99 protein-coding genes, 1 tRNA gene and 1 pseudogene (1 of these 101 running past the window's edge) are annotated in these 108,854 nt (G+C 36.8%); 64 read left to right on the forward strand and 37 right to left on the reverse strand.

What is annotated here, in order from left to right:
• Positions 1 to 7,025, reverse strand: the 5' portion of a protein-coding gene (gene sov / locus BLS89_RS01010) for a T9SS outer membrane translocon Sov/SprA (RefSeq protein WP_176763212.1). It extends 70 nt beyond the left edge of the window; only the first 7,025 of its 7,095 coding nucleotides appear in the window; its start codon is at positions 7,023 to 7,025; its stop codon lies off the left edge, out of view.
• A 63-nt stretch (positions 7,026 to 7,088) separates the two neighbouring features.
• On the reverse strand, positions 7,089 to 7,673 hold the full coding sequence (ruvA, locus tag BLS89_RS01015) for a Holliday junction branch migration protein RuvA (protein WP_092735647.1): 585 nt from the start codon (positions 7,671 to 7,673) through the stop codon (positions 7,089 to 7,091).
• A gap of 161 nt (positions 7,674 to 7,834) precedes the next feature.
• Between ruvA and BLS89_RS01020 the strand changes: the two genes are divergently transcribed.
• The 4 genes from BLS89_RS01020 (at position 7,835) to BLS89_RS01035 (ending at position 13,182) form a co-directional block, all read left to right on the forward strand.
• Positions 7,835 to 8,998, forward strand: a complete 1,164-nt coding sequence (locus BLS89_RS01020; RefSeq protein WP_092735648.1) for a GlmU family protein — start codon at positions 7,835 to 7,837, stop codon at positions 8,996 to 8,998.
• 121 nt (positions 8,999 to 9,119) lie between these two features.
• On the forward strand, positions 9,120 to 10,598 hold the full coding sequence (locus tag BLS89_RS01025) for an MFS transporter (protein WP_092735649.1): 1,479 nt from the start codon (positions 9,120 to 9,122) through the stop codon (positions 10,596 to 10,598).
• A gap of 8 nt (positions 10,599 to 10,606) precedes the next feature.
• On the forward strand, positions 10,607 to 12,010 hold the full coding sequence (dacB, locus tag BLS89_RS01030) for a D-alanyl-D-alanine carboxypeptidase/D-alanyl-D-alanine endopeptidase (protein WP_092735650.1): 1,404 nt from the start codon (positions 10,607 to 10,609) through the stop codon (positions 12,008 to 12,010).
• On the forward strand, positions 12,007 to 13,182 hold the full coding sequence (locus BLS89_RS01035) for a sensor histidine kinase (protein WP_092735651.1): 1,176 nt from the start codon (positions 12,007 to 12,009) through the stop codon (positions 13,180 to 13,182). The genes dacB and BLS89_RS01035 overlap by 4 nt, the downstream gene beginning before the upstream one ends.
• On the opposite strand, the gene BLS89_RS01040 is transcribed toward BLS89_RS01035, so the two are convergent.
• The 11 genes from BLS89_RS01040 to prfB all read right to left on the reverse strand — a co-directional run bounded on the left by BLS89_RS01040 (position 13,179) and on the right by prfB (position 25,939).
• The gene (locus BLS89_RS01040) at positions 13,179 to 14,348 is read right to left on the reverse strand and encodes a THUMP-like domain-containing protein (RefSeq protein WP_092735652.1); all 1,170 of its coding nucleotides are present in this window, start codon (positions 14,346 to 14,348) and stop codon (positions 13,179 to 13,181) included. The two genes, BLS89_RS01035 and BLS89_RS01040, sit on opposite strands and share 4 nt — an antisense overlap.
• Positions 14,345 to 15,427, reverse strand: a complete 1,083-nt coding sequence (locus BLS89_RS01045) for a chorismate mutase (protein WP_092735653.1) — start codon at positions 15,425 to 15,427, stop codon at positions 14,345 to 14,347. Before BLS89_RS01045 ends, BLS89_RS01040 begins: the two co-directional genes overlap by 4 nt.
• A 5-nt stretch (positions 15,428 to 15,432) precedes the next feature.
• Positions 15,433 to 15,891, reverse strand: a complete 459-nt coding sequence (locus BLS89_RS01050; RefSeq protein ID WP_092735654.1) for a hypothetical protein — start codon at positions 15,889 to 15,891, stop codon at positions 15,433 to 15,435.
• 131 nt (positions 15,892 to 16,022) lie between these two features.
• Positions 16,023 to 17,114 carry a DNA polymerase III subunit gamma/tau gene (dnaX, locus tag BLS89_RS01055; protein ID WP_092735655.1) on the reverse strand — a complete coding sequence of 364 codons (1,092 nt, stop codon included), beginning with the start codon at positions 17,112 to 17,114 and terminating at the stop codon, positions 16,023 to 16,025.
• Positions 17,115 to 17,304: 190 nt separating this feature from the next.
• Positions 17,305 to 18,966 (reverse strand): MBOAT family O-acyltransferase, encoded by a 1,662-nt coding sequence (locus BLS89_RS01060; protein ID WP_092735656.1) that lies wholly within the window; start codon positions 18,964 to 18,966, stop codon positions 17,305 to 17,307.
• A complete protein-coding gene (locus BLS89_RS01065) occupies positions 18,966 to 20,318 on the reverse strand; it encodes an SGNH/GDSL hydrolase family protein (RefSeq protein WP_092735657.1) in 1,353 nt (450 codons plus the stop codon). The genes BLS89_RS01060 and BLS89_RS01065 overlap by 1 nt, the downstream gene beginning before the upstream one ends.
• Positions 20,319 to 20,373: 55 nt before the next feature.
• Positions 20,374 to 21,342, reverse strand: a complete 969-nt coding sequence (locus BLS89_RS01070) for a glycosyltransferase family 2 protein (RefSeq protein WP_092735658.1) — start codon at positions 21,340 to 21,342, stop codon at positions 20,374 to 20,376.
• Between the two features lie 68 nt (positions 21,343 to 21,410).
• Positions 21,411 to 22,088: an ATP-dependent Clp endopeptidase proteolytic subunit ClpP gene (gene clpP / locus BLS89_RS01075; protein WP_092735659.1), complete on the reverse strand. Its 678-nt coding sequence runs from the start codon at positions 22,086 to 22,088 to the stop codon at positions 21,411 to 21,413.
• 69 nt (positions 22,089 to 22,157) lie between these two features.
• Positions 22,158 to 24,080, reverse strand: coding sequence for a DNA primase (dnaG, locus tag BLS89_RS01080; protein ID WP_092735660.1), 1,923 nt, complete (start codon positions 24,078 to 24,080; stop codon positions 22,158 to 22,160).
• Between the two features lie 18 nt (positions 24,081 to 24,098).
• Positions 24,099 to 24,764 (reverse strand): DedA family protein, encoded by a 666-nt coding sequence (locus BLS89_RS01085; protein ID WP_092735661.1) that lies wholly within the window; start codon positions 24,762 to 24,764, stop codon positions 24,099 to 24,101.
• A 62-nt stretch (positions 24,765 to 24,826) separates the two neighbouring features.
• Positions 24,827 to 25,939, reverse strand: coding sequence for a peptide chain release factor 2 (prfB, locus tag BLS89_RS01090; protein ID WP_092735662.1), 1,113 nt, complete (start codon positions 25,937 to 25,939; stop codon positions 24,827 to 24,829).
• Positions 25,940 to 26,142: 203 nt separating this feature from the next.
• Between prfB and BLS89_RS01095 the strand changes: the two genes are divergently transcribed.
• Positions 26,143 to 26,973, forward strand: a complete 831-nt coding sequence (locus BLS89_RS01095; RefSeq protein ID WP_092735663.1) for a T9SS-dependent choice-of-anchor J family protein — start codon at positions 26,143 to 26,145, stop codon at positions 26,971 to 26,973.
• A 5-nt stretch (positions 26,974 to 26,978) separates the two neighbouring features.
• Entirely contained in the window at positions 26,979 to 29,786 is a 2,808-nt protein-coding gene (locus tag BLS89_RS01100) for a reprolysin-like metallopeptidase (RefSeq protein ID WP_092735664.1), read from the forward strand.
• Between the two features lie 145 nt (positions 29,787 to 29,931).
• Here BLS89_RS01100 and BLS89_RS01105 read toward each other — a convergent pair whose 3' ends face one another.
• The gene (locus BLS89_RS01105) at positions 29,932 to 30,702 is read right to left on the reverse strand and encodes an MBL fold metallo-hydrolase (RefSeq protein ID WP_092735665.1); all 771 of its coding nucleotides are present in this window, start codon (positions 30,700 to 30,702) and stop codon (positions 29,932 to 29,934) included.
• 47 nt (positions 30,703 to 30,749) lie between these two features.
• Here BLS89_RS01105 and BLS89_RS01110 point away from each other — a divergent pair, with 47 nt between their 5' ends.
• The 6 genes from BLS89_RS01110 to gldG are packed head-to-tail and all read left to right on the forward strand — an operon-like array spanning position 30,750 to position 36,462.
• Complete coding sequence (locus BLS89_RS01110) at positions 30,750 to 32,177, forward strand: nicotinate-nucleotide adenylyltransferase (protein WP_092735666.1); 1,428 nt, start codon at positions 30,750 to 30,752, stop codon at positions 32,175 to 32,177.
• A 5-nt stretch (positions 32,178 to 32,182) separates the two neighbouring features.
• On the forward strand, positions 32,183 to 32,635 hold the full coding sequence (locus tag BLS89_RS01115) for a GAF domain-containing protein (protein WP_092735667.1): 453 nt from the start codon (positions 32,183 to 32,185) through the stop codon (positions 32,633 to 32,635).
• A gap of 20 nt (positions 32,636 to 32,655) precedes the next feature.
• On the forward strand, positions 32,656 to 33,492 hold the full coding sequence (locus BLS89_RS01120; RefSeq protein WP_092735668.1) for an SAM hydrolase/SAM-dependent halogenase family protein: 837 nt from the start codon (positions 32,656 to 32,658) through the stop codon (positions 33,490 to 33,492).
• A 2-nt stretch (positions 33,493 to 33,494) separates the two neighbouring features.
• The gene (locus BLS89_RS01125; protein ID WP_092735669.1) at positions 33,495 to 34,040 is read left to right on the forward strand and encodes a CopD family protein; all 546 of its coding nucleotides are present in this window, start codon (positions 33,495 to 33,497) and stop codon (positions 34,038 to 34,040) included.
• A gap of 21 nt (positions 34,041 to 34,061) precedes the next feature.
• Positions 34,062 to 34,790 carry an ABC transporter permease gene (locus BLS89_RS01130; RefSeq protein WP_092735670.1) on the forward strand — a complete coding sequence of 243 codons (729 nt, stop codon included), beginning with the start codon at positions 34,062 to 34,064 and terminating at the stop codon, positions 34,788 to 34,790.
• A 7-nt stretch (positions 34,791 to 34,797) separates the two neighbouring features.
• A complete protein-coding gene (gene gldG / locus BLS89_RS01135; protein WP_092735671.1) occupies positions 34,798 to 36,462 on the forward strand; it encodes a gliding motility-associated ABC transporter substrate-binding protein GldG in 1,665 nt (554 codons plus the stop codon).
• On the opposite strand, the gene BLS89_RS01140 is transcribed toward gldG, so the two are convergent.
• From BLS89_RS01140 to BLS89_RS01185, 10 genes are all read right to left on the reverse strand, one after another.
• Positions 36,455 to 37,354: a lysophospholipid acyltransferase family protein gene (locus BLS89_RS01140; RefSeq protein WP_092735672.1), complete on the reverse strand. Its 900-nt coding sequence runs from the start codon at positions 37,352 to 37,354 to the stop codon at positions 36,455 to 36,457. The genes gldG and BLS89_RS01140 overlap by 8 nt on opposite strands.
• Positions 37,355 to 37,457: 103 nt before the next feature.
• Entirely contained in the window at positions 37,458 to 37,829 is a 372-nt protein-coding gene (mscL, locus tag BLS89_RS01145; protein WP_092735673.1) for a large conductance mechanosensitive channel protein MscL, read from the reverse strand.
• Between the two features lie 45 nt (positions 37,830 to 37,874).
• Positions 37,875 to 38,552, reverse strand: coding sequence for a YiiX/YebB-like N1pC/P60 family cysteine hydrolase (locus BLS89_RS01150; protein WP_092735674.1), 678 nt, complete (start codon positions 38,550 to 38,552; stop codon positions 37,875 to 37,877).
• Positions 38,553 to 38,576: 24 nt separating this feature from the next.
• Complete coding sequence (locus BLS89_RS01155; RefSeq protein ID WP_092735675.1) at positions 38,577 to 38,996, reverse strand: DUF4878 domain-containing protein; 420 nt, start codon at positions 38,994 to 38,996, stop codon at positions 38,577 to 38,579.
• Positions 38,997 to 39,016: 20 nt separating this feature from the next.
• Positions 39,017 to 39,886 carry a prolipoprotein diacylglyceryl transferase gene (lgt, locus tag BLS89_RS01160; RefSeq protein WP_092735676.1) on the reverse strand — a complete coding sequence of 290 codons (870 nt, stop codon included), beginning with the start codon at positions 39,884 to 39,886 and terminating at the stop codon, positions 39,017 to 39,019.
• 22 nt (positions 39,887 to 39,908) lie between these two features.
• Positions 39,909 to 40,148: a membrane protein insertion efficiency factor YidD gene (gene yidD / locus BLS89_RS01165; protein ID WP_092735677.1), complete on the reverse strand. Its 240-nt coding sequence runs from the start codon at positions 40,146 to 40,148 to the stop codon at positions 39,909 to 39,911.
• A 100-nt stretch (positions 40,149 to 40,248) separates the two neighbouring features.
• Positions 40,249 to 41,541 carry an aldehyde dehydrogenase family protein gene (locus tag BLS89_RS01170; protein WP_176763203.1) on the reverse strand — a complete coding sequence of 431 codons (1,293 nt, stop codon included), beginning with the start codon at positions 41,539 to 41,541 and terminating at the stop codon, positions 40,249 to 40,251.
• Between the two features lie 27 nt (positions 41,542 to 41,568).
• Positions 41,569 to 42,486, reverse strand: a complete 918-nt coding sequence (gene hutG, locus BLS89_RS01175; RefSeq protein WP_092735678.1) for a formimidoylglutamase — start codon at positions 42,484 to 42,486, stop codon at positions 41,569 to 41,571.
• A gap of 62 nt (positions 42,487 to 42,548) precedes the next feature.
• Complete coding sequence (locus BLS89_RS01180) at positions 42,549 to 43,079, reverse strand: DUF4136 domain-containing protein (RefSeq protein WP_092735742.1); 531 nt, start codon at positions 43,077 to 43,079, stop codon at positions 42,549 to 42,551.
• Between the two features lie 51 nt (positions 43,080 to 43,130).
• Positions 43,131 to 43,676, reverse strand: a complete 546-nt coding sequence (locus tag BLS89_RS01185) for a YqgE/AlgH family protein (RefSeq protein ID WP_092735679.1) — start codon at positions 43,674 to 43,676, stop codon at positions 43,131 to 43,133.
• Positions 43,677 to 43,695: 19 nt separating this feature from the next.
• On the opposite strand from BLS89_RS01185, the gene pdxH reads away from it, so the two are divergent.
• Together pdxH and BLS89_RS01195 are read left to right on the forward strand one after the other, a co-directional pair.
• Positions 43,696 to 44,340, forward strand: a complete 645-nt coding sequence (gene pdxH / locus BLS89_RS01190; protein ID WP_092735680.1) for a pyridoxamine 5'-phosphate oxidase — start codon at positions 43,696 to 43,698, stop codon at positions 44,338 to 44,340.
• A gap of 358 nt (positions 44,341 to 44,698) precedes the next feature.
• Positions 44,699 to 45,304 carry an SMI1/KNR4 family protein gene (locus BLS89_RS01195; protein WP_092735681.1) on the forward strand — a complete coding sequence of 202 codons (606 nt, stop codon included), beginning with the start codon at positions 44,699 to 44,701 and terminating at the stop codon, positions 45,302 to 45,304.
• 193 nt (positions 45,305 to 45,497) lie between these two features.
• Here the strand turns inward: BLS89_RS01195 and metG are convergent, their stop codons facing one another.
• Positions 45,498 to 47,525: a methionine--tRNA ligase gene (metG, locus tag BLS89_RS01200; RefSeq protein WP_092735682.1), complete on the reverse strand. Its 2,028-nt coding sequence runs from the start codon at positions 47,523 to 47,525 to the stop codon at positions 45,498 to 45,500.
• A gap of 217 nt (positions 47,526 to 47,742) precedes the next feature.
• Between metG and BLS89_RS01205 the strand changes: the two genes are divergently transcribed.
• The 4 genes and pseudogenes from BLS89_RS01205 (at position 47,743) to BLS89_RS01220 (ending at position 51,044) form a co-directional block, all read left to right on the forward strand.
• On the forward strand, positions 47,743 to 48,093 hold the full coding sequence (locus BLS89_RS01205; protein WP_176763204.1) for a Sec-independent protein translocase subunit TatA/TatB: 351 nt from the start codon (positions 47,743 to 47,745) through the stop codon (positions 48,091 to 48,093).
• Complete coding sequence (locus BLS89_RS01210; protein WP_092735744.1) at positions 48,093 to 48,647, forward strand: phosphatase PAP2 family protein; 555 nt, start codon at positions 48,093 to 48,095, stop codon at positions 48,645 to 48,647. The genes BLS89_RS01205 and BLS89_RS01210 overlap by 1 nt, the downstream gene beginning before the upstream one ends.
• Before the next feature lie 139 nt (positions 48,648 to 48,786).
• Positions 48,787 to 50,028: pseudogene (locus BLS89_RS01215) on the forward strand (porin).
• A 209-nt stretch (positions 50,029 to 50,237) separates the two neighbouring features.
• Positions 50,238 to 51,044 (forward strand): lysophospholipid acyltransferase family protein, encoded by an 807-nt coding sequence (locus tag BLS89_RS01220; RefSeq protein WP_092735683.1) that lies wholly within the window; start codon positions 50,238 to 50,240, stop codon positions 51,042 to 51,044.
• 230 nt (positions 51,045 to 51,274) lie between these two features.
• Here the strand turns inward: BLS89_RS01220 and BLS89_RS01225 are convergent, their stop codons facing one another.
• Both BLS89_RS01225 and BLS89_RS10865 read right to left on the reverse strand, forming a co-directional pair.
• Complete coding sequence (locus tag BLS89_RS01225; RefSeq protein ID WP_317039405.1) at positions 51,275 to 51,823, reverse strand: CbrC family protein; 549 nt, start codon at positions 51,821 to 51,823, stop codon at positions 51,275 to 51,277.
• The gene (locus BLS89_RS10865) at positions 51,820 to 51,969 is read right to left on the reverse strand and encodes a helix-turn-helix transcriptional regulator (protein WP_245688756.1); all 150 of its coding nucleotides are present in this window, start codon (positions 51,967 to 51,969) and stop codon (positions 51,820 to 51,822) included. The genes BLS89_RS01225 and BLS89_RS10865 overlap by 4 nt, the downstream gene beginning before the upstream one ends.
• Positions 51,970 to 52,303: 334 nt before the next feature.
• On the opposite strand from BLS89_RS10865, the gene BLS89_RS01235 reads away from it, so the two are divergent.
• Entirely contained in the window at positions 52,304 to 52,648 is a 345-nt protein-coding gene (locus BLS89_RS01235; protein ID WP_176763205.1) for a lipocalin-like domain-containing protein, read from the forward strand.
• A 54-nt stretch (positions 52,649 to 52,702) separates the two neighbouring features.
• Here BLS89_RS01235 and BLS89_RS01240 read toward each other — a convergent pair whose 3' ends face one another.
• The 3 genes from BLS89_RS01240 to rdgB all read right to left on the reverse strand — a co-directional run bounded on the left by BLS89_RS01240 (position 52,703) and on the right by rdgB (position 55,233).
• The gene (locus BLS89_RS01240) at positions 52,703 to 53,665 is read right to left on the reverse strand and encodes an NAD-dependent epimerase/dehydratase family protein (protein ID WP_092735686.1); all 963 of its coding nucleotides are present in this window, start codon (positions 53,663 to 53,665) and stop codon (positions 52,703 to 52,705) included.
• A gap of 72 nt (positions 53,666 to 53,737) precedes the next feature.
• Entirely contained in the window at positions 53,738 to 54,664 is a 927-nt protein-coding gene (locus BLS89_RS01245) for a glycosyl transferase family 90 (protein WP_092735687.1), read from the reverse strand.
• Entirely contained in the window at positions 54,664 to 55,233 is a 570-nt protein-coding gene (rdgB, locus tag BLS89_RS01250; protein WP_092735688.1) for an RdgB/HAM1 family non-canonical purine NTP pyrophosphatase, read from the reverse strand. The genes BLS89_RS01245 and rdgB overlap by 1 nt, the downstream gene beginning before the upstream one ends.
• 249 nt (positions 55,234 to 55,482) lie before the next feature.
• On the opposite strand from rdgB, the gene BLS89_RS01255 reads away from it, so the two are divergent.
• Entirely contained in the window at positions 55,483 to 55,821 is a 339-nt protein-coding gene (locus BLS89_RS01255; RefSeq protein WP_092735689.1) for a MerR family transcriptional regulator, read from the forward strand.
• A 170-nt stretch (positions 55,822 to 55,991) separates the two neighbouring features.
• A complete protein-coding gene (locus tag BLS89_RS01260; protein ID WP_092735690.1) occupies positions 55,992 to 56,591 on the forward strand; it encodes a porin family protein in 600 nt (199 codons plus the stop codon).
• A 35-nt stretch (positions 56,592 to 56,626) separates the two neighbouring features.
• On the opposite strand, the gene BLS89_RS01265 is transcribed toward BLS89_RS01260, so the two are convergent.
• Complete coding sequence (locus tag BLS89_RS01265) at positions 56,627 to 57,277, reverse strand: endonuclease III domain-containing protein (protein WP_092735691.1); 651 nt, start codon at positions 57,275 to 57,277, stop codon at positions 56,627 to 56,629.
• Positions 57,278 to 57,308: 31 nt separating this feature from the next.
• Here BLS89_RS01265 and bcp point away from each other — a divergent pair, with 31 nt between their 5' ends.
• Genes bcp through BLS89_RS01285 form a run of 4 tightly spaced genes read left to right on the forward strand, consistent with a single transcriptional unit; the run spans position 57,309 to position 62,321 of the window.
• Positions 57,309 to 57,761, forward strand: a complete 453-nt coding sequence (gene bcp, locus BLS89_RS01270) for a thioredoxin-dependent thiol peroxidase (RefSeq protein ID WP_092735692.1) — start codon at positions 57,309 to 57,311, stop codon at positions 57,759 to 57,761.
• Positions 57,762 to 57,774: 13 nt separating this feature from the next.
• Positions 57,775 to 59,886, forward strand: a complete 2,112-nt coding sequence (locus tag BLS89_RS01275; RefSeq protein ID WP_092735693.1) for a prolyl oligopeptidase family serine peptidase — start codon at positions 57,775 to 57,777, stop codon at positions 59,884 to 59,886.
• A gap of 51 nt (positions 59,887 to 59,937) precedes the next feature.
• A complete protein-coding gene (locus tag BLS89_RS01280) occupies positions 59,938 to 61,176 on the forward strand; it encodes a BaiN/RdsA family NAD(P)/FAD-dependent oxidoreductase (protein WP_092735694.1) in 1,239 nt (412 codons plus the stop codon).
• Positions 61,177 to 61,226: 50 nt separating this feature from the next.
• Positions 61,227 to 62,321: an LptF/LptG family permease gene (locus BLS89_RS01285; protein WP_092735695.1), complete on the forward strand. Its 1,095-nt coding sequence runs from the start codon at positions 61,227 to 61,229 to the stop codon at positions 62,319 to 62,321.
• Here the strand turns inward: BLS89_RS01285 and BLS89_RS01290 are convergent.
• A complete protein-coding gene (locus tag BLS89_RS01290) occupies positions 62,315 to 63,019 on the reverse strand; it encodes a biotin--[acetyl-CoA-carboxylase] ligase (protein WP_092735696.1) in 705 nt (234 codons plus the stop codon). The two genes, BLS89_RS01285 and BLS89_RS01290, sit on opposite strands and share 7 nt — an antisense overlap.
• Before the next feature lie 78 nt (positions 63,020 to 63,097).
• Between BLS89_RS01290 and rsfS the strand changes: the two genes are divergently transcribed.
• The 29 genes from rsfS to BLS89_RS01420 all read left to right on the forward strand — a co-directional run bounded on the left by rsfS (position 63,098) and on the right by BLS89_RS01420 (position 96,247).
• The gene (gene rsfS / locus BLS89_RS01295) at positions 63,098 to 63,460 is read left to right on the forward strand and encodes a ribosome silencing factor (protein ID WP_092735697.1); all 363 of its coding nucleotides are present in this window, start codon (positions 63,098 to 63,100) and stop codon (positions 63,458 to 63,460) included.
• A 21-nt stretch (positions 63,461 to 63,481) separates the two neighbouring features.
• Positions 63,482 to 65,437, forward strand: a complete 1,956-nt coding sequence (gene ftsH / locus BLS89_RS01300) for an ATP-dependent zinc metalloprotease FtsH (RefSeq protein ID WP_092735698.1) — start codon at positions 63,482 to 63,484, stop codon at positions 65,435 to 65,437.
• A gap of 114 nt (positions 65,438 to 65,551) precedes the next feature.
• Complete coding sequence (locus BLS89_RS01305) at positions 65,552 to 66,136, forward strand: LUD domain-containing protein (protein ID WP_092735699.1); 585 nt, start codon at positions 65,552 to 65,554, stop codon at positions 66,134 to 66,136.
• 11 nt (positions 66,137 to 66,147) lie between these two features.
• Positions 66,148 to 67,035 carry a phosphatidate cytidylyltransferase gene (locus BLS89_RS01310; RefSeq protein WP_092735700.1) on the forward strand — a complete coding sequence of 296 codons (888 nt, stop codon included), beginning with the start codon at positions 66,148 to 66,150 and terminating at the stop codon, positions 67,033 to 67,035.
• A 12-nt stretch (positions 67,036 to 67,047) separates the two neighbouring features.
• Positions 67,048 to 67,701 carry a phosphatidylserine decarboxylase family protein gene (locus tag BLS89_RS01315; protein ID WP_092735701.1) on the forward strand — a complete coding sequence of 218 codons (654 nt, stop codon included), beginning with the start codon at positions 67,048 to 67,050 and terminating at the stop codon, positions 67,699 to 67,701.
• Between the two features lie 16 nt (positions 67,702 to 67,717).
• Positions 67,718 to 69,034, forward strand: coding sequence for a TIGR00341 family protein (locus BLS89_RS01320; RefSeq protein ID WP_245688758.1), 1,317 nt, complete (start codon positions 67,718 to 67,720; stop codon positions 69,032 to 69,034).
• A 68-nt stretch (positions 69,035 to 69,102) separates the two neighbouring features.
• On the forward strand, positions 69,103 to 69,882 hold the full coding sequence (locus tag BLS89_RS10870; protein WP_245688760.1) for a carboxypeptidase-like regulatory domain-containing protein: 780 nt from the start codon (positions 69,103 to 69,105) through the stop codon (positions 69,880 to 69,882).
• 76 nt (positions 69,883 to 69,958) lie between these two features.
• Positions 69,959 to 70,909, forward strand: coding sequence for a hypothetical protein (locus BLS89_RS10875; RefSeq protein WP_245688762.1), 951 nt, complete (start codon positions 69,959 to 69,961; stop codon positions 70,907 to 70,909).
• Entirely contained in the window at positions 70,881 to 71,348 is a 468-nt protein-coding gene (locus BLS89_RS10880) for a TonB-dependent receptor (RefSeq protein WP_245688764.1), read from the forward strand. Before BLS89_RS10875 ends, BLS89_RS10880 begins: the two co-directional genes overlap by 29 nt.
• A gap of 58 nt (positions 71,349 to 71,406) precedes the next feature.
• Positions 71,407 to 71,778 carry a hypothetical protein gene (locus BLS89_RS10885; RefSeq protein ID WP_245688766.1) on the forward strand — a complete coding sequence of 124 codons (372 nt, stop codon included), beginning with the start codon at positions 71,407 to 71,409 and terminating at the stop codon, positions 71,776 to 71,778.
• Positions 71,779 to 72,865: 1,087 nt separating this feature from the next.
• Positions 72,866 to 74,623: an aspartate--tRNA ligase gene (gene aspS, locus BLS89_RS01330; RefSeq protein ID WP_092735702.1), complete on the forward strand. Its 1,758-nt coding sequence runs from the start codon at positions 72,866 to 72,868 to the stop codon at positions 74,621 to 74,623.
• Between the two features lie 85 nt (positions 74,624 to 74,708).
• Entirely contained in the window at positions 74,709 to 76,586 is a 1,878-nt protein-coding gene (locus BLS89_RS01335) for a polysaccharide biosynthesis protein (RefSeq protein ID WP_092735746.1), read from the forward strand.
• A gap of 32 nt (positions 76,587 to 76,618) precedes the next feature.
• Entirely contained in the window at positions 76,619 to 77,422 is an 804-nt protein-coding gene (locus BLS89_RS01340) for a polysaccharide biosynthesis/export family protein (RefSeq protein WP_092735703.1), read from the forward strand.
• Between the two features lie 12 nt (positions 77,423 to 77,434).
• A complete protein-coding gene (locus BLS89_RS01345) occupies positions 77,435 to 79,801 on the forward strand; it encodes a GumC family protein (protein WP_092735704.1) in 2,367 nt (788 codons plus the stop codon).
• A 1-nt stretch (position 79,802) separates the two neighbouring features.
• Positions 79,803 to 80,777 (forward strand): SDR family oxidoreductase, encoded by a 975-nt coding sequence (locus BLS89_RS01350; RefSeq protein ID WP_092735705.1) that lies wholly within the window; start codon positions 79,803 to 79,805, stop codon positions 80,775 to 80,777.
• A gap of 121 nt (positions 80,778 to 80,898) precedes the next feature.
• A complete protein-coding gene (locus BLS89_RS01355; protein ID WP_176763206.1) occupies positions 80,899 to 82,191 on the forward strand; it encodes a nucleotide sugar dehydrogenase in 1,293 nt (430 codons plus the stop codon).
• 3 nt (positions 82,192 to 82,194) lie between these two features.
• Positions 82,195 to 83,379, forward strand: a complete 1,185-nt coding sequence (gene lhgO / locus BLS89_RS01360; protein ID WP_092735707.1) for an L-2-hydroxyglutarate oxidase — start codon at positions 82,195 to 82,197, stop codon at positions 83,377 to 83,379.
• A 12-nt stretch (positions 83,380 to 83,391) separates the two neighbouring features.
• Positions 83,392 to 84,525 carry a DegT/DnrJ/EryC1/StrS family aminotransferase gene (locus BLS89_RS01365; RefSeq protein ID WP_092735708.1) on the forward strand — a complete coding sequence of 378 codons (1,134 nt, stop codon included), beginning with the start codon at positions 83,392 to 83,394 and terminating at the stop codon, positions 84,523 to 84,525.
• A gap of 2 nt (positions 84,526 to 84,527) precedes the next feature.
• Positions 84,528 to 85,100 carry an acyltransferase gene (locus BLS89_RS01370; protein ID WP_092735709.1) on the forward strand — a complete coding sequence of 191 codons (573 nt, stop codon included), beginning with the start codon at positions 84,528 to 84,530 and terminating at the stop codon, positions 85,098 to 85,100.
• 1 nt (position 85,101) lies between these two features.
• Complete coding sequence (locus BLS89_RS01375) at positions 85,102 to 86,118, forward strand: Gfo/Idh/MocA family protein (RefSeq protein WP_221403642.1); 1,017 nt, start codon at positions 85,102 to 85,104, stop codon at positions 86,116 to 86,118.
• Positions 86,118 to 87,392 carry an oligosaccharide flippase family protein gene (locus tag BLS89_RS01380; protein ID WP_092735710.1) on the forward strand — a complete coding sequence of 425 codons (1,275 nt, stop codon included), beginning with the start codon at positions 86,118 to 86,120 and terminating at the stop codon, positions 87,390 to 87,392. Before BLS89_RS01375 ends, BLS89_RS01380 begins: the two co-directional genes overlap by 1 nt.
• 101 nt (positions 87,393 to 87,493) lie before the next feature.
• A complete protein-coding gene (locus BLS89_RS01385) occupies positions 87,494 to 88,735 on the forward strand; it encodes an O-antigen polymerase (RefSeq protein WP_176763207.1) in 1,242 nt (413 codons plus the stop codon).
• 12 nt (positions 88,736 to 88,747) lie between these two features.
• A complete protein-coding gene (locus BLS89_RS01390) occupies positions 88,748 to 89,845 on the forward strand; it encodes a glycosyltransferase (RefSeq protein ID WP_143017703.1) in 1,098 nt (365 codons plus the stop codon).
• On the forward strand, positions 89,842 to 90,951 hold the full coding sequence (locus tag BLS89_RS01395; RefSeq protein WP_092735713.1) for a glycosyltransferase: 1,110 nt from the start codon (positions 89,842 to 89,844) through the stop codon (positions 90,949 to 90,951). The genes BLS89_RS01390 and BLS89_RS01395 overlap by 4 nt, the downstream gene beginning before the upstream one ends.
• Positions 90,952 to 90,953: 2 nt before the next feature.
• Entirely contained in the window at positions 90,954 to 92,195 is a 1,242-nt protein-coding gene (locus BLS89_RS01400) for an O-antigen ligase family protein (protein WP_092735714.1), read from the forward strand.
• Positions 92,134 to 93,204, forward strand: coding sequence for a non-hydrolyzing UDP-N-acetylglucosamine 2-epimerase (gene wecB / locus BLS89_RS01405; protein ID WP_092735715.1), 1,071 nt, complete (start codon positions 92,134 to 92,136; stop codon positions 93,202 to 93,204). The genes BLS89_RS01400 and wecB overlap by 62 nt, the downstream gene beginning before the upstream one ends.
• Positions 93,204 to 94,442: a glycosyltransferase family 4 protein gene (locus BLS89_RS01410; protein ID WP_092735716.1), complete on the forward strand. Its 1,239-nt coding sequence runs from the start codon at positions 93,204 to 93,206 to the stop codon at positions 94,440 to 94,442. Before wecB ends, BLS89_RS01410 begins: the two co-directional genes overlap by 1 nt.
• Positions 94,435 to 95,676: a DegT/DnrJ/EryC1/StrS family aminotransferase gene (locus BLS89_RS01415; protein WP_245688767.1), complete on the forward strand. Its 1,242-nt coding sequence runs from the start codon at positions 94,435 to 94,437 to the stop codon at positions 95,674 to 95,676. The genes BLS89_RS01410 and BLS89_RS01415 overlap by 8 nt, the downstream gene beginning before the upstream one ends.
• Positions 95,660 to 96,247: a sugar transferase gene (locus BLS89_RS01420; protein ID WP_092735717.1), complete on the forward strand. Its 588-nt coding sequence runs from the start codon at positions 95,660 to 95,662 to the stop codon at positions 96,245 to 96,247. The genes BLS89_RS01415 and BLS89_RS01420 overlap by 17 nt, the downstream gene beginning before the upstream one ends.
• Positions 96,248 to 96,316: 69 nt before the next feature.
• On the opposite strand, the gene BLS89_RS01425 is transcribed toward BLS89_RS01420, so the two are convergent.
• Both BLS89_RS01425 and BLS89_RS10370 read right to left on the reverse strand, forming a co-directional pair.
• Positions 96,317 to 97,699, reverse strand: coding sequence for a TrpB-like pyridoxal phosphate-dependent enzyme (locus BLS89_RS01425; RefSeq protein WP_092735718.1), 1,383 nt, complete (start codon positions 97,697 to 97,699; stop codon positions 96,317 to 96,319).
• A gap of 117 nt (positions 97,700 to 97,816) precedes the next feature.
• Complete coding sequence (locus BLS89_RS10370; protein WP_143017704.1) at positions 97,817 to 98,011, reverse strand: hypothetical protein; 195 nt, start codon at positions 98,009 to 98,011, stop codon at positions 97,817 to 97,819.
• 225 nt (positions 98,012 to 98,236) lie between these two features.
• On the opposite strand from BLS89_RS10370, the gene BLS89_RS01430 reads away from it, so the two are divergent.
• The 7 genes from BLS89_RS01430 to mobV all read left to right on the forward strand — a co-directional run bounded on the left by BLS89_RS01430 (position 98,237) and on the right by mobV (position 105,920).
• Entirely contained in the window at positions 98,237 to 100,363 is a 2,127-nt protein-coding gene (locus BLS89_RS01430) for a helix-turn-helix domain-containing protein (RefSeq protein ID WP_092735719.1), read from the forward strand.
• 48 nt (positions 100,364 to 100,411) lie between these two features.
• Positions 100,412 to 100,493: transfer RNA gene (locus BLS89_RS01435), tRNA-Leu, on the forward strand.
• Between the two features lie 237 nt (positions 100,494 to 100,730).
• Positions 100,731 to 101,459, forward strand: coding sequence for a hypothetical protein (locus tag BLS89_RS01440; protein ID WP_092735720.1), 729 nt, complete (start codon positions 100,731 to 100,733; stop codon positions 101,457 to 101,459).
• 314 nt (positions 101,460 to 101,773) lie between these two features.
• The gene (locus tag BLS89_RS01445; RefSeq protein ID WP_092735721.1) at positions 101,774 to 102,061 is read left to right on the forward strand and encodes a helix-turn-helix domain-containing protein; all 288 of its coding nucleotides are present in this window, start codon (positions 101,774 to 101,776) and stop codon (positions 102,059 to 102,061) included.
• A gap of 3 nt (positions 102,062 to 102,064) precedes the next feature.
• Complete coding sequence (locus tag BLS89_RS01450; protein ID WP_092735722.1) at positions 102,065 to 103,141, forward strand: AAA family ATPase; 1,077 nt, start codon at positions 102,065 to 102,067, stop codon at positions 103,139 to 103,141.
• A 198-nt stretch (positions 103,142 to 103,339) separates the two neighbouring features.
• Positions 103,340 to 104,329, forward strand: a complete 990-nt coding sequence (locus BLS89_RS01455) for a toprim domain-containing protein (RefSeq protein ID WP_092735723.1) — start codon at positions 103,340 to 103,342, stop codon at positions 104,327 to 104,329.
• 250 nt (positions 104,330 to 104,579) lie between these two features.
• Positions 104,580 to 105,920, forward strand: coding sequence for a MobV family relaxase (gene mobV / locus BLS89_RS01460; protein WP_092735749.1), 1,341 nt, complete (start codon positions 104,580 to 104,582; stop codon positions 105,918 to 105,920).
• Positions 105,921 to 105,980: 60 nt separating this feature from the next.
• Here the strand turns inward: mobV and BLS89_RS01465 are convergent, their stop codons facing one another.
• Positions 105,981 to 106,361 carry a winged helix-turn-helix transcriptional regulator gene (locus tag BLS89_RS01465; RefSeq protein WP_092735724.1) on the reverse strand — a complete coding sequence of 127 codons (381 nt, stop codon included), beginning with the start codon at positions 106,359 to 106,361 and terminating at the stop codon, positions 105,981 to 105,983.
• 238 nt (positions 106,362 to 106,599) lie between these two features.
• Between BLS89_RS01465 and BLS89_RS01470 the strand changes: the two genes are divergently transcribed.
• From BLS89_RS01470 to BLS89_RS01475, 3 genes are all read left to right on the forward strand, one after another.
• Positions 106,600 to 107,028: an NAD(P)-dependent oxidoreductase gene (locus BLS89_RS01470; RefSeq protein WP_245688768.1), complete on the forward strand. Its 429-nt coding sequence runs from the start codon at positions 106,600 to 106,602 to the stop codon at positions 107,026 to 107,028.
• Complete coding sequence (locus BLS89_RS10890; RefSeq protein WP_245688769.1) at positions 107,025 to 107,249, forward strand: NAD(P)-dependent oxidoreductase; 225 nt, start codon at positions 107,025 to 107,027, stop codon at positions 107,247 to 107,249. The genes BLS89_RS01470 and BLS89_RS10890 overlap by 4 nt, the downstream gene beginning before the upstream one ends.
• A gap of 73 nt (positions 107,250 to 107,322) precedes the next feature.
• Positions 107,323 to 107,727 (forward strand): pyridoxamine 5'-phosphate oxidase family protein, encoded by a 405-nt coding sequence (locus tag BLS89_RS01475; protein ID WP_092735725.1) that lies wholly within the window; start codon positions 107,323 to 107,325, stop codon positions 107,725 to 107,727.
• Between the two features lie 22 nt (positions 107,728 to 107,749).
• Here BLS89_RS01475 and BLS89_RS01480 read toward each other — a convergent pair whose 3' ends face one another.
• Positions 107,750 to 108,157 (reverse strand): cupin domain-containing protein, encoded by a 408-nt coding sequence (locus BLS89_RS01480; protein WP_092735726.1) that lies wholly within the window; start codon positions 108,155 to 108,157, stop codon positions 107,750 to 107,752.
• 41 nt (positions 108,158 to 108,198) lie between these two features.
• Positions 108,199 to 108,738: a Crp/Fnr family transcriptional regulator gene (locus BLS89_RS01485; RefSeq protein ID WP_092735727.1), complete on the reverse strand. Its 540-nt coding sequence runs from the start codon at positions 108,736 to 108,738 to the stop codon at positions 108,199 to 108,201.
• Positions 108,739 to 108,854: the final 116 nt, after the last annotated feature.

Raw genomic sequence — 108,854 nt, forward strand, 5'->3', positions numbered from 1 at the left:
CCTGCTCTAACGGTAGAAAGCGGAAATGCCGTAGATATTTTATATTTAGTAAAGAGCTGGTCGTAAAAGAATTTAAAGTTAAGGTTTTCAGACATATTATAATCAGCAGAAACCTTTATACCCATTATCTTTTGTCCTCCGGTAACTTGGGAATCGTCTAATAGGATGTTGCTGATTCTCGTTTTATTATCAAGGAGCGATAAGTCTGCACGAATATTCAAATCGCTTTTTATGATTTTTGTTTTGTTTCCAAATTTCATTTTGAAGCTTAAATCTTTTAGAATATATCCGAAACCTACGACATACTCGGAGCCGATGTCCTCTGTAAGTGTATGATTGACTAATCCCAATAAGAACATCCTGTTTCTGTTATATTGAGCCCTAAACTGCATACTATTCCGCATCGTAATATCTGCCCCTATCAGTGGTGAGAAGCTCTCCGAATACATCACTTGAGAAAAGACATAAGGGTTTAGCCTATCGCCAGATGCATCTTTGCCATTTGGGTTATTATAAAAGTCGATGTTGGACTGTATTCCCGCAGCAGTATAAGTAGAGGTGTAGGCATTATTTATATCAAACTTCTGGAACAAGCTGTTGATGAAAGGAATATTTTTAAATCCAGAGTAGGTAATCCTCCAGTTAGGAAGTGGGAACTTCGGTTTCGTAGGGTTCTCCATTTTAGATGAAGTTTTCCCTTTAACTGCAGAGCGGAAAGCCGGTATTAAAATATAAGTATTAGCTATACTATATCCTTCTACGAAGCCATTATTGTCTACCAATCCTGTATTTTCATTAGAAATTTGTCTGGCAATAATTCTCATATTTCTATAAATTTCGTTGCCGTCTTTGAAACTTGTAAACAATAAGAAATCGCTGTTGGAATAGCTAAGGGTTTCATTACCGAAAGAGAACTGAATACCGTTTGCTGGATTGTGGTCCAAATCAATATTAAAGCCTCCTTGAATAAAATTCCTATTATAAGATCTTAGGACATTCAGGTCTATTTTTAAGTCTTTGATAGGTTCTATTGTTACATTTCCGGTAATGTTTTGGCTATTAACCTGTGTATAAGGGTCGTTGAGATACTCTGAATTGGTAAGCCAGCCTCTCTCTATAGCTATTCTTCTGATATCTGCTTGAGAACCTAATAAAAATCCGGTGGTAGGGCCGCCTATGCTTTTACCGTATCCGAAGAAATTAGGATTTGATAAGATTCCGGGTAGTGCCGTACCATTAGTTTCATTATAGCTGAAATTCATTTGCTTTATAGAGGTAAGCAAAGACAATAGCTGCTGTCCGGCAGAAAGATGATTTTTGAATCTATAACTTTTGAATTTGAATTTTCTTTTATTATTCTTATTAGCAAAGGCTTTTTCGTAAACTTGGTTTAGAGAATCTATTTCTCTGTCTCGTCCTCTTCTTATGGAATCTATTTTCTTGAAGGCTTTGAATTTCTTAAAGAAAAAAGGAATATCCATAGAAGCTGTTGCTACCTTGTTATTATTATTCTGGGAAAGGTTCCCTAAATTTCCATCTGGGCTGTTAAGCAGTACCGAAGATCTTGCACTCCAATTGTATTGGAAGCCGTAGCCCACCTCGGCGGTTATGAAATCCAAGTAAGGAAAATACTGGAACGGCAGCTGATAATTTAGGGTCACTCTGTGGTTGTACAATATAGGTCTTCCTACTTGGAACGGACGCTCAAATATAGAAGAAGTATTCATATTAGAGAGGTTCCATTGGTCGTTTAGTGTTCTTGTCGCCGAAGAGATATCCAGTTTTAGTGACTTGGAAAGATTGAACCCAAGATTGTACTGCCATCCGAAATAGAAAGTTCCGTTTCGCAGTGTTCCAAAGTTTTGTGAAGAGTTTCCGTTATTTATTAAAGCTTCTATATTTCGGAACTCTATTTCATTATAATCTCTATCCAATTCTGTACGGAAAGAAAATCTTTTAGGCAATGGGTTGATATTAAATTCTTTAATCCATCTAAGGTACTTATAAGATTTTGCCGTATCGCTGATCAACTTATCAAACGGTTTAATAGACCAAGGCTTAAAGTTGAAATTATAATCCAAATAAGCTTTGAGATTTTGCCTTAGATTTTTTTTGGTGTAGATATCTCTATAATAGCTGTCATTATATATGGCTGTAAGAGAGAGGTTCTCTACATCGTAGAATTTAGGTTTTTTATCTGAGTTTGTTCTCTCCTTGTGCATATTCATTACCCCGAGACTTCTCTGTCTGGTATAGGTTCTTATTATTTTTTTCAGTTGGTTTTTTTTCGCATCGTCTTTGAAAAGCACATCGTTGTCTAACGGATTATACTTAGGGTCTTCCACCGTCTGTGTATAAGAATAGTTTACAGGGATTTTCATACCTGCTTTTTCCGGTAAGAATTTATCTATGTTTACATTAGTATTTACGCTATAGGCAGTGTTATCCGTCTGCTGCCTCTGCATAGGTTTTTGGTCAATGAACCCGAATCCTACAGTAGAGAGAGCTGCATTGGCATTCACCGAAGCAAAGTCTCCAAGGTTGAAATCTAAGCTAGCATTTCCGGCATAGCCTCCCTTGTCATCTATTCCGGAAAGTCTGAGTTCATCTACCCAGAGGACAACATCTTTAGATTGGTCTGAGGTATTCCTTACCCCCATCAATACCGTAGTGATGTTCCCTAAACTTGGGCGTCCTTTGGTGTAAATCGTTTTATTGGCATCGCCGTACTCTGTATATCTTACTCTTTGGTCGAGGGAGATGCCGCTTTTATCTCTATTGATTTTTGCATTTACGAAATCCTGAAGGTTAAGGTACACATTGTTTTCGCTCGGCCATATATCCAAAGGTAATACAGAATTGAGGGAAGTATATTTAAGTGAAGTTTCGTATTCGTAATAGTTATCTGTGGCATCACTACCAAACCGTATGAAGAATTTAAGATTTGGGTCTAATGCATTATTGCTAGTATTTCTCAAATCTTGTGCGTGTACGAATAGTTGGAGGGTTTTGTATCTTCTTAAATCGAGATTTACATTTTTGAAAACTCCACGGGAAGCATCGGTAGTTTTAGAAAGATTTTTTACTTTCATATAAAGAGAAGCTTCGTTTTGCCTTTGCGTACCTGTGGTGCCGCTTAGTACTTGTTGTTCTATTCCCGGAGGCATTACATACGGCGGCGTACCGTTTCCGTTTTCTTCCAAGTTTATGCCTCCTATATCAAAGTTAGAATTATCTATCTTATAGGCTCCTTCGTTTGCACTATTATTAGTGTTTGATGCAATGTTTTTAGTGAATTTTCTCCAGTCCGATCTTACTAAATCCATTGTCCCAAAACGAAGTGTAGAGGTTTGGTCAAAACCTGTAAGGATAAGTCTTTCATAGCGTACATTATTGAGAATGCTGTTACTTGCTTCGCCGGCATCTAAATCGTATTGCTTAACGGGTACGCGGAAAAGAAACCACTTAGTCTTTCCTTTTTGTCCGTTGGCAAAGGTAACATCTACATTCTTCTCATCTACGATAAAGTTTCTGCCCAGCTTCAGTTCATTTGGGCTGAGGTCTATGGTGTATTGATTGTATCTTTCGTTCAAATCGAGATTGTAATCTCCATTGATGTCCTCTGTACTTGGAGTCTGTGATGACACTTCTACAGAGTTGGCTTTAGAGTTTCCGTCTGGATTGCGGAAATATTTGTATCTGTGTTCTACCGAAGAGGCATCTTTACCTTGGAAGCTTTCAGACAGGTAGTATACAAAATCATCTGACGCGGGGTCGGATTGATTAGTTACAGGGTTGATGAAATTTACCCCAAATTTTGCAGCTTCTTCTGCATTGTTCAGCCCATCATAGCCTACATCTTGCGACGGCCTATCTCCGCCATCAGATGAAAACGCATATATTACAGGCTGCTGTTCCGGCTGAGTTCCCCATACCGAAGTAGTCGTTTTGGAAGGAGAGGAAGAGGTGGGCAATCCGTTTTCATACAGTAGTTTTCCGTCTTTTAGTACATCCTCTGATACATTTCCCAGCTGGAGTAGAAGCTTTGGAGCTCTGCCTAATGTATTTCCGTCTGCATAAGGATCCATCATCCAAAATTCTACATATTCTATATTGGAATCAGTAAAATTGGAAACCGATACAGGTCTCATTAGTCCTCCCCATCTGTTTTCCGGCAATTCGTCGTTAGGGGAGAGGTTATAAGGTCCTCGGTCTTTAGGATAGTAGGTTATATTCAAGGTGTTGAGGAAAGTTTGTTCTCCGGCTACAAAATCTCTGTTGCTAAAGATTTCTTTCATTTTCACCCGACGAGTCATATTATTGGAAACCGCATCTGCGTTTATTCCATTAGGAGCCTTTCCGCCTACGCCGTAGAAGCGAGGGTCTATATAATACCAAGAAATCAATCCTCTTCCGTATCCGCTTTTGATATCGTTATTGAGACCGGCATTTGAAAAAATAGGATTGTTTTTGTTTTGCTGAGGTTCCGAAGAGATACTCCAAAATTCAGGATCTTTAAGTGAAATTTTAGAAGTACTTTGCTCAAAATCATCAATATAGGCTTGGTTGTCTATATCTCTGCTTTGTCCCGGAATCAGGTAGGCTGCTTCCGCTCGGAAATTCAAATTAGACGGGGCTTCTGTACTTATCAATGGGATTTTATCCGTGAATCTTGTAAGGAAAGGTAGTTCATTATTATACATAATGTTGAGCCCAAGCATTGTATTGTTTACCGCTTCGTCTCCTACTTGTACTTTTTGAGTGATAGGCCGCTCACGATAATTGACAGCCGTAGCCCCTATTGTAAGGTGGTCGTTGAATTTTCTTTCAAGGTTAAGCCCTAAGAATCGTTTTCTCTGTATATTGAAATTTATTTGATTTTCAAGAGAGATATTAATGGCTTTTCCGGATTGTTTTACTTGTTCATTGATAATGTTTACTCTCCCCAAAAGGTAATCTACGGTATAATCTACTCCCTCTACTAGCTGAACTCCGTTGGCAGTTACTTTTACAGAACCTTTAGGAACATTTATAGCTCCGAGGGCGATACCATCGCCTTGATTTCCCTTATAGCGTCCTTCTATGGTATATCTTTGTGCCAAAGCATCTTCAGAAACTTGCTGTTTTTGTTCGGTGTAGAGGTCTGTGAATACATATTTAGGGTCGTTGCCTCCTAATACGCTAGCAAGGTAGTTTCCAAATGGCTGGGTTTTAGTAAAGATAAGTTTTCCGTTTTGAGAATCAATGGTAAGCCCTTCTACATAGTCGAATAGGCCGTCTGAACCTAAGGTACTTGCTCCCAAGGAAGCATTATTGTTAGAAATAGTGCCGCTGTTGCTTCCGCTTATCCCTGAATTTAAGCCTTGTTGTGTAGAGAATTGAGAATCTACATTGCTATTACTGAGGTTGAGTCTATCCCAGTTGAATAAACTTAGGAGATTGGTATTCTGTACCGAAGTATTCGGTAGATAATTCACTTTTCCATTTTCAGGATCTCTGTAATAGACATTCAGCATAAATTGGTCTTGGCTCACTTGATTGGCATTTAACGAATAAATATTTTTCATCATCAAATTCCACATCGGAGAGGTGGTTTTAACCAAGACATTAGGTTTTAGTAGTTTAACGATAAGAACGGGGCTTTCTTCTGAAAATTCTCCTACTTTGTAAATTTTCTCGGAGCCGTTTATCGTATATGAATAAGCCACAGCCAAAAGCTGATTGTCGTTAAGCCTTTGGTTGAGGGAGAGGTAGCCTAATTGTGGATTGAAAGTATATTCATTGTTAGATAGTCGCCTTGCTCTTCTGTTGAATATAAATTGCTCTCCGTCGGTATAAGTTTCCGGAGTTCCCAGTGCATTGGCAAAAGTTTTTCCGTTGATGGTATTGTATGCCGCCGTAGGATTCCTAAGTCCTTCTCCTAAGGCTAAAATATTTTGGTAGAGATTATTATCACTATTGTCCGGATATTGGGCACTGCCTTCGCCTAAGTCTCTAATCCCCAAGATACTTTTTTGATCTTGCAGATTATTTCCTCCTTGGTCTAAAACCCAGACTTCCAGCCTATTGATTTGTATTTTTGAATTGATTTGAGGATAGTTGAGGAGTGCGTTATCATAATTTTTGAAGAAGTACTGCCCCAAGTAGTAGTGCTGATTGTCCTCATAATCTACGGCATTTATTTTGAAAGTATTGATGGCTCCGCCTCCTTGTACTACGATATTTCTGGATTCTCCTCTTTGTTGGGAAAGCACCAAAGTTCCTTTGGTTTTGCCTAATTGAAATTCTGTTTTTATACCAAATAAAGATTCCGAGCCGCGTATAAGACTGGAAGAAGAAGGCATATTAACATTACCAAACTCTAATCTTTTGATGATTTTGTCTTCGCCGCCTTCGTTGTCGTCCAATCCTTTGGATTGCAGGTCTTTCCAAGTTCCTTTAGACTGCCATACGAGATTCATTTTGTTCTCAAAAGCAAAACCACTCTGCGTATCGTAATTGGCTTTCAGCTGAAGATTGTTCCCCACTTTTCCTACTACGCCCAGCTGGATTCTCTGCTGTACATTGAATGCAAAATTCTTTCTGTTCTGTGGCAGTATCAGTGGGTTATCTATTTTTTGATAGATTCCTCCTAAATCAAAAGAGGCAAATCCCTGTGGGATAAGCTCTATTTTGTTACCGCCGAATATGGTTTTGAAAAGTTTATTTTTAATGTACAAGCTTGGTAGAAGTCCTTTTTTCTTGGCATCAGTCTTGTCTTTTTTGTAAACCAAACTTTCATTGAGGGATTTCTGCTGATAGTATTCTTTGGAGCTATTAGCCCTTACATAGTTGGAATACTCCTCCGGCAACATTTCTATTGGAGTCCCTGTTACTATATTTCCCACCTTAGGATAGAGGAGATATACACCTTTGGACACATCGTAGAATGCCTCATACCTTATAGGCGAGGGTAGTGCTATGTCCGGGTTAGACGCCTCTTTGTTTTCTTTTATCTGAGCATCTATACTATTGCTGAAACTTATGACAAGCCACAACAAAACTATTCTAAAGAGCGTAATATTTCTGATATTCTTCTTCACTTGTAACTATATATTCTTGAGTACTTGTTTTACTAATTCTTCTGTGGATATTTCCGGATTTTGTTTCAAAAGCCTGTCTGCTAATTTTTCTGCTGTTTTTCTGGAAATACCTAAAACTTCTAATGCAGATAACGAATCTTCTTTCACTTTATTATCTAAAACGGAAGAAATCCTCTCTTCTGAAGCATCAAATTTGTTTAATTTATCTTTTAAATCCACGATAATGCGTTGTGACGTTTTTGCACCTAAGCCTTTCACTTTTTGCAGCAATCCGCTATTTCCGGATAAAATGGCTTGTGCTATTTCATTAATCTCTAAAGACGAGAGCATTATCATCGCAGAGGCAGGGCCCACGCCGCTCACGGATATCAGTAGGTTGAACATCTCTTTTTCTCTTATTGTGGAAAACCCAAATAACAGATGAGCATCTTCTCTGATAATCTGCTGGGTAAAAAGTTCGCTTTCCTTGCCTAACTGCAAAGATTGGGAAGTGAATATACTTATACCGATATAATATCCTATACCTCCCGTATCTATTACGGTGTAGGTAGGTCCGAGCTCTCTTATGATGCCTCTCAAAAAATAAATCATAACACCTAAAATATAATCCGTAAAAATAAGAAAATATTTTGAATGTGTAAGTAAGACTTTATTTTTGTATCATACGGTGTGAATATAAGTCAAATTTGGTTTAAGTTATGATTTTTCTGTATTCTTTTTTTTTGTTACCTTAGCCCTCAAAATATTAGACTATGCAGCAGATTGTATTTTCAGATGCACAATATTGGGGGCGGTTTCTTCCGCTTACTTTTACGAGACCCGTGGCGGAATTGCGTTGTGGGATAATGTCTTTCGCAGAGCGTTGGCAGAAACTTTTAGGGATAGAAGAGGTGAGCTATCTTACCGAAGACTATTTACAAATGAAATTTCCTAAACCGGAGAAAAAAGAAAGTTTGTTTATTGTACCTAATTTTATACCATCGGAGGTATTGCTTGATGAGATAAAAAATCTGAAAATAGGTGAGGCGTTGGTGTATAGAGACGAGGTGATTGCAGCATATCTGGATATGACTGATTTTTCTATCAATAATATCTGCAAAATGACGGATATTACGGAGGAACTTTTAATATTTGAGCGTCCTTCGGATTTGTTTTCGTTTAATGATAAGGCTATTGATTACGATTTTGAGTTTATCACCAAAAATAGAAAATCGGCACAGCTTTCTGATACCAACGGATTTATCGGAGACAAAGCACATCTCTTTATAGAAGAAGGGGCAATGGTAGAGTATGCAACGCTTAATTGTAAAAAAGGGAAAATCTATATCGGCAAAGATGCAGAAGTGATGGAAGGCTGCCACTTGAGAGGACCTATTGCACTATGCGAGCATTCGGTTTTCAATCTGGGGGCTAAGGTCTATGGCGCCACCACCATTGGCCCTTATTGTAAGATAGGAGGGGAGGTAAATAATGTGGTGTTTTTGGGCTATTCCAATAAGGGGCACGACGGCTTCCTCGGTAATTCTGTAGTGGGCGAATGGTGTAACTTTGGTGCAGATACCAATTCTTCTAACCTGAAAAATAATTATGCCAATGTAAAGCTGTGGAACTACCAGTCTAAGCGTTTTGAGGATACGGGATTGCAGTTTTGTGGACTGATAATGGGCGATCATTCCAAAACAGCGATTAACACGCAGTTCAATACAGGCACCATTGTAGGAGTAGCAGCAAACATATTCCGAGAAGGTTTCCCGCCTAATATTGTAGAGCATTTCAGCTGGGGAGGAAAACACGGCGACCCGAGATTCAAACTTGAAAAAGCCTTTGAAGTTGCAGAGAAAGTAATGGCGAGACGAAACAAGGTTTTCACTAATGAGGACCAAGAAATCCTCAAATATATCTATGAAATGAATTAAAGGTATAATCTCAAAGGTAACCAAACCTATGGCTCGTTCGTATTGATTTGAGTAATTATTGAGTTTTATTGTTCAATATGTCAGAGGTTTTTTTATTTTTGTGATTATTAAAGAAACAAAAATGTCAGAACATACTCTTCTTAACCCCAAAAAGATAAAAAAGAATGATTCTAAAATAATGCGTGCTTGGGCAGTCTATGACTGGGCAAATTCCGTATATTCTTTAGTCATTACCTCTACGATTTTCCCTATTTACTACAGTGCCATTACTACGGCATATCAAAAAAATGAATATATATCGTCTACGGGAGAATGGATAAAAGTTCCGGTAAGGAACAGCGTGAAAATTTTTGGAAGCTCGTATCATCCGGATGCTGTTTATGGGTATTCGCTTACCGTATCTTTTTTCATTGTCGTTCTTTTGTCGCCTATACTTTCGTCTCTGGCGGATACCATAGGGAACAAAAAATCCTTTATGCAGTTTTTCTGTTATTTGGGTGCTACTTCTTGTATGGGGCTGGCGATGTTTGTTAATATGCATACCATATTTTTGGGACTGCTATTCAGTATTATGGCGAGTATAGGTTTCTGGGGGAGTTTGGTTTTTTATAATTCTTTTTTACCCGATATTGCAACCCCCGATAGGCAAGATGCCCTTTCGGCAAAGGGCTATGTCTATGGCTATATAGGTTCGGTACTGTTGGTGGTTATTTGCTTGTTGCTCATTCAGGTAGTGGCACAGACGCTGAGACAAGCATTGTTGTTTACAAGGATTAGTTTTTTACTTACAGGAGCTTGGTGGTTTGGTTTTTCTTATTATACTTTCAAATATTTGCCTAAGTTTGGTAATGTGGAGAAAGATTTGCCTAAGGATTTGGTATTACTTAATTTCAATAACTTTTTCAAAGACCATAAAAAAGAAGGAGGCTTTTTGTCCGTACTGAAAGATAATATTTGGTTCTATACAGAGATAGGAAAAGAGAGTTTTCGGGAGCTCTACAAGGTAGGGAAAAGACTCTTTCATACTTCGAATTTGAAATACTTTTTGGCAAGTTTCTTTTTTTATAGCGTAGGTATGCAGACCATCTTTCTGATGGCAACACTTTTTGGGAAAAGCGAGATAAATCTTCCGCAGAATAAACTCATTATTACACTTTTGCTAATACAGATAGAAGCCATTATAGGAGCTGTTTTATTTTCTAAATTGTCAAAAAAAATTGGTAACAAAAATGTAATTTCCATATCTATTGTATTATGGATAATTGCCTGTGTGTTTGCCTTTTTTATCAAAAAAGAAAGCCGTTATGTAGAATTGGAATTTTACAGTATAGCTGCTATTATAGGTTTGGTAATGGGAGGATTACAGTCTATATCCCGCTCTACTTATTCCAAACTTTTACCGGAAGATGGTATGGAGAATACCACCTATTTTAGCTTTTACGATGTTTTGGAAAAAATCGCCATTATTCTGGGAACATTCATTTTTGCTACCCTTATTGATAAATTTAATAATATGAGGTACGCCGCACTTTCTATGGTTGTATTTTTTGTATTAGGTTTATTTTTCATTAGATTTTTGAAGAAGACTTTTAAATCCTAAATTCCTCTATGAAAAGTTTTTGCCGTATTTTATTTTTAATGATGTCTGTTCTTGGTTATGCTCAAGTGAAACAGGCTTTAGATGCTGTTTTTAGGAGGGTATTGGATTCGCCTAAATTTATGGCGGCGAATATTTCTTTCTATGTTACCGATGAAAACGGCAATGAAATTTATAATTACAATGCCCAAAGAGGGCTTTCCACCGCGAGTACGCAGAAAATTTTCACAGCATTGGCTGCATTGGATTTGCTTGGTAAGAATTTTAGATATACGACTATCGCTTCTTATGATGGAGTGCTTTCATCAGGTGTGCTTAGCGGTAACTTGTACCTCTCTTCTGACGGCGATCCTTCCTTGGGAAGCTGGCGTTATAAAGGCTATAAACCCAAAGATTTTTTGGAACAATTATATACGGCTCTGTCCAATGAAGGCATAGACAAGATTGATGGAAATATCATTATAGACGATTCTTATTTTGATTTTCAAAATGTACCCGGAGGCTGGTGTTGGAACGATGTAGGAAACTATTATGGTGCCGGTGTCTGGGGGGTCAATTGGAGAGAGAACCAATATGATATTAAAATACGGGGGGGGGAAAGAAAGGGAGAAGCTACGCAAGTTTTAGACTTTTCTTACCAGTTTGAAGATATCAATATTGTCAATGATTTGGTGTCCGGGAGTAAAGATTCCAGAGATAAGAGTATTATCTACACTTCGCCGCATAGTGGTACCGTCTTTATCAATGGAACTATACCGGCGGGGAAAACAAGCGTAATCTCCGGAGCTACGCCCAATCCGCCTCTGCAAATAGGTGTAGAAATGAAGAAATTTCTCAGCCTTAAAAATATAAAAGTGGAAGGAGAGGTGCTGACTTTTTCAGGACTTAAAATAAAACACAGAGAGGCTGAGGTTTTTAGTCGCAGCAGACACGAGTTTTGGCAATACCATTCTCCGCCATTGTCGGATATTGTCCATTGGTTTTTGAGGAAAAGTGTTAATCTATATGGAGAGACTTTGCTCAAAACATTAGGGAAGCGTATTTTCAATAAAAATAATACCGAAGAATCTGCTGCCCGGCTTCGTGCCTATTGGACTGGCAAAGGTATTGCTCCTATGATGATAGCATTCGAAGACGGGAGTGGACTTTCGCCTCAAAATTATGCCTCTGCCAAAGCCGAAGTTCAGGCGTTGAGGTGGGGAAAATCTCAGCCTTGGTTTGAGACTTTCTATGAAGCACTTCCTACGATTAATGGGCTTAAAATGAAAAGCGGAACCATAAAAGGAACAAAAGCCTATGCGGGATATTCTACTTCCCGAAGTGGGAAACAATATATTTTTTCTATTATCGTTAATAATTATAACGGAGGCAGTATCAATGAAGAATTATTTAAGATTCTTAATACGCTGAAATGAAACAAAGAAGCAGCTTTTTTTCAAGAATTAACCTGATGGTATTTATACTCTTTAGTGTAATAGTATTCGGAATAAGTGTTTATTCTATATTTATCATTCGGGATTTGAGAGAAAAAGAGGCGGGTAGAATGACGGTGTTTGCTGCCGCGATGAAATTTCTTCAAGACGAAGACCAGGGAGATCCTCGTATGCTGGAGCTTGTGCAGCAGATTATTATTTCTAATGATAATATTCCTATCATCGTAACGGATACACAAGGCATTCCGATTTCTGATTATATCCGAAATATTCCTGATAATGTAAAAAGCAATCCTCAAAAACTTCAAGAGCGGTTGCAAAGTATGAAGAAATCTTATCCGCCGATAAAACTTCAAATCTCAAATAAAAATACACAATACCTCTATTTCGATAATTCGGATTTGATGAACAATCTTCGCTATTATCCTTTTGTATTGGGGCTTTTTGTTCTATCTTATTTACTATTTAGTTTTTGGTTTCTTAGAACAATAAAAAAAACAGACGAAGGCTATCTCTGGGCAGGTCTTGCAAAGGAAACGGCACATCAGATAGGCACACCGCTATCGTCTATGATCGGCTGGATAGAGATCCTGAAAATGGATTGCGAAAACCATGAAGGAGTATTGGAAATGGAGAAAGATATACAGCGTCTTACGACTATATCGGAGAGGTTTTCCAAAATAGGTTCTGTGGCGGAAGTCAACGAGAAAAACCTCTGCGAAACCTTGGATCTCAATTACCATTATCTAAAATCCCGAATATCCAAAAAAGTAGATTTTCAATTGCATTTGCCTAATAGCAGGGTATATGTGCCTCACAATAGAATTCTTATCAATTGGGCAATAGAGAACTTAGTGAAAAATGCTGTAGATGCTATGAAAGGAGAGGGAACACTTACAATAGTACTCACAGTAAAGGGGAAACAGGCGGTCATAGATATTACAGATTCCGGTAGTGGAATGTCTGCAAGAAATGCCCGCATGATATTCAAACCGGGATATTCCACTAAAAAAAGAGGCTGGGGGCTGGGGCTGTCTTTGGCTAAAAGAGCTGTAAGCGAATACCACAAAGGCGAAATAAAAGTATGGCATACAGAGATAGGCAAAGGAACCACATTCAGAATTATCTTGAAACCACTAATTGATAAATTCTAATTTTTGTTTTTTGCCAAATTTGCATTACTCAATATTATTTTTTTATCCTTGGATTGAGTGAAAATCACATAATCACTACCTCCGTCTTTTATTCGATATTTTTTCTTGATTTCTTCCGGAGAGAGAGGGTAGTTTTTAGATATGATGTTGAATTGTTGTCCGGTTATTTCTTTTTTATTTGAAATAATATTGACTTCTAAAACTCTTCCGGGGAAATTCTCAACCAACATATCCGAAGTGTAAAGATGAGTGTTGGGGTGTAGTTTTTTTATATTAAATCGATTGGAAACCAAATCAAATGCACCTGATTTCAAAACGGCATTATTGGGGATGTAGAGGTATTTTTCGGGATAAGAATATTCGGAATGGATATCATCAGTCTCAGAATATTCAAAGTCAAAAACAAGTTCAGTGCTTTCTAAATTTACACATTTGAAAACCAGATTTTTAGGTTTTTTGCTGAGAATGCATACCACCTCTTTTACCTCGTTTCTTACGGCAATGATGTGAATTTCTACGAGCTGTTTAAGGTTTTGGGTTAAATATTTAAGGTCAATAATCGGGGATAGTTTGACCATTACATTTTCTGATATTTCCAATAATCTGTCCTGAATTTCAAGCAGATTAGGAGACAAATCTTCTAGTAAGAACTTCTTTCGGTTGAGAGTGTCGCGTCTCGCAGGATCTATGTATATCCAATCAAAATTTTCTGAAATTTGGCTAAGTATATTTTGTAAATCGTTATTGATGAATACCGCTTTTTTATTCATTATATTCCAGTTGTGGCATACCAATTCCAATAACGAGCTGTTTTGTTCGACTAATGTCGCTTCCTCAAAGCGGTTGGATAAAAAATATGCGTCTATTGCCAATCCGCTGGTAAGGTCTAAAAGTTTTTTCCCCTTCATCAATCCTGCCTTATACTCTGCTGTGGTTTGGGAGGAGGCTTGTTCCAAGCTGATGTGCGGCGGAAATAAAATACCTTCTTTGTCCAAAAAAGGAAATTTCTTTTTGGCTTTATTCCGCCCTACGATTTGTTCTGCCAGCTCCTTATTGCTTACCCCTTCGAATATTTGTTTTTTTAGTATCAAATCGTGAATGCTAAGCTGTAAATTTTTAGCGATAAAGTCTTGAATTTCAGGAGTAGTGAGTTTATGGTTAATCACGGTTTATGAGTCATTATTTTATTTTGAACTTCTACAGATTCTTCGTGTACGGCTTTGAATATTTTTTCGATAAATTCTTTATTCATACCTGTTTCATCGGCTTTCATCTGAGCGTATTGTGTGATGATTTTCCATCTGTCGGGCTGGAATATGGCGATATTGTTTTTTTGTTTGATACTTCCTATTTTTTCGGAGATTTTCATTCTCTCGGACAGTAATTCTATGATCTGAAAATCAATATCGGAGATGAGCATTCGGTGTCTTTCCAAGTCTTCTTCGTAGCCGGAGATATTGGAGTTTCTTACTTTGAGACAAGAGATAATTTCAGCCAAATTTTCAGGCGTTATTTGCTGCGAAGCATCACTCCAAGCCTTGTCCGGCAGGCAATGGGTTTCTATCATTATCCCTTCGTAGTTTAGGTTTAAAGCCTCCTGTGCCACGCGGTATAGTCCGGTACGGTTTCCACAAATATGCGAAGGATCTACAAACATAGGAATATTAGGATATTGATTTTTGAAATCCAAAGCAATTTGCCAATTTGGGATATTGCGATATTCGGTTTTTCGGTAAGTAGAAAAGCCTCTGTGTATGGCTCCCAGTTTTTTTATTCCTTGGGCTAAAAGCCGTTCAAATGCACCAACCCATAATGATAAATCCGGATTGACGGGGTTTTTTACTAAAACTATTTTATCTGTACCTTCGAGGGCTTCTGCTATTTCTTGAACGGTAAAAGGATTCACGGTAGAGCGGGCACCTATCCATAATACATCTACATCGGCATCTAATGCAGCAGAAGTATGATAAGAATTAGCCACCTCTGTTGCAGTCTTGAAACCAAATTCTGTTTTTACCTTTTTCAGCCATTCCAAACCTATTGCGCCTACTCCTTCAAAAGAGCCGGGTTTAGTTCTGGGCTTCCATATTCCTGCACGGAAAACAGAGACTCCCATATTATTTTTTTTGATGCGTTCAGCCGTCTCCATCATTTGCTGTTCGCTTTCGGCACTGCATGGTCCTGCTATAATCATTGGCTTAGGAAATCCATCAATCCAGCTACATTCTAATTCTTTTAATGTCATTATTTTTAATTGAAATCAAATTTTAATAAATCATCTAATTCTTTTAGTAAAGGATATTTATGAGCCAGTTCGTAGAAAATATCACGGTTGTTTTTTACACTTATTCGTGGCAGAGCTTTCTGGCGGTATTCAATTGTGATATTGTAATTATTTACTTTTTTCTTAAAATTAGCAAAAAAATCCCCAACCATATCTTCAAAATGTTTTTTAGAGCTGTCGGAAGCATAAGTAATACTTATCAAATTGTCGCTTTCCTTATGAACTACAAATGCTTTGAGTGTACTGTATGCCGGAGTATTATTTTTGATTTTATCCAAAAAAGCATTCCATTCTTCTTGTAATGTTCCCGGTGAAAAATAGTCATTAGGCAAATTTCCGTCATTGCTTTCTACCGTATTTTGTTGCTCCTGTTTTTTCTTAATGTTTCCCTCAATATTGAATAAGCTCGGTATCCTGCCTTTCACTATTGGTGTATCGCTTCTCTTTATGGTTTTTATAGAATTTTCTTTGGGTTTTAGGATTTCCGTATTGGTGTTTTGTTCTTGTTTAGAGGAATCATTTTTTGATAAAAGCTCTCCTGAAACTGGCGGTGGGATTATTCTAAACTTTTTTTTTTAGCCGAAGATTTTCCATCTGCAGTAATGCTTGATAGCTGCATCAAAGCAATTTCTACGGTAAGCCTTGGGTTTTTAGAATTTTTATAATTGATATCTGCTTGGCTGCATATTTCTATGGCGGTAACGAGCTGTTGTGGTGTCCATTTTTTACCCTGTTCGGCAAACTTAGATTTAGAATTTTCTCCCACTTCTATCAAATGTAAAGTGGCAGGGTTTTGAGACAGCATTAAGTTTCTGAAATGGCTACCCAATCCAGCAATAAAAATTTGAGAATCAAAGCCTTTATTTATAATATCGTTAAAGACCGAAAGTATCTTTGGGATATCATTATCGTACGCCAGCTCTGCTATTTTTAGATATTGGTCATAGTCCAAAACATTAAGTATCTCCGCTGCGTTTGCTAAGGTAATGTTCTTTTGGGTAAAAGTTGCCAGCCTGTCAAAAATAGACAGAGCATCTCTAAGAGCTCCATCTGCCTTTTGGGCAATAAGATAGAGTGCATCATCTTCATACTTTATGTTTTCTTTGTCTGCTATTTTTCTGAGATGGTTCTGGATATCCTCTATGGCAATTCTCTTGAAATCATAAATTTGGCATCGTGAGAGTATGGTAGGGATAATTTTATGTTTTTCCGTAGTCGCTAAAATGAAAATAGCGTGTTTAGGCGGTTCTTCCAAAGTTTTCAGAAAAGCGTTGAAAGCCTGAGAAGACAGCATATGCACCTCATCTATAATGTAAACTTTGTATTTGCCCACTTGCGGAGCATAGCGTACTTGGTCTATCAGTCCCCGAATGTCATCCACGGAGTTGTTGGATGCGGCATCCAATTCAAAAATATTGTAGGCAAAGCCGTCTTCGCTTGTAGTACCGTCTTTTTCGTTGATCTTTCTTGCTAAAATCCTTGCACAAGTGGTTTTTCCCACTCCTCTGGGACCACAAAACAGCAAAGCCTGAGCTAGCTGGTTTTCCTCTATGGCGTGTTCCAATGTATCGGTAATATGGGATTGTCCCACTACGGTATCAAACTCTTGCGGACGATATTTTCGTGCAGATACTACAAAGTTTTCCATACCCCAAAGATAATAAAATCTTTTGCAATGCAAAAAATAAAATGATAAGATTTAGCTCAAATCCTCAAATTTGAATTTCAGAATTTCTTTCAGTTTTAGATTGTTGATTATCAGTTATTTGTGTTTTATTGGCGTTTATAGCTATGCTTTTGTTTTATCTTAGTTTTTTCAGCTTTAAAAATAATATTTGTTAAAATTGCAAATAAATAGGCATCACTTGTTCGGCAGATTTGAAATAGCCGTATAGTATTAAAAATAAAAAGAAAACCACTGCATAAGCCCACATTGGGAATGGCTTGCTCTTGTCGATAATACGCTCTGTAAGGTTGTCGGGAATCATATGTAGGCACAATGCCACTACAATCATCCAGATTACGCCTTTGTAATTGTTATAAAAAGGGAGGAATACTTTGGTATCAAAATCATAAAAAATCTGATGAATCATCGCTTGTGCGGAACCCAAATCGGCAGTGCGGAAAAATATCCAGCCAAAACATACGAAATGAAAGGTAATAATACCCATCAATATACGGTACCATCTTTTGTGATTGATACCGGCTAAGGATTGTCCGGTGAGCAGCATCCAGATTTTGTGTACGCCTAAGGCTGTACCGTGTATGGCGCCCCAGATGATGAAGTTCCAACTTGCACCGTGCCAAAATCCGCCCAGCAGCATTGTCGTCATCAGATTGAAATTAGCGGCAATGCCTTTGCTGTTTTTGGTGATAATTGCCGGAAGCAGAAAAATAAGGATTAAGGCTAATGCAACGCCTGTCGCCCAAAGTAAAGATAGATGGAGTATATGGGTGCACATAAGGAAAGCCCCTGCCAAAAAGGCACCTACAAAGATGAAAGAGGCGATAGAGAACTTGCGGTTGCCCCCGAGCGGAATGTACAAATAATCTTTGAGCCAAGAGGACAGCGAAATGTGCCATCTTCTCCAGAATTCCGTAATGTTTTTACTTTGGTACGGGGATAAGAAATTGGGTGGAATTTTGAAGCCCAGCCACAGTGCAATGCCGATGGCGATATCGCTATATCCGCTGAAATCGCAATAGATGACCATTGCGTAGCCGTACACCGCAAAGAGGTTCTCCAGTCCGGTATGCATAGAGGGATTATCAAAGATATAATTGACGAGGTTCAGCGTAATGAAATCGGAGATAACCAATTTCTTTATCAATCCGGAGATGATGAGGTAGTAGCCTTTTGCGAAGTCGCGTTCGCTGATGACATAAGGTTCGTTAATCTGCGGTACAAAGTCGTGTACCCTTACGATAGGTCCCATCATCAGCTTAGGAAAAAACGACAAGAAGAGCAAATAGTCCGAAAATTTACTTGCAGGCTTGAACTCTCCGCGATACACATCTACGGTATAGCTAAGGTTTTCAAAGGTATAAAAAGAGATGCCGATGGGCAAAAGGATATTCAGCGGATTGAAATGTGAGCTAAAAAGCTCGTTGCTGATGCTGATAAAAAAATTCGTGTACTTGAAGTAAAACAGCATTCCGAGATTAAAAATAATACTCAGTACGAGAAGTACTGTTTTTTTCTTTTTTTCTGGTGTTTTGTAGATGGCATTGGAAATATAAAAGTCCACGATGGCAGATAAAATGACCAATCTCACAAACCAGCCGCTTGCTTTGTAAAAGAAGTAAAGCGAAAAGGCACAAAATACATATCTACGTGCCTGATGATGCTTCCTAAGTGCAAAAAATAATACGATAAAAAGGGTAAAAAAATAGACAAAAAAACCATTGTTGAATAACAGCGGATTTTTGCTGTCGTACACAAACTCGTGCAAGAAAGCATTTCCGTCAAATGAAGCGAAAAAGTTCTGAATTTGATGCATCATTTTTTATTCTTGGTTTTTGGGTTGTACTTTTTGTAGTCGTTCATCATCGCACGGAAAATCTTTTCTGCAAGGACATCTCCTCCTTTGGCATTGGGGTGTATGTAGTCTTTGTTGGCCAATGGCGGATTTTGCTGTGCCCATTTCACAATAGCGTTTTCGCCGCCCATAGACTCAAATTGGTTGTAAAAAGCCAATCCGTTCTCAAAGGCAAGCTGTGCCTGTGTTTGTATAAGGTTAGGCATTCCCACAGCCGTTTTCATTTCGCCGTTGTAGCGGAAAGCACGGTCTGCACTGCTAATTAAAAGGAAGTCTGTATTCGGGAAATCTTTTTTTAGCCGTGCGAGTACGGGGACCATTCTTTGGGCGTAGTAATCGTAGTTTTTGTCATTCGGGCGAAACAAGAGATTGACCCCGTATTGCAGAACGATTAAATCGTAAGGGGTGTTTTGGTTAATAGCTTCAAATACTTCATCGTTTATTTTAGCCAATTCTACTCCGGTAATTCCTCGGAAAGAAAAGTTGTCAAGAAAAACGCCATTCTCGGACTCAAAGCTCACGCCGTATAGCGGCATACTTGCGGTATTAGAGTGAATTTTGATGGTGTGGGAAGTATCGTCGGAGAGCATTTGGCTGTTTACCCATTCTTTCCCATTGATGCTGATGGTTTGATTGTTAAAGGTCAAACTTCCATTGTCTGCCTTCCCGAACAGAATAGATTTCCGAATACTTACATCGTTATTTTTAATGGTATTGTCTCGGTATTGGGCAGTTCCGTTTCCTGTAAAAATATGCCCCGAAATGTAGAGATTTTTTGCCCCCGAAGTCATAAAGTTGGTATCTTTCCAGCCCGATGCCGCACAAGTAACGGTTTGCCTGAATCCATTTACATTAGAGGTAATGGGCACAAATCCTACGCCATAGCCGCCCAGTTCTTGCTGAAGCAGCCGGCGGAGCGTTTGGGTGAGCAAATCCCCTTCTATCATACTATCGCCAAAGTAAGCAATTCTTATTTTACCTTTTTTTGTTTTTTGCAATCGGGCTATTTTCGCCGCCAAGCGAGGCAGTGCACAGATGCTGTCGCCTTTATAGAAATTGGTAATAAATTCAGGTTTTTTATAGAGCTGGAAATCTTGTTCGGGAGATTGTTCCGTAATGATTTTTTGTGTAGAAGCCTTTGTGTTTTTTGCGGACGGTTCGGTTTTGTAAACGAAAAGGTCAGACAGCAGATTGACGCGGTCCAAAGGTTGCCAATGAACATTGAAAATCAAACTCATCGCCGAAGCAGTGAGATATACTGAGAAGCAAATAAGAACAAGAGTAACAACTTTGTGGTTTTTATTTTGGTTCAATTGAAATATTGTTTATTCAGAGGCAAATATAAATATAATTTTAAAAATAGAGAGATTAGTTTTTCCTTATGTAATGCTTCCAGATAAGCCATTTTTGGTGGTAATATTTTTTAGTTTGGCGAGAGCCTCTTCTTTTGTAAGATTCTTTTGCCTGCCCGTAAAATGCAAAATGAGCCCGAACGACTGCCCAAAGGTGAGGCAGCCCGTTTTTTAGACCAAAATAAATTCCTGCAATACCGTCTAAACAAAGTCTTGGGAATATGATCCAAAGTTTGTTTTTGGGAAGGTTTTTTAGCATCATAGAGAGATTGTTTCTAAAGTTCAGATAAGTTTTCTGCGGACTTTGTTTGCTGAGAGTACCACCCCCCACATGATAAACTGTAGATAGGTGGGTGTAGTAAATTTTTTTGCCATTATTTATAAGTCTCCAGCAAAGGTCTATTTCCTCTTGGTGTGCAAAGAATCTTTCATCAAAACCATTTTGCTCAAAGAAATCTTTAGCCCTAATGAAAAAACAACATCCCGAAGCCCAAAAAATCTCTGTTTCGTCATCATATTGCCCTTTGTCTTCCTCTACCTCGTCAAAGACCCGTCCTCTGCAATAAGGGTAGCCGAGATTGTCCAAAAAACCTCCAGCTGCTCCTGCAAACTCAAAAGTATTTTTATCGGTAAAGGATAGTATCTTAGGTTGTGCAGCTGCTATGGATTGGTCTTTTTCAAAAAGAGCAATAATAGGGGAGAGCCAGTTTTCTGTAACTTTCACATCGGAATTGATGAGGCAGAATATATCCGCCTGAATATTCTTTAATCCTACATTGTAACCACCTGCAAAGCCATAATTTTTATCATTAATAATGACTTTGACCATTGGGAAATGTTTGCGGATGAAGGACACAGAGTCGTCGGTAGAGCCATTGTCTATAATATAAATATCAGCTTCGGAAGAGTATTTTACTACGAAGGGTAAAAATTGCTCTATCCAGCTTTTTCCGTTCCAATTTAGTATGGCGATTGCGGTTTTCAATGCGCTTGGCTGTTAAAAAAAGAAAGTTACCCGAAATACGATAACCTTCCTATAATTAAGTGATTATCTTACTTTTTTCTTTCTAAAACTTCATCTACCATTCCGTAGTTTTTAGCTTCTTCGGAGGTCATCCAGTAATCTCTGTCCGAAGACTTTTCTACCCATTCGAAGGTTTGTCCGGAATGTAGAGAGATGATATCATAAAGCTCTTTTTTGAGTTTTAGCATTTCTCTCAGATTGATTTCCATATCGCTGGCTACCCCTTGTGCACCGCCACTCGGCTGGTGTATCATCACTCTGGAATGTTTGAGTGCAGAGCGTTTTCCTTCTTGTCCTGCTACTAAAAGAACCGCCCCCATAGACGCTGCAATCCCCGTACAGATAGTAGCTACATCAGGTTTTATAATCTGCATCGTATCGTAGATGCCCAGACCTGCATAGACGCTGCCGCCCGGAGAGTTGATATAGATTTGAATATCTTTATTAGGGTCTGCACTTTCTAAAAATAAAAGCTGTGCCGTAACGATATTCGCCACTTGGTCGTCAATTCCGGTTCCCAAAAAGATAATTCTATCCATCATCAGTCGGGAGAAAACATCCATTTGAGCGACATTCATACGGCGTTCTTCCATGATGTAAGGCGTAAGATTGTTTGGGGAGAAAATACCCATATATTGGTCGGTAGCCAGACCGCTGTTTCCTAAATGTTTAACAGAGAAATCTCTAAAATCTTTTTTAATATCCATTGTTGTTTATTCTTAAAATTTTTATGTTAATACCAATAATTGTTCCCAAGTGTAAAAGTAGTCATTCTGTCATAAAACACGAAGTAATTTTTCATCAATTTTATTTTTAAGCTCAGAGAGCAGCATAATTTTTTTGTAAAAAGCATAATTTTTTTCTTCTTTGGAGTTTTTCATTTTATTGATAATGCTAATGATAAACTCTCTTTTGTGTCTGAGTAATGTATCAGAAACTATTTTGTCCAAAACCTCATCTTCTTTCATAAAGTAGATATTGAACTTACTCCAGTCACTTGTTTGGTAAGGATTGACCAAAGCATCTGCAATTTTTGTATTGATGCTTTCATCCATCAGGGTGAAGAAAAAATTTCCGGCTCGTATTCGGTTTTCGTCTAAACCTGTTTTTATTTCCGAGATGATTTTATCATTGATAGAAGATAGTATTTTGTAGTCGTCTTCTTCCAGGTGGTTAATGACTGCTTCTGCCACAGAGGTTTCGTAGGGGTGGTTGTCAATGTCTTTAAGCTCTATGATATAATCCCCATACTTTAGCACAAGTTCCACTATTTTTTCCTCTAAAACCAGCAGAGGGTCTATGCTGAGATCTATTTTAGACTGAGTAGGGACAACTTTTAATTTGTTTTTTTCTAACCGGGACGGCGGTGTTTTTACCTGATTGTCTTTTCGCTGTTTTTGTACGCCGAGTTCGCTAAATAAACTCTTTTCCGATAGTCCGAATTTATTAGCTATTTCTTTGAGATAAACCTCTTGTTTTAGAATATTCTCTACATTGGCTACAGATTTCACGATATCCCTTATGGCTTCGGTTTTTCTTATAGGGTCGTCTGCAATATCTTTCAGCAGAATTTCGGCTTTGAAGTCTATGAAATCCTTGGCATTTTCGGAGATGAAATTCTCTACATACTCTTGGGGGTGTTTCCTTGAGAACGAATCGGGATCATCGCCATCTGGGAAGAGTAGTACCCTGATGTTCATACCTTCGGAGAGTAGCATATCAATGCTTCTAAAACTTGCTTTTATTCCTGCGGCATCTCCATCAAAAAGTATGGTTACATTCTCTGTAAGCCGTTTGATGAGTTTTATTTGTTCTGTGGTAAGGGAAGTGCCGGAGCTTGCCACCACATTTTCTATTCCGGCTTGGTGCAGAGCTATTACATCCATATAGCCTTCTACCAAGAGACAAAGATTGTTTTTGGAAATCGCTTGCTTGCTTTGGTTTATACCGTATAAAACATTGGATTTGTGATAAATGTCTGTTTCCGGAGAATTAAGGTATTTAGCTATTTTGGTGTTGGATTTTAGAGTCCTTGCACCGAAGCCCAGCGTCCTTCCGGAGAAACTATGTATTGGAAATATAACGCGTTCCCGAAAGCGGTCTATGCCTTTTGGTGTATGTTCCGGGAAAATAGAAAGTCCAGATTTTTCTAAAATCGTTTTATCGTAGCCCTTTCCGAGAGCATATTCTGTAAAGGCGTTTTTATTTTCTGGAGAATAGCCCAGCTGAAATTTTTGGATAATGTCTTCCCGTAGTTCACGTTCCTTAAAATAAGCTAGCCCGATAAGTTGCCCCTCTTCCGTATTCCAAAGTTGTTCCCTAAAAAATCGATCTGCCACTTCGTGGATTTTGTAGAGTAAATCTTTTTCATTTCGGCTGGCTATTTCTTCTTCGGAGAGTTCTCGGTGGTCTTCTTCTATTTCTATGCCGTACTTTTTGGCAGCGTACCTTAGAGCTTCTGGATATGAAAACCCCTCTATTTCCATAAGAAAAGAAATAGCCGTACCTCCTTTGCCTGAGGAAAAATCTTTCCAAATTTGTTTGCTCGGCGATACTACAAAGCTCGGTGTTTTTTCATCTGCGAAGGGACTTAGCCCCTTGTAGTTGGATCCGGCTCGTTTTAATTGGACATATTCTCCTATGATTTCTTCTACCCTTATGGCAGAAAATATTTTATCAATGGTAGCTTTAGAAATCATCGTTTTTAGAGTTGATGCTTATGCTTTATTTTTGCTAAAAAACATTTTGAATAATACAGGTGCGGTCGTGATTAATACGATGAAAAGTATGATAATCTCTAAATGCTTCTTCATATCAATGCCCAATTGATCTTGGAAAAATACATTGAGATAATGTCCCATAAATATTAGTGTAAAAGCCCAAGCCACAGCACCAATGATATTATAGAGCATAAATTTTCCTTTCTCCATTCCTACTATTCCCGCTACTATGGGAGCAAAAGTTCTTATGATAGGCAAAAATCTTGCGGCAATAATGGCAATTTTCCCATGTTCTTCGTAGAAATCGTGGGCTTTGAAGAGGTATTTCTTTTTGAAAATAAAAGAATCCGGTCTTTCGTAAAGAGCAGGTCCGCTTTTTTTACCGAACCAGTATCCCACCATATTTCCCAAGATAGCTGCAATGGCTATGGAGATAGCCATAAGTGTCGTATCCAAAAAATCACTTTCGGTAGTACCGAATGTTTTTTCTATCATATCTTTAGCATAGATCCCGGAGATGAAAAGCAAGCTATCTCCAGGCAAGAAAAACCCGATAAATAAACCTGTTTCTGCGAAAATAATAAATAAAACTAACCAATATCCACCCAGCTGTATATAAAATTCTGGGTTTAGGAGGTCTTTCCAACTGTTTAAGTGATCCATAAAAAAGATATTTTACAAAGATAAAGATTTTTAGATTTTTTTCTAAAATTTTTTAACGATAATTATAATTCCTCATTGTCATCAGTTACAGCAGTGCCACCTGCCATTAGATAAGCTTTTAGAAAAGGGGTGAGTCCGCCATTCATTACAGCATCTACATCAGAGGTTTCATATCCGCTGCGTACATCTTTTACCAGTTTGTAAGGGTGCATTACATAGTTTCGGATTTGGCTGCCCCATTCTATTTTCATCTTGTTGGCTTCTATTTCGTTTCGTGCTTTCATTCGCTCTTCTAATTCTATTTCGTAGAGTCTGGATTTAAGTAATTGAAGAGCTTTTTCCTTATTTTGGAGCTGAGAGCGGCTTTCCGAGTTTTCTATAATTATTCCCGTAGGAGCGTGTCTTAGCCTTACCGCTGTTTCTACTTTGTTTACATTTTGTCCTCCAGCTCCGGATGAACGCATTGTTTCAAAACTGATGTCGGCTGGGTTGATATTAATTTCTATGGTATCATCTACAAGAGGATATACATAGACGGAAACAAAGCTTGTGTGTCGTTTGGCATTACTATCAAAAGGAGAAATCCTCACTAGTCTATGCACACCGTTTTCGCCTTTCAAATAGCCGAAAGCATATTCGCCGTCTATCTCTATAGTTACTGTTTTTATCCCTGCCACATCTCCTTCTTGGTAGTTGAGCTCTCTTGTTTTGTATCCGTTTTTTTCTGCCCACATCGTGTACATACGCGTCAGCATACTCGCCCAGTCGCAAGACTCTGTACCACCTGCTCCGGCAGTAATTTGAAGAACGGCAGAGAGCTCGTCTCCTTCATTTGAAAGCATATTTTTGAACTCCAAATTTTCTACCAGTTCTAATATTTTAGGGAAAGAATTGTCTAATTCTTGCTCGCTTTCGGGGTCTTCCTTAGCAAAGTCAGCGAGGACTTGCAGATCTTCAAAAGAGGTGAAAATGTTTTCGTAGTCTTCTACCCATTTTTTTTTGGAACGAAGCTGTTTCAGAAACAACTCTGCCTCCTTTGGGTTCTCCCAAAATTCAGGTGCTGCTGTTTTTTCATCATCATTGATAATCTCCAGCTTCTTTTTTTCTATTTGAAGATATTTATTTAAATCTTCTATGCGTTTTCCTAGTGCTTTTATTTGTTCGTGTGTGATCACTTCATCGATATTTAATTTTGCAAAAATAAGGATTTTTAAGGATTAAGAATCTGTTTGGAGTTTTGTGAAAATTTTATTTTTTTTGTTATCGGCGATATACTATGCAGAGCCTTGGAGATTGTCGTATTTATTTGTTATAAAGTTTTTTTTGAATAAACGCTTTTGTATTAAAAATAATTTATAGATTTGTAAAAAAATATTTTATGAAGAAACAGTTACTTTTTTTAAGTATTGCCGTCTCTTCATTGATGTACTCGCAGAAAGTTATTTTCTCTCAGGACTTCAATGATACAAATAAGCTGGACGGCTGGGGGTTATTAGACCGAGATCGAGATGGAAACGATTGGGAAATTGCTTTTGGTAGTGATTATGCAGAGTCTTTAGGCTGGGACAATGAAGATGGAAATATGATCATTACATATGGATATCAACAATTTCCCGGTGTACAAGGACCTGTAGATCCTGATAATTTGATTTTAAGTCCGGCAATTGAAATTCCAGCAGAAGGGAAATCTACGCTTACATTTAAAATTGGAACGATTACTTCTCAGATAAGTGATATTAATTATCAGCTTTTCATTATTGAAGATGGGCAGCCTTTTTATCCTACCCTTACCCCTGTAGAACAAAAGAACTTTACGGGTATAGAGGGAGCTACAACATCATCTATAGACCTTTCTGCCTATAAAGGGAAAACAATAAGGATATTTTGGAGAATGTATGATTCTTTTGCTCAGTATTTGTTGCTTCTTGATGATGTGAAGATTACACACGAGGAAGGTAATATGGGAGTGGATGAAACTATGCTTAATGGCAACGGCATTAGTATCTATCCTAACCCTGTGAGTACTACCCTTAATATAAAAGGTATTAAAGGGGATTCCCAGTATTCGGTTTACAATGCTCAAGGAGAGCAAGTCCTAAGTGGTAGCAAGCAAGAAGAAATCAATGTAGAGAAATTGCCGCAAGGTGTTTATGTTCTTGTTGTAAAAGCTAATGATACTACGAAATCATTCAAATTCATCAAAAAATAAAAGCAATGAAAAAAATATATACATTACTTCTCGTACTCTTGTTTTCCGTATTCTATTCTCAATCTTATTGGAAAAGAGTCTCTGGGAAGAAAACATTTAGCCTTGGTGCTGAACAAACGCGTCCGGAGGATTTATACTATAGATTAGATGTTAAAGGAATGATGAATTCTTTAGAGTCTTCTAATACTTCCGTTAAAGAATCTTCTACAGGTAAAACCGAAAAACTTATAGAAGTACCTTTAATGAACGGGAAAATAGAAACCTTCAGAGTAATGAGTCTTCCTGTAATGGAGGGATCTCTTGCCCAAAAATACAAACTAATGTCTTTTACCGGAGTTTCTGTAAATGACCCTTATGTCACTATTAGAATGAGCTTGTCTCCTAATAAGTTCCAATCTACAATACTAAACAGGGGGACCTACGAGTTTATAGATGGTATAATGGGAGATAAAACCCTATATAGAGTTCATTATAAAACCAATAAAACGAAAGGAGATAAACCTTTTGAATGTACTACCGATGAAAATGAAGAGGCAAAGAAGAATATTAACAAGCTTTTCAAAAGAGGAAAAATATCGCCTTTAAATAAAATCTCTGCCGTATCTAAAGATTATATTGCCTCCGACACTATATACAGAACTTATAAAATAGCATTTTCTGTTACAGGGGAATATACGCAATTTTTTGGAGGAAAGGAAGCAGCATTGGAACAGATAAATGCTACGCTTACTCGTGTCAATAGTGTTTATGAAAAAGATTTGGCAATACATTTGGTAATGGTAGATGCACCTCAACTTATCTATGAAGATCCTGCGACAGACCCTTATTCAGATGCTAAAGATGGAGCTAGAGGAGCTTGGAATGCAGAGCTTCAAAAAACATTAACTGAAAAATTAGGCGAAGATAAATATGATTTAGGACATCTTTTAGGAGCTTCAGGAGGTGGAGGAAATGCGGGATGTATAGGCTGTGTATGTATAAGCCCTACCGTAAAAGAACCATTAGGAAAAGGTTCTGGATTTACTTCTCCGGCGAATCAAAAGCCTTATGGTGATGAGTTTGATATTGATTATGTAGCTCACGAAATAGGACATCAGCTTGGTGCAAATCATACATTTACCTATAGAATAGAAAGTACTTCAGCTCAAATAGAACCAGGATCTGGTAGTACTATTATGGGGTATGCTGGTATTACGGATTCTAATGTTCAGGAGCACTCAGATCCATACTTTTCTGTGGCAAGTTTACGTCAAATAAAAAACAACAAGAATATAGATAAATGTGGAACTTCCAGTACTATTAATGAAAATACCCCTCCAGTAATAGAAAAATTACCAAGCTATAGTATTCCTAAAGGAACAGCATTTGTCTTAAAAGCAAAGGCTACAGATGTAGAAAACGATCCACTTACTTATACTTGGGAAGAAAATGATTTGGCATATGATAAAATCACAAATGTTTCTGATCAAGAGCTGTATGGTCCAAACTTTAGATCTATTTTACCTTCTAATAATCCGGTAAGATATTTCCCAGCTTTGGAATCTGTTATGGATGGAAAATTAGTAAACATAGATGGCTGGGAAACGGTATCCAATGTCGCTCGTGATATGAAATTTTCCGTAGTGGTAAGGGATAATAATCCAGACCCGTCTAAACAGCAAATGTCTTATGCTACTCAGAAAATATCTGTAAAAGAAGATGGTCCGTTTGCTGTAACCAACAAATATATGGCTTACACATCAGACAATAAGATAACATGGGATGTTGCTAATACTAATAATTCGCCTTACAATGTCGCTAATGTAAAAATAGATTATACTACTGATAAAGGGAAAACATGGACAACCATTGTGGAAAGTACACCGAATAACGGTAGCTATGATTATAATTTCCCGGAAGACAAAATATCTGAAAATGTTCAAGTAAGAGTATCTTCAATAGGTAATGTTTTCTATGCTGTAAGTACTCCTCTGGAAGTCGTAAAACCGAAAGAATGTGATGGCAATGCACCTAAAGTATTTGTAGAAGTAAATGATGCTGGAAACCTTGTAATCACTTGGCAAAAGGGTAAAGCGGAATCCTATGTTATCAGATATAAATTAAAATCTGATAGTGAATGGACAGAAATAACACCTGTAAGCAACGATGAAAATACTTATATGATTAGTGGGTTGAAAGACAGCGTACCTTATGAAGTACAATTGGCTGAAGTTTGTTCAGATGGTACTCAAGGGGCGTTTTCAGAATCAAAAGAGTTCACAATCCTTCCTTTTGTTTATTGTGACTTGGCTGCTAACAGTACGGAGTTTGAATATATCTCTAATGTCAAAATCATAGACAGTGATGGTAATATTATTTTAGATAATACTTCTAGCAATAATAATAAAGGATACAATACTTATACTACTGATGATTCTAAATTAGTAGCCCTTAAGAAAGGTTCTAAGGATAACAAAATAAGCATCACTATCTCTTATCCTGGGGAAGAAGATTATTACGAAACATTAAGTGCTTGGATAGATTTTAACGGAGATGGTGTAATGAGTGAAGACGAGAGAATCGTAGAATCTTTCATTCCGGATCCTTCTAATGGAAATGTTAAAACTGTAATAGAAACATACAAATTCGATGTTCCGGATAACAGCTATATAGGAAAGAGAGGTTTAAGACTCCGAGTGGCACTAAAAGTAGGGCCTTCTATCCACTCTGTTTCGTCGTCATCTTGCGATGGAGCACTCAAAGGTTCTCTATATACTACAAGTCTTTATAGATATGGAGAAGTAGAGGATTACAAAGTGAATATCGAAAAGTAAATCTTTATTTTACGAGATAATACTTAATAATAGTATTCTGAAAGGGGAGAATTCCTATTCGGAATACTATTTTTTTTAGCATTAAATCAAGAAAAAAGAATGCCTGACTTACCTCTTAATTTCTTATGGAATAAACAGTTCAGAATTAGATATTTACTTCAAGTCCATCGAAAGCCAAGTGTATAGGTGCAGGAAGCGAGGCTTCTACCTGCCGATGAAATCCCAGTTCGTAGCTGATGTGGGTAAGATATGATTTTTGGGGTGAGAGTTCTTTCATTAGTTCTATTATTTCTGGGAGAATATAATGCGAATGATGCGGTTTCTCTGCTCTTAGACAATTGATAACCAATAAATCCATATTCTTGATTTTTTCTTTCTCTTCGTCAGCGATTTTGCTTGCATCGGTGATATAGGCTAATTTGTCATTGATTTTATATCCTAAAATAGGGAGTTTTCCGTGCATTACTTTTATCGGCTCTATCGTGTTTTGTCCTATCTGGAAAGGTTTATCCTCTATAATGTTAATGCAGAATGTAGGAGCTCCGGGATAGGGATTTTCCGAAAAGGCATAAGGAAATTTGGTTTTAATGGCATCAGCTACTCTGCTTTGGCAGTAGATAGGCATTGAGTTTTCTTTTCGGAAAATGATGGGGCGGGTATCGTCCAGACCGATGATATGGTCGTTATGCTCGTGGGTGATAAGGACGGCATCCACATTTTTTTCATTATTAAGGAGCATCTGCATACGAAAATCCGGACCACAGTCAATTAAAATTTTTTTATGGTCGTCTGTGGTAATGATTGCTGATGTCCTAAGTCTTTTATCCTTAGGGTCTTCGGATAGACAAACAGGGTGTGAGGAGCCGATTACGGGAATGCCTTGAGAGGTTCCTGTCCCTAAAAATTTAATCTTCATTTTTCAGTTTTCAATCTTTTTGGTAAATTTACAAAAATTTCAATAAGATGCAGGATGTAATGAGAATTTTATCCCCAAAGCAAAAAGCTTTGGCTATCAATCTGGACCCCCATATCTATGGTACTTTTGCAGAAATAGGAGCAGGACAGGAAACGGTACGCCATTTTTTTCGTGCCGGCGGATCTTCGCATACTATTGCAAAGGCAATGTCTGCATATGATAAAGATGTGAGTAATGCCATCTATGGGAAGGAAGAAAAAAATAGGTTTGTGACCCAAAACAGGCTTAAAAAGATGCTTAAACATGAGGTAAGCCTTATAGAAGAGCGTCTGGATAATACGGATACCCCCCATCGTAAATATTTTTCTTATGCGAATACAGTGGCTACTATTAACTATGATAAAACATTCAAGGGGCATGGCTGGGTAGGACTGATGTTTCAGCATGAAGCAAATGCAGAGTATAGTGAGGTTATCCTTCATATTTGCTTCAAAGAAAATGATTCTACACTTCAGCAAGAATCTTTGGGAAAGCTAGGGGTAAATCTTATTTATGGGGCTTTCTATCATTCTGATAATCCAAGGCGGCTTATCAGAAGCCTTTATGATGATATCGCTATTGATAAGATAGAGATTGATATGATAGATTTCCAAGGTCCGGCATTTGAGTATGTAGATAATAGGTTGATGAGTCTTCAGCTGGTAAAGAAAGGAATGACGGAGGCGGTTATCTTCAATTCTGAGGGTAAGAATATGCTGCCGGCGGATATTCTTTACAAAAAAAATGTATTCGCTGTACGGGGAAGTTTCAGACCTGTTACTCTGGTTAATATAGATATGTTTGAAAACGGTTTGGACCTATTTATGAAAGATGCGGAAAGTACACCAGAGGATACGGTGGTTATTTTTGAAATCACGACTTCCAATCTTAGTGCAAAAGGTAAAATAGACGAAAGGGATTTTTTGGATAGGGTAGATGTATTGGCAAAATTGGGCTATACAGTGATGATTTCCAACTTCTCTGAATATTACAGATTGGTAGATTATTTCTTTAATTATAACATCAAGAAACTGGGGATAGGTATGGGGGTTAATAATTTGTTGATGGTCTTTGATGAAACTTATTATAAGAACCTTCCGGGGGGAATATTGGAGGCGTTTGGGAAATTCTTTAGGAATGATATGAGGGTGTATCTCTACCCATACAAAGATCCTGAAACTTCGGAATTTCTTGATTCTGAAAATCTTAAAGTAAATGAAAATCTTAAAGAATTGTACAAATACTTCAAACTGAATGATAGAATAGTGGATATCGTAAATCACAATCCTGCGTATTCAGAAATCTATTCGAGGGATATCCTTTCTAAAATAGTAAGATGTGAAAATGGGTGGGAAAACCAAGTGCCTGAGGGAGTTGCAGATATTATCAAAGAAAGAGGAATGTTTGGTTATAAAAAATCTATAGACTTATTGTAAAAAATATGAAAGAACTTAAGAATAAAATATCAACGATAATACATAGCTCCCAAAATCAAAATACGGAGGCTAAACTTCAGAAAATATGTCAGCTTTTGGACGAAGAAATTTCTTATTATAACTGGACGGGGTTCTATTTCCGAAATGGAGATAAGGAAGAACTTGTTTTAGGTCCTTATGTAGGGGCAGAGACAGACCATACTGTAATTCCTTTCGGGAAAGGTATTTGTGGTCAGGTAGCAGTATCCAACGAAACTTTTGTAGTGCCTGATGTTTCGGAGCAAGACAATTACCTCTCTTGTTCCATTGCTACAAAAGCAGAAATCGTGGTGCCTATTATCAAAGATGGAAAAAATATCGGACAGATAGATATTGATTCTCATAGCCTTAATCCTTTTACAGAGGAGGATAGACAGCTGTTGGAATGGATTTGTGCCGAAGTAGCAAAAATACTGTAAGAGCTAAATAAAAAGAGGAAATGCCTGTCATCACACTTACTTCAGATTATGGATTGACAGACCACAGAGTGGCTTCTATCAAAGGGCGTATATTGTCTTTGGATATAGAAGCCAAAGTCGTGGATGTTACGCATAATATAAAGCCTTATGATATTAAACAGGCGGCATATATCGTGAGAAATGCGTATCATTATTTCCCAAAAGGCTCGGTGCATATCATTTTTGTGGATAGTTTTTATCACAAAGATCGGAAGTTAATTCTTTATCAAGCAGACGGACATTACTTTATAGCGGCGGATAATGGTATTTTGGGGCTTATATTTTACGATATTGTTCCCGAGAAGATTTTTGAGATTACCGTTAATAATCGTTTTGATGATGAAGTGAAATTTACAGGTACGGATATTTTTGTTCCTGCGGCGGTCCACTTGCACAAAGGAGGTCTTCCTGAGGTAATAGGGCGTCCATACAAAGAGCCGAAGGAAGTTTCTGCAATGAGACCGGTCTATAACGAAACAGGAAAAATGATTATAGGAAAAGTGATTTATATTGATAATTTTGACAATGCCGTTACCAATATCAGCCGTAATTTTTTTGAAAAAATAAAGATTCCTTTCTCTCGGTTTTGTATCAAGTCTCGGGGGTATAAAATTACAGAAATTTATAATCACTATACCGAAATGATTTCTGACTGGAGTGAAGAGAAAAAATATCAAGGAAATAAAGCCTACGGTATATTCAATGATGAAAATCTTATAGAGATAGCCATCTACAAAAGCGATGGAAATAGCGGTGCCAATAATTTATTGGGGCTACATATAGAAGAAACGGTTTATATTGAATTTTATAATGATTGATTATGGACTATCTTATCATAAAATCATTACACATAATCTTTGTAGTCAGCTATTTTGCAGGAGTGTTTTATTTGGTAAGGCTTTTTGTTTATTATAAGGATACAGATATCTGTGAGGAGCCTAAAAAAACAATATTAAGGGAGCAATATCTCTTTATGATAAGGCGTTTGTGGAATATCATTACACTTCCGGCAGGCGTTCTTATGTTTATGTTTGGTGTAGCAATGATTACTTTGAATCCAGCTTTGCTAAAGATGCCTTGGTTTCATCTTAAGTTAACTTTTTTACTCGGATTGGGGGCATATCATTATTGGTGCTGGAAGAAAATTTTAGAGCTTAAAGCATTATGTGGTAGAGATTTACCATTGAGTAATATTAAACTAAGACAGGCTAATGAGATAGCTACTTTTATTTTGTTTTTAGTAGTCTTTACGGTAATTCTCAAAGGGTTGGCACTAATGTATTGGTGGCAATTGATTGTAGGATTTATCGTTATTGTAACAGTCATTATGCTGACGGTAAAGATGGTTAATAAAAATAAAAAATAACAACGGATTTATTTATAAAAAATGATTTCTATACTGAAAAAAGAACTTTGGTCGTACTTAGGGAATTGGGGCATATGGGTGATTATCGCGGCATTTAGCTTAATTAGTTCCTTGTTTCTTTTCTTTTTTGATAATGATTTTAATATTTTCGAGATAGGTACGGCATCTTTACAGAGTTTTTTCTTTTTGGCACCGTGGTTGCTTCTATTTATTATGCCGGCACTTGCGATGAAGACTTTAGCCGAGGAGCAGCAGTCCGGTACGCTGCAATGGCTGTTTTCACAGCCCGTAAAGACTTCGCAGATTGTTTTAGGTAAATATTTGTCGGTATGTATTATGGGGTTGTTTTGTTTGGTTCCTACCTTCGTTTACCTCTATACGATAGACACGCTGGGGGTAGTTCGGGGGAGTATAGATTTTGGAATGACATTGGGAAGCTATTTCGGACTGATAGTATTGATATGCAGCTATTCTGCAATAGGCATTTTTGCATCGTCTTTTGCTTCTAATCAAATTACGGCTTATCTCTTTGGTGTATTTATCAATTTTATTTTGTTCTATGGTATCCCTCAGTTGGCAAGTTACAAGCTGTTAGGCAGTGCGGACTATATCTTAGAAAATATAGGGTTTTATTACCACTTCAATGCCTTTACCATAGGGTTGATAGACACTCGAGATGTTTGCTATTTTCTACTCGTTATTTTGATTAGTTTAATTTTCGCTAATTTTTTCATTAACAAAAAGAAATAATCTTCTGATGAATACCTTCCTCAAACATAAAATTCTTTATATCGTACTTGGTCTTTTCCTTATCGTAGGTACATTGGGACTGTTCAGGAAAAGATTTGACCTCACTCAGGAGCATCGTTATACGCTATCGGACGCCTCTGTACGGATTCTTAAATCAATAAAAAAGCCATTAAAAATAGAAGTCTATTTGGATGGTGATTTTCCTGCGTCATTCAAACAGTTACAGAACGAAACCCGTTTTATGCTGGAGGAGTTTAAGGATATTAATAATAATATTGATTACAAATTTATAGATCCTATTGCTACAAAAATCTCTAAAGATACGCTGGTGGCAATGGGGATGCAGCCTTCTATTTTACCGAATGTGAAGGATGGAAAAATTTCAGAAATAGTGATTTTCCCGTATGCAGCTATTAAGTACAACGGCTACGGCATTTCTGTTCCTTTGGTTGTACAGCAGATGGGGCTGGATGCAGACAATCAGATAAATAAATCTATAGAAAGTTTGGAATATAGTCTTATTACTAATATAAAATCTATTACCGAGAATCGTAAAAAAAATATCGGAATTTTGGTTAATCAAGATGAACTGCAACCGACGGAGTTTCAGGGATTTATGGATATGGCTTTGGAGAATTATAATGCAGGACCTATTATTCCAACGAATGGCAAAACGCTATCTATGGCAGATGTACCAAAACTGAAACAGATGAACGCCCTGGTCATAGCGAAGCCAAGAAAACCTTTTACCGATGAGGAAAAACTTATTTTGGACCAATATATAATGAATGGAGGTAAAACCCTCTGGATGATAGATGCGGTAAATGCGGAAATGGATACGCTCTTTCAGTCCAAAAAAATTATGGCGTATTCTATGGATATTAATATGACGGATTTCTTTTTTAATTTTGGCATAAGAATTACCCCTGCCTTAGTAAAAGATTTTAAGAAAACTGCTTTGAAAAGGCTGAGTGTCGGAGAGATACAAGGGAATCCCCAGTACAAAAACTTTTTGTGGCCTTATTTTCCTTTGGGAATAGCCGATGATGATAATCCTATTACCAAAAATATAAATCCTGTAAAATTTGAATTTCCCACTTCTATTGATACCTTAGGCAGAGCTAATATAAAAACTGAAATCCTCTTCCAGTCAAGCGACAGAACGACCGAAAAGGCAGTGCCCAACTATGTTTCGCTTAATGAAATCGTGAATGCAGATTCTTTAGGGGTGATGGAGCGCCCTACGCGTCCGAAGATATTTGCCGTAGCTCTTAGTGGAAAATTTCAGTCGGGGTATGTGAGTAGGGTAGAGCGGGAGTCTTATCCCGATTTTCACTCGCAAAGTTCTAAAAACAAAATGATAATAGTGGCAGATGGCGATGTGGGGAGGAATGCTGTACTAAGAGGTAAGGCGTTGCCGTTAGGTGTCGATTTGCTTACCAATCAGCAGTATGGCAATGCACAATTTCTAAGGAATGGATTGGATTGGCTTTTAGATGATGATAATTTAACATTATTGAGAAATAGAACCATCGAAGCTCGTTTATTGGATAGGCAGCGTATAGCAGAGGAAAAGAATTATTGGCAGTGGTTTAATCTTCTTTTACCGTTATTCCTTGTAGGAGGATTTACGGGGATATTCTTCTGGTGGCGGCGGAGGAAATTCAGCTGATAGGGGGTTCTTCCATATTTTTGACGGCATCTTGGTATTTCCATCTGCGGTGGCTCCATAGCCAATTGGAAGGGGCTTTTCGTATGGTGTTTTCTAAAAGTCTGTGGAATTTTTTGACCACTTCATATTGCTCGAAGTAGTCGTTGTCAGGATAAATTCTTTGGTAAGTTACTTGGTAATGTCCTCGTTTTACTTTCTTCATTTCGCAAAAGATGAAAACCAAATCCATTTTTGTAGAAAGCCTGTCGTATCCTATAAAAGCAGGTGTTTTTTGGTTGAGAAAATTTAGTCCGTAGTGTATGTCTAATACATAAGGGGATTGGTCTGCAATGAACATATAGGCGGCATCTCCGTCGTTAGGCGTTTTTACCATATGCCTTACTACCTGGTGGGCTTCTATGGGGGTGTTGCCAAATCTACTTCTCATAGATTTTATTTTTTCTTCCCAAGAAGAATTTTGTATTTTACGGTAGATAGGGAAACATTTAGACTGAGGTAGTACTGTTGCTAAGGCATTGATCCACTCCCAATTGAAAATATGTCCGGCAAGCATTATTACATTTTTTCCTTCAGCTTTGGCTTCCGAAAACAAATGTTGGTTAAGGTGCTGCACCCGTATTTTTAGCTCTGTATCAGATATCGTGAAAGATTTAAGCGTTTCTACAATGTAATCCGAAAAATTTTTATAAAATGCTTTTTGAATGCTTTTTAGTTCTTGTTTAGTTTTGTTCGGAAAAGAATTTTTTAGATTTTTCATAACCACTTTTTTACGATATCCGGATACATAGTAGAGCAACACAAAAATAATATCCGAAAATACATAAAGTACTCTAAGGGGAGCCTTAGAGAAAGATAAAAGCAGGAAAAATAAAATCTTGTTGAGTCCTTTCATTAAGCTTTAGATATATGCAAAAGTACTATATTTTTGTGTAAAAAATTTAAAAAAAATGACTACCAATATCTGATAGTCATTTGTTCTTTTATATGCTGGAATATTATTTTTTTAATAAATCTCTAATTTCCATAAGAAGTTTTTCCTCGTTGCTTGGTCCTGCCGGTGGAGTCGGTGCTTCTTCTTTCTTAGCTTTATTAGCTATTTTTATCAGTATAAATAAGACTAAAGTAATACATAAGAAGTTAATCACTGCAGAAACAAAGTTTCCATAGGCAATACCATGCCAATTAAGTTTTGCGATATTATCTGCACCTACAGCATTAAGTACAGGATTAAGTAAAACCGGAGTAATGATATCCTTGACCAAAGAATCTATAATTTTTCCAAATGCACCTCCGATAATCACTGCTACTGCAAGATCTATAACATTGCCTTTAAAGGCAAATTCTTTAAATTCTTTAACGAATCCCATGTTTTATATTTTTGATTATTCTTGACAAAGGTAATGGAAAAAATATTATTTATGATATTTATCAACTACAATTTCAAAATATTTGGGGTCGTAGAGTCCTTTCATAGAGTAAAAAATCTTTTTTCTTTCAGAGTTTTCTTTTGGAGTTTTGGCTATATGTAGATCATTATCAAATATTTGCCATACGAGTTCTGTACAATAGAGCTGAGAAGCGTCGTCATATTTCCCACTATGGTCAAAGGGGATTTTTTTTCTTAAATAATACTTTGCTCTTTCTACGATTTGGCTTCTTTGGGTATTTGTAATATTGGGGGCAGATACGACAAGAATTTTGTCAGGCTGAGAGTACTCTAAGAAATCAGATAGAAGTTGCTCTTGCACCCCGTCTATAGGGCTTACATCACTTGATAGGGAATGTATTACATACCATTGATTCTGCTTTCGGTAGAGAATACCGGAGTGGGTAACATCGTAAGAGCCATTATTCAGATTTTGGGCGATGATATTACTAATATAGCCATAGCCTCGTCTTAAAATAACATCACCATCTTTTAATTTTGAAATATCCTTGGATGATAATCTACAGATATGCTTTTCTGATTTTACATATTTTTCTTCTTGGTTTTTGTCGAACCAAAAAAAGCCTTTCCATAGGATGAAAATAAAAATACCCAAAACTATTGGGATAATCAAAATCCGCTTTATGCCTTTGAGTATTTTCATAAGTTCATATTTTAATTTTGTGGATTAGGACATTGTATCTTTATTTTTTTCTTTTTCTTCTTTGCTCATAGAGACTTTCCACTCACCATCTATTTTTTTCAATTGAAGTGTACTTTCTTTTGCATTGGCAGTTGTTTTATAATAGACCACCGCTTCGTCTTTATTTTTACCTTTTAGTTCGGTTTTTACAAATATGAATTCTTCTTTCTTTTTCTTTTCTTCTTTTAACTTTTCTTTGATTTTTTCTTCTCCGCCGGACATTGTGATGACCATATCCAGCATCTGTCCGGTTGTTTTGTCACAATACTTTTTGGCTTCGGTAAAGTTACCGCTATTCATATTCTCGAAGAAATTTTTAGCCGCATCCTCCGGCTTGTCACTTGAACACGAAATTAGCGAAATCATAGCAAATGCTACAAACAATAGTGATAATACTTTTTTCATAATGTAAATATTTAAGTTAGTTAAAGTTTAGAATTTTCTTCTGGGGTAATGGTGAATTTTTTAGACAAAAACATAATAACCATTCCCGCTATCATAAAAGGAATAGAGAGTACTTGCCCGGTATTCAGTCCGTCGGTATGAATAAATTCGTTGCCTTGAGGGGCTTTCCAAAACTCTACTACAAGCCTAATTCCCCATAGAATCACAAAAAATAATCCAAAAATCCAGCCTTGTTGGTATTTCTTGTTTGTTTTACGGTAGATAGTCCATAGTATAAGGAATAGAATGAAGTAACTTACGGACTCAAATAACTGTGCTGGATAGCGTGGTACTATAGGTCCATATTCTAAGCTTTGCTGGGGAAAAAGTATAGCGAAAGGTGAGTCTGCCGGGGCCGGTTTTCCAACGATTTCGGAATTAAAAAAGTTTCCAATCCTAACGAATGTGCCACCCAATGCAACGACAATCGCCAGACGATCATAGACCCAAAAAGGATTTTTCTTAATGATTTTCAGACTATAATAAAGTGTAGTGAATATAAGCCCAATAGTAGCACCGTGGCTGGCTAAACCAGAAAAGCCGGTAAATTCAAAAGTGGGGTTGGTTCTTATGGGTAAAAATACAGACCAAAAATCTTGCTTGAAAAGCTCCGGCTGGTAGAAAATAACATGCCCTAATCGTGCTCCAAATATCGTCCCCACTAGTGTCCATGTGAAAAGAGGCTCTAAGTATTTTTCATTAACACTATCTCTGTCAAATATTTTTTTCATCACATAATAGCCCAGACCAAAGGCTATCACAAACATCAAACTGTAATAGTGCAGAGTGAAAAAGCCTAAGCTAAGATCTTTGGATGGATCCCAAGTGATGTACAATTCGTGTAGATTCATTTTTTATAATTTATTTTTGGTATCAATTTTTTTTATTTGGTACGGGGTCATATCCGCTGCCGCCCCAAGGATGGCATCTGGAAATTCTTTTTATGCCCAGCCACATACCCTTTATCAGCCCATATTCTCGCAATGCTTGCAAGGTGTACTGAGAGCATGTAGGCGTATAGCGGCAGTTTTTTCCCAGCCACGGCGATATAGCGTATTGATAAAACTTTATCATAGCTATTGCAGGAGCTGTTATAATTCTATTTATATTCATAACATAACTATGCAAATATAAATTAAAAAACAATAGGTATCAAAACAACTTTTAGAATGATAGGTCATTTAATGCAGTCTTGTTTTAGGGATTAAAAACACTATTCTTTTACAATTGTTTTAGGAATAGTAAATTCTTTCAAGGCTTGTAGAGACAGTTCTGTTCCGTATCCCGAGCGTTTGGCACCACCAAAAGGCAGGTTAGGGTCAGATTTAGTCATTGAGTTGATAGCCACGGTGCCGGAGTCCAGTCGTTCCGCAAAATACATCGCTTTCTCGGAGTTTTTCGTCCATACCGCATTGCCTAGTCCATAGGGGATATCATTAGCCAGAGATAGGGCATCATCGTCGCTTTCTGCAATCAGAACCAATCCAAGCGGTCCGAAGATTTCTTCGCTCAATATCGGATGATCTTTTTCTACTAAAACCAATCCGGGAATAAATTCATTATCCGAAACCCTTTCCAGCGGGATTAAGATTTCAGCTCCGCCGTCTATTGTTTTTTGATATTGGTTTTCCAACTCGTCTGCCAGGTCTTTCCTTGCCATACCGGATAGTGTAGTACTCTTGTTCCATGGGTTTTCGGGTTGGTACTTCCGATATTCATCTATAAACAAATTCAAAAAAGAGTCCTTTATGTTTTTATGAATGATAAATCTTTTTGCGGCCACGCAAGTTTGCCCACAATTTTGTAATCTCGCGAAAGCTCCTATTTTGGCTGCTTTTTGCAAATCAGCATCTTCCAAAACAATGTATGCATCACTTCCGCCAAGCTCCAGGACGGATTTTTTTATACTCTTACCTGCAATGGAAGCCACCATAGCTCCAGCCTCTTCGCTGCCAGTGAGACTTACTCCTTTTACGATAGGATGCTCTATAATTTCCTTGATTTCGGAGTGCCCTAATTCAAAATTTTGAAAAATGCCTTTTGGGAAACCTGCTTTTGTGAATGCTTCTTCGATGGCTCTACCCGTACCGAAACAAATGCTTGCATGCTTCATTACGACAGTGTTACCAGCCAATATAGTTGGCGTAGCAAATCTTAGAACTTGCCAAAAAGGATAGTTCCAAGGCATTACCCCGAGTATAACTCCCATAGGAGTATGGTGAATCTCACTGATGTTAAAATTGGTTTTTATCTTTTCCGGAGCTAAAATGTTTTCTGCTTTGGCATAGAAATTCACCATCATCGCACACTTTTCTACTTCTGCGATGGATTGAGATATCGGTTTATTCATCTCAGAAGTAATTATTTCGGCATAGATTTCTTTGTTTTCCAGTAGGATATCAGAAAGTTTTTTGAATAGATTTTGTTTTTTCTCAAAAGTTATAAATCGCCATTCTTGATAGCTTTTTTGGGCTAAAGACAATTTGTCTTGAATTAGATTTTGCATTGTATATTATTTATTTACTTTATATCATTAAATCATAAACCATTCGTTTACGAGGCTGGCAGCGAGCCTTGCTGTGCGATTTGCTATATCGTATTTGGGATTTACTTCTGCTACATCCATTGCTAAGAGTTTTTCATTTTTAAGGATATGTTTGAAAAACAATAAGAAAGGTGTATCGGCAAAAATTCCGTTGTAAGCTACAGCACTCACTCCCGGTGCTATACCGGCATTGAATACATCCATACAAATGGTGAGATAGAGTATATCTACTTCTTCCGATAGGGTGTTAATAGCTTCGTATATTTTGGGAAGATTTTCAAAAAAGAGTCCTTCCGAAAGTATGTATTTCATACCTAATCTGTGGGCATCATCAAAGAGCTTCAGTGTATTGCTGTTTCGCTGTATTCCAATGTGCAGAGAGTGTATTTCGCCTTCTTCCGCAATCTGGTAAAATCCTGTTCCGGAGGAAGAGAGATGGTTTTCGGGCTCTCGGTTATCAAAGTGGGCATCGATATTGATGACGCCTATTTTTTGGTTTGGAAAGGCTTTTCTAATTCCGGAGTAGTGTGCAAAAGTAACCTCGTGGCCGCCACCTAAGACAATAGACTTAGCTTTAGAAGATAAGGCTAAAGAAACTTTTCCTGCCAGATTTGCTTGGCTTTGTTCCAAATTTCCGTCTTCGCAGTAAATATTTCCAAAGTCCAACAGCCTGAAATTAGGTGTAACCACAGGGAAATTAGACATATTTTTTCTAATGATGTCAGGTGCGTCTTTAGCTCCTATTCTGCCTTTATTTCGCCTTACGCCTTCATCTACTGCAAAACCGTGAAGGACAAAATCGTTGGGAGCAATAGCTTGATAATCCTCTGCAATGATTACTTTTTGGAACAGTCTGTGGTATAAGGGGCTGTCGCCGTCGTAGCGGCCTTGCCATATTTCGTTCATTTTTATTACTTTTATTTTGGTTAATCTAAAAAATACCCCAGTATGTTAGGGGTATCTTGTGATTATTTTGTTTTGGGCGGATAGTTGCCCAATATCTGAGAAATAATTTCAGGAATTTGTTTTTGCTTAGATTTAGGAGAATCTACATTGATGCCGTCGCCGATACCTTGCCAAACGAGTTTGTTAGTCTTGGCATCTATCAAATCTACGGTGAGTTTCCCGGAATTGTAACTTTGAGTCCAAGCAGTACCCATACCAAATCCCCATGGGCTATACCAAGGTCTCCAATCCCAGCCGAAAGAGTATCTTGGCTGTAGGTCTTGTACGGTTTTGTGCGAAGCGGTTATATTTACAATTAAGTCCGAGGAAGCGGATACACTAAGCCCTTTCTCGGTAAGCGTTTTTGTGATATTGTCTATAACCCTTTGCTTATCTATATCGTTAAGTTTCAAGTGGTCCGTTCTAATTTCAAAAGTTTTGTACTGTGCGAAATTAGTAGATTTTAGATAATCCGTACTGACATTGAAGGAATTGCACGATACCACTAAGCCGAGTATCAGAAATAAAGGGAGTAAAAAAACATACTTTTTCATATTCTTATTTTTAAATTTTATAACTTTCACAATGAAAAAATTATTCCAAATTTAATTGAGCCTGATATCTTTTGGTGCATTAGCCCAAATCAAAAAATCATCGCCTAAATTTTGCATAATGAATTTCCATAAAGTATCATCATAACTTGCAGTATAGTCGATAGCAGAACTCTGTGCTTCTTGCCAAAAGCGGTGTGATATTTCGTTGTCTAATTGATTTTTAGTCCAGCCCGAATAGCCGGAAAAAACTTTAATGTCATCTATTGTTATTTTGTTTTCAAAAATTTTGTTGACCACTTCTTCGGCATCATTGGTAAAGTAGTATTGGCGGTCTATTTTTTCGCCTAAGATTTCTTGATGGCTTTTTATGATGAATAACAATCTGTTCGGCTCTACGGGGCCGCCTTCATAGACTTTTATATCCACTCCGAATACCTCTCTAAAACGCTTGGAGAGTATTTCGTTTTTTTTGTTAATGATAAGTCCCATAGCCCCCTCTTCATTATGTTCAATGATAAGGACTACTGAACGTGAAAATATATCCCCCGAAATATTGGGAGTAGAAATTAAAATTTTACCTTTGTAAGAAATATTCATATTCAAAAGTATAAAAAAAATGGAAAACTTACACGATAAAAGAAAAATTTATGATAAAGATGCTCTACTGGAGAGCCAAATCAAGGAAAATCCGATAGAGCAGTTTCGGGATTGGTTCTTGGAAGCGGAGGAGCATTCTATGATTTCTGAAGCCAATGCGATGAGTATTTCCACTATGGAAAGCGACCAATGCCCCAGAACGAGGATGGTACTGCTGAAAGCCTACACCTGGGAGGGCTTTATCTTCTACACAAACTATATGAGTAGGAAGGGGAGAGCTATAGAGGTTAATTCCAAAGCTTGTTTGCATTTTTTTTGGCCGCCTTTGGAACGGCAAATTATCATTAAAGCAGATTTGGAAAAACTTCCGGAAAATTTAAGCGACGGCTATTTTTCTTCCCGTCCCAGAGGCAGCCAGCTGGGGGCAGTCGTATCGCCTCAGAGCGAAGTCATTCCCGATAGAACTTTTTTGGAGGAAAAATTACATTTGTTGGAACAAGAGTTTGAGGGGAAAGAAGTACCGAGACCCAAGCACTGGGGAGGCTACATAGCGAAGCCCTATGAGATAGAGTTTTGGCAGGGGCGTCCCAGCCGTCTGCACGATAGGATTTTATATACACTAAACGAAAACTACGACTGGGAGATAGTCCGCCTTGCTCCTTAGGGAAATATGTGGTAGAAAAAATAATAGATAGTATAATTCTATAACTATATGTATATCATTTTATTTCCAAAGTATAAGATCTAAAAATAACAAATGGAAGGAGAATAATTGTAGTAAAGTATTTAACGGCGACAGTATTGTAAATGCAATTGTACTATTATTAAACTTATTGAAACACCAAATTATTATAGGAAAAATATTTTTTAAAATAATAAAAATATGCCAGACCAAAAGAGCGTAAATGAACTGTCTTCAATCCTATTTTTATTCAAAATTATAAGAAATATTAACTTTAGTCAATCTAAGAATAGATGTGGGTGGTACTATTCTGTATAGATATATGCTAAATTTATTAACTATGAATACAGCAGAAAAATATATTCAAGGGCTTAAGTCTGCCTATCTTAGGAATAATGGTAAAGAAGCTTGGTCTCATTTTGAAAAAATTGTATACGGAGCGAGAAAAGAAGATTTAGATAAATTCAAAAAAATATATCCTAAAATTCCTAATACCTTGTTGCAATTATTAGAGTGTGTCGATGGAACCTATTGGAGAGAGTATATGGGAGAGGAACTTACTTTATTTTTTCTTGGCTCTGACATTAAGGGGGATCCTTATTATTTATTATCTTCTGAACAAATTATCGAAAATCAAGAGATAGCGAAAAAATACTATTCTGATTTCATTGAAAGAAAGTATGACGAGGCTGAAATAGATGAAAAAATAACAGATAATGCTGATTCTATACGATGGCTGCATTTTTCAGATTGTATGAATAACGGCGGGACCTCCCAGTTATTTATAGATTTTTGTCCGTCTGAAAGAGGAAAAGTAGGGCAAATAATTAGGTTTTTACACGATCCTGATGAGTTTAAAGTAATAGCAGATAGTTTCGATGAATACTTGGAAAAGATAATAGAGAGAAGATATAATTTTATTAGTAAAGATATTATGGAGTTCTAAGCATATAAAAATTAATGAAATGAAAATTAGAGAAGTTAAGTATCTAATCCGTCATCTGAATTTTCAAGAATACTTTTAATATTTTAGAATTCGGATTGTTATTTAATGGAAGGGGGTAAGATAAAACCCCATTAAAAAAAACAAAAATAGGTTCTTTTAATGAGGTTTTAATTCTAAATATATAGGAGAGAGATTATCCTATTTCTATTCCGTTTTCTACCTTGTCTTCAGGGGTTACGAAAGAGAGTTTGCCGTCTGGCTTGGTGGTTAGGAGTAGCATTCCTTGGCTTTCTATGCCTCGTATTTTTCTCGGAGCAAGGTTAAGGAGTATCATCACCTGTTTGCCTACGCATTCTTCCGGAGAAAAGCTCTCCGCGATACCCGATACTACAGTTCTTACATCTACGCCTGTATCCACTTTTAGTTTCAGTAGTTTGTCGGCTTTCTCTACTTTTTCGGCCTCCAATATGGTGGCGGTTCTTAGATCGAGCTTAGTAAAGTCGTCAAACGAAATTTCCTCTTTCATAGGTTTTGCATTAGGGTTTGTTTTCTTATTATTTGCTTTTGTATCTTCTAATTTTTGGATTTGAGCATCAATTACGCAGTCTTCTATTTTTGAGAATAGCAGCGTTGCTTCATTTATGCGGTGTCCGGCAGGGATTAGCACTTCGGAAATGTTGTTCCAATTGGCTTTCTCTACATTGAATATTGCCAGTAATTTTTCCGAGCTAAACGGCATAAAAGGTTCGCACATCTGTGCCAAAGCAACGGCTATCTGTGCACCGATAAAGAGCGTCTGAACCGTTTTTTCGGGATCTGTTTTTATGCTTTTCCATGGCTCTTCTGTTTGTAAAAACTGATTTCCAAATCGTGCCAAGTTCATCAATGCGCTTAGTGCATTTCTAAACTCAAAATTATCCAAATATTGATGAATTTCTGCTGCTGTTTTGGTGATTTCTTTGAGCTGTTCTGTCTCTTTATTGCCTTCTGGTACTATGCCGCCGTAGTACTTGTGTATCAGTACGGCTACGCGATTGATGAAATTACCGAAAATTCCTACCAGTTCGGAATTATTTTTAGTCTGAAACTCTTTCCAAGTAAAGTTGTTATCCTTGGTTTCCGGAGCGGAAGAGAGTAGGGCATAGCGCAAAACATCTTGCTGTCCCGGGAAATCCTTTACATATTCATGTGCCCATACTGCCCAATTGCGAGAGGTGGATATTTTATCATTTTCAAGGTTAAGAAACTCAAATGCCGGAACATTCTTTGGCATTATAAAGTCTCCGTGCGCCTTCATCATTGCAGGGAAAATGATGCAATGAAAAACGATATTGTCTTTACCTATAAAATGGATTAAATCTGTATTTTCATTTTGCCAGAAGTCTTCCCAATTTTTACCATTTTTCGCTGCCCATTCTTTTGTGAACGAAATATAGCCTATCGGTGCATCGAACCAAACATACAGCACTTTGCCCTCTGCATCGGGAAGTGGTACGGGTACGCCCCAGTTGAGGTCACGGGTCATCGCACGAGGTTTCAGTCCGTCATTGAGCCAAGATTTTACTTGTCCATATACATTGGGTTTCCAGTCGTCTCTATGCCCTTCGATAATCCATTGGTTCAGAAAATCCTCGTATTCGTTGAGCGGGAGATACCAGTTTTTCGTAGATTTGAGTGTAGGTATATTGCCGCTGAGCATAGATTTAGGATTGATGAGCTCTGTAGGAGATAGGGTAGATCCGCATTTCTCGCATTGGTCGCCATAGGCATTGTCATTGCCACATTTTGGGCAGCTTCCCACAATGTAGCGATCTGCCAAGAATTCTCCGGCTTGCTCATCATAAAATTGTTCGGAAATTTCTTCCGTAAATTTATTTTTACTATATAATGTTGTGAAGAAATCCGAAGCGGTTTTGTAGTGTTCGGCACTTGTCGTCCGAGAATATTCGTCAAAGGAAATACCCAAATCTTCGAAACAATTTTTAATGATAGTATGGTATTTATCTACAATATCCTGAGGCGTTACTCCCTCTTTTTTAGCACGAATGGTTATGGGAATGCCGTGTTCATCGGAGCCGCATATAAATGCAACATCTTTTCCAAGTCTTCTCTGAAATCTCGCATAAACATCGGCAGGGATATATACCCCTGCGAGGTGCCCTATATGAACGGGACCATTGGCATAAGGTAATGCCGCCGTAATCATTTTTCTTTCTGACATTTTATCAACTATTTTTTTGCAAAGATAAAAAAATAAGAACTCATATTTATCCATTTTCTAATGATGATTTTATCCGAATATTTTGTGAGAATAGAAAGTTTAATAAATTTTTGAATTTATGGAGAGCTGGGCGAATGCTTTTTACTCTGTGTGAGTGTTTACAAAATTTAATTAACTTTGTCATCTGATTTGTTAATCTGAAATAAATATTTTTAAAATGGGTGATTTTAGCTTCAGTGAAATGTTGGTTATCATACTGGTAATCGTTGTGCTTTTTGGACCGAAGAAGATTCCTGAAATGGCAAGGGAATTAGGCAGAGGCGTTCGAAAAATGCGGGGTGCTATGGAGGATATTAAAACAGAAATTCTAAAAGATGCGGATAATCCTGTCTCTGAAATAAAAAAAGAGATAGAAGAAGTGAAAAAATCCGTGAAAGATATTAACCCAATGAAAAATATTAAAAAAGAAATCACAGAGATACAGAATTTTAATGCTAAAATAGAAGAAAAACAACAGCAGATAGAAAGCCACCTACAAGACGACCACGAAGGTCCTGTAAGCAGATGATAGACCGTTTGATAAATATAGACCATTCCATTTTCTTATACCTAAACAATTTAGGAGCTAAGGCATTTGACCCATTTTGGGTGATGGTATCGAGTAAACTTACTTGGGTGCCACTATATATGATATTCTTGTATCTAATATTCAAAAATTTTTCTAAGAAGCAGAGTATTTATATTTTGATTTTTATTACTCTCGGAGTGATTTGCTCTGACCAGCTGGCTAATATTTTTAAGTTTTCGGTAGAGCGTTTGAGACCTTGCCATGATCCTCTGATTATGCCTCATATGCGTATTGTTGAATGTGGAGGTGCTTTTGGCTTTTATTCGTCGCACGCGTCTAATTCTTTTTTTCTGGCAAACTTTCTTTATATTATTTTTAATGGAAAAATACGCGGTTTTTGGGTGTTGTTATTCCCTTGGGCTGTTTTAGTTTCGTACAGTAGGATTTATTTAGGTGTACATTATCCGCTGGATATACTTTTTGGTGCAGGTATAGGGGGGATTTTAGGCGGACTTTTTGCCAATCTTTCAAAATGGGCAGCTCGGAATAAGTAAGCTTGAGAATTGTAATATAAAAGATGTTTTTGAGACTTGCCGTTATAATTTGATAGGATTTTTGAAATGAAAATGACTGATGAAATAGAATAATAGATGACTTTTATTAAATTTTTGTGACAAGATAAAGTTGTTGTGTATGAAAAAGATTTTTAATGTTTTTGTCCTTATTTTATGCTTTTGGGGTAAGGCTCAAGAAAAGCTACTGGTTTTTCCCAATAGAGATTCTACTAAGATTAGAGTAATTCAACAGCCGTCTCAGCTTGATGTCTTACCGTATTATAATTTTGGTAAAGGTGTTGGTATTACTTCTCCCGATAGTTTGTTTCAGTTGAATTTGCGTTTTAGAATACAAAATCGGTTAGAGGCTCGTTTTCAGGAGCACGAGCCGGCAAAATTTCAAGGTGCTATTCGCCGTTTAAGATTGAGATTTGACGGATATGTAGGAAATCCTAAGTTTTTATATTCTATATAGTTATCGTTTGCACCAGAAGATGTAGGAAAAGCAAAAGAAGGACAGTATATAAATATTATTAGAGATGCTGTCGTATTTTACCGTGCTACGGATAGGCTGACACTGGGTTTTGGACAAACTAAATTACCTGGAAATCGTCAACGAAACAACTCTTCCGGAGCGTTGGATTTAACGGATCGCTCTATCAATAATGCTATGTTTAATATAGACCGAGATTTTGGCTTTCAAGCGATTTATTTGCATGTAGGAGATCGTGGTTTTGGCTATAATTTAAAAGGTGCTATTTCTACTGGCGATGGTAGAAATTTTAATGAATCGACAGACGGGCTGGCTTATACAGGGAGGGTTGAGCTTTATCCTTTTGGCGGATTTAAGAAAAAAGGAGAATTTTTTGAAGGTGATTTGATGAGAGAGCCTACTCCCAAACTTTATTTGGGCGGAACTTACCACTTTAATCACAATGCCTCAAAATCACAAGGGCAAAGAGGAAATCCGCTCTTTGAACGGAGAAATTTGCAGGCAGTACTTATAGATGCGATGTTTAAGTACAAAGGCTGGTCTGCGATGGCTTCTTTTATGAATCGCAATACGAAAAATCCTATTACTTACAACGAAGATCAAAGCCAATCACAATATGTATTGGTAGGATATGGCTACGATGGACAGCTGAGCTATACTTTCCCGTCTCATTGGGAAATTATCGGACGATACTCGCATAATCAGCCCAAAAGAGAAATTCAAAGATGGCAGCCGGTTCACAATCAGTTTTCTTTTGGTTTGACAAAATATATATGGGAGCACTCCTTTAAAGTTCAATTTGAGGCAGGGAAGAATAATTTCAAATTTCTCAACGGAGATAAGAAAAATAATTGGTACACACGATTTCAAGTGGAAATTGGAATTTAGTTTTCTTGTCAAAAGTATAACCCCAATAGTAATGAAGAAAGTAATTGGGCTTAAAAGAGACAATATTTTATAATAGATTTTAATGCATGGTGTAGCGTATAAGTATTTCACACATAGCGGTATGCGGTATTTTAATTTTTGTAGTACTTGGTGAATTTAGTCGGTTAATGAAAAAAGTGTAAATTTGTCGCTGCTTATTTTTAGAAAATATGCCTAAAAAAAATATATTTACGGATTCTTTTGGTAATCCTTATTTCATTAAGCGGTTTATTATTTTTATTTTAGGAATAATTTCTTATAGACGGTTTAATGGATTTAATAAATTGAAAATCACAGGGACAGAGTATTTGGTGGATTTGCCGGATACTAATGTCCTATTTGTGTCTAATCATCAGACTTATTTTGCAGATGTAGCGGCTATGTATCATACTTTTTGTGCGGTAAACAACGGCTACCTCAATACCATCAAAAATCCTGTATATCTGCTCAATCCTAAGGTAGATTTTTACTATGTGGCAGCAAAAGAGACGATGAACAAAGGGCTGCTGTCCAGGATATTTAAGCTGGCGGGGGCTGTTACGGTAAAGCGAACTTGGCGTTCGGAAGGGAAATCTGTAAACCGTATGGTAGATATGAGTGAAGTGGAGAACATTATGAAAGCATTGGATAATGGCTGGGTGATTACTTTTCCACAAGGAACTACTTCGGCTTTCGCACAAGGTAGAAAAGGAACAGCTAAACTCATTAAACAACAAAAACCCATTGTTATTCCTATTAAAATAAATGGATTTCGAAGAGCATTCGATAAGAAAGGACTTTTAGTAAAAGTGACAGGTGTGGAGCCAACGATGGATTTTAAAGAACCATTGGAAATAGATTATGAAAATGAAAGTGCCCAGCAGATTCTCGATAAAATAATGGAAGCTATAGAGCAAACTCCCGAACATAATCTTCTACATGAGTACGACGAAGAACTTAAACGTAAGAAGGAAGAGGAAAATTCTTTGAAGCTATAGTTATTTATTACGATAATCTACAAGCTGCTATAATTAAAATTAAAAACTGAGTTTTGATAACATATTAAATACTTTTTGTTTAAAGGTAAGGTGAACTAAACCATATTTGAGGTAATAAAATAGTAATAGATGTCAATAGTCATTCGTTTTGTGGATTATATTTTATATTTAAAAGTTCAGAGAGAGGAGTTATAATGCTAAATTCCTCAATCTATCATAGTAAGTGATTTTTAATCACAATCCACGTGTAAAATATATTTTTTACAACTCAAACAACGAAACAAATATCCTTGACATGAACTTCCATTGACAATATCTTTATAAGTTGAATATGGCTCGGATTTGGAGGTAAATTCAATGGAATTTTCTATTCCCATTTCAATGATATCTTTCCAACCTACATAGGCGATAAATTCACAGAAATCGTCACAATGATCCGGCCAATATTCTTGCTGAAGCCCAGTGTAAGAGGGAGTGCGAAGGCATAATTCTTTTTTATGATGATCCGAAATGGATTCTGTAAGCGTTTCGAAATCAACAAATTCACCTTGAAATTTCTCTGCAGCTTTTCCTGAAGCAATGCATTTAGGGCAAAGCGTTTCAATAGTTTCCTCGCTATAAAATGGTCCCAAATAAATGATAGATGTACCTTTTCTGCAGCAGTCGCATATTTCCGGTTCTTCCACTTTTTCAAAAAATTGGGCCTCCAAGGGGTGAGAACAATATTTAAAATTGGGTATGGAGGTAAGGATGTCTTTTGCTTTTTTGGGGCGTTTTATTTTTGTTCAAAATTTAATAGTTCGTGTAGTTCTACATTTAGATTTTTAGCAATTTTATAAAGCGTATATACATTTGGGCATGTATTGCCGGCTTCTATTCTGCATAAGTTCGATTTTTCAAAGTTACAAGCATAGGCTAAATCCATCTGAAACATCTTTTTTTTCTTCTCTCAGTTCTTTGATTTTTCTACCTATTTTCTACTGTAAATCTTTTTTATCCACTTTTTTTAGAATAATAAAATCAAAGTTGAGTATAAAAATGGGCATACGGTTATCATATTTAATAACTTTATTTATATTTGTACTATTGTTTAATTTTTAATTTTAAGTAATATGAAAAAAAGTATTTTTTTAGCTATGTTTTTATTGGCAGTTGCCACATTATCATCATGTAGGAATGATAAAGGAAATAATAGCTCTCAGAATCAAGAAGCTATTAAGAAAAAGTTCTTGGGAAAATAGCTGATAGAGAAAGAAACGGTGTCCTATGGGGAGCGTTCAAAAGGGAGTAGGGATATAGAGTTTTGTAAGAATAAGTATAGTCAAACTAACTATTATGAGTTTGATGATGATGGAATGGGCGTGGTAAATTATGCTTACAAAGATGATAATGATAATTGTATTTCTTTTAACGATGATATAGATAGTTATAGTGTGGAGGGGGATAAATTAACTCTTAATATGTACACTACGAATAATCAATTTTTTAGAATAGTAAGTTTAAAGAATGATGAAATGGAATTAGAGCAAGTTAAAGACTTTGATAATGATGGTAAGAGTGATAAAATTTTGATTAAATTCTATAAGGATTATTCGGTTAATTAATAAAATAACCACCTTTACTTAGAGGTGGTTTCTTATTTTATATTGACAAAAATCTTATTTCCTGAGTTTTATTTTAAGATTTTTAAGCATTTCTTGCGTCATTTTAGTAATGTCAAAATCATAAGATAGTCCCCAATCTCTTTTAGCGACACTATCGTCGATAGAAGAAGGCCAAGAGTCGGCAATCTGTTGCCTAAAATCAGGAGCGTAATCTATCTGAAACTGTGGCATCTCTTTCTGAATTTCTGCTGCCAGTTCCGCCGGTGTGAAAGACAATCCGCCAAGGTTGTAAGACGAGTGTACGCTCAGTTTATCCGCTGGGCATTGCATTAGTTTTATGGTGGCGTTGATGGCGTCGTCCATATAGAGCATAGGCATTGCCGTGTTTTCTGAGATAAAACTGGTGTATTTTCCATTCTCTACAGCTTCATAGAATATTTCCACGGCATAGTCCGTAGTGCCGCCGCCTGCCGGAGCTTTCCAAGAGATAAGTCCGGGGTAGCGGATACTTCTCACATCTATGCCGTATTTATCGTGATAGTATTCGCACCATTTTTCGCCAGCCAATTTGGATATGCCATACACGGTGGTAGGGTTTAGCACAACTTCTTGACCGACATCAAATTTTGGAATGCCCTTTCCAAATACAGCAATAGAACTTGGCCAAAATATTTTCTTAAGGTGTCCCTCTTTTGCCAATTCACAAAGATGCAGTAGAGGCTCCAGGTTGAGTTTCCAAGCAAAAAGTGGTTGTTTTTCAGAGGTTCCCGAGAGAAGAGATGCAAGGTGATAAACCGTAGTGATATTATTTTCAATGATGAATTTTTCTAATACATCAAACTGCGTAACATCTATTTTTTCATACCTTCCAGCGGTAGTGATGTCTTTTTTGTATTCGTCAATTCCTGATGCGATGACATTTTCTGCACCGTACAGCTCTACCAATTTCGTGGTAAGTTCTGTTCCTATTTGCCCTAAAGCACCTGTGATAAGTATTTTTTCTGTATAATTTTCCATTGTTATGCATATTTATTTTCTGTGTACAAATTTACAGCTTTTAGGAAGATAAATAAAATCGATTCAAATAATTTATAGCCCAAAGTATTTTTTTAGTACGAGTATAGAGCAATAGTCTTCCGCATTTTTATTTTTGAATTGAGTAATATATTCGTTGGCATTATTAGCTATATTCATACATTCTTTCGGATTTTTTATGTAGTAATTTAGTGTCTCTTCCAGATCGGAATAGTCAGGTTTTATTTCTATATAATGGATACCACCTTTTAGCATCCCTTCCATAAACCAAGTTTCTATAGTAGGTTTAGGCATTACCGCCAAAGATTTTGACGACATTATCCATTTGAGATTTGTGGCGACATCATTTCCTTGAAGACTTAGTATGAATTTGTATTTCAGATGTTCTAGAAGTGATAGTTTGGGCTTTAGCCATTCGGGGTGGCAAGCTTTGTTGGTCTGTCCCAAATCACATAGCGGATGACCGAAATATAGCTCATAGAAATGCTCTCTGTGTCTTTGGTATATAGCTCCTCTACCCAGTAGAATGTCTTTTTTTTCAGAAAAAGGCACGGTATCTTTTACCCAAACAAAATGTCTGGCTTTATCAAGTTTAAGGATAATGCTATTGGTGTTAAAATCGTTTATAGGTCGGCTTTTTACAATAGAAGGAAGCTCGGGAACGGAAGTAATATCACCAAACAAGAAATTAATTCCCATGTCTTCATCAAACAGACAAGCGTATTGATAGGTGTCAAAATAATAAGACTTAGGGGTTTTAGGGTGTTTCAAGTCTTTTATTTTGTGTAACGCGGCATCGTTCCTCAATGAAGTTTTGCAATAATAATCTACCCTCTCTCTACATTTATCCAAAGTATTTTTTTGTAATTTCTTTTCTAACCGAGAGAGTACTTTGTCATAACTTTTATGAGAAGGAAAGATTATTCGGCTATATCCCTCCAAATAGTAGAGGACTTTGTTCTTCTTTGTGACTTTTAGCATTAGACTAAAATTTTTAGCAATTTATCAATGGCTCTGCGTCTATGGCTGATTTTATTTTTTTCTTCCGGCAACATTTCTGCAAAGGTTTTTTCACAGTTTTCCGGAATGAAAATAGGGTCGTAGCCAAACCCTTTATGCCCTTTGTTTTCTTTGGTGATAGTCCCATTGATGCGTCCCTCAAAATATTGAATGCCATCATTGTCTACAAGGCACATTACTGTTACGAAGTAGGCTTTTCTGTTTTCTATGCCTTCCAATTCGTGCAACACCTTCTGGATATTGGACTGAAAATCGTGGTCGCCGGCGTAGCGTGCAGAGAATATGCCGGGTCTGCCGTTTAGAGCCTCTACTACCAGTCCGCTGTCATCCCCTATACTTGGGACTCCAGTTTTGTCGAAGCAGTATTGGGCTTTTATGAGTGCATTTTCATTAAAGGTTTTTCCGTTTTCCTCTATCTCTTCCGTGATATTGTAGTCGGATAGGCTTTTGACTAAAAACCCGTTGCCCAAGATATTTTGTATTTCTTCTTTTTTATGCTCGTTGTGTGTGGCGATTAAAATCTCTTTCATTGTTTTAATATATTTTTTAACTGTATTTTAGGTCAAATGAACCTCTGAAAAATCCTCATCATTACAAATAAAAGCATCTTGCAGCACTGTTTTTGTTTTGGGTGTATTATATCCGATAATGTTATTGGGGATGTAATGTTCTATGCAAATTTAATATATCTCGGAGTTTCGGACAAATGTATTGCGGGAGATGATTTTTTGCTTGAAAAAATACGGATATTATTTATCTTTGCAGTAAATCAATAATTGATGGAAATAAATCTACCGGACAAATTATACTATTCCATAGGCGAATTGGCTAAGGCGTTTAATGTTAATGCTTCTATGATTAGATTTTGGGAGAGTGAGTTTCCTATTATACAACCTAAAAGAAATGCTAAGGGCAATCGCTATTTTACAAAAGAAGATTTGCGGAATCTCAAGATGATTTATTATCTGGTAAAAGAAAAAGGCTATACATTAGACGGTGCTAAAGCCGCACTTACCACGAATCCTCGTATCGGCGATACGGTGGAGATGATTGATAGATTGAATTTTGTAAAAGCAGAACTTATCAAACTAAAAAAAGCACTGCCGGAGAAAGAATAGTTTTTTTTATCACATTACCAGTTGGTTGTATTTTTTTTTTCTTACTCTTTTTTTCGTTATTGAATTTATTCGTTCTTTTCGTTAGATAAAGTTTGGCAAAGAGTTTGAATATATAGAGATGCTTCGGATAAAAAGGAAGCGTAAATTAAATAACATTAAAAGAAAAAATTATGAAAAAATTAGTTTTAGGGTTGGCTATCGCAACCGGTTCATTAGCATTCTCTCAACATTATGGAGTAAAAGCAGGTCTCAATCTGTCGTCTATCTCTAAAGACGGGGATTTCAGTGATTCCAAAGGTAAGGCTGGTTTTTATGCCGGAGTATTTATGAATGCACCTTTGGCAGAGAACTTCAGTATCCAGCCGGAGGTTATCTACAACAATGTAGGAGCGAAAGTAGATAAAAATACCAATACCAATTTGAATTTAGACTATATTTCTGTTCCGGTAATGTTCCAGTACAATGTAGTGCCGGAGTTTTATTTGGAGGCAGGCCCTCAGTTTAGTTTCTTGGTAAACTCTAAGTTCAAGAGCAGTAACCAAACTATAGAAAAAGTAGCGAATTATTTTAACAATAAAGATAATTACAACTCTTTCGACTTTGGGCTTGGGCTGGGAGCAGGCTTTAATATCAATGAGCATTTCGGTATAAATGCGAGATATGTAGCCGGTTTCACAGATTTAACAAAAAATGGCTCTGTAGATATGGCTAACAAAGATGGTAAAAATAGAAACAATACCTTCCAAGTTGGGTTAAGTGCAAGATTTTAAGTTTTAAGCTAATTAATATTACAACGAAGCTATCCTTATGGGGTAGCTTTTTTATTGGAGTTTGTTTTTTCAGGGAACAGCATTTTTGTGATAAAATCTCGATCACCGTTTCCTCTTGCCGGCGAATATTCTCTCCCGTAAAAGATAATTTGGAGGTGGAGCTTGTTCCATACATTCTTAGGGAATATTTTTTTTGCATCGGCTTCGGTTTGGGTTATATTTTTTCCGGAAGTGAGTTTCCATAGCGTCATCAGCCTATGGATATGGGTGTCTACCGGAAATGCAGGAACCCCAAAGGCTTGGCTCATTACCACAGATGCCGTCTTGTGTCCTACGCCGGGTAGTGCTTCTAATTCTTCGAAAGATTGCGGAACAATGCCCTGGTGCCTTTCTACGAGGAGCTCCGCCATTGCTTTTAGATTTTTTGCTTTTGTATTGGACAGTCCTATTTCTTTGATGAGTTCTTTTATTTCAATGACTTCCAGTTTGCTCATTTTGAATGGCGTATCTGCTATTTCAAAGAGTTTTGGCGTTACTTCGTTTACTTTTTTGTCCGTCGTTTGGGCGGATAGAGCCACAGCCACGAGGAGGGTGTAGGCATCTTTATGGTCCAGAGGAATAGGCGTTTCGGGATAAAGTTTTTCCAATTCCCGTTGAATCAATTCTGCCCTTTGTTTTTTTGTCATAATACCTTAAATTTGGACAAAAATAAACATTATGATAAATATTGGCGATAAACTTCCCTCGTTTGAGGGGGTTAACCAAGATGGAAAAGTGATAAAATCGTCTAAATTCAAAGGCGAAAAATTAGTCATATTCTTTTATCCAAAGGCGAATACGCCAGGGTGTACTGCAGAAGCGTGCAGCCTAAGTGATAACTATGCAGAGCTGAAAAATGGAGGCTACGAGATTTTAGGCATCAGTGCGGATTCTGTGGAGAAGCAAAAGAAATTCCAAGACAAATTTCTATTTCCGTATGATTTGATAGCAGACGAATCCAGAAATATTATTGATAAGTTTGGCGTTTGGCAGCTCAAAAAGTTTATGGGAAAAGAATATATGGGAATAGTAAGAACTACTTTTATTTTTGATGAAAATGGTATCTGCACCCGCATCATCGATAAGGTGAAAACAAAGGAGCATGCTGCTCAAATTTTAAATCAAATATAAATTTTTAATTGTTATGAAAAATGAAGCTCTATATGTAAGTGCAGCATTATGTCTTGCCGCTGTATCTAATGCTCAGAAAAAAAATGTGATGTACCATTATCCCCAAACCCCAAAAGTAAACCATACCGATATTTATTTCGGTGAAAAGGTAGAAGACCCGTATCATTGGCTGGAAGACGACCAAGCTGTAATGACAAAAGAATGGGTGAAAAAAGAAGTGGCTTTTACAAAAAGCATTCTGGATAAAATTCCTTTTCGGGATAAAATTCGTAAAGAACTGAAAGATATTTGGAATTACGAAAAAATATCTGCACCGTTCAAAGAAGGAGATTATACTTATTTTTACAAAAATAACGGGCTTCAGGCACAGTCTGTTCTTTATCGTAAAGATAAAAACGGTAAAGTAGAAGAATTTTTAGACCCCAATAAATTTTCTAAAGACGGTACTACTTCGTTATCGGGGATTTCTTTTAATAAGAAAGGAAACTTGTTTGCTTATAAAATCTCGGAAGGAGGAAGCGATTGGAACAAAATCATCATCTTAGATGTCGTCACCAAAAAGCAGATAGACGAAACCCTCAAAGATGTTAAATTTAGCGGAATAGCCTGGCTCGGGGACGAAGGATTCTTTTATTCAAGCTATGACAAGCCAAAGGGCAGCGTACTCTCTGCAAAGACAGATACTCATAAAGTTTATTTCCATAAATTAGGAACTAAACAATCTCAGGATAAACTTATACTCGGAGGCGAAAATTTCAAAAGACGCTACTTAAGTGCTTATGTAACGGAAGACCAGCGATATTTAGTAATATCAGCTGCAAATTCTACCAATGGGAACGAGCTGTATATCAAAGATCTGAAAAACAAAACAGAGCTTATTCCCCTGCAAGAAGGCTATGAGTACAACACCGAAGTTGTAGATACCCAAGGAGATGAAATCTATGCAATTACTGATAAAAACGCACCGAATAAAAGACTTGTAAAGTTTAATATTCATAATCCTGAAGTTTGGACGGACATCATTCCCGAAAGAGAAAATGTTTTGAATATTAGTAAGGGAGGAGATTATTTCTTCGCTCAATATATGAAAGATGCACTGTCTTATGTAGAGCAGGTAGAGTACAGTGGTAAGGTCATTCGTACCATTACTCTTCCTGGAAAAGGTACAGCACGCGGTTTTAGAGGAAAAAAAGAAGATAAGGAACTGTATTATCTGTTTACAAATTACATCACTCCGAGTACCACATATAAAATCAATGTAGAAACAGGAGTGTCTTCGGTCTATCAAAAACCCAAAGTTAATTTTAATCCTGATAATTTTGTAACAGAGCAAGTGTTTTATACCTCTTCGGATGGGACTAAAATTCCTATGACCATAAGCTATAAAAAAGGATTAAAGAAAAATGGCAAAAATCCTACATTGCTGTATTCTTATGGTGGGTTCAATATCAGTCTTCAGCCGGCGTTTTCGGTAGTGAATGCCATATGGATGGAAAACGGAGGTGTCTATGCCGTTCCGAATATCAGAGGAGGAGGAGAATACGGAAAAAAATGGCACGATGCAGGAACCAAGATGCAAAAGAAAAATGTATTCAATGATTTCATTGCGGCAGGAGAATGGTTGCAGGAAAACGGGTATACTTCGCGAGATTATATGGCTATCTCCGGTCGTTCCAATGGAGGATTGCTTGTAGGTGCAACGATGACTATACGCCCGGACCTCGCTAAGGTAGCATTCCCGGGAGTCGGTGTTTTAGATATGCTTAGATATAATAAATTTACAGCAGGTGCGGGTTGGTCGTACGACTACGGAATGCCTGAAGACAGTAGAGAAATGTTTGAATACCTAAAATCTTACTCGCCGGTTCACAATGTAAAATCAGGTGTGTGCTACCCTTCCACTATGATTATCACAAGCGATCACGATGATAGGGTAGTACCGGCTCATTCTTTTAAATTTGGTGCTCAGCTTCAAGCGAAACAATCTTGTAACAACCCTGTGATTATAAGAATAGAGCATAATGCGGGACACGGTGCAGGGCGTTCCACAGATCAAATTATAGATGAAAATGCCGACTTGATAAGCTTTGCATTTTATGAAATGGGATTTAGATCTTTGAAATAAAAACGAATAGCCTCCCGATATATTTAAAGTTGTCTGGCATTAAGCTAAAAAATGAAATTAATGAAGAGAAAAATAGCAATAATAGGTGGCGGAGCAGCAGGTTTTTTTGCAGCGGCTAATTTAGACAGCAGTTTGTACGACATTTCTATTTTTGAACAGAATACCGATGTGTTACAAAAAGTGAAAATATCGGGAGGTGGTCGTTGTAATGTTACCCACGCTTGTTTTGACCCTAAAGAATTGGTGAGGTTTTATCCGCGTGGGAACAAGGAGCTTGTAAGCGTCTTTTCCAAGTTTCAGCCGGGGGATACGATGGCGTGGTTTGAGGAGCACGGCGTACCGCTGAAAATAGAAACAGACGGGCGGGTTTTTCCTGAAAGTAATTCTTCGCAATCTATTATTGACGCACTTTACAGTAATGCTTTGAAAAAAGGCATAGCGGTTAATACAAAAGTGTCTGTTAAAGATATTATTCCTAAAGAAGAGGGGTATATCGTAGAGACTTCCAAAGGAGAGTTCTTGGCGGATATTATTATTTATACTACGGGGAGTTCGCCTAAGGGAATGAAGCTATTGGCAAAACTTGGGCATAAGATGGTTAGTCCGGTGCCTTCTCTTTTTACTTTTAATGTTAAAGATGAATTGTTAGACGGGCTTTCGGGAACGAGTTTTCCGGATGTGAAAGTGAAAATACCGAATCTTAAATCAAGTGAAAATGGTGCTTTACTGATTACCCATTGGGGGCTTAGCGGTCCTGCGGTTCTGAAACTGTCTGCCTGGGAGGCGGTTCGTTTGGCAGAAGTGGATTATCAATTTGATGTGGAAATTAATTTCCTCAATATCACTTATCAAGAAGCAGAGTCGTATTTTTTAGACTTTAAAGAGAAACATTCCAAAAAGACGATTGGACAGAGTAAGATATTTCCCACTACCCAAAGGTTTTGGAATAGAGTATTGGAGCTGAATCGTGTCAATAAAGACAAGCAGCTTGCAAATATATCATCTAAGGAAATGGGAATGATTTTGGAAACGCTTTGTAGAAAGTTGTTTAGAGTCAATGGTAAATCTACATTCAAAGAAGAGTTTGTAACGGCAGGTGGTGTAGATTTGAAAGAGATTAATTTCAAAACAATGGCCTCAAAGTGTTTGTCTAATTTTTATATAGCAGGAGAGGTGTTGAATATAGATGCTGTTACAGGAGGGTTTAATTTTCAAGCGTGCTGGAGCGAAGCCTATTTGATTTCGGAGGCATTAAACTCAAAATCATATCATGAAAAAGAAGGAGCTTAAAAACCATTATTTAATAAAAATATTAAATTTGCAGAACTGAAAACGCTTATATGAACATTATAGACCGTTATATTATTAAAAAATTTTTAGGGACTTTGGTTTTTATGCTGATGCTGCTTACTATTATTGTAATAGTGGTAGATGTTCAGGCAAAATCACCAAACATAGAAAAAAGCGGCTATACGGTAGGGTATTTCCTCCTTCATTTTTATCCGTTTTGGATGATTTACCTTGTCATTACTTTTATGTCTATTTTGGTATTTATTTCGGTGATATATTTTACTTCTCGGCTGGCTAATAATACGGAGATTGTAGCGATAATCAGCAGTGGTGCCAGTTTTCATAGATTTTCGAGACCTTATTTTGTTTCTGCATTTGCAATTGCTGTTTTTTCTCTTTTGCTTAATCATTATTTTCTTCCTATGGCAAATGTTAAGAAAAATAAATTATTGATTTATACCAAATCCGAAACCCGTCAACAGGAGGCTAAAAGCAATGTGAAGATATCGGCACAGATGTCCCCTACGGAGTATGTGTTTATCAATTCCTATAACCGTCAAGAGAATAGAGGTTCGGGCTATATGTATCAAAAGTTTGACAAGAACAAAAAACTTATCCAGCGAATCACGGCGATGAATATTCAATGGGATAAGGATAAAAAAGCCTTTTCTCTAAATTCCTATTACGAAAAAAAAGCCGGTAAGAATGATTCGGAAATTCTAACGAACGGTGCACAAATGTATCAAAGTTTTGGGCATCCGCCGGAAGAGCTTTTCCCTGATGAGCTTTTAGGCGAAGATAAAACGACTCCGGAGCTGATAAAATTTATACAACGAGAGAAAGAAAAAGGAAACGGAAACATCAATATTTATCTCAATGAATTGTATTCCAGAACTTCTATGCCCGTTTCTATCATTATTCTTACTATACTCGGGCTGTCGTTGTCCTCAGAGAAAAAGAGGGGAGGTATAGGTGTCAATCTCGCTTTGGGGATAGCATTGGCATTTGTGTTTATTTTTTCTTTTGAAGCATTGAAAATCGTATCTACTACCCGTACGCTCACGCCTTTTGTGGCGATGTGGCTGCCCAATTTTGTATTTGCACCTGTGGCTGTATTTCTTTATTTTAGAAGAGCCAATCAATAGAGCATAGCGATCTCTTTATGATAAAATTTATGGATACCGTTTTCAAATTTTATGTGGATATATCCCTCTGCATCGGCATTTAGGATTATGCCATTTTGTCTCGTGCCTTGGTGCTCAAATACGGCAACTTCATCTTTTTTGAACAAAAAGGAATTAAAACGGTTTATTATAGTATCGGTATCAGGTGGTGTAAGGATTTTGTTTTTGAAAAAAGAGAAAAAAGTTTCGGTAAAATTTTTAAGGTTGAATTTTATTCCGCTTTGGGTAAATATAGAGCCAGCTTTTGGAAAATGGCTGAAATCAGTTTGAAGAACATTGATTCCAACCCCGATAATGAGATATTCCCCTCTTTTTTCCAATAGTATACCGCAGATTTTTTTTTGATTAAGAATAATATCATTGGGCCATTTAATTAGAGGTTGTTTTTGTGTCATATTGGCAATAAATTCACGAATGATTATTGCGGTATAATAATTGATAAGGTGATGGGAAACCATGAAAAGATTATCAGCCATCAAAAAGCTGATAGCAAGGTTTTCATCGGGCGATATTGTCCACTTATTACCATACTGCCCTCTGCCGGCGGTTTGATTTGTGGTATAGAGTGAGATGATGGGGGTGTTTTTTATTTCCGCCGAGAAGTTGAGTATCTCATCGTTTGTAGAAGGGCATTGCTCGATGTGGTGGAGGTGTTCCATTTTTTTGTAAAATTAAAGAATCAAAATAGGCATAAATCAATAAAAAGCAATAAATTTGCAACTAATATAATTTTTTGAATGAGCAAAATTAGTGAAAAACAATTATTAATCGACAAAATCGTTGAGGCGATACAGGATACCAAAGGAGAAGATATCCAAATCCTTAACCTTTCTAAAATTGAAAATTCCGTAGCAGACTATTTCATTGTTTGTAGTGGTAATTCCAATACACAAGTTGCCGCTATTGCCGGAAATGTGGAGAAAAAAGTGAGAAATGAACTCAAAGAGAGACCTTGGCATGTGGAAGGAATAGAAAATGCACTTTGGGTGCTTGTGGACTATGTCTCTGTGGTAGTTCATATTTTTCAAAGGCATATTAGGGAGTATTACGAAATAGAAGAGCTGTGGGGCGATGCGGAGATAACTAAAATAGAAGAATAAACGATAAGATAACTTAGAAAAATGAATAAAAGTAAAGGTTTTAATTGGTTCTATCTTCTGATATTTGGGGCTTTGGGAATGTTATTTTTACCAAAGTTTTTTTCTATGGAAGATACCAGACCACTCGATAGCGATGGTTTTTTTCAAATGATGAAAGAGGGGAAGATAAAGAGCGTTACCCTAATGAAGGATTCCGGAGAAGCAGATGTCTATCTTACGACTTCTGCCAAAACAAAAATAGAGAGAAGTAACAATCCGCTGGCGAATCTCAGCGGTGATACACCAGATTACAAATTTACGTACGGAGATTTACAATATTTTCAAAAGAAATTTGATGATATTAAACAAACTAATCCGGAAGTGAAAACTACAATTAGTTTTGATAACTCGGAGTCCCCTATGCAGGGATTGATTATACAGGCTTTGTTTTGGATAGGTATAATGTTCTTGTTTTACTTTGTTCTATTCAGAAGAATGGGCGGGAGCTCAGGCGGAGGTGGTCAGATTTTCAATATTGGAAAATCTCGAGCAAAACTTTTTGACGAAAAAGAAAAAGTACAAGTAACTTTCAAAGATGTAGCCGGTTTGGAAGGAGCTAAAGAAGAGGTGCAAGAGGTAGTAGACTTCCTTAAAAATTCTGAGAAATACACCAAATTAGGAGGTAAAATTCCAAAAGGAGTACTATTGGTAGGTCCTCCGGGAACCGGTAAAACCTTGTTGGCAAAAGCGGTGGCAGGAGAGGCAAAAGTTCCTTTCTTCTCGTTGTCCGGTTCAGATTTTGTGGAAATGTTTGTAGGCGTAGGGGCGTCCAGAGTAAGAGATTTGTTTGCTCAAGCGAAAGCCAAATCTCCTGCTATTATCTTTATTGATGAGATAGACGCCATAGGCAGGGCAAGGGGCAGAGGCTCTCTCACGGGAGGTAATGATGAGCGAGAAAATACGCTGAACCAGCTATTGACAGAAATGGATGGTTTCGGTACGGATACTAATGTCATTGTAATGGCGGCGACTAACCGTGCGGATATATTGGATAAAGCACTGATGCGTGCCGGTAGGTTTGACCGTTCTATATATGTAGATTTGCCGGAGCTTCACGAGAGGAAAGATATCTTTAAGGTACATTTGGCTAAGATAAAATTGGACTCTTCCGTAGATATAGAATTCTTAGCAAAACAAACTCCCGGTTTTAGTGGGGCAGATATTGCAAATGTTTGTAACGAGGCGGCATTAGTAGCGGCAAGAAATAATCATACGGCAGTGAATAAGCAAGACTTTTTAGATGCTGTGGATAGAATTATCGGTGGTCTCGAAAAGAAAAATAAAGCTATAAAGCCATCTGAAAAAAGGAGAGTGGCATTCCACGAAGCGGGGCATGCAGCTATCAGCTGGCTTACGGAGCACGCCGCACCATTACTCAAAGTAACTATTGTGCCGAGAGGTCGTTCATTAGGAGCCGCTTGGTATCTTCCGGAGGAGCGTCAGCTTACTACTACGGAGCAGATGTTAGATGAAATTTGTGCCACTCTCGGAGGTAGAGCAGCAGAGCAAGTAGTATTCGGAAATATTTCTACAGGAGCACTTTCGGATTTGGAAAAAGTAACGAAACAAGCTCAGGCAATGGTTACTATTTATGGGCTGAATGAAAGGATAGGTAATATTTCTTATTATGACAGTTCCGGACAGCAGGAATATAGTTTTAGTAAACCTTATTCCGAAAAAACAGCCAAGCTCATAGACGAGGAAATATCCAAACTTGTAGAAAATCAATATCAAAGAGCTTTAAATATTCTTAAAGAAAATAGAGAGAAGTTAGATGCATTAGCCAATAAATTATTGGAGAAAGAAGTGATTTTCCGTGAGGATTTAGAAGCTATATTCGGAAAAAGAGCTTGGGATCCCGAGCTTACAGAAACCCCATTGGAAGATGCAGAGAAGGAGGAAAAGGCAGAAATAGATCCTCAAGATACCAGCAAGTAGGGCAAGAATATTTTACAGAATACAACAATAATCCCAATTTTTTGGGATTATTTTTTTTATTTTTCTCATATTTTTTTTTACTTTTGTTGAATTAAATATCGTAAAGCAACAGAATTGGCTTTTTGGGATAAAATAAAAGGACTTATTACTCCGAAAAAAGAGGAAGATGATAAACCTGATTTAATAAAATTGGGTGATGAGTTGTCATCTGCAGATTTGGATTTCAAATTTGCCAAATTATTCACGCATTCCGGTGGGATATTTAATTATTGTGGTGATGAAACGGAAGCTTTGCAGACTCTGCATAAAATTATTAAAGCGGAGGATATCAAATCTTTTTTTTGTTGGGACAACGAGTTGAAAAGTTTTTTAGATGTTGTGAATGCATCGTATACAGATGTATTAACTCAAAAAAACGATGCTGCTTTTATTACTTGCGAATGTCTTATTGCTTATGATGGCAAAATTATGCTTTCCAGTAATAATATACTGAACTATAATTCAGCCCACTTACCTCAAAAAATCATTGTAATAGCCAATGTTTCTCAGATTGTCAGTAATCTTAATGAAGCTATGGCGATTGTGAAGCGTAGAAGAGGACCGCTTAAAAATCTTACATCTATCAGTGGGAGCCAATCTAAATTAGATGACCCAAATGCTGTGGATAATAAACTTTTCTTACTTTTGCTCGAAGATTAAAAATATTTGTTTTGGATAAGAATTTAATTCAACGCCTTATATTCGGGCTGCTATATGTTTTAGTAATTACATTTTGTACGACGCCCGATGGTGCCGTTTTTCTTAATGGTATTTTGGGTAAAAATATTATAGCACAGGAATATTTGTATATAGGTCTAATTTCGTTTTTTATGTTAATAGGAGTGTGGGAGAGCGTTAGACTGACGAAGTTGGGAAATAATTTTTGGAAATGGCTTGCGTTTCCTACAGCTGTTTTTGTTTTTTATCGATATGCTATTCGTTACTTTAACGGCGGGTTTTATATGTCTCCTACGATTTCGGATTATATGGCAGTGTTTTTAGTGATCATTGCGGTAGTTACCTTATTTCGATATCCAAATGAGCTATATGAAGAGAATGGGAAATTTATTTTTACGGTAATTTATGTATCGGTGCCGTTTGGTATTTCTCTATCGTTGCCTACTTTTATTTCCGGCGTGCCGCAGAGCTTTTCTCCGAATATGTTTTATTTATTTCTTTTGATATGGAGTAGCGATAGCTTTGCTTATGTTTTTGGAAGACTTTTTGGTAAACACAAAATGGCATCAAAGATTAGTCCTAAAAAAACATGGGAGGGATTTGCCGGAGGTTTTGTTTGTACGATTATATTAGGATTTGTAGTAGGTAGATATATTCATGGTCTTACAGAAGGTTGGAATTGGACGGTAATAGGAGGCATCGTGGCAATATTTGCCCCATTGGGTGATTTGGTAGAGAGCCAGCTAAAAAGAAATTTTGGCGTTAAAGACAGTAGTAATATCATACCTGGACATGGTGGGATTTTAGATAGATTAGACAGTTTTATTATTTGTGTACCTGCCGTATATTTGTACCTTGCTTTAGAGAGATTTTTTTTATAATAAATTAGTGATATGAAGTTGCATAAGGAATCAAAAGGAACACTTACAATTGTATTGATATTTACAGTAGTAGCTGGTTTTTTCTCTATTCATTATCTTAAAATCTGGTCATTGTCTGTTATCATTCCGCTTTTGGTGGTTTTAGGTTTAGTGCTATGGTTTTTCCGTGTTCCTAATAGACAAATTGGAGATTATCTTCACGATATTATAGCCCCTGTAGATGGTAAAGTGGTAATGATAAAAGAAATAGAAGAGCAGGAAGTTTTGAAGGAAAGATGTATTCAAATTTCTATTTTTATGTCTCCGCTAAATGTGCATATGTGCAGATATCCTGTTACCGGAAAGGTAGTGTATAAAAAATATCATCCGGGTAAATATTTAGTGGCCTGGCACGAAAAGTCTTCTACGGAAAACGAAAGAACTACGGTGGCTGTAGATACTGCTAATAATGCAAGAGTAGTATTCCGCCAGATAGCGGGATATGTGGCAAGGCGTATTGTTTTTTATTGTAATGAAGGGGATGAGGCAAAGGCGGGGTACGAATTCGGGTTTATAAAGTTCGGATCTCGTATGGATGTCTTCCTGCCTATGGACACAGAGATACTTTGCAAGATAGGGGACAAGACCAAAGGCGGTATAGATGTCATTGCCAAACTTAAAGATTAAAAAATATAACGATGGTATGATAATAGACAAACTTTATTATAAACTGAGAGAAGTATTTAGTTTATTCTCACAGAAAGAAAATTTTGACAATATCAAAGAAAATATTTCCGCCAGTATTCCTTTTAGAGGAACTAATTTATGGATTTTGATCTTTGCCATATTTATAGCGAGTCTGGGGCTGAATATGAACTCTACGGCAGTGATTATTGGGGCGATGCTTATTTCACCGCTTATGGGACCTATTATGGGAATTGGTTTTTCGGTAGGGATTAATGATCCCTGGCTGCTTAGGAAAGCTATAAAAAACTACGCTTTTGCTACCCTTATAGGTTTGATAACCTCTATGATATACTTTTTAATATCACCGATTAGCAATTCGTCTTCTGAAATTTTGGCACGGACTTCCCCCAACATCTATGATGTATTGATCGCCTTTTTCGGAGGATTGGCAGGAATTGTGGCTACTAGTTCCAAACTCAAAGGGAATGTAATCCCCGGTGTGGCTATTGCTACTGCTTTGATGCCGCCTCTTTGTACTGCCGGATTTGGATTGGCTACGGGGCAGTTTAATTTCTTCTTTGGAGCGTTGTATCTCTATTTTATCAATACGGTTTATATAGCCTTATCTACTTTTATTATCTTAAAAGTCTTAGATTTTCCAAAATACCATTTTGAGGATTTGAAAATGGAAAAACGCTCACAGAAGATTATGTGGATATTGGTGTTTTTTACTTTAGTGCCGAGTATTTATTTTGGATATACTATGGTTCGTAAAAATAAATTTGAACAAGAAGCATTGCACTTTATCAATACAGAAGCCATATTCCCAAATAATTTTCTTTTGAATAAAAAAGTAGATTATGAAAATAGGGAGATAGAACTTACCTATGGTGGGCAAAAACTAGATTCTACAAGTATTAAAACTCTAAATCAAAGGCTGAACGGCTATGGTTTAGGTAAAGTTAAGTTGTCAATAAAACAAGGTTTTAATTTTATACCTGCTACCACGACTGAGGAAATGTCCGCTACGGCATCTGCAGACCAGCAATTAAGGAAAATGCTACTAATGAAGAGTGATAGCGTGAAATTTCATAGAGATGAAACTTATCAAATATTCAAGGAATTGAAAGTTCAGAATAGCGATATTGACAATTTTGGTTTCAATGAAATGCAGCAGGTAAATGATAGTAGTTCTAACAAAATAAATGTAGTGATTATAGGTACTAAAATTCTTCTGGAAGAAGAAAAACAAAAAGCCATCACAGACTGGTTGAGGGTACGAATAAAAGATAATAATGCTAAAGTGATTTTTAATGCCAAAAAGCAGAAATAAACAGATTATTACAGTTTGTTAGATATTTTATTGTTATATTTGAGCAATAATAATAAATATCTAAGTTTATGAGAAAATGGTTGTTTCTTTTCGCGTTGATATCCATGCTCAGCAATGTCTTCGCTCAAAATGTAATCATAGGCAAAATCACAGAGAAAGACGGAAAAGCGCTTTCCGGAGCTACCGTGATGGTAGAAGATGCCAATACTTCTGGAATAAAAGGATACGCAATAAGTGATGGAAAGGGAATTTATAAACTCTCTTTTTCTTCAGATGCTTCTAAACTTAGTGTGAGAGTAAAAGCATTTAATCACAAAGAAAAAGTGCAAACGGTGGATAACAAATCCCAAACATTAAATTTTTCTTTGGAGTTAAATTTTACAGAGATAAAAGAAATTGTCCTTAAAAACAAACTGATTACCAAAAAAGGGGATACCATTACCTATGATTTGAAATCTTTTTCTAGTAAAAGCAACCGTACATTAGCTGATGTCCTCAAAAAAATGCCCGGTATGGAGGTGCAGAGTGATGGAACTGTAATCTACCAAGGGAAGCCAATTAACAAGTTTAATGTCAATGGAAAAGACTTGATGGAAGGCGCCTATGGCACTGTAAACAACGCGCTGCCGAAAGATGCCGTGAAAGATGTGCAAGTCATGGAAAACCATCAGCCGATAAAATTACTGAAAGATAAAGTGCCTTCTGAACAAGCCGCTCTCAACATTAGACTGAAACGGAAAATAACGATGACAGGGCGTGGAGAGGTATCGGCAGGATTTTCGCCGTTTCTGTGGAATGTGAAACTTACTCCGATGTTTTTTTGGACAAAAGAACCAATGGGTAGTTAATTATAAAACTAATAATACAGGTGAAAGCGTAGAGAGGGAAGGAAATATTTTATCATTTGGAAACCGCTGGGAAGGTGTGAGGCGGAATATATCGCAAGAAAAATGGATTTCGGTGGAGAAAGCTCAAGTGCCGAGTATTCCGGAGAATAGATATTTGATGAACAATGTCCACTATTTATCCGCCAATTTTCTTACAAGCCCATTCAAGGACAAAGATTGGGAAGCGAAAGTCAACGCAAGCTATAGCAATAATGCTATAGAAAGAGAGGATTATCGTGAATTGGTTTATGGGGATGATCGGTTTAGTTCAAGAATTAAAAATCATTTTTACAATAATAGAGCCAGGGGAGAGGTGGTTTTTACCAAAAATGCAGATAAAGGTTTTTTTAAGAATGTAACCACTTGGAACAGCTTTTGGGACGATAGCAGGGCATTTGCCCAGAAGTACGAAGCACAGAGGGACAGAGAGTCTCATCAATCCAATCACTTGCCTACAAGCTCTTTCGAAAACTCATTGAGTGCCATTATTCCCATTAAAGAAAAATTACTGAATGTTCGTTCTTATATCAATGTGAAAAACGACCGCCAAAGCCTTATTGCCTTTCCTGCAAATTATTCCATTCAAAGGCTGTCTCAGGCAGGAAACTACGAAGATCTAAAACAAGATTTGTCTATTAAAAATGTTGATTTTGAGAACCACGCTTCTATGTCTTTTAGCTTGGGCAGGTGGACTTTTTCGCCGGGAGTAGGGCTGAATATCAACCGCCATCATTTACAATCTCAGCTTTACGGTATAAATGGAAACTTTGTAGCACCTCTGGATGTTGATTATCAAAATAATATGGAATGGAATGACGCCAATACGACCACCCAGGTAGAGGTGAATTATAAAAATAATGCATTCTCATTCTATGCCACATTACCCGTTAATTTTTATACCATTCATTATAAAAAGTTGCTAAGAAGCGGCAAAAACAGAACAATCAATAAAACTGTTTTTGAGCCTGATTTTTTTTGTAAACTATGATTTTGCTTCGTTTTGGAAAGTGAGAGCGTTCGGAGGAATGAATTATGGTTTTGGCGGTTTTGGCTCAATCTACGAGGGCGTGGTGATGACTACTCCGAATTACTTCGCAAACCGAATGCCGCAGAGTGACATTATGCCCGAAACCCTTTCCAAAAATATAGGCGTAGGGATAGAGTATAGAAATCCGCTGAACAATCTCTTTATGAATGCTAGATACAGATTTGGATTTTCCAAAAAGAACCTTATCACTGCCGTTACGCGGAACGGTTCTTTGTTTAGTTCTAATGTGATTGCCTATGACAATACCGCAAAATCCCAGTCCAGCAGCGTAGAGGTAGGTAAATACTTTCCAAAATTCCGAAGCAATATTTCTGTTAATTTCGGTAATTCTGATTCAGAAAGCATTTCAATGCTAAATAATACACTTATCTTTAATTAGAAATAATGCAAAGAGTTTAGGCTTTAAGTTTGATAACAACTATTTTTCTTGGATGAGTATGGATTACAATATTTCTACAGGCTGGAACAAAAATAAAAATACGGAGAACAATCAAGTCTTTCGCTACTCGGATTGGAAACAAAAGCTGAATGTTTATTTTTATCCATTTGAAAATCATACGCTTCATTTTCGTATAGACGACAGCCGTACCAAAACATACGACAGCAGTTTCCGAAATACCTTTTATGATTTTTCTTACCAATACACTTGGTCTGCCAGAAAAATGGATTTCGGGATAGAATGCTTGAATATTGCTAACAAAAAATCTTACGAAACTGTAAGCGTGAGCAGCAGTGACAACCATATAGAGCGTACCATCATCGGTATACGACCAAGACAAGTGATGTTTTCTGTGAAGTTTAATTTTTAGAAATTTCCGATAATTATATCTATAATACTTATTCATATATATATTAAAATAATCTTTTTTTTTAAGTATCATATTTTTTAAAACAATGATTATCTATTGTGTATTCAGATTAGAACCGTGTATTATGTTGTGAAAATAGGTACTGTTTAAATTAAGAGTTTTATAATGGGTAATTTACTTTTATTTTTCAAGTATTTGTAGTTTTTTTTGAATAGTCTTCTGTTATTATCAAATTATGAAAAAATATGTCTTATAATCAATTTTAAAATAAGTTCAAAATCTGTTTTCTTTTTCTGAGTCCTTATTAAAAATTAAGATGATTTAAATGTTTTAAAGAAAAACTTTGTAAATTATAATTAAATCAATGAGAAATATATTGTTCATTTTAAAAAAATCAAGTCAAAATATAGAGATTTTACTCCGATATTGAGGCTGAAAAAATAAGAGAGAATACTGAAGTTTTTCCCTCGATTATGGGTAAAATATTTTATAAAATAAGATAGATTCCTTCAACCAACCAATGTGACGCATTGATAAAAGAGGTCTTTTCGGAGTTCTAAAATTTAAGTTTTTTTTCTTGGTCTTCAGTTATTTTATATTAAACTTCTTTGATATATTCATTATCAATAATGCTAAATTCTGATGATTCAGGAATGTATTGTCTGATTCATTTATTGCTGTATTCATTCAATTCTCTTTTTTATAAACTATATGGATGTGCAAAATAAAATTCAAACTGCAATTTTTTTGTATTCTTTTGATGCTGGGTAAATTTAACACCATTATCTCTGGTAATGGAGTTTAATGCAGTAGCATATCTATCATGGTTTGTACCAGTGATTCTGTATTTTTTCCTTAACAGAATCCCCTTAATAGTAATAAAACTTCTATCTCATTTATCGCTGTTATATTTGAACTTAGGTAATAATAGAAATAAAAATTTGTATCTTTATCTATGTGAATTGATATGAAATAACTTTCTTAAATTGTCTTGAACCATATTTTTTAGACTTATTATTAAGAGAATATTCTATAAATGTTGTAAATTTGCCTACATTATAATTTAGACATAAAAAAAAGAGATAAAATGTTCCGAACACATACTAATGGCGAGCTTAATATAAGCAATTTGAATGAAAAAGTGACTCTTTCCGGTTGGGTACAGACAGTGAGGGATAAGGGATTTGTAATCTGGGTAGATATTAGAGACCGCTACGGCATTACGCAGTTGGTATTAGATGAAGATAGGAGTTCTAAAGAAGTTTTGGAACAAGCGAGAAAATTAGGTAGAGAATTTGTGATTCAGGTAAAGGGAACTGTGGTAGAGCGTACGAGTAAAAATCCTAAAATTCCTACAGGGGAGATAGAAGTTTTGGTAGATGAAATAAATGTGCTGAATGAGGCACAGCTTCCTCCTTTTACAATAGAAGATGAAACAGATGGCGGCGAAGAGCTTAGAATGAAATACCGCTATTTAGATATAAGAAGAAATCCGGTTAAAAATAAATTGATTTTCCGTAGTCAGATGGCTCAGGAGGTGAGGAATTATCTTGCTAATCAAGGCTTTATAGAGGTGGAGACACCGGTTTTGATAAAATCAACACCGGAGGGGGCTCGTGATTTTGTAGTGCCGAGCCGTATGAATGCAGGGCAGTTTTATGCTTTGCCACAGTCGCCTCAGACTTTTAAGCAGCTACTGATGGTAGGGGGGCTGGATAAGTATTTTCAAATCGTAAAATGTTTTAGAGATGAAGATTTGAGGGCAGATAGGCAGCCTGAATTTACACAAATAGATTGTGAGATGGCTTTCGTAGAACAAGAGGATATAATGGAGGTGTTTGAAGGCTTGGCGGCTCATCTTTTAAAGGAGGTAACAGGAAAAACTTTTGATAAATTCCCAAGAATGACCTTTGCCGAAGCGATGAAAAAATATGGTAACGACAAGCCGGATATCCGCTTCGGAATGGAGTTCGTAGAGGTTAATCATTTGGTTAAAAACAGCGGCTTTAAGATTTTTGACGAAGCCGAGTTGGTAGTAGGGATAAAGGTAGATGGCAAGGCAGACTATACCCGCAAACAAATAGATGAGCTCATAGATTGGGTGAAGCGTCCGCAGATAGGTGCTTCGGGAATGGTTTGGATTAAATGTCAAAATGATGGTACATTGACTTCTTCTGTGAATAAGTTTTACAATGGAGAACAGCTCAAAGCTATAGCCGAGGCATTCTCTGCGAAAGAAGGAGACTTGATTTTGTTAATGAGTGGCTCTATTCAAAAGGTAAGAGCACAGCTTTCTGCTCTTAGAATGGAGCTAGGCAATCGTCTGGGGCTTAGAAAACCAGATGAATTTGCGCCATTGTGGGTTGTAGATTTCCCACTATTGGAATGGGACGAAGAGACACAGAGATACCACGCTATGCACCATCCGTTTACTTCGCCTAAACCGGAGGATTATCACTTATTGGATACGAACCCTGGAGATGCAAGAGCCAATGCTTACGATTTGGTATTAAATGGTAATGAAATAGGAGGAGGCTCTATAAGGATTTTTGATAAGGAGCTTCAATCCAAGATGTTTGATTTGTTAGGATTTACCAAAGAAGAGGCAGAAGCACAGTTTGGTTTCCTTATGAATGCTTTTAGATATGGTGCACCACCTCACGGAGGGCTTGCTTTTGGATTTGATAGATTGGTGGCTATTTTGGATGGTAATGAAGTCATCAGAGACTATATTGCTTTTCCTAAAAATAACAGTGGAAGAGATGTGATGATAGATGCTCCGTCTCCTATTAGTGATGAACAGCTGTATGAATTGAATTTGCAGGTTAATCAATTAGATAATTAGTTCGTTCGTATCTTTGCATTAAATTACATCTGAAGTGAAACTATTTCACAATATTAAGAGTACCATATACGAGGGAGATAATTCTATGAATATCTCTAATATACGCTATATTCCACGCTTATTAGTATTAGTAATAGATACTGTTTTGCTATTGGTTTCATTATTGTCGTCATCATACATTATTTCTAAACTAAGTCCGGAATCAGTGCTTAATTTAGGAAATTTATACAAAGGTGTTCTTATTGTAGGTGTGAATGTGTTTTTTATGATTGTCTTTAGAACTTATGCAGGTATTATAAGACATTCTACATTTGTTGATTTACTCAAGATTTTTTTATCCAATTTTTGTGCATTCATAGTATTGTATGCTGTGAAGATTTTTGTTTTTGTGTATTATCACGAAATATTATTTTTACCTTCTTTACTTTTTATTTATTTTGCTATTACCTTTACAGTTCTTACTTTATTTAGAATTTGTGTGAAAGAGGTATATCATATCGCCAAAGAAAATGAAATAAATACAGCGAAGAAGCGTATTCTTATTTTAGGAATAGGTCAGGAAGCGGTAGCATTAGCCACAGCGGTTGGCGAGAATGCTCACAACCCTTATGAAATTGTAGGATTTATCACGCAGAGAAAAGATTCCAAGAGGGCAAAACTATTGTCAAAAAAGATATATAGCAAACATCAGCTTGAAAATCATGATAAAGATTATTTGAAGGCAGATGGGGTGCTTTTAGACGGTGCTAAAATTCCTAAAAAGGAACTGTCGGAATGGGTGAATTTATTTTTGGAAAAAGGTTTGTTGGTATTAAAAGCTTCTTCCGTAGAAAAATACGGGAGCAATGAAAATATAAGAATAAGAAATTTACAGATAGAAGATTTATTGAATAGAAAGCCCATTGTTATAAAAAATGAAGCAGTAGAAGAGAGGCATCATCATAAATCTGTTTTGATAACAGGAGGAGCTGGGTCTATAGGCAGTGAAATAGTGAGACAAGTTTCTTGTTTTAAGCCCTCTAAAGTGGTTATTTTGGATCAGTCTGAATCACCATTATACGAAATAGAGCTAGAATTGAAAGAAACTTTTCCCGATATCAACTTTGAATTTATATTGGGGGATATCTCTAATTACGATCGGTTAAGAACTATCTTTGAGCAAAATGAGTTTTCAATGGTTTATCACGCTGCGGCATACAAGCATGTTCCTCTTATGGAGGAAAACCCACATGAAGCAATTCGCGTAAACATAAAAGGAACCAAAAATTTAGCCATACTTTCCAGTGAATATAAAGTTAATAGATTTGTAATGATTTCTACTGATAAGGCTGTAAATCCTACAAATGTAATGGGAGCTTCTAAAAGGACGGCAGAATTGTTTGTTCAAGCACTGCAAGAAAAAGATGGAAATACGACAAAATTTATAACCACTCGTTTTGGGAATGTACTGGGGTCTAATGGATCTGTGATTCCTCATTTCAAAAAGCAAATAGAAAAAGGAGGTCCAGTAACAATAACGCATCCGGATATTGTTCGTTATTTTATGACTATTCCAGAGGCTTGCGAGTTGGTGCTTCAAGCCGGAACCATGGGGCAGGGGGGAGAAATTTATGTTTTTGATATGGGAGAACCGGTTAAGATTCTTAATTTAGCCAAAAGAATGATAAAACTTTCGGGGTTGGTTCCAGACGAGGACATAAAGATTGTTTTTACAGGATTAAGACCGGGAGAAAAACTCTATGAAGAGCTTTTGAGCGATGGTACTAAAACATTACCTACTCACCATGAGAAGATTATGCGTTCTAAAGATCCATCGATGAGATTTACGGACATAAATAAATTTGTAGAGGAAATTATAAATATAGCAGAAACAGAGGGCAAAATAGAAGTTGTGAGAATGTTAAAAAAAATAGTTAAAGAGTTCAAAAGCAATAACTCAGAGTTTGAAATTTTAGATAAATAAAAATATTATATTTGCTACAATAAAATAAAATTATGGAAATTGAAAAATGGATTTTTGCTATAGCATCAGTTTTTTTATTAACTTCGTGTAAAGTGAATAATGATATCGCTTATATGCAAAATATAGAAAAATTAGCCAATGATGCTTCTGTAAGAATGACCCAAAATACTGTACAGGCGGGAGATGAATTATCAATATTAGTTTCTGCAGAAGATATGTCTGTAGCAGCCCCTTTCAATAGAGGGATGGAGCCAAACAATAAAACTGTATCTCTGTCTCAGGGAGCTTCTAATAATACTTATGGAGCACAAGTGCCGAATAATGGTTATTCTTATAAAGTTTATGAAGAGAATTATATAGATTTTCCTATACTCGGAAAAATTGATACTAAGGAGAAAACATTAGAAGAGCTTAAAAGCGATTTACAGGTAAGGCTGAAAAAGTATATCATCAATCCGTCAGTTAGTATAAAATATAATAATTACAGAGTGACGGTCTTGGGGGAAGTGAATAAGCCCGGACAATATATTATTCCGGATGGTAAAGTTCGATTGCTGGATGTACTTGGTTTAGCCGGTGATTTGACTATTTATGGAAAACGCGATAACATTTTGGTCGTTCGGGAGCATAACGGAGAGAGAGAAAATGCCTATGTAAATTTAACAAATGCAGATTTTATAAATTCACCTTATTATTATCTTAAACAGAATGATGTCGTTTATGTTTCTCCTAATAAAACGAGGCAGACTGCCTCTATGTTTGGACCTCAGACGGGAATTTATATATCTATAGCTTCGGTTGTAGTAACGATTTTAGCATTGGTAATTAGAAAATAACAGAATAAGGAGATGGAAAATAAAAATACGATCTCTAATGAAGAGAAAGAAATTAATCTTAATGAACTCATTAGACCATATGTTAGAAATTGGAAATGGTTTGTACTATCGGTATTTATAGCAGTATCTTGTGGTTTTTTGTATGTTAAATTAGCAACTAATGTATATAATGTACAGTCTACAGTTTTAATTAAAGATTCCAAAAATAATAAAGGGATAGGAGGAGATTTAGCCTCGCTGGCAGATTTAAGCAGTCTTGGGAATATGGGAAGTAATGGAATCGACAATGAAATGGAAATGTTTAAGTCCAAAAGACTGATGAAGGAAGTGGTGGAAACCAATAATTTCCAAGTGAAAATTTTTTCTCATAGCCTTCTGAAAACAAACGAACTATATGGAGAATCTTCTCCGATATTGGTTAATTTTATTAGAGAAAAAGAAGATGCTGAATTTCCTGAAAAGCTATTGGATGTAGAATTAAAAGGGGATAAAGTTATCCTTAGCTCAGAGGAATTGCCAAAAAAAATTGTAACAAACTATGATAAAACAATTAGTTTACCCTATGCAGACATTATGGTTAGGAGAAACCCTCATTATAATACTAAGCATAAAGAAGATTTAGGGGATTTACAGCTTGGGATATACTCTACTTCCTCTACTGTAGATGCTTTACAGAGGTCGCTTGGTGTAGATTTAGCAAATAAAAATGCTACGGTAATAAACCTGTCAATAAAAACCCCCAACACAGATAAAGGGGAAACCGTCATTAATGATTTGGTAAAAGTCTATAATGCTGATGCGGTGAAGGATAAGAATTCTCAATCGGAGGAAACAATGAAATTTATAGAGAGCCGCCTGAAAGTGATCTCTCAAGAGTTAGGAAATGTGGAAGATGAAAAGAAAAGGTTTAAAGAAAAAAATAATCTTACAGATATTCCTACACAGATAAAATTGGATTTAACGACAAAAGCCGAAGCCCAAAGCAAACAATTAAACATCAATGCCCAGCTGCAGCTTACCAACTCTTTGATCAGCTATCTAAGAAATCAATCTCCGTATCAAGTATTACCTTCTGCAGTAGGTTTGGATAGTCCTACGGCTTCTGCCGGAATAGCATCTTATAACGAGTTGGTCCTTACACGCAGCCGTTTATTAGCTTCTGCAACACCGGATCATCCATCTGTAATAGAAATTTCTAAGCAATTAGACAGATTGAAGTCGTCTATTCTTCAGGGTTTGGAGAAAACGAAAAAAGGATTGGAAATATCAAGCAGCGAGCTGCAATTGGAGCAAAACAATATAGCTTCCAATGTTTCGAGATTACCTTCCCTGGAACAGACTTTTAGAGATATCGAACGCCAACAACAAATCAAAGAGCAATTATACTTATTACTTTTACAAAAAAGAGAAGAAACCGCTATATCGCTTGCCGCAAAAGGAGATAAAGCTAAGGTAATAGATTATGCTTTTGCATCTAAAACCCCTATTTCTCCGAAGAAAAATATTGTGTTGTTGGCAGCATTGGTTTTAGGTCTGTTAATACCATTTGGCGTGATCTATATTATAGAATTGTTTTATAATAAAATTAAGACTAAACATGATATTGAGGCTCTTTCTCAAACTTCAGTTTTAGCGGAGCTTCCTAAAGTAGATAAAGGGCAGGAGGATACAGTGAAACTGAATGATGTTTCTCCTCTTGCAGAAGCATTTAGAATATTGATTACAAATCTCAATTTTATGCTGCCTCATAAAGATTCAGGTAAAATAGTTTTTGTAACTTCATCGATTAAAGGTGAAGGTAAAACTTTTGCATCTGTTAATTTAGCATTGACTTTAGCCACTCCTAAAAGAAAAACTATTATTATAGGTTCGGATACCAGAAATCCTCAGTTACAAAGATATAATACTTCGAGAAGAGGTCTGGAAGGTCTTACAGAGTTTTTACATGATGAATCTAAGGAATTGGAAAGTATTATTCATAAAAGCACTTATAATCCGTATTTAGATGTTATCTATTCGGGAATGATTCCACCAAATCCAACGGAACTTCTTACCAATGGACGCTATGAGGTTCTTCTCGAGGAATTAAAAGCTAAGTATGATTACATCGTAGTAGATACAGCACCATTGATGCTTGTTACAGACACGCTTTTGATAGCTCATTTAGCAGAGGCTTTTGTTTACGTTGTACGCTCTGGATATACTGATAAGAATCTTATTGATTTCGCAAATCAAAACATAGTGTCTAATAAGATTAAGAATGTAGGTTTTGTTATTAACGATGTAGAAAAACATAACTTAGGCTACGGCAATAAATATGGCTATGGCTATGGTGCTAAAGAGAAAAGTTTTATCCAAAAGTTAAAAGATAGATTTTAAAATGAAAAATATTCTCATTACAGGAGGAGCAGGTTTTATAGGCTCTAATTTAACAGAATATTTCCTCAACCAAGGACATAGCGTAACGGTTTTGGATAATTTTTCCACAGGACACCGCCACAATATTGAACCTTTTTTTGAAAATCCTAATTTTAGATTGATAGAAGGTGATATTCGTGATTTGGATACTTGTAGAAAAGCCTGTGAAAGTCAAGATTATGTGCTCCATCAGGCGGCGCTTGGCTCTGTGCCTCGTTCTATTGAAGATCCTATTACCAGTAATGATGTGAATGTTTCGGGCTTCCTCAATATGTTGGTAGCGGCGAGAGATTCTAAAATCAAGCGTTTTGTCTATGCAGCAAGCTCCTCAACTTATGGAGATTCCGAATCTTTACCAAAGGTGGAAGATGTGATTGGGAAACCGCTATCTCCATATGCTATTACCAAATATGTCAATGAATTATATGCTGATGTATTCAGCAAGACCTATGGCTTGGAATGTATCGGTTTAAGATATTTCAATGTTTTTGGGCGTAAGCAAGACCCAAAGGGAGCCTATGCTGCAGTAATCCCTAAATTTGTAATTCAGTTGATGAATTACCAGTCTCCAACCATCAATGGTGATGGGACTTATTCTCGTGATTTTACTTATATTGATAATGTAATCCAGATGAACGAAAGAGCGATGCTCACCGATAATCCGAGAGCTGTCAATACGGTTTATAATACCGCTGTGGGCGACCGTACCACCATTAAAGAGATGGCGTATTTGTTAAGAGAATATCTATCTGTCTATGATGATAAAATTTCGGATGTAGAAATATTGAATGGTCCGAACCGTTTAGGTGATATCCCACACTCGCTGGCATCTATCGATAAAGCCAAACAATATTTAGGTTACCGGCCTACCCACGAATTTAAAGCCGGATTGAAAGAGGCGGTGGAGTGGTATGTTGCTAATTTAAAAAATAAATAAATATAGGTTCAACAGAGTCTTTTGATGAAATTATTAACCGTCTAAGCCTCTTTAATGTACAAATATTGATTAAATCGTAAAGAAGATTAAAGGAAAAAATAATAATAAAAAAATTACCAATATGAATTCATCTTCTATGAAAATTGCCATTATAGGTTTAGGCTATGTAGGGTTGCCTTTAGCCCGATTATTTGCAACTAAATATCCTGTAGTAGGTTTTGATATTAACCAAGAGCGTGTGGCAAAACTCAATGATGGGCACGATGATACTTTGGAGGTCTCGGACGAGTTGCTACAATCGACATTGGTAAAGGAAAATCCATTTATTCAATCATCAAAAGGACTATATTGCTCGGCAAATTTAGAGGATATTCAAGATGCTGACATCTATATCATTACAGTGCCTACGCCTGTGGATAAAAATAATCGTCCTATCCTGACCCCTTTGGTAAAAGCTAGCGAAACAGTGGGCAAGGTATTGAAGAAAGGCAACATCGTGATTTATGAATCTACCGTATACCCTGGAGCTACGGAGGAAGATTGTATTCCTGTAGTAGAAAAAATTTCGGGCTTGAAGTTTAATGAAGATTTCTATGCCGGATATTCTCCAGAACGCATCAATCCCGGGGACAAAGAGCATACTGTGGAGAAGATTTTGAAGGTAACTTCTGGTTCTACGCCAGAAATTGGGCAGGTGGTTAACGATTTGTACCGCTCGGTGATTATTGCGGGCACGCATTTAGCTCCAACCATCAAGGTAGCAGAAGCTGCAAAGGTAATTGAAAATTCACAACGAGATATTAATATTGCTTTTGTAAACGAGCTGGCTAAAATTTTTAATTTGATGGATATTGATACGCACGCCGTACTGGAGGCCGCAGGGACAAAATGGAACTTTTTACCCTTCAAGCCAGGTTTAGTAGGTGGACATTGCATCGGTGTAGACCCATATTATTTAGCACAAAAAGCACAGGAGTATGGCTATCATCCTGAGATTATTTTGGCGGGAAGACGCCTTAACGACTCCATGGGGAAATATGTGGCAGAGCAAGTGGTAAAGGCAATGATTAAAAAAGATATTCCTGTAAACAAAGCCGAAGTGCTGATGCTGGGCGTTACTTTTAAAGAAAATTGTCCGGATGTTCGTAATACAAAGATAGTAGATGTCGTCTCAGCTTTAGAAGATTTTGGAATAAAAGTTACCATTTACGACCCTTGGGCTTGTCCTAAAGAGGTAGAACACGAGTATGGTATTATAAGTACAGACAAACTTCCTCAACAATGTTTTGACGCAATTGTCTTAGGGGTATCTCATAGAGAGTTTTTAGAATTAGATATTGATTCTTTGAAGAAAGATAATGCCGTAGTCTATGATGTGAAAGGAGTGCTTAAAAATTGTGATAATAGCCTATAAAAAATGAAATACGATTGCGTCATAGTAGGAGCAGGGTTGGTAGGGCTCTCTTCTGCGTATCATTTGTTAAAGATAAAACCACACTTTCGGGTACTTGTTCTTGAAAAAGAATCTGGGGTGAGCAAGCACCAATCTGGACATAATAGCGGTGTTATTCATAGCGGAATCTACTACAAATCAGGAAGCCTGAAAGCTAAGAATTGTATTAATGGCTATAATGAAATTATTCAATTTGCAAAAGAATATGGCATAAGATATGACTTATGCGGTAAGATTATTGTTGCTACGAACAAGGAAGAACTTCCTTTATTGGATAATATTTACAGCAGAGGTATTCAAAATGGTTTGACGGATTTGACCTACCTTTCAAGAGATGAGTTCAGAGAAATAGAACCGCACTGTGAAGGTGTGAGAGCAATAAAAGTCTCTCAAACAGGAATCATAGATTATCCTGCTGTTGCAGAAAAAATAAAAGAACTTTTTTTAGAATTAGGGGGGAATATAGAGTTTAACCAAAAGGTACTTAATATAAAACAAAATCAGGGGACAATATCTGTAGAAACTTCTAAGCAAACATTTGAGACTAAAAAGCTCATTTCTTGTGCAGGGCTTTATTCCGATAAGCTGACGGCTATGACCAGTCAAAAAAATGATGTCAAAATAATTCCGTTTAGAGGGGAATATTATAAAATAAAAGAATCTAAACAACATTTAGTAAGAAACTTGATATATCCGGTTCCGAACCCTAATTTCCCGTTCTTAGGCGTACACTTTACCAGGATGATAAACGGGGGAATAGAAGCCGGACCCAATGCCGTATTAGCATTTAAGAGGGAAGGATATTCATTCTTTGATTTTAATCTTGGTGAAACGATGCAGACTCTGACTTGGCCAGGATTTCTAAAAATCGCAGCAAAGTATGGAAAAACAGGATTGGGGGAAATGTATAGGTCTCTATCAAAATCGGCTTTTACTAAAGCGTTACAAAAATTAATGCCAGAGATTCAAGAGTCTGATTTAGAGGCTGGAGGTGCAGGAATAAGAGCTCAGGCTTGTGATAGAAATGGTAATTTGTTAGACGACTTTGATATCGTAAATGATGGAAATATAATTCATGTAAGAAATGCACCATCTCCGGCGGCGACTTCCTGCCTGTCAATAGGGAAAACAATATGTGAATTGATATAAAAAACCTTGAAAATGAAAAATATACAAATGGTTGATCTAAAAGGTCAATACGATAAAATAAAAGAAAGTGTCAATGACGGTATTCAGAAATGCTTGGATACGACTTCTTTTATTAATGGAGCGGCAGTAAAGGAATTTCAACAAGATTTTCAAGAATACTTAAATATAAAACATGTCATACCTTGTGCCAATGGTACAGACGCACTACAAATCGCGATGATGGCACTAGGATTAAAGCCCGGTGATGAGGTTATTTGCCCTGCGTTTACCTATGTAGCTACGGCAGAAGTTATAGGTTTGCTGGGACTTAAGCCCGTGATGGTGGATGTAAATCCTAAAACTTTTAATATTGAGTTGGAAGGAATAGAAAAGTTTATTACAGAAAAAACTAAGGCTATTGTTCCGGTTCACTTATATGGACAATCCGCTGATATGGAGCCTATTATGGTACTTGCTGAAAAGTGTAATCTATATGTAGTGGAGGATAATGCCCAAGCGATAGGTTCGGATTATACATTTTCGGATGGGACCAAGAAAAAAACGGGAACGATAGGTCATATTAGTTGTACTTCTTTTTTTCCATCTAAAAATTTAGGCTGTTATGGAGACGGAGGAGCTCTAATGACAAATGATGATGAGTTGGCAGTAAAAATAAGAATGATAGCAAACCATGGACAAGAGAAAAAGTATTATCATAAAGTACTGGGCTGTAATTCTAGGTTAGATACTATTCAGGCCGCAATATTAAAAGTAAAATTAAAATATTTAGATAAGTATTCTGCTGCGAGGAATCAGATGGCAGATTATTATGATAAAGGCCTTGGGAATATTGAGGGCATAGAAATCCCTCATAGAGCTTGTAATTCTTCTCATGTATTTCATCAATATACATTGAAAATTAAAAACGGAAGAAGAGAGGAACTCAAACAATATCTGAGCGAGAAAGGTATTCCGAGTATGATTTATTATCCATTACCACTATACAAGCAAGAGGCATTTCAGCAGTATGTAGAAAATGGATTTTTGTTACCAGTTACAGAAAGTCTTTGCGAGGAAGTCCTTTCACTGCCTATACATACAGAATTTGATGCTGAAGTTTCAGATTATATTATAAATGAAATTCATAATTTTTTTAAGATAAGATAAAGATGTCAGATTATTTTTCACATGAAACGGCAGTCGTAGATGAAGGCTGCAATATAGGAAAAGGTACTAAAATATGGCATTTTTCACATATTATGACAGGATGTACATTAGGTGAGAATTGTAATATAGGACAAAATGTAGTGGTTTCGCCTAAAGTAGTTTTGGGTAAAAATGTAAAAGTTCAAAATAATGTGTCTATATACGAAGGTGTAACTTGTGATGATGATGTGTTTTTGGGGCCGTCTATGGTGTTTACTAATGTTATAAACCCGAGAAGTGCTGTAAACAGGAAAAATGAATATCTGAAAACGCATGTAGGAAAAGGAGCGTCCATAGGAGCTAATGCGACTATAGTTTGCGGGCATAATATCGGCGAATATGCCTTTATAGGTGCAGGTGCAGTAGTTACTAAAGAAGTACCTGCTTACGCGTTGGTTGTAGGTAATCCTGCAAGACAAATAGGATGGATGAGTGAGTATGGTCACAGATTAGAATTTAACGACTCCGGGATTGCAGTCTGTGAACAGAGTGGAGAAAAATATAAACTTGAAAATAATAAAGTATCTAAACTATAAAATGATGGATAGAAAAATAAAATTTGCAGTGGTGGGATGCGGCCATATCGGGAAACGCCATGCGGAGATGATAAGCAGGAATGCAGAGAGTGAACTTGTCGCATTAGTAGATGTAAAAGAAAAGTCTCAATTGGGAATAGAAAATTACGATGCTGAATTTTTTAATTCATTAGATGAACTACTTGCTTCGGATTTAGAAATAGATGTCATTAATATTGCTACGCCTAATGGTTTTCACGCTTCTCAAGGAATGAAAGTCTTGGATTCAGGAAGGCATTTGGTAATAGAAAAACCTATGGCACTGACAAAGAATGATGCCGAGCAGCTAATATTTAGAGGATTGAGAAAACACAAACAAGTATTTTGCGTAATGCAAAACAGGTATTCTCCTCCGTCAGTATGGTTAAAAGATTTATTGGAATCCGGTAAATTGGGGAAAATTTATATGGTTCAGATTAACTGTTATTGGAATCGTGATGACCGCTATTATAAACCGGACTCTTGGCATGGTGACAAAGAATTAGATGGCGGTACATTATTCACACAGTTTTCGCATTTCATTGATTTAATGTATTGGTATTTTGGAGATATTACCAATATTCAAGCTAAATTTGAAGATTTTAATCATCAGAAGTTGACAGGCTTTGAAGATTCGGGATTTGTATCATTTGATTTTATCAATGGTGGTATGGGGTGTCTTAATTACTCCACTTCTGTTTGGAACAAAAATTTGGAAAGCAGCATTACCGTAATTGCAGAAAACGGCTCCTTAAAAGTGGGTGGGCAATATATGAATGAAGTAGAGTATTGCCACATCAAAGATTATGAAATGCCGGAATTGGCTCCTACTAATCCAGGTAATGATTACGGTGCTTATAAAGGCTCTGCAGCCAATCATCATTATATCATAGAGAATGTGGTAGATGTACTGAAAGGCAGAAATACGATTACTACAAATGCACTGGAAGGGATGAAAGTGGTAGATATTATAGAGAGAATTTATCAGTTGAAAAAATAATGATTGATATAAGGAAAAACTTAAAATCAGAGTTTTCTCGAAATGTTTTAACATTGATTACTGGTACCACTGTAGCTCAGATGATACCCATCTTGGTAAGTCCTATTCTAACAAGAATTTATACACCAGAAGATTTTGGTATTTTAGCTTTATTTATATCTGTGTCAACCATTTTGAGTTCTATGATCTGTGGGCGATATGAGTTAGCAATTATACTTCCAGAAAAGGAGGAAGATGCTATAAATATACTAGCTTTAGGATTTATATTAGCAGCCTTTTTATCTTTCGTTTTATTTTTGATAGTTGTTCTCTTTCATCATACTTTAGCTTCAGCATTGGGAAATTTAAAGATTGAGATATGGCTTTATTTTATACCTTTAGTTATTTTTACTTTAGGAGTATTTAGTCTTTTAAACTATTATAATAATCGAAAAAAATATTATGAAGATTTAGCTAAAGCTACAGTGCTTAGATCTATTGTACTGTCTATTGTTCAAATTTTAGGAGGATTTTTTTATAAAGGTGCGGGAGGATTGGTTATAGGGCAAATTATTTCTAGTTTTTCAGCTAATCTAAAGTTAGTAAAAAATATTTCTAAGGATAAAGTTTTAATATCTAAAATTAATAAAAACCATATTCTGACAGTAGCAAATAAATACAAAAGATTTCCACAATTTTCTATGTGGTCGGCATTAGCAAATAATATGGGTTTTCAGTTTTATAATGTTTTAGTTTCTGCATATTATTCATCAAAAACACTAGGATTTTATTCTATGTCTAATAGAGTTTTAGGTATGCCTGCTACTTTAGTGGGAGGAGCTATGGCTCAGGTTTTCTTTCAGCATGCAGCAGAAGAGAAACAAAAAACAGGACTGACAAAATCTATTTTTATTAAGACATTAAAGAAAACACTTATTATTAGTTTACCTACATTTTTGATTATATTTCTGATTATAGAAGATTTATTTGCTTTAGTATATGGTGAAAGTTGGAGGGTAGCAGGCTCATATGTTAAAATAGTCACACCTATGTTTTTTATTAGGTTTAATGTAGTAACCGTTAGTAATGTTATGAATATATATGGAAAAGAAAAAGCATTATTGATTTGGCAGATAGCTTTATGCTTGATAGCACTATTATCTATTTTTACATGTAGCTATTTAAAGTATCCATTTGAGATATCTTTGTATGCTATGAGTATAGGGCTTAGCTTAAACTATCTTATATTGTTATATATGGTTTACAATCTTTCTAACAAAGGTAAATTATTTTAAAAGAATATATAATGTATTTATTTATAAGTATATTAGTGTTGATATTATCATATTTTTTGTTCAAAAAGGCTTCGGGGTCGTTGTCTTTAACAAAATTAAATATGATTTCTTGGATTTTCTATTACAATATAATAATGCAATCTTTTATTGCGGCAATATTGGTAGTAAATAAATGGGATAATCATTATTTAATATCAAGAATTACTCGAGATGATACACGATTTAACGGATGGATTGCCGTTATGTATACTTCTATGGCTCTTCCTATAGGAATGATTTTAATGAATAAAATACTCTCTGCTAATCCCAAAAATTTGTTAGATAAATATCAGAAAAGTAGTCTTGTTCCATTAGTGAGTAAATATGATTCTTATATAAAGTATCCCCTATTTTTGTTGTCCTCATTATCTATCATCGCGGTATTATATACATTTGCTAATTTAAGAGAAATTCCTATATTAAAGGCTTTTTCGGGTGCTTCTGCTTATGATCTGGCAGTATATAGAGAATTAGCCTCAAGAAGATTTCAAGGGAATGAAATTTTTAGAAATATTTTTGCAATTAGTTTGACCCCTCTTTTATGTTTTATATATTGTGCTTATTATAGATGTACAAAGAAAAAAATAGACTTACATATGTTTTACATTATGTTTATTTTTACTTTTCTTATTCTTACTTACGATTTAGAGAAATCGCCAATAATTAATTTTCTTATAGGATTTGTCTTTTTTAAAGTTTTAGTGGACAGGGATTTGTCAAAGAAGATGTTGTATATCTATGGAGCAGGGGTTTTTATAATTCTTGTTTTTATGTATGTTCTTGTAATGCAGTCAGGGGATATATATTCTTTATTCTCTAACTATAATGCAGGTATTTTAGGCAGGATATTCTTAACTCAGTCAGCAGGAACATATTTAATGTTTGATATATTTCCAAGGGTACATGACTTTATAGGTTTTAATTCAGTGTCTTCTTTTATTGCGAGTCTTTCCGGAGATGAAGTTTCGGATCGTGCTGCAAGGATAGTAATGTCATACATAAGACATGGTAATTTAGAAGGGGCTGGAGTGGTTAATAGTCTTTTTGTAGGAGAAGCTTGGGCTAATTTTGGTTGGACGGGAGTTCTTCTATCGCCTCTTTATGTAGGAGCAGTTGTTCAATTTCTTTATATAAAATTATTGAAAAGCAAAAAGACTCCTTTGTTTTTAGGAGTGTTAGTATATTTTAGTTATAAATCTAGTATTACAGGAGGATTTAATGATTATATATATAATGTGGGATACTTTATTCTATTTATTATGATTGCATTTGTATATATATCTGGAAAAAGCTTGAAAAGATAAAAAGTGTTGAAAATGAAAGAAAAAAGGATGATATTCCATATACCTAATTCTATTGATAAGGAGCAAAAGTCGGGATCTCAAATCCGACCTATGAAACTGTTACAAGCATTTAGAAATATAGGTTATACAGTAGACGCAGTGATGGGGACTGTAAGAGAAAGAAAAAAACAAATAAAAGAAATAAAAAAGAATATAAAACAAGGTATCCAATACGATTTTTTATATAGTGAAAGTTCTACTATGCCTACTGCTCTCACAGAATCTCATCATTTACCGATAGCTCCGTTTTTAGACTTTTCTTTTTTTAGTTATTGTAAAAAAAACAGTATTAAAATAGGACTTTTTTACAGAGATATCTATTGGAATTTTAATGAGTATTATGATAAATCTTCTTTACTAAAAAGAATTGCCTTTCTTTTTTATAAATTTGATTTACTACATTATAATAAAATTTTAGATGTTTTCTATCTGCCATCTATAGAAATGTATAAGTATATTCCAATAGAGCTTGATGGGAAAGTTCTTGCTCTACCTCCTGCAGTAGACACGAAAGTCTTAACTGTAAATACACAAAGATGTTTTTCTGAGAATATTAGTTTTATATATGTAGGAGGAATAGGAAAAGTATATGATTTAAGTTTATTTTTTGATACAGTATTAGATTTTCAGAATTTTAAAATAAATATTTGTACAAGAAAAAATGAATGGGATAGCTGTTATTATAAATATTCTAAGTATGAAAAAAAATATGAAATAAATCATGTTAGTGGTGATGGATTGTCATCTATTTATAAAAAATCAGATATTGCAGTATATTTCTTAAAACCAGATAGATTGTGGGATTTTGCTATAGGAATAAAACTGTTTGAATATATGGCATATCGAAAGCCGATTATAGCAGTAAAAGGAACTGCAGTGGGTAATTTTGTAGAGAGTAATGATATTGGTTGGGTTATTAATTATACCAAAGAGGATTTAGAAAAATTATTAAGATATCTTACTAATAATAGAGATGAAATTAATAAGAAGATTGAGAATATTGAAAAAATAATATTAAATCATACTTGGGAAGCCAGAGCAAGACAAGTAGAAAAAGACTTAAAAGGATGAAAATATTATTGTTGTCAGATTGTAATTCGGTACACACTATAAAATGGGCAAAATCTCTATATAGTAAAGGAGTAGATGTTATTGTTTTCAGTATAGGAGTTTTACGAGTATCGGATTATGAAGGTACCAATATAAGAATATATGCATCATCTTATAAAGTAAGCAGGGGGAATATAGCTAATAAACTATCGTATATTACAATTATTCCGAAATTAAAAAGAGTAATAAAAAAAGAAAAACCGGATATATTACATGCTCATTATGCCACCAGTTATGGCTTATTAGGAAGTTTGGCGAATTTTCATCCTTATATTATTTCAGTATGGGGTAGTGATGTTTTTGATTTTCCCAATAAATCGGTTATTCATAAAAAAATTCTGAAACATAATTTGAGAAAGGCGGATAAAATTTTATCTACCTCAAAAGTTATGGCAAAAGAAACACAGAAGTATACAAATAAATCTATAGAAGTAACACCATTTGGTGTGGATTTAGATGTGTTTTGTCCTTATTCTATTTCTAAAGCATCGTCTCTATTTTCTCAAAATGATATTGTGATAGGTACAATAAAATCTTTAGAGAAAAAGTACGGAATAGAATATCTGATAGATGCTTTTTCGCTAGTTTTAGAGAAGCGGCCTCATTTACCACTTAAATTACTCATCGTGGGTGAAGGAAGTTTGGATAATTCTCTAAAAGAACAAGTAAAGAGATTGCAAATACAAGATAAAGTGATATTTAAGGGTAAAATTCCCTTTAGTGAAGTGCCAAAGTATCATAATATGATATCTGTTTATGTGGCATTATCTATATTGAATAGTGAGAGCTTTGGTGTTGCTATTGTAGAGGCTTCAGCTATGGAAATGCCGGTAATCGTTTCGGATGTGGGAGGACTTCCAGAGGTAGTGGAGCATCGGAAAACAGGAATTGTAGTTCCTCCTAAAAATAGCGAAGCAGCAGCGAGAGCAATTTTAGAAATAATAGATAATGAAACATTAAGAGAAAAAATGGGGAAATTAGGCAGGCTCAGAGTTTGTGAATTATATGATTGGAATAAAAATGTAGAGCTTATGCTATCGATTTATAACAAAATCATATCGAGTTAGAAATGTTACAGAGGTGGAATTCGTTTAGAAAAGTAGTTTCTATATATGATATTACAATTATCTTGATGTTATCGGGATATTTTTTATCTGCTTTAACACCATATTTTTTGAATACTAATTCTATAAATTATATAGAGCGAATAGTAGTGCTCTCGTTGAGTGGTTATATAATTTTTAAGAATAAATATGTAAAACAAACTTATATTTTCTATATACTATTATTATTTTTTATTTTATATTTTTTAAATCTATGTGTAGATTTTTTTAAATATCATATTGTCTATGATAAACCTATTTATCATTATTTTGGATATTTAATATTTATCTCGGTTATACCGGCTTTAAGTATATTCTTTATTCCAAAAGAAAAAATTAATTGGAAATTTATTCTTTGGGGTACTTGGTTTTCTTTAGGGATTTTCAATGTTGTAAATATTTTATTTACAGATTATTCTAATATATCATACAGAATTAGTGGAATTACATCTTTTTGGCCAATAATTTATGCACAGGTAGGTGTTTCTTTTTCGATATTGTCTGTTTTTTTGTATGAATATTTAAAAGGAAAATGGGATATTATTTGTATTGTATCTTTTTATATGGGGCTTTTTAGCTGTATCATTACGGGGAGTAAAGGGCCTTTATTTTTCTTTTTTGTGCTTTTATTCCTTTATATTATTTTATTTGGAATACCTAGGGTTTTTAAAAATGTTTATTTTATAATAAGTTCGATTTTGTTTATCTTATTTTTATTCTTTAATAGTGATTTTTCTATTTATCATAGAATTTATGATTTTTTATTTACTAATAATGATGCTTCTAAGCAACAAAGAATGGAGATACTAAAATATACGATTGATAGTATTAAAGAACATTTTTGGCAAGGCTCCAATATGTTTATTAAAACAAAGACTCTTCACTCGACATATCCTCATAATCTATTTTTAGAGTCTATTATGACAATGGGGGTAATAGGAGGAATTTTATTTTTATTTATAAATATTAAAGCTATTTATAGTGTGTTTCTATATTTAAAAATAAAACATCAAGAAGTATGGGTTGTATTTTTATTTTTACAATATTTTTTTCAAACATTTTTTTCGTTATCTTTGTATTCTAGCGAAGGGTATTGGATTTTATTAGCTATAATTTTGTCAAAAAAAATAAGAAATAATCAGAAATATGAAAATCTTAACAATATTAGGGGCGAGACCTCAGTTCATAAAAGCCGGATCTATAAGTAGAGAAATAGCCAAGCATAATACAATCAAAGAAATTATAGTGCATACAGGGCAACATTACGATGCTAATATGAGCAATATTTTTTTTGAGGAAATGAAAATTCCTAAGCCTGACTATTTCTTAGGGATAGGGGGAAAATCTCACGGTGCTATGACCGGACAGATGATTGAGAAAATAGAGGAAGTTGCACTGAAAGAAAATCCGGACTGGATAATGGTCTATGGAGATACCAACTCTACATTGGCAGGAGCTATCGTGGCGAGTAAACTGCATATAAAATTAGCCCATATAGAAGCTGGGCTCAGGAGTTTCAATATGAAAATGCCGGAAGAAATCAATAGAATACTTACGGATAGGGTTAGCCAGATATTATTTTGCCCTACTAAAACGGCTGTTGATAATCTTTTGAAAGAAGGCTTTGAGAATTTTGAGTGTAAAATTGTAAATAGCGGTGATGTGATGCAAGATGGAGCCATGTTCTATTCTACTCTAATGCAGAAACCACCATTTGATATAGAGAAAGATTTTATTTTATGTACCATCCATCGTGCGGAGAATACAGATAGCTTATCCCGACTAAAAAATATATTCGAAGCACTGAATGAAATTTCTAAAGAAACACAAATTGTATTACCGCTACATCCTCGTACAAAGAAAATCGTAGAAGAAAAGGGCGTAAATATTTCGGATAATATTCTAATCGTGGAGCCTTTGGGTTATCTGCAAATGGTTTGGCTGATAGGTCATTGTAAATTGGTGATGACAGACAGCGGCGGACTGCAGAAGGAAGCATTTTTCTTTAAAAAACCATGTATAACACTCAGAGACGAAACGGAATGGATTGAATTGGTAGAGCATAAATTTAATGTATTAGCCGGTGCAGATAAGGATAAGATAATATCTACTTATAATGACAAAGATAATTTGTTTGCGAAAGATTTTGATGCCGATTTGTATGGTGGTGGGCAAGCGAGCGAGAATATTATAAAACAATTGTTAGAATATAAATAATGAATATATTACTAATAAATCATTATGCGGGTTCCCCTAATTATGGAATGGAGTTTCGTCCTTATCATATGGCTAAGGAATGGGTGAAGCAGGGGCATAATGTTACGATATTAGCATCCAGCTATTCACATTTAAGGCGTGAAATAGACATAAACGGAAAGAACAAAAAAGAAAATATAGACGGCGTTAATTATATTTGGTATAAGACCAAACCTTATGATACCAATGGTTTAGGAAGGGTGTACAATATATTCCAATTCTTAAAGGCATTATGGGGTGATACGAAAAATATAGTGAAGGAGATTAAGCCTGATGTAGTCATTGCTTCGAGTACTTATCCTATGGATATATGGGGGGCTGGTAGAATTGCTAAAAAAGCAAAAGCCCAACTGATATTTGAAGTGCACGATTTATGGCCGCTTTCCCCTATAGAACTTGGAGGAATGTCAAAAAATCATCCGTTTATTATGATATGCCAGCGGGCAGAAGATTTCGCTTATAAACACTCGGATAAAGTGGTTTCTATGCTTCCTAATGTGCATGATTATATGAAGAGCAGAGGATTGGATTTGTCTAAGCTGTCAATAGTACCTAATGGAATTGTAGAAGAAGATTGGGCGGATGTCAATAGCAAACCTCTATCGGAAGGGCCATTAAAGCAATTCGTTACGAAGGTAAAAGAAGAAGGAAAAAAGATTGTTGCTTATACAGGTGCCCACGGTCTTCCCAATGCTTTGGATTCATTTTTAGATGCCGCAAAATTGTTACAAGAAAACAAAAATGTAGTGTTCGTATTGGTGGGTAAGGGCCTAGAAAAAGACAACCTAATAGAGAAAAAAAATCGGGAACATATAGAGAATGTGTATTTCTTTGATCCAATTTCTAAATATGAAATACCTTCTCTTCTTCAATATTTTGATATTGCTTACATAGGGCTTAAATATCAGCCATTGTTTAGATTTGGCGTAAGTCCTAACAAGTTGATGGACTATATGATGGCGGGAAAACCGATTTGCTATGCCATTAATGCAGGGAATAATTTGGTACAAGATGCCGATTGTGGAATAAGTGTAGAAGCAGAAAATCCTCAAGCCATAGCCAATGGAATTAGAGAACTACTTTCACTTTCCGATGAGGAGAGATGCAAGTTGGGTAATAATGGTAAAAAATACATATTAAAACACCAAACATATTCAAAATTAGCAGTTAAATTTCTAAATACAATGCAAAATGACTAATAAAATAATACCATTCTCACCACCAAGGATAGACGATAAAATCATCAATGAAGTAGTAGATGCTTTAGAATCGGGCTGGATCACTACCGGACCACGAACCAAATTGTTTGAAAGTAAACTGGCGGACTATTGCGGGGTAGATAAGGTCTTGGCGGTAAACTCTTGGACTACAGGTGCGGAGCTTGTACTATATTGGTTTGGCATCAGGGAGGGCGATGAGGTAATTGTACCGGTCTATACCTATTGTGCTACGGCGAATATAGTAAGGCATAGAGGTGCTAAGGTGATTATGGTGGATGTGAGCTCGGATTTCGGAATTGATGTTTCCAAAATAGAACCTTATATTACGGAAAAAACAAAAGCGATTATACCGGTGGATGTCGGCGGTTTACCCGTGAATTACGAAGAGATAAGAAACATTGTAAATAAACCAAGTGTTCGGTCTAAGTTTAATCCTACCACAGAAGTTCAGAAGCAATTGGGTAGAATCCTGATATTGTCGGATGCGGCACATTCTTTTGGGGCTAAGTATAAAGGGAAAAAAATAGGTTCGAAAGCGGATTTTACTGTGTTTTCATTCCACGCGGTTAAGAATCTTACCACTGCAGAGGGGGGCGCTATATGCATCAATATGCCGGCACCTTTTGATAATGAAGAGATTTACAATAGACTTAATACCTTGTCTCTACATGGGCAGAACAAAGATGCATTAGCGAAATACCAAATAGGCAATTGGGAATACGATGTTATAGATGCTGGCTTTAAGTGTAATATGACAGATATTTTGGCAGCCATAGGACTTATCGAGTTGGATAGATATGATGATGAAACCCTGAGCAGAAGAAAAGAGATATTCCAAAAATATACAGAGGCGCTCAATAAATACGATTGGGCTATAACGCCGCTTTTCATTGATGAAAACAGAGAAACCTCTTATCATTTGTATTTATTACGAATCAAAGATGTTACGCTGGAAGAAAGAAATCTGATAATACAAGAAATCTTTGGACAAAATGTATCCGTAAATGTTCATTACAAACCATTGCCATTATTATCTTATTATCAAGGCTTAGGGTATAATCTTGATGAATATCCTATGGCGAAAGCACTTTGGGAATGCGAAATTTCACTTCCGGTTTACTATGATTTATCCGATGAGGATGTAGATACTGTAATAGCATCAGTGGTAAAGGCTGTAGAAAAAATAAAGAGCGGAGATGAAAAGAATATTTGATTTTATTTTTTCATTTATCGGATTGTTGGTAATATCCCCGGTATTATTGGGAATAGCTTTGATAATCGCTTTTACCTCAAAAGGTGGCGTGTTTTATAGGCAGAATAGGGTAGGGCGGTTTGGTAGAGATTTCCGTATTTTCAAATTTCGAACGATGTATGTGGACTCGGATAAGAAAGGTTTGCTCACAGTAGGAGGTCGAGACCCGAGGGTAACTAATGTAGGCTACTACCTTCGTAAATACAAAATAGACGAACTTCCTCAGCTTATAAATGTTTTTCTTGGCGATATGAGTTTTGTAGGACCTCGTCCGGAGGTAAGAAAATATGTCGATTTATATAATGACGAACAGAGAAAAGTATTGAATGTCCGCCCCGGAATTACGGACTTAGCCTCTATAGAATATAGGAATGAAAATGAGATTTTATCTAAGCAATCAGAGCCGGAGAAATATTATATAGATGTCATTATGCCTGCCAAATTATCAATCAATCTCAAATATATAGAAAATAGAAGTTTATTCAAAGATATAAATGTTATTCTTAAGACATTAAAAGCTATTCTGGTTTAGAAATAAAAAAAATCTAAAAAGCAGTGGATTGTGCTATTTTAATATTCCACTGCTTTTTTCAAATATAGCTTAATCTGTAAGATTCTTTTTTATCTCATTATCAGAGAGTTCGTGGTCTTGCAAATCACCCGATAAGAAACTGTCATAGGCACTCATATCTATCAATCCGTGTCCGGAAAGCGTGAACAAAATGACTTTCTTTTCTCCTGTTTTTATACATTTTTTAGCTTCTCTTATTGCTGCTGCTATGGCGTGATTGCTTTCAGGAGCTGGTATAATCCCTTCGGTGTGTGCAAATAACTGCCCGGCTTCGAAGCTCTCTATTTGAGGGATATCTACAGCTTCTACCAATTGATCTTTTAATAATTGCGAAATGATAACTCCTGCACCGTGATAGCGGAGTCCGCCGGCGTGAATATTACTTGGTACAAACTTGTGACCTAATGTAAACATAGGTAATAGCGGTGTATATCCTGCCTCATCACCAAAATCATATCGGAATTCTCCTCTCGTAAGTTTGGGGCAAGACGCAGGTTCTGCAGCTATAAAGCGGGTTTTTACTCCTTTTCTCAGGGTATGCCTCATAAAAGGATATGCAGAGCCTCCGAAATTAGACCCTCCTCCAAAACAGCCTATAACAATATCGGGATATTCTCCTGCCATCTGCATTTGCTTCTCTGCTTCAAGACCAATGACGGTCTGGTGGAGGGTTACAAAATTTAGAACAGAGCCTAATGAATATTTGCAATTTAGCGTCGTTTGGGCTAATTCCAAGGCTTCGCTAATTGCCGTTCCCAAAGAGCCTTGATGGTTTGGCGTTTTTGTTAAAATATCTTTCCCCGCCCTTGTAGACATAGACGGCGAGGGTGTAACCTGAGCACCAAAAGTTTGCATAATGCTTCGTCTGTAAGGTTTCTGTTCGTATGAAATTTTTACCTGATACACAGCAGCTTCTATTCCAAATACTTTTGCAGCATAGGATAAAGCCGCACCCCATTGTCCGGCACCTGTTTCTGTGGTAAGATGTGTGGTTCCTTCTTTCTGTGCATAGTAAGCTTGGGCTATAGCCGAATTTATTTTATGCGAGCCAACAGGCGATACCGATTCGTTCTTAAAATAAATATGAGCCGGAGTGCCTAAGGCTTTTTCTAAGGCGTAAGCTCTTACAAGAGGGGTGCTCCTATAGTTTTTATATAATTCTCGTACTTCGTGAGGAATCTCAATCCATGTGTCTTTTTGATTCAGCTCTTGTCGGGATAGTTCTTCCCCGAAAATAGGACTCATTTCTTCCACCGTCATTGGTCGTTTGGTGCCCGGGTGTAGCATAGGTTGCGGTTTAGTAGGCATATCTGCTACGATATTATACCAATGGCGTGGGATTTCGTTTTCATCTAAAAGAAATCTTTTTCGTTTCTCCACTTTTTCCCCTGTTGGTTTAGTACAATCTTTCATGTTAAAAATTTTAATTGTTAAAAATTGAATTTATTTATAAAAAAAATCTCTCGAGACAAAAGCACTTTAGACTTTATACCTCGAGAGATCTAATATTTCGTTAAAAAAGAATATTTGTTATTGCTGTATGATCATATTCGGGACGGTCTTGTGTGCATAGCTAAAGCGTAGAGACCATCGCCAGTTTCTATTATCAAAAGACAACACAAAAACTTCAGATCTGACTAAATCTAAACCTGAAGCCAAAGAAATATGCTTACTTGCTGTGAGTATATTTCTAAGATTTGATATGTTGGTGTCTTTCTTCGACATTTCTTATGCCTCGTTTTCGTTGCAATACTACAAAAAACAATATATATATCCAAAAGATTTTTTTACTTTTTTGTTTATGATGTTTATTTATAGTGTTTTGTGGTGATAAAAGTATTTGTGAATATTGATTTGATTTATGGTAAGTATTTGCTTGGGATATTGGTTTATAAAATATCATATACAAACTATTTTTGATAGAGCTTAAATCCTTATCTTTGTCGTAATATGGATACCAAAGCAATATTTGAACTTCTTGAATATACAGGGCGGAATGTTTTTCTTACGGGGAAAGCAGGTACAGGTAAGACTACTTTTCTAAGTGATTTTGTGCGTAAGACTCATAAAAAATACATTGTACTTGCTCCTACCGGAATAGCTGCCATCAATGCTGGAGGTGTTACGATTCACTCGATGTTTGGGCTGCCGCTTCGCTCATTTTTTCCTACCATAGAACGCATAGATGAGAATATGGGGAATAATATTTTGGATTTGGTTAAACATTTTAAGTTTAGAAAAAATAAACTAAAATTACTCCGAGAGCTTGAAATGATTATCATCGACGAGGTCTCTATGCTGCGTGCGGATGTTTTGGATATGATGGATTTCGCACTTAGAAACGCTCGGCGGAGCTCGGAGAGATTTGGTGGGATACAGATGCTATTCATTGGAGATTTGTTCCAGCTGCCGCCTGTGGTAAGGGACGAGCATCATCTCAAAAAATATTACGATACGCCTTTCTTTTTCAGTGCCAAGGCTTTTGAGGATATTAAAATCGTTACAATAGAACTCACTAAGATATACAGACAGACAGACGATACTTTCCTCTCCATTCTCAATGAAATAAGAGACGGCAAACTCAGTCGTGCTAATTATGAAAAACTTAATGCCCGATATATAGAAGACTTCCAGCCGCCGGATAAGGAACGCTATGTATATCTCACTTCCCACAATAGAATTGCTGACGGTATCAATGAGAAAAAATTAGAAGAATTAAATTCTAAACCTTATTTCTACAAAGCCGGTATAAAAGGAACTTTTAATGAAAACCAATATCCTAATGACCTGGAACTTCAGCTAAAAGTAGGAGCACAGATTATGTTTATAAGAAATGATGCCAGTGGCGAGCGTAAATATTTTAATGGAAAATTAGCCCAAGTAACACACTTGACCAAAGAGGAAATTTGGGTAAAAATAGAAGGAGATACAGAGGAATATCTTCTGAAAAAAGAAACCTGGGAGCACAAGCGCTATTCTATAAATAAGAACAGAGAGGTAGAAGAGGAAGTTTTGGGGAGTTTTGTCCAATATCCTATCCGATTGGCGTGGGCGGTTACCATACACAAAAGCCAGGGACTTACCTTTGATAGAGTCATTGTAGATGCAGGGAAATCTTTCGCCTCTGGTCAGGTTTATGTGGCATTGTCCAGATGTAGAACTTTGGAGGGTATCGTTTTGAAATCCAAAATATCCGAATCCGTTATATTCAATGACGCAAGGGTCGTTAATTTTCAAAATGAAACGAATGCCAATACTCGCTTATCAGAAATCATTCATCAAGATAAGTACAATTATTCTATCGACAAAGTGCTAAGAAGCACGGACTGCAATTGGATTAAAAAGGATTTAGAACAATGGCACAACCAGTCTTTGGTAAGTAGAGATTTGAACAAAGAGGCTGCAAAAGGAATTTATATTAGTGTAAAATCTGCATTGGAAAACTTAATAGAAGTCCATTCTAAATTTGATAAAATATTACGAAAGAAAACTTGGGATTTCACCCACCAAAAAGAAGAATGGAAAGCGATAGAAGAAAAGTCGAAAGGTGCAGCCAAGTTTTTCTTTACAGAGGTTAAGGATAAAGTTCTACAGCCATTATTTGATTTTTACCAACAAACGAAAGGACAAAAAGGGCTAAAAGCTTATAATGTTGATTTCAAAGTACTTTTGGACGATTTGGAGGAATACCTTGAAATTATCCAAAATCTAAAACTAATGGAAGAGCCATTGTTCAATATCGAGGAGCTCAAAAACGATGTGAAGCCGAAGAAACAGCCGACACATATCATTAGTTTTCAAATGTTAGAACAAGGAAAGACAATTGCTGAGATAGCCAAAGAAAGAGGATTGGTAGAAGCTACCATATATGGGCATTTGGCGAAATTTGCAAGTCAAGGGCTTTTGGAATTAGAGAGAGTAACTTCCAAATCGAAAATAGAAAAGTTTGAAAAGATTTTCAATGAGAATCCACAAGACAGTCTTTCAGCTTGGAAAGCAATACTTCCTGAGGATTTTGGCTATGGAGAGATACGCCTGCTATGGGAGCATTATAAATTTTTGAATTTAAGCCGATAGAAATTTTGCAGAATAAAAAAAAAGTTCTATATTTGCAGTCCGATTGAGGCCCAGATGGCGGAATTGGTAGACGCGTTGGTCTCAAACACCAATGCCGAAAGGCGTGCCGGTTCGATCCCGGCTCTGGGTACGATAAAATCCTTGTAAATCACTGATTTACAAGGATTTTTACTTTTATAAAGCGTACTAAAAGTGTACTAAGTAACTGAAACTTAGGAAAGTGTACTTTTCGAGCGAAACAAAGATATAGATTTATATTTAATTAACCCTTATTCTCTTCGTACATTCTTTTTATCTGCCTTTTCTTGCCTGATTGACTGCCGAATACACTAACTTTGTAGCATAGAACCACTCATATTTTACCACGATGGAAGATTTGGAGACAAAGAAACGCTTTGAGATTGTACAACGAGTGATGAATCTTTGCATCTCATCGCTCTACACCTTTTATGAAGAAAGTATCATTCGGAAAAAGTCTGTGTTGGAATTTTCCCGATTGAAGTCTATGCTCCAAGATGAATCCATCCGTATCACCGATGAACTCTCGCAACTCTATCTTACCTATCCGGTTATTGCCTGTGTGCAACAATACTATCATGAAAAGGAATTTTTATGGGAAAGCACATTCTACGAATCATTGGATAAGGAACAAAAATCGAAGTGGATCTCATACTCTCCCCTCCATTTCCAACTCTCAACATTTACTGCCAATCACACGGCATACGACGAAGAACTTCCCTACTTCTCCATTGTCGTTCGTGCCATCGTGCTGGAAAGGTATTCCCATTTTCTATACCAACAGATTGAAAGTTGTTTGCTGAAAGCACATACCATTCAGCAAGATGACGAATCTACAATGATTGCCGAAGAAGTTGAAACTTACCGTCCAAAAAAGAAAACAGTGGTGGGAACATCCAATCCGTTTCATCATACACTTGAAGCATGGCAGATAAAGCTGCTGACGGAATGCGTGAACCGTTCCCGAATGTTTACCACAACTTTGACACCTGAAATTCTCACCGACTTCTTTGAAGGAAAGCTGGAAGGCGTTCTTATATCCAACAACAATCGCTTGTTGGCTTATTTCATGTCGTAACTCTCTTACCGGGAATACATCACCGGCGAATGGCAGGCTGTCATAGCCTACAACCGTTTGGTATTAGGTAAAGCCAAGAAAGCACCCTTGTCCCGTACTGACCTCTCATCAGCCAACGACAGTGCCAAACCTTCACCGAAAGGAAGCGAAATCATTGACAAATACATCAAAGAATTGAAGAAACATTGACCAAAGGTTGAGAGGTCAAACATTGCTCAACTCCCATTCTTTCATTCATCTCTAATTTTGCCCTCGTTATAACACAAACGAGGGTGCGCACCTTCCATTGTTTCACCTCAAAAACCAATTGAAAAATGGAAAAGACCTTAGAGATGCGAGTGGAAGAACTCGAACGAACTTTGTTTCAAACTAAGAATGTATTGAGCTTTGAAGAAGCCAGTGCATTTCTCAATCTGTCGAAAAGCTATCTCTATAAGCTGACGGCAGGTAATCTTATTCCTCATTATAAACCGCAGGGGAAAATGCTCTACTTCGAGAGGACTGAGCTGGAAGCATGGTTACGTCAAAATCCCGTGAAGACAAAGGAGCAAATCAAGCAGGAAGCCCAAGCCTATACAATGAATCATCCCTTAAAGAAGTAGGCTATGGAGTATTACGACAGAACAGAAGAAATCACCAAGGAGAATGCCATCGTCATTTGGCAGGCTTCGAGGTTGAGTATCCAAATGAAATGCGAAAAGGCTCCTGAAATCCTCAAAGCAAACGGAGCGGTCGTGGGTACGTTGGGAAATTTCAGTGCATCTATTGGTAAAGCCAAGAGCAAGAAAACATTTAACGTATCGGCAATCGTGGCAGCTGCTTTGAAAAATGGTACGGTCTTGATGTATGCAGCCGAACTTCCGGAAGAAAAACGCAAGATTCTCTATGTGGATACCGAGCAAAGTCCTTACCATTGCTTGAAAGTAATGGAGCGCATTTTACTTATGGCTGAACTTCCACCCGATAAGGATTGTGAGCGTCTTGAATTTCTGGCTTTGCGCAAATACACACCCAAGGAACGTATTGCTGCCGTTGAGCAGGCTATTTATAACACGCCCGATTTGGGCTTGGTGGTCATTGACGGGATACGGGATATGGTGTACGACATCAACAGCCCGGGCGAATCTACCCGAATCATTTCCAAACTGATGCAATGGACGGATGACAGACAAATTCACATCCATACCATCCTGCATCAGAACAAAGGGGATGAGAATGCGAGAGGACATATCGGAACGGAATTGAGCAATAAGGCGGAAACGGTATTGTTGGTAGAAAAGGATGCAAAGATGCCGGACATCAGTACGGTAAAAGCGGCACATATCCGGGCAATGGATTTTGCGCCTTTTGCCTTTCGTATCAACGAGCAGGCATTACCCGAACTCATCACCGACTATCAACTCTTGGGGAAAGAAGGAGGCAATGCCAAAAGAGAGAAGTTTGACCCCTACAAAGACATCTCCGAACAACAGCACCGCATCGCTCTTGAAGCAGTTTTTACCCTGCAAGAGGAATACGGCTACCAGCAACTCACCAAAGCATTGCAGGATGCCTATTCTTCGGTCGGGGTGCAGTTGAGTACCAACAAGACGGTAAGTCTGATAACCATGCTCAAAAACAAACGGATGATTGTACAGGAGAATGGAAGGAAATATCGCTTTGCTCCAGACTTTCACTATTGAGCCACCACTTCACTTTACTTACAGGGGTGTATATATTAAGGTGCAGAGTGAAGTGGCTGGTTTCATTCCCCCATCACTTTACTTTAAGACCGTACTCTATATATACGGCTGTAAAGCAAAGTAAATACAGACCGTTTCCTATTTATAAACAGGCACGGGCGAAAAGAAAATAATCATTCATCGTAAACACAATTCACAATGACCATACAAGAAGCCAAACAAATCAAACTTGCAGACTATCTGCACAGTCTGGGATATTCTCCCGTAAAACAGCAGGGTGTAAACCTCTGGTACAAATCTCCGTTCAGGGAAGAGAACGACCCTTCTTTCAAAGTAAACACCGAACGTGAGCAATGGTACGATTTCGGGCTTGGAATAGGTGGCAACATCATCACATTGGCAGCACACCTTTATACAACGGACAGTGTTCCGCATATTTTCAAACGCATAGAGGAACAGACTCCGCACGTCCGCCCCGTATCTTTCTCTTTTCGCAAGCAATCTTATTCCGAACCGAGTTTCCAACAGCTTGATATCGTAGAGCTGTCTTCTCCAGCCCTGCTTTCTTATTTACAGGAAAGGGGAATCAATACGGCACTGGCGAAAAGAGAATGCCGTGAAGCCCATTTCACCAACAACGGCAAACGGTATTTCGCCATTGCCTTTCCGAACCTGTCGGGCGGATATGAAATCCGCAACCGATATTTCAAGGGTTGCATCGCCCCAAAGGAAATCTCCCACATCAGACAACAGGGAGAAGTGAGAAGAACCTGCTACGTGTTCGAGGGATTTATGGATTATCTCTCCTTTCTGACATTGAGAATGAAGAGCTGTCCGAACAATCCGGAGTTGGATGGACAGGACTACATCGTGCTGAACTCCGTATCGAATGTAAGCAAGGCTCTCCGTCCCTTGGGAAGCTATGAACGCATCCATTGTTTTTTGGATAATGACTATGCAGGGATGGAAGCCGTCCGCCAAATTCGTTTGGAATACGGCAGGGACTTGTACATCCGGGATGCCTCAGTGTCTTACCACGGATGTAAGGATTTGAATGAATATTTACAGCACAGGCTGAAGCAGGACAGCAGTCAGACAAACAGACCGACATCTTCCTCTATCCTACCGGATTCGGAAGATGACGGACGGAAGCCAATGCTCCCCAAGCAGCGAGGACGCAAAATGTAGGTGGAAGCCCACGGATATTAGTTGCGCTAATACCATAGCTCATTAGGGCATTTTCTCTCGCAATATCGGCTGCGGTTCGGCAATTCAAACAAGTTTGATTGCACTCACCTTGCACGATATTTTCGAGCCGCATTACAAGTAACGCTAAAAATACCCAATGAGCCACAGGGGGCTTCCCCCTTTGGATACCCCCTTTTTTTGAATGACCGTCCGTGACGGTATCGTATCACTCACGTTAAAACGAAGAATTATGGGATACATCAGTTTACAGTTTGACAAAGTCAAAGGCACGTCCGACACGCGAATGTCAGAGCATATCGAGCGCAAGACGATGCCGAGCAATGCGGACAGCAGCCGCACGCACCTCAACCGGGAACTCATCCGTTTTCCCGAAGGTGTGAATAACCGCAATGAGGCCATCAGCCACCGTATCAAGACAGCCGGAATCAAACGAAAGATAGCCGACAATCAGGTACATGCCATTAGAATCCTTCTTTCCGGAACCCACGAAGATTTGATGCAGGTTGTACAAGAGGGAAAACTGGACCAATGGTGCGAGGACAACCTGCAATGGCTGTATGACACCTATGGCAGAGAGAATACTGTTTCTGCCGTGCTGCACATGGATGAGAAAACACCTCATATCCATGCCACCGTCATTCCCATTGTCAAAGGGGAAAGACGAAAAGCCCGAAAGGAAAAGGACACGGGTAAAAAGAAATACCGCAAGAAGAGTACGGACAATGTCCGGCTTTGTGCGGATGATGTGCTGACGCGTGAAAAGTTGGTGGCTTATCACGACAGTTACGCACAGGCAATGCAACCGTACGGATTGGAGCGTGGCATTCGGGGTTCAGAAGCTCGGCACATCACCACAGCCCAATATTACCGTGAGGTAAAACGACAAACACAGGAGTTGGAGCAGGGACTAACCCGGCTGAGCCAAAAGACAGCTGATGCCGAGGAAAAGTTGGAGAAAGTGAACAAGGAAATTGACACGAAAAGATTGGAAAAAGTCAAGACCGACACCAAGACAGCCATCTATTCTGCAGTTGGATCTATTTTCGGGAAAGGGAAAATAGAGAAACTTGAAGAAGAGAAAAGGCTGCTGACCCAAGATTTGGAACAGAAGGACAAACAGATAGCCTCCATACAGCGTGAGAAGGTTCATGCCGATAAGCAGCATGTACAGTGCATGAATGATTTGCGAAATGAATACGAAATGAAAATCGACACCTTAGAGCGGAGTATGGAGGAAGTGGATAGGTATTTCCCTTATGTACGAGGGCTTCTCTCCATCGCAAGGGAGTGTCAGGGATATGGTTTCTCCAATGAGATGGTATTACAACTTGTTCACTTTAAGCCTGTACCATTCAAGGGTAGTTTGTACTCCAAGCAACATCGCCGATACATCGAAACGGACGGTGCAACAGCAAAGGTGGAGAAGGTCTCCAAGTATGCATGTAAATTCCAACTGTGTATTGATGGAATGCCTATCCTTGAATGGTTCAAGCAACAATGGAACTTGATACAAGAGAAGATGAAAGCTGCTCGTATGAGTAACAAACCTAAACGTGGAATGAGATTATAAATCCTAATTTCACAGTTGCATTATATGGAGTAGATAAAAGCTCGCAAATTATTCATTCTTTTATGTGTGGGAGACAATTTTCTTTTTTCTATCCTGTATAATAGCTTTACGATTCTCAGCAGCCCACTCTATCAGCGAATTGATATGAGGTAGCAGAGAGTGCGCTCTGGAGGTTAATGCGTATTCCACTCGTGGCGGAACCTCGGGATATACCGTGCGAACAATGTAGCCATCTTCCTCTAATGTACGTAAAGTAACGGTGAGCATCTTTTGGGAAATGTCGGGAATCTCGCGTTGTAACTCCTTGAAACGTATCATCTCCTTGTCTGCTCTGTTCAGCGTATAAATGACTAAAAGAGACCATTTATCACAGAGTCTGGCTAATATATTTCGTATGGGGCAGTCGGGAAATACTGCATCTTCAATCGTTGTTCTATCCATAAATATATGTATGTCAATTTACTCTACAAAGGTAAGTAATTCTCTTCTAATACAGTAAGAAACTTTTTTATAATATTTTTTTTGTCTGTAACTTACTGATGCACAACAATAGTTACCTCTATGTAATTTGCTGACTTTCCGGTGCCTATTTGCATGGTCGATGAAGGCTTCATACCTTTGTAGTACAAAAAGATACAAAGGAACTTTTAGTAAGTGATATAATTAAAATATTAGGATTATGAAAAATGTAACATTAATTGGAGCAAGTGGTTTTGTAGGTACCGCAATCTTGAACGAACTGTTGGCAAAAGGACACCGGGTAACCGCAGTGGTGCGTAATCCCGAAAAAATAAGCGCATCAAGTCCAAATCTTAGCGTTGTAAAGGCAGATGTAGCCGATACGAATGCTCTTGTTGATGCCTGCAAGGGAAAGGATGCCGTTATCAGTGCATATAACCCGGGATGGAGCAATCCCAACATCTATGAAGAAACGCTGCGCAACTATCCGCTGATTTTGGATGCCGTCAAGAAATCCGGCGTAAAGAGGTTGTTGTGTGTAGGTGGTGCCGGAACCTTGTTCTGTGCTCCCGGACTTCGGTGGTTGACTCGGGCGTTATCCCTGATGCCATCATGGGAGGTGTTCGGTCACTGGGCGAGTTCTATTTGAATACATTAATCAATGAAAAGGAGATTGATTGGATTTTCTTCTCACCCGCAGGAACCATAGAACCGGGACAGCGCACAGGTGTGTTCCGATTGGGCAAAGACGACCTCATCGTTGATGAGAAAGGCAATAGCCGCATTTCGGTAGAGGACTATGCCATGGCTATGGTTGACGAAATGGAGACACCCAAACACCACTATGAGCGTTTCACTATCGGGTATTAAGCACAAGGAAACAGCATGAAAAAGAGCTTCGGGCAGTACAATTTATTGTCCGAAGCTATTCATTGATTACGGTATGAAAAAAGCATTTGATTTTTTATTGCAACACAAGGAAGTAGCATTAGCAACAGTTGAGAACAACAAACCTAAAATCCGTGTGTTTCAAATTATGAAACAAGAAGGGAATACGCTTTACTTTGCTACTTCTCCACATAAGGAAGTGTATCGTCAACTCCTAACCAATCCACAGATTGAACTGATTGCTATGGAGGGTAACATTTCGGTCAGAGTTGCCGGATGTGCAAAGTTTGATGTTGCAGATACAATAGCCCGGAAGATATTTCTTGATAACCCTGTCTTACCCCGACTCTATAAAGCATACTCAGACTTGGTTTATTTTCGATTGCCTATTACTCAATTAGATTATTACGACCTAACACCCACACCTCCACTTATCGAGCATTTCGAGTGGAGAGAATAATTTCAGGCAGAATAAGTAAACATTATTCTTCTTTCTTCGGCAGTAACTCTATTTTCTTCTCATTGTCAGTAAGCAAATAATACGCAATAAATATGAGTTCATTTGTAGTGGAGGCATTATCAAAATGTGCAATGGGTTGATTCTTGGGTTCATAGAATACGTCTCCTGCTTTCATATATTGAGAAGGCTGACCGTCTATCTGAAACAACAAGTTTCCCGAGACAACATACCCGACAACCGGACAAGGATGCAAATGATAATCAGCTTTTCCTCCCTTCGGAATGACTATTCTTTCTACTACGATATTGGATAGAGTATGCTTTTCGTTCAAATGGAGAGAAAGAAGATTTTTCCTCGTAACTATATTTGTATTTGTCGTTCCGCAACTATATAAGAGTAATGCAAATACAGATAAAATAATTTTATTCATATCTTTTTTGCAGCAAAGGTAGGCATAGAAAAGACATAAACTCATTGACCTATGTTAAGGGATTTGATTCGACTTAAAGATTCTGCCCTAATTCTTAAATAAGATGCAATATGATATTGCGTAACATGTTGTTCTATATTGGGATAGGTTTTCAAAAGTAGTTTATACCGGTTGTAGGCATCATCTGTCAACATAGCCGTTTCTTTACGGCATTTATTGATAAAAAGCGTGTCTGCAATATATTTGCCCAATTTATACCACTCGGTAGATTCATTCAACAGACGGTCATAATCTGATTTATCCAGACAATATATAAATGAATCTTCTAAGGCTTGTATGCTTCCTACACTCTTTTCCTGTGTAAGAAAACTCCGGTAGGAGGTTACGAATGAATCCTCAAAATAGAAGTCGCTATTATGTTCTTCTCCCTCTTTACTGATGTATGAACGGAGTACACCTGACTTGACTATCCCGATAAAAGAACACACTTTTCCTTCCCGAAGTAAGAAGTATAATCCGCAAAACCAAAAGTGCGATTTTTTTAAGGTATGATTGTAACTTTTTTCGTTACAATTAGTCAGAAAAAAAAACTGTTTAAATGAGCGTTTTTGGCATCATTCAAAACATTGGTTACTTTCTTGAAATTCAGCGTTTCGGCAAGCTGCCAAGTATTGGAAACAAAGCCGAGTTCTTGCGC

This window comes from Riemerella columbipharyngis (assembly GCF_900101995.1).
Classification (GTDB): Bacteria; Bacteroidota; Bacteroidia; order Flavobacteriales; family Weeksellaceae; genus Riemerella; species Riemerella columbipharyngis.

What these genes read in the sequence shown, in the direction of transcription:
- ruvA (WP_092735647.1), bottom strand. Translation starts at nt 7,673, where the DNA reads ATGATTTATTTTTTGAGAGGCATCATAAGAGAGCTCGGACCTACCTAC.
- BLS89_RS01020 (WP_092735648.1), top strand. Translation starts at nt 7,835, where the DNA reads ATGCAGCAGATTGTATTTTCAGATGCACAATATTGGGGGCGGTTTCTT.
- BLS89_RS01025 (WP_092735649.1), top strand. Translation starts at nt 9,120, where the DNA reads ATGTCAGAACATACTCTTCTTAACCCCAAAAAGATAAAAAAGAATGAT.
- dacB (WP_092735650.1), top strand. Translation starts at nt 10,607, where the DNA reads ATGAAAAGTTTTTGCCGTATTTTATTTTTAATGATGTCTGTTCTTGGT.
- BLS89_RS01035 (WP_092735651.1), top strand. Translation starts at nt 12,007, where the DNA reads ATGAAACAAAGAAGCAGCTTTTTTTCAAGAATTAACCTGATGGTATTT.
- BLS89_RS01045 (WP_092735653.1), bottom strand. Translation starts at nt 15,427, where the DNA reads ATGACATTAAAAGAATTAGAATGTAGCTGGATTGATGGATTTCCTAAG.
- dnaX (WP_092735655.1), bottom strand. Translation starts at nt 17,114, where the DNA reads ATGGAAAACTTTGTAGTATCTGCACGAAAATATCGTCCGCAAGAGTTT.
- BLS89_RS01060 (WP_092735656.1), bottom strand. Translation starts at nt 18,966, where the DNA reads ATGCATCAAATTCAGAACTTTTTCGCTTCATTTGACGGAAATGCTTTC.
- clpP (WP_092735659.1), bottom strand. Translation starts at nt 22,088, where the DNA reads ATGGATATTAAAAAAGATTTTAGAGATTTCTCTGTTAAACATTTAGGA.
- dnaG (WP_092735660.1), bottom strand. Translation starts at nt 24,080, where the DNA reads ATGATTTCTAAAGCTACCATTGATAAAATATTTTCTGCCATAAGGGTA.
- BLS89_RS01085 (WP_092735661.1), bottom strand. Translation starts at nt 24,764, where the DNA reads ATGGATCACTTAAACAGTTGGAAAGACCTCCTAAACCCAGAATTTTAT.
- BLS89_RS01095 (WP_092735663.1), top strand. Translation starts at nt 26,143, where the DNA reads ATGAAGAAACAGTTACTTTTTTTAAGTATTGCCGTCTCTTCATTGATG.
- BLS89_RS01100 (WP_092735664.1), top strand. Translation starts at nt 26,979, where the DNA reads ATGAAAAAAATATATACATTACTTCTCGTACTCTTGTTTTCCGTATTC.
- BLS89_RS01105 (WP_092735665.1), bottom strand. Translation starts at nt 30,702, where the DNA reads ATGAAGATTAAATTTTTAGGGACAGGAACCTCTCAAGGCATTCCCGTA.
- BLS89_RS01110 (WP_092735666.1), top strand. Translation starts at nt 30,750, where the DNA reads ATGCAGGATGTAATGAGAATTTTATCCCCAAAGCAAAAAGCTTTGGCT.
- BLS89_RS01115 (WP_092735667.1), top strand. Translation starts at nt 32,183, where the DNA reads ATGAAAGAACTTAAGAATAAAATATCAACGATAATACATAGCTCCCAA.
- BLS89_RS01120 (WP_092735668.1), top strand. Translation starts at nt 32,656, where the DNA reads ATGCCTGTCATCACACTTACTTCAGATTATGGATTGACAGACCACAGA.
- BLS89_RS01125 (WP_092735669.1), top strand. Translation starts at nt 33,495, where the DNA reads ATGGACTATCTTATCATAAAATCATTACACATAATCTTTGTAGTCAGC.
- BLS89_RS01130 (WP_092735670.1), top strand. Translation starts at nt 34,062, where the DNA reads ATGATTTCTATACTGAAAAAAGAACTTTGGTCGTACTTAGGGAATTGG.
- gldG (WP_092735671.1), top strand. Translation starts at nt 34,798, where the DNA reads ATGAATACCTTCCTCAAACATAAAATTCTTTATATCGTACTTGGTCTT.
- BLS89_RS01140 (WP_092735672.1), bottom strand. Translation starts at nt 37,354, where the DNA reads ATGAAAGGACTCAACAAGATTTTATTTTTCCTGCTTTTATCTTTCTCT.
- mscL (WP_092735673.1), bottom strand. Translation starts at nt 37,829, where the DNA reads ATGGGATTCGTTAAAGAATTTAAAGAATTTGCCTTTAAAGGCAATGTT.
- BLS89_RS01150 (WP_092735674.1), bottom strand. Translation starts at nt 38,552, where the DNA reads ATGAAAATACTCAAAGGCATAAAGCGGATTTTGATTATCCCAATAGTT.
- BLS89_RS01155 (WP_092735675.1), bottom strand. Translation starts at nt 38,996, where the DNA reads ATGAAAAAAGTATTATCACTATTGTTTGTAGCATTTGCTATGATTTCG.
- lgt (WP_092735676.1), bottom strand. Translation starts at nt 39,886, where the DNA reads ATGAATCTACACGAATTGTACATCACTTGGGATCCATCCAAAGATCTT.
- yidD (WP_092735677.1), bottom strand. Translation starts at nt 40,148, where the DNA reads ATGAATATAAATAGAATTATAACAGCTCCTGCAATAGCTATGATAAAG.
- BLS89_RS01170 (WP_176763203.1), bottom strand. Translation starts at nt 41,541, where the DNA reads ATGCAAAATCTAATTCAAGACAAATTGTCTTTAGCCCAAAAAAGCTAT.
- hutG (WP_092735678.1), bottom strand. Translation starts at nt 42,486, where the DNA reads ATGAACGAAATATGGCAAGGCCGCTACGACGGCGACAGCCCCTTATAC.
- BLS89_RS01180 (WP_092735742.1), bottom strand. Translation starts at nt 43,079, where the DNA reads ATGAAAAAGTATGTTTTTTTACTCCCTTTATTTCTGATACTCGGCTTA.
- BLS89_RS01185 (WP_092735679.1), bottom strand. Translation starts at nt 43,676, where the DNA reads ATGAATATTTCTTACAAAGGTAAAATTTTAATTTCTACTCCCAATATT.
- pdxH (WP_092735680.1), top strand. Translation starts at nt 43,696, where the DNA reads ATGGAAAACTTACACGATAAAAGAAAAATTTATGATAAAGATGCTCTA.
- BLS89_RS01195 (WP_092735681.1), top strand. Translation starts at nt 44,699, where the DNA reads ATGAATACAGCAGAAAAATATATTCAAGGGCTTAAGTCTGCCTATCTT.
- metG (WP_092735682.1), bottom strand. Translation starts at nt 47,525, where the DNA reads ATGTCAGAAAGAAAAATGATTACGGCGGCATTACCTTATGCCAATGGT.
- BLS89_RS01205 (WP_176763204.1), top strand. Translation starts at nt 47,743, where the DNA reads ATGGGTGATTTTAGCTTCAGTGAAATGTTGGTTATCATACTGGTAATC.
- BLS89_RS01220 (WP_092735683.1), top strand. Translation starts at nt 50,238, where the DNA reads ATGCCTAAAAAAAATATATTTACGGATTCTTTTGGTAATCCTTATTTC.
- BLS89_RS10865 (WP_245688756.1), bottom strand. Translation starts at nt 51,969, where the DNA reads ATGGATTTAGCCTATGCTTGTAACTTTGAAAAATCGAACTTATGCAGA.
- BLS89_RS01240 (WP_092735686.1), bottom strand. Translation starts at nt 53,665, where the DNA reads ATGGAAAATTATACAGAAAAAATACTTATCACAGGTGCTTTAGGGCAA.
- BLS89_RS01245 (WP_092735687.1), bottom strand. Translation starts at nt 54,664, where the DNA reads ATGCTAAAAGTCACAAAGAAGAACAAAGTCCTCTACTATTTGGAGGGA.
- rdgB (WP_092735688.1), bottom strand. Translation starts at nt 55,233, where the DNA reads ATGAAAGAGATTTTAATCGCCACACACAACGAGCATAAAAAAGAAGAA.
- BLS89_RS01255 (WP_092735689.1), top strand. Translation starts at nt 55,483, where the DNA reads ATGGAAATAAATCTACCGGACAAATTATACTATTCCATAGGCGAATTG.
- BLS89_RS01260 (WP_092735690.1), top strand. Translation starts at nt 55,992, where the DNA reads ATGAAAAAATTAGTTTTAGGGTTGGCTATCGCAACCGGTTCATTAGCA.
- BLS89_RS01265 (WP_092735691.1), bottom strand. Translation starts at nt 57,277, where the DNA reads ATGACAAAAAAACAAAGGGCAGAATTGATTCAACGGGAATTGGAAAAA.
- bcp (WP_092735692.1), top strand. Translation starts at nt 57,309, where the DNA reads ATGATAAATATTGGCGATAAACTTCCCTCGTTTGAGGGGGTTAACCAA.
- BLS89_RS01275 (WP_092735693.1), top strand. Translation starts at nt 57,775, where the DNA reads ATGAAAAATGAAGCTCTATATGTAAGTGCAGCATTATGTCTTGCCGCT.
- BLS89_RS01280 (WP_092735694.1), top strand. Translation starts at nt 59,938, where the DNA reads ATGAAATTAATGAAGAGAAAAATAGCAATAATAGGTGGCGGAGCAGCA.
- BLS89_RS01285 (WP_092735695.1), top strand. Translation starts at nt 61,227, where the DNA reads ATGAACATTATAGACCGTTATATTATTAAAAAATTTTTAGGGACTTTG.
- BLS89_RS01290 (WP_092735696.1), bottom strand. Translation starts at nt 63,019, where the DNA reads ATGGAACACCTCCACCACATCGAGCAATGCCCTTCTACAAACGATGAG.
- rsfS (WP_092735697.1), top strand. Translation starts at nt 63,098, where the DNA reads ATGAGCAAAATTAGTGAAAAACAATTATTAATCGACAAAATCGTTGAG.
- ftsH (WP_092735698.1), top strand. Translation starts at nt 63,482, where the DNA reads ATGAATAAAAGTAAAGGTTTTAATTGGTTCTATCTTCTGATATTTGGG.
- BLS89_RS01315 (WP_092735701.1), top strand. Translation starts at nt 67,048, where the DNA reads ATGAAGTTGCATAAGGAATCAAAAGGAACACTTACAATTGTATTGATA.
- BLS89_RS01320 (WP_245688758.1), top strand. Translation starts at nt 67,718, where the DNA reads ATGATAATAGACAAACTTTATTATAAACTGAGAGAAGTATTTAGTTTA.
- BLS89_RS10870 (WP_245688760.1), top strand. Translation starts at nt 69,103, where the DNA reads ATGAGAAAATGGTTGTTTCTTTTCGCGTTGATATCCATGCTCAGCAAT.
- BLS89_RS10885 (WP_245688766.1), top strand. Translation starts at nt 71,407, where the DNA reads ATGGATTACAATATTTCTACAGGCTGGAACAAAAATAAAAATACGGAG.
- aspS (WP_092735702.1), top strand. Translation starts at nt 72,866, where the DNA reads ATGTTCCGAACACATACTAATGGCGAGCTTAATATAAGCAATTTGAAT.
- BLS89_RS01335 (WP_092735746.1), top strand. Translation starts at nt 74,709, where the DNA reads ATGAATATCTCTAATATACGCTATATTCCACGCTTATTAGTATTAGTA.
- BLS89_RS01340 (WP_092735703.1), top strand. Translation starts at nt 76,619, where the DNA reads ATGGAAATTGAAAAATGGATTTTTGCTATAGCATCAGTTTTTTTATTA.
- BLS89_RS01345 (WP_092735704.1), top strand. Translation starts at nt 77,435, where the DNA reads ATGGAAAATAAAAATACGATCTCTAATGAAGAGAAAGAAATTAATCTT.
- BLS89_RS01350 (WP_092735705.1), top strand. Translation starts at nt 79,803, where the DNA reads ATGAAAAATATTCTCATTACAGGAGGAGCAGGTTTTATAGGCTCTAAT.
- BLS89_RS01355 (WP_176763206.1), top strand. Translation starts at nt 80,899, where the DNA reads ATGAATTCATCTTCTATGAAAATTGCCATTATAGGTTTAGGCTATGTA.
- lhgO (WP_092735707.1), top strand. Translation starts at nt 82,195, where the DNA reads ATGAAATACGATTGCGTCATAGTAGGAGCAGGGTTGGTAGGGCTCTCT.
- BLS89_RS01365 (WP_092735708.1), top strand. Translation starts at nt 83,392, where the DNA reads ATGAAAAATATACAAATGGTTGATCTAAAAGGTCAATACGATAAAATA.
- BLS89_RS01370 (WP_092735709.1), top strand. Translation starts at nt 84,528, where the DNA reads ATGTCAGATTATTTTTCACATGAAACGGCAGTCGTAGATGAAGGCTGC.
- BLS89_RS01375 (WP_221403642.1), top strand. Translation starts at nt 85,102, where the DNA reads ATGATGGATAGAAAAATAAAATTTGCAGTGGTGGGATGCGGCCATATC.
- BLS89_RS01380 (WP_092735710.1), top strand. Translation starts at nt 86,118, where the DNA reads ATGATTGATATAAGGAAAAACTTAAAATCAGAGTTTTCTCGAAATGTT.
- BLS89_RS01385 (WP_176763207.1), top strand. Translation starts at nt 87,494, where the DNA reads ATGATTTCTTGGATTTTCTATTACAATATAATAATGCAATCTTTTATT.
- BLS89_RS01390 (WP_143017703.1), top strand. Translation starts at nt 88,748, where the DNA reads ATGAAAGAAAAAAGGATGATATTCCATATACCTAATTCTATTGATAAG.
- BLS89_RS01395 (WP_092735713.1), top strand. Translation starts at nt 89,842, where the DNA reads ATGAAAATATTATTGTTGTCAGATTGTAATTCGGTACACACTATAAAA.
- BLS89_RS01400 (WP_092735714.1), top strand. Translation starts at nt 90,954, where the DNA reads ATGTTACAGAGGTGGAATTCGTTTAGAAAAGTAGTTTCTATATATGAT.
- wecB (WP_092735715.1), top strand. Translation starts at nt 92,134, where the DNA reads ATGAAAATCTTAACAATATTAGGGGCGAGACCTCAGTTCATAAAAGCC.
- BLS89_RS01410 (WP_092735716.1), top strand. Translation starts at nt 93,204, where the DNA reads ATGAATATATTACTAATAAATCATTATGCGGGTTCCCCTAATTATGGA.
- BLS89_RS01415 (WP_245688767.1), top strand. Translation starts at nt 94,435, where the DNA reads ATGACTAATAAAATAATACCATTCTCACCACCAAGGATAGACGATAAA.
- BLS89_RS01420 (WP_092735717.1), top strand. Translation starts at nt 95,660, where the DNA reads ATGAAAAGAATATTTGATTTTATTTTTTCATTTATCGGATTGTTGGTA.
- BLS89_RS01425 (WP_092735718.1), bottom strand. Translation starts at nt 97,699, where the DNA reads ATGAAAGATTGTACTAAACCAACAGGGGAAAAAGTGGAGAAACGAAAA.
- BLS89_RS10370 (WP_143017704.1), bottom strand. Translation starts at nt 98,011, where the DNA reads ATGTCGAAGAAAGACACCAACATATCAAATCTTAGAAATATACTCACA.
- BLS89_RS01430 (WP_092735719.1), top strand. Translation starts at nt 98,237, where the DNA reads ATGGATACCAAAGCAATATTTGAACTTCTTGAATATACAGGGCGGAAT.
- BLS89_RS01440 (WP_092735720.1), top strand. Translation starts at nt 100,731, where the DNA reads ATGGAAGATTTGGAGACAAAGAAACGCTTTGAGATTGTACAACGAGTG.
- BLS89_RS01445 (WP_092735721.1), top strand. Translation starts at nt 101,774, where the DNA reads ATGGAAAAGACCTTAGAGATGCGAGTGGAAGAACTCGAACGAACTTTG.
- BLS89_RS01450 (WP_092735722.1), top strand. Translation starts at nt 102,065, where the DNA reads ATGGAGTATTACGACAGAACAGAAGAAATCACCAAGGAGAATGCCATC.
- BLS89_RS01455 (WP_092735723.1), top strand. Translation starts at nt 103,340, where the DNA reads ATGACCATACAAGAAGCCAAACAAATCAAACTTGCAGACTATCTGCAC.
- mobV (WP_092735749.1), top strand. Translation starts at nt 104,580, where the DNA reads ATGGGATACATCAGTTTACAGTTTGACAAAGTCAAAGGCACGTCCGAC.
- BLS89_RS01465 (WP_092735724.1), bottom strand. Translation starts at nt 106,361, where the DNA reads ATGGATAGAACAACGATTGAAGATGCAGTATTTCCCGACTGCCCCATA.
- BLS89_RS01470 (WP_245688768.1), top strand. Translation starts at nt 106,600, where the DNA reads ATGAAAAATGTAACATTAATTGGAGCAAGTGGTTTTGTAGGTACCGCA.
- BLS89_RS01475 (WP_092735725.1), top strand. Translation starts at nt 107,323, where the DNA reads ATGAAAAAAGCATTTGATTTTTTATTGCAACACAAGGAAGTAGCATTA.
- BLS89_RS01480 (WP_092735726.1), bottom strand. Translation starts at nt 108,157, where the DNA reads ATGAATAAAATTATTTTATCTGTATTTGCATTACTCTTATATAGTTGC.